Source organism: Methylobacterium sp. J-118, assembly GCF_057836565.1.
This window is the reverse complement of sequence record NZ_JBYQFA010000001.1, coordinates 4,719,776-4,832,168: the sequence shown is the minus strand read 5'-3', so window position 1 is coordinate 4,832,168 and position 112,393 is coordinate 4,719,776. Positions and strand designations below refer to the sequence as shown.

Here is a 112,393-nt window from a genome sequence, read left to right as displayed (position 1 = left end):
TTGGGCTGCGACTCGCTGGAGCGATTGTGGCTGGCCTCTGCAGTCAACGAGATGTTCCACCTCCACGAGGCGGGCGGTGAGGATGAGCTGCTTGCGGATACCACGTTCGGGGCCTGGATCGAGCGGATCGAGGCCGCGTGGCGCTCCGGTGTCGCTTCGATCACTTTCACGAGCTCGGGGACGAGTGGGCGACCGAAGCGCTGGACGCACACGGCCGATGCTCTACGCACGGAGATCGCGTTCCTAAGTGAGCTGTTCCGGGACAGGCGGCGCATCGTCTCCCTCGTGCCAACCCACCACGCGTACGGCTTTCTGTTCGCCGCGCTCCTGCCCGATGCGCTCAGCGTCGACCATATCGATGCGACGAAGCTCGGCCCTGCTGAGATGGCTCGCAGCCTCGCGCCGGGGGATCTCGTCGTCACGTTTCCCGATCGCTGGCGCGGGCTGGAGCGCTCGCTGCCCAACTGGCCGAAGGACGTCGCTGGCGTGGTCTCGACCGCCCCGTGTCCGCGAGACTTGATCGCGGCGCTCCGCGAACGCGGCCTGGCAGCGATGACAGAGGTGTACGGCTCGTCGGAGACGGCCGGCGTGGCTGTACGCCGCTGGCCGGAGATCTCGTATAGCCTCATGCCGCACTGGCAATTCGTCGAGCCAGTTAACGAGGATGCACCGGAGATCGTCCATCGATTCGGGCGGCGTCTCTCGTTACCGGACCGCATCCGTCCGCGGGGTGGGGGTCGGTTCGAGCTAGCTGGCCGATTGGATGGTGCTGTACAGGTGGGCGGCATCAACGTGTACCCTGACCGGGTTGCAGCGCGCCTCCGTGATCGGCCCTGGGTCGGTGATGCAGCGGTGCGTCTGATGCGGCCGGAAGAGGGGGCTCGTTTGAAAGCCTTTATCGTACCCGGGGTGGGAGCTGATCTGACCGCGTTGCAGGCGGACCTCTATGCATGGATTGACAGCGCTTTGTCGGCAGCAGAGCGACCGACGGCACTCACGTTTGGATCCAGGTTGCCGACGGGCCTGATGGGCAAACGCGTCGACTGGTAAGGAGCGCGGAGCGGTCATAACGGCAGGTTGACGCGGAATTCCGACGTCGGCCACCAATGGGAACACGCTCGCAAACACTGAAGTCTGCAGGGTGCAGCTATATCTGCCTAAAGCGGTATGCCCAGCTGCTCCCATGACTACCACAGGTGCAATCCGGCCGACCGAACCTGGCCGTAAGCGGAACGGCTGCTTCGGGGTAGACTCGCCGCATAAGCGGACGGTCCTCTACCGACCCAAGTCGGCCACTTGGATCGCCCTGGGCGCTTCCCATAAGCGGTCATTCGTCGGCCATGTGGCAATTTCGGGTTGGGGTAGCAAATGAACGCTGAGCGAACAGTCATCTTATCGAAGATAGTAATATGAAGTAGCGATATTCGTGATTGTTGATTGAATGAAAGATGACCCGCCATCGCCACTTGAGCCGCTGGCTAAATCAGACTTCGAGACGAAGATGAGGTCGCGGTTCCGCATACGGAAGGCCTGAGTTAGAAACAGACTGTCGGGGTCGCGCATGTCCGCTTGGTAGACGACCGGCACAAGGGCGGTGCCTAGCAGGCGACTGCCGGGTTTCAGGCGTCGCACCACTGCCGCCGGCTCGAAACGGAAGATGAACGTACCGCCTGGGTCCGCCTGAAGGTCGGACAAGCCACGCGCCTTCGCCAGAGCTTGGGCCAGAGTGATGCCTTCCGCATCAAACGGGATCTCGGTGGCGTTGCCGAGCGCACCCATCGCCAGAAAGGTCTGAGGATCGCGCACCAGCGTCAGGGTATCTGCCGGGCGCAGGGAGATGTTCTCGGCGGGATTTGAAACTACGGTCGTCAACGGCACCTTAGCGATCCGGGCCCCACGCGAGAGCTGCACAACGATCTCGCTGACCGGCGCTCTATCCGAGAGCGCCCGCGGTGGGATCGCGTTGGTGCTTGTTGTCGTCATCGTCGTCACGCTGGTGATCGGCTGGATGTCCGTCTTCACGATCTCGGGCCCTGTCCGCCGCATGGCGAGCGTCATGAAGCGGGTGGCCGATGGCGACACTGACCTCGCAGTACCGAATGCCGGCGAGCGGAGCGAGATCGGCGAGATGGCCGCCGCAGTGCAGGTGTTCAAGGACAACCTCGTCCGCACCCGCAAGCTCGAAGAGGAGACCGCCCTGGCCCGGGCCTCCGCCGAGGAGCAGCGCAAGCGCGCGATGCGGGACATGGCCGATGGGTTCGAGGCCCCAGTCGGTGGTGTCATTGGCCTGGTATCGTCTTCGGCCACTGAACTGCAGGCCACCGCTGGAGCCATGAGCGGCACGGCGGCCGAGACCGCCGCCCAATCCTCCGCGGTGGCGGCCGCGGCCGAAGAGGCGGCCGTCAACGTCAACACTGTCGCCGCAGCGGCCGAGGAACTCGGCTCTTCGGTCCAGGAGATCGGCCGGCAGGTCGATGGCTCCGCAGACCTCGCCCGGCAGGCCGTGGCCGAGGCCGACCAGGCCGGCACGCTGGTGCAGGCGCTCAGCGCCGCCGTCTCCCGGATCGGTGACGTCGTGGGCCTGATCTCGACCATCGCCGGTCAGACGAACCTGCTGGCGCTGAACGCAATGATCGAGGCTGCCCGGGCCGGCGCGGCCGGCAAGGGCTTTGCCGTCGTCGCCTCAGAAGTGAAGGCGCTGGCCGAGCAGACCGCCGAGGCGACGAGCGAGATCTCCGGACAGATCCTGCAGATCCAGGCGTCGACCGGGCAGGCCGTCGCCTCGATCGGTGGGATTACGGGACGCATCCGCGAGATCAGCGCGGTCGCCACCTCTATCGCCGCAGCAGTAGAGGAGCAGGGGGCGGCGACCCAGGAAATCGTTCGCAATGTCGCCCAGGCGGCGGTCGGCACGGGCGAGGTGACGGGGAACATCACCGGCGTGGCGGGTGCCGCCGAGGAGACCGGGGCTGCGGCGAGCCAAGTGCTCGGGGCGGCGTCCGAACTGTCGCGCCAATCCGAGCATCTCGGAGCGAAAGTCGCACGCTTCCTGGCCACGGTTCGAGCCGCCTGACTGAATTCGCGGGCCTGCAGTGCGCACGCGATAGAGTTCGGTCACGACTTGACCGTCCGCTTTCCTGCTGACTGATCTTGGAAGCGGACGGGCCGATTCCCCCCCTTCTCAGACGTTCAGAGACGCAGGGCTGCGGGGTTGGGCGCGCTGCTCGCGGGCGTAGTGGATTGGCGGTCTGCCGACATGACGGGCGAAGGCGGTGCTAAAGGTGCTGGCGGACCCGTAGCCCACGCGCTCGGCCACCTCCGCCACGCCGGCTCCCTCGCGACCAAGCAGATCCTTCGCCAGCGCGATGCGCCACGCCAGTAGATACGCCATCGGCGCGACGCCGACCTCGCGCCGGAACCGTTCGAAGAATGTCGAGCGCGACAGTCCCGCCTCTCGGGCCAGGGCGGCGACCGTCCAGGGAACGGTCGGTCGCTCGTGCATGCGGCGCAACGCGGCGGCCACGCGCTCGTCGGTAAGCCCGCGTAGGAGGCCCGAGGGCGCCGTCGGACCCGTGGTGGACCGGAGCGCCTCGATCAGCAGCACCTCTAGAAGCCGCGCCAGGACCACATCGCGGCCGGGCCTGTCCGCCCGAGTCTCCTCGTTCACGAGGCCGAGCAGCATCGCCAGTCGCCCGACGCCGCGCACATGGACGAACCTGGGCAGGAGCGACAGAAGTAGGTCCACATCGTCGGAGGCGAAGGTGCAGTGCCCCACCAGCATGCGCAGGTCGGGCGGCACCTCAAGAGGGCCGAGTCGGAACACGCCGGGGCCGACCTCGAGGGGCGGCGGCGCCCGCCCCGCCGACGGCGCGACGAGGCTGGAGGCGGCGAAGGCGCTGGCGGCGGGGATCAGCACGAAGTCGCCGGCTGCGAGGATGATCTCCACCTCGTCGTCGATCGCGAGGCGGCAGGCCCCCTCCAGCACCGCGGCGTAGAACGGCTGGCCGTGGTCGTTGCGGCGCACTGTCCAGGCTCCGCCAGCCAGGACCAACTTAGAGAACGAGGCACCGGGCCGTAGCAACCCGACGACCTGGGTGAGCGGATCGACCATTTCGGACGCTCGCCAATGAAAAATGGACTTGCGCCCGTATCACGTCCGGCAGAGCGCTCCTATCACCCCGTGGTGCGTCACACGGGAGGTCCCCATGAACACGACCCTCATCACCGGCTGCTCATCCGGCTTCGGTCTGAAAACCGCGCGCCTTTTCCTCGACCGCGGCTGGCGAGTCGTCGCCACGATGCGCACGCCTCAGATGGCCCTGCTCCCGGAGTCCGACCGCCTCACCGTGCTGCCGCTCGACGTGACGGACGCCAGCAGCATCGCCCGGGCGGTCGCGAAGGCCGGGCCGCTCGATGTCCTGATGAACAACGCGGGCGTCGGGCTACTGAACGCCCTGGAAGGCCTGTCGATGGAGTCCGCCCGGGAGGTGTTCGAGACGAACACCCTCGGCACCATCGCCATGACCCAGGCTGTGCTGCCGCAGTTCCGGGAACGGGGCGCGGGGGTGATCGTCAACGTGACGTCGAGCGTGACTCTGCGGCCGCTGCCGCTGCTGGCGGTCTATACCGCGAGCAAGGCGGCGGTGAATGCCTTCACCGAGTCCCTCGCCCACGAGCTCGTGCCATTCGGCGTGCGCGCCCATCTCGTCATTCCCGGCCGATCGCCGGAGACGGCGTTCGGGACCAACGCCCGCACCCGGATGGGGATGGATGTACCCAAGGCCTACGGCGATCTGGCGGGGAGGGTCTTCGCGAACTTCCAGCAGGCGACGGAAGAGCTGACCCGGGCCTCGGACGTGGCTGAGGCGGTCTGGCGCGCGGCAATCGACCCGGCTTGCCCGATGCGCCTGCCGGCCGGCGCTGATGCAGTCGCCTGGGCGGCGGCCTGACACGAACCCTCGAACGTCCGCTTCCGCTACATGTTTAAGCAGAAGCGGACTGGTAAATATCCACCCATAGCAAACCTCGGCCTCAGGCACGCTCCAGCAAGTCGAGGAGCACCACGCCGGCAGCGGCGATGACGTTCCCCCGCCCGCGCCAGGGCAGGACGACAGCCTCGGACAACGGCTCGGCCGCCACCCCCCGCAGAACGGTCTCAGGTGCCTCGGCCTCGCGGTCTTGATTATTCCCACGCATGTAGACCACCTGACTGCCGGTGTGGTTCTCGGGCGCGGCTAGGGACGGCTCATCGTCCGCGCCGTCCTCGGTGTCTGGATCCCCGTCCATGTGGTCGAGCACGGCGATAATCCGATCCGCCGCGTCGAGGGCGATCTGTGCCGCTTCCTCCAGGCTGGCGCGGAGCGCGGGCCCGGTCAGCGGCTCCAAATCTGGATCGGCCGGTTTCGGACGCGGGGTGAAGGTCAGGACATCGCCCATGGTGATGGTCTCGGGTCGCGATGAAGGGGAGGCCCGGCGGGATCCGGCCGGGGCGGGACGCACGGCTACGGAGGGGTAGGGAGCCGCCGTCAGCGGACTTCGGGCCCGGCCTGGGTGCGGGCTCTGAGGGCCTCGGCGAGGCATAGTTCCCTCATGCGATCAGCCTCGGCGACCGCCAGCAGCTCGCGGGCAAAGGCCGCGGTCTCAGCAGAGTCGCCGTTCTCGATCGTCTGAACGGCCAGCATCGCCAGTCGCGTTTCCTTCTCCAAGGCGGTGCTCGGCGCCCGACGAGAAACCTCCTTGCGGATCGCGGTCTGGACGTCGGCCAAGGCGTCTCCGATCCACCGCATCAGCTTGCCGGCTTCGTTGAAAACCGGGTCGGCGCTGCGAGCGGAGTCCAGACAGCAGCGAGGTCCCCAGGTGTAAGCGTCGGCCAGAGCTTCGACGTTCTCGGCCATGTCTTGTATCGCCCGCAGATCGCTAAGCGAGGCAGACGCGAGGTCGAGCATGGCGACGAGGCTGTGAGCATGCGCCGGCTCCTCGACGACTTCCGGCTCCGGCTCGGCGGTCTCGGTCGCGCCCCCCTCCTGGCCCAGCACCGCAGACGATGCCGCCATCATGTACCGGGCGCAGGCCAGGCTCAGCAGCTTGCCCCAGCCTTCGAACGTCCCCTGTGCAGCGTCGAGCGCCTTGAACGACCGGCCCGCTCGGGGTGCGAGTCGGGTCAGAGCAGGGAGACGAGGCCGGTCAGGACCATGCCGCCGCCCACGATGGCGAAAGCGGCCAGCAGCTCGGCACCGACATCGAGGAAGAGCAGGGACCGACTGTGCGACGTGTCGAGGCGAACCGGGGCGACGGCCTCCCACGGCTCGATCGTGCCGGGCTGCTGCTCGTCCGGCAGGTTGCGATAGCGGAAATCCACCGGGGGCCGGCGACGCTCGGCGGTGGCGACGGCCGTGCGGTGACGGTCTGCCGCTGTTCGGCAGAGCGGATGAATGCCAAGGGTCATTCCTCGCGCTGGCCTACGCCTCTGCGTTAGGGCGGCGGATCAGATGGTTCTGACATCTGTAGATAGGGGGAGACGTCGCGTTCTTCCGGATCGCGTGATTCGGCCCGAATTAGACTTCAAAACTATCAGATGATAGAATTCAGAGGGAGCTTTCGACCTTAATGGCCCCTATTGAATGCGCTATTAGAAGTTGTATTTTTGATCTGAACGTGGATAATCCGTCATTTGACGTGATTTGAGGATCGTTTGGAGTTACATGCTTATACAAAAGTACGGTTTATGACGGAATAAACTATTAATTAACAGAATCTATCAGAAATAATTGCTGGTTCCGCCACATGTTTATCAGGCGAGGACTGATTATAGTCCTGATGAGAAGCCAGCAATGCGCGTACACCTCCCTGTCAAGGCTGCCCTGGCGGCTGCCTTCGGCCTGCTCGCCCTCATCGCGGGTGGACAGGGCGCACCCTCGATCATTAAGCTAGGGGGCATCCGACATTCCGTCACCGTGATCGCCACGAACTGGCTGCCGTCTGTCGTTGCCGTCGGCCAAATGCGCGAGGCCGCGTCCGAGGTTCGGATCAAGCAGCTAAGCCTTCTCACTCTGGCGGATCCGAATGTCGGCCCATTGCCCGACACGGAAGGCGACCTCATCCGCTGACTCAGCCGCGCTCACCCGTTCGATCCGGAGCCCTCTCGTGCCATCTTCATATGCGCAGACTGACGAGGAAGCTCGGCTGCAGGCGCTGGCCGAGCACGAAATCCTCGATGCCGAGTCAGATCCGTCGCTCGCCCACATCGTCGAACTCGCCGCCCGCCTGCTCGGCGCACCGGCTGCCTTCGTTTCCTTCGTTGATCGCGATCGGCAAGTCTTCCACGCCAAGGTCGGCCTAAGCCTGTGTGACACCGACCGCGACGTCGCCTTCTGCGCCCGGACCATCGCGCAAGCCGACATCCTCGTCGTACTCGACGCATCCCGGGATTCACGGTTCTGCGACAATCCCCTGGTCACCGACGCCCCGTTCATCCGCTTCTACGCAGGCGTGCCGCTACGTACCGGGGACGGCCATGCCATCGGTACACTCTGCCTCGCCAGCCCCAAGCCGCGACGCGCTTTCACGGGCCGAGACAGGCGTATCCTCACCGACCTAGCCCGACTCGTGCTCGACCGGCTGGAGCTGCGCCGCGTCCAGGCGGCCCGGCGTGCGACTCAATCGCGCTTCGAGCACATCGCCGACACCTCGTCGGACGCCATCATCTGCGCGGACGCCCACGGGCGGGTGAGCTTCTGGAGCACGGCCGCCGAGCACCTGTTCGGGCATACGGTCGCCGAGGCTCTTGGTCAGCCCCTCGCCATACTGGTGCCCGAGCGGATGCACGGCGGCCACGAGGGTGACCTCCGCCGGATCGCGCCCGGGGCGGAGACGCGGCTGCTCGGCCGCACTGTCGAACTCACCTGCCGGCACAAGGACGGCCGCGAGTTCCCCGTCGAGCTGTCCTTGTGCACCTGGACCGAGAACGGCCACGCAGCTTTCGGGGCGATCGCGCGCGACGTCAGCCAGCGCCACATGGTAGAGGAACGCCTGTTCCGTCTCGCGCATCTCGATGCCCTGACCGAGCTGCCTAACCGGGCTGTACTGTGCGGCCGGATCGAGGCGGCGATTATGGAGGATCGCCCAGCGGCGGTGCTGATGCTCGACCTCGACGGCTTCAAAGAGGTCAACGACGCGCACGGTCATGCCGTGGGCGATGCCGTACTCCGGCTGGCGGCGAGTCGACTGCGCAACTGCGTCGACACCATGGGCGTTGCGGCTCGATTTGGCGGCGATGAGTTCGCGGTCGTGCTCCCCGGCGTCGGGGATCCGTTGATGGCAATCTCCAAGGGGCGGGCGATAATCGACGCCCTCTCCGAGCCGTACCGCGTCGAGGAATCCATCTTGCGACTCGGCGCCAGCGTCGGCGTGGCCCTAAGCCCCGCCCATGGGGTGCGAGAAGACGAACTGCTGGCTTGCGCCGATGCCGCCCTTTACCGCGCGAAGATGGATGGGCGCGGGCGCGCCTGCCTGTTCACGCCGGACCTGCGCGAGGTCGCACAGCGCGAGCGGGCCTGCCGCGACGGGCTGCGCCGCGCTATCGAGCAGGGTGAGTTCGTACTGCATTATCAGCCGCAGGTAAGCCTGTCCGACGGGGCACTCATGGGGGCCGAGGCCCTGATCCGGTGGCAACATCCCGAACTCGGCCTGCTCATGCCGGCCGCGTTCCTGGAGGTGCTAGACAACGGTCCGGACGCAGCGCGTGTTGGCGACTGGGTGCTGCGCACTGCCTGCGCCCAAGCACAGGCTTGGCGGCAAGGTGGTGTGCATCCGTTCCGGATCGGGGTGAACCTCTGCGCTGCCCAATTCCGAAGTGGCGGTTTGGTCGAGCGAGTCGCAGCCGCGCTCGCAGAGACTGAGCTGCCGGCGCACGCCCTGGAGTTGGAGATTACCGAGACGATCATCTTGCATCACGACCCAGAGGTGGTCGCCGCCCTGCGGGCCCTGCGCGCCATGGACGTGGGAATCGCGTTCGACGACTACGGCACCGGCTACGCCTCGCTCAGCCTGCTCAAGCGCTTCCCGTTGACACGATTGAAGATTGACCGCGGCTTCGTGAACGGCCTGTGTGAGGACCGGCACGACGCGGCCATCGTGCGGGCGGTGATCGACCTCAGCCGCAGCTTCGGGCTGGAGGTGATCGCCGAGGGCGTCGAGACCGAGGAGCAACGCCGGCGTCTGCTCGCGAAGGGCTGCCAAGAGGCGCAGGGTTATCTGTTTGGCCGCCCAATGCCACCGGCGGAATTCGCCGCGCGTTTCAATTTGCGCCAAGATCATATACGTCGCTCGTCGACTTTTACGTAGCCGCGCGCAATGACGATAGCCGATAAAACACGTTTAGACCGTTCAATGCTAGCATGTTGACTGAGAATTTGTTGCTTTATCTGCTCCATTTACCAATCATGTTTTATTTAATCGACCAGCCTCGGATCTTGACCATGAGCGCGCTGTACCGCTTCGTCTACGCCAGCAAGAACCTTCTGACTGGGACTGAGGCCGAGGCTGCAGTTGAACAAATCCTGGCGGCATCGCGGCGGAACACCAAATGGCGCGCAGCGGGCGAGCATGCAACGACAGGTGGGCCCGAGCTGGTTCCTCGGGGCTCGCCCGTGAAGCCTTGGCCGGGCAGTCGCATGAGGGTCGGTGCGGCGGCGGGACTGGAGACCGCGAGCGCCGGCCCACGGCCCTGGAACCCAGCGTGTTCGAGATCCTGCTGCGGACGAAGCCCGCCCCGGCAACCTCGGGCCCAGCATCTTTGTCGACGGGGCAACCCTCTCGGGCCTACCCGCCGCGAACCTGAAGAGGCGGTACGAGGATCGGCATGGGTGACGATGTGGCGGCGCTTCTGCTGACCCTGGCGGCGGAAAACGGCGAGCTGCGCGAGCAACTGGCTATGGCGCAAGATATGCTCGTTTAGACTGCAATCGACACCGGCCATCTGAACGCCTGCATCAAGGCGGTGCAGGTGGAGCGAGATGCATGGCGGGCCGAGCCTGAAAGGCTGCACACCGATTATATGCATCTAGGAGCGTCAATATCGCCGACCGGGAATGCATCGTGCGACGCTATTAGATCGTCGTCGCGTGTATAGTGACTCTCTGAGATGACGGCATTCGAAATCATTTGCGTGTTGGCTTATGTCGCAACGGTCGGCGTGATCATGACGGACACGACGATCCTCTCGCCTAGCCCAGTTGTTTTGTATGCCAACGAAGCCTTTGGGCGGCTGATTGGGCGAGACCTGAAGGATGTCATAGGTCGTAATCCATGGATCATGCAGGGCAAGGAGACGCGCCGCTCGGCGCTCGACACTTTCCATCGTGCCCTCATGGCCGGTGAGCGTTTCCATGGCTACCGCACCAACTACCGTGAGGACGGGTCCAAATATCGTGTCGAGATCGACTGCCGGCCCCTGCGCGCTGCCGATGGGCGGATCGAGAACTTCGTGGCGTTCGAGCGCGAAGTGAGCTGACGGATCGGGCGTCCCACCGTCAGCGCGGCCGGTCGCTACGAGCCCGGCTTGGTAGGTAATGATCCATTAACCACCTTCTTGCGCGAACTCGCCATCTTTAAGCACGGATAAGTTGTATTGTTTCTAATCACGGCGGTATGAAAACTGCTACCGGGGATTAATATAAGTTGTGTTCGGTGCGAATACTGGTCGTGATCGGACACATTAGGCGTAAATTAACGCTCGTTGCCCAGTATTGCCGAAAGCGATGATGCGAAGGGTGACGTGTCGGCGGGATACTCCGCTGGCCGACTGCCTCCCGGTCCGTCGTCGAACACCACAACAATCCTGGGGGATCGGCCATGTTTGGTGGAACGCGCACACATGCGGATCAGGCGGCCAAGCTCGATGCGCTCGACCGCTCGCAAGCCGTCATCGAATTCCAGCCCGACGGCACCATCCTCACCGCCAACGCCAACTTCCTGACCGCCATGGGCTACACGCTGGCCGAGGTGCAGGGACAGCACCACGGCATGTTCGTTGAGGCAGCCACCCGCGACAGCGCCGAGTACCGCGCATTCTGGGAAGCCCTGCGGCGGGGCACGTTCCAGGCCGCCGAGTTCAAGCGGATCGCCAAGGACGGTCGAGCCGTCTGGCTTCAGGCGAGCTACAACCCCTTGCTCGACCGCGCCGGGCGCGTGGTAAAGGTCGTAAAATTCGCCGCCGACATTACGGCGCAGAAGCTGCGCTCGTTGGATAGCGATGGCCAGATCGCCGCCCTGCACCGCTCGCAAGCGGTGATCGCGTTCGATCCGACCGGCACGATCCTAGACGCCAACCAGAATTTCCTCGACGCGGTCGGCTATCGTCTTGATGAGATCCGCGGCCGGCATCACAGCCTATTCGTAGATGCGGCTGAGCAGGCGGGGACAGCCTACCGGGGGTTCTGGGACCGGCTGGGCCGCGGCGAGTTCGCGGCGGGCGAGTTCCGGCGCATCGCCCGCGGCGGTCACGAGGTCTGGATCCAGGCGAGCTACAACCCGATCACCGACGCGGATGGCACCGTGCTCAAGGTGGTGAAGTTCGCCGCCGACATCACCGCGCAAGTGCATGAGCGGCAGCGCCGGGCCGCGGCGCAGCGGGCGATCGGCACGGATCTCGACGCGATCGGCGCCGCAGTCGAGGACGTCACCCGACAGACGGCAGAGGCGGCTGGCATCGTGGGACAGGTCTCCAACGACATCCAGTGTGTCGCCTCGGGCGCAGAGGAGTTGTCGGCCTCAGTCGGGGAGATCAGCCAGCAGGTCAGCCACGCCGCGCGCATGGCCGGCGAGGCGGTCGAACAGGCGCGTCATACCAGCGGCATCGTCGAGGGCCTGAGCGGGCAGGCGGCACAGATCGGCGACGTCGTGACGATGATTCAGGGAATTGCCTCGCAGACCAACCTGTTGGCGCTCAACGCCACAATCGAGGCGGCGCGAGCCGGCGCCTCGGGTAAAGGTTTCGCTGTTGTGGCTTCCGAGGTGAAGGCCTTGGCCGAGCAGACCGCCAAGGCCACCGACCAGATCCGCGGGCAGATCACCGCGACTCAGGCAGCCACACGCGAGGCGGTGAACGCGATCGGCGCGATCCAGGGCACGATCCGATCCCTCGACGAGGTCTCAGCGGCGATCGCGGCGGCGGTGGAGGAGCAGTCGGCCGTGACCCGGGAGATGTCGGGCAGCATGCACACGGCCGCCCATGGGGTGACGACGATCGCCGGCGGCATGGAGGCGATCGCGCGAGCGAGCGAGCAGGTCGATACCGCCACTCAGCAGGTGCGTGAAGCAGCGCGGGCAGTGGGCTGAGGGCATGAACAATACGGGCGAGCAAGCCGCCGTGCGGGCCAGCCTAGAAAATGGGCTCGGGGACCTACTTCGTGCAGCCGTCGAGACTCCGGCAGAGCCCTATGCGGCGAGCTGCAACCGGATCGACGCCGTGTTCGATCATCGGATGGCGCCGCATCGGCATCTGGCCTGGGCGCTAGCGGAAGCCGAGGCGTTGAAACATCGGCTCAAGGACGGCCTGTACGGGTACGCCCCCGATGCTATCGGCGAGGTGTGCAGCGCAAGGGACCCCGACCTGGGGGAGCAGAGCCGATGATTGGCACGCTCGTACCGCTGCGATCCGGTCGCTGCGCCACACCCGCGCTCGCCGCCGTCGACGTGACAGCTATAGAGCTGCTGCAGGAAGGACATGCACTGACGTTGTCGGGTGCGCGGCTCGACGTGATCCAGACGGATCTGTTGGCTCAGCGCGTGCAACTCGCCGCGGTGCGTGCTGATTTGCAGGCGCGGCGGCGGAGCGGTGACGTCGGGATCAACGCTTTCAACGCGACTCTGTGCGCCGAGACCGACATGGGGCTCGCCTACATTGATCGGTTCCTTGATCTGGTAAAAAGCTGCGCCGCGCGCGTCGATGAGAACGGCACGCTGAGCCGTCAGGCACAGCCTGCGTAAGCGAAGCCGCCGACAAGGATCAAATTTCTTTTAGGTTTAGACGAACTATAAACCAGGTTGGTGCCACACTCCGCTATATACGATGACGGAGACAGCTTCCGTGTTGGATCAGTGCTCGATTTCAACCCAGGGTAGATATTGCCTGCTCGGTGGCGAGGACGTTTCATGTCTCGCCGATGTTTCAGCCCCCGACGTCATCGAGCTGCGTCGCGTCGTGCAGGGAGCGCTCCCCGGCAGCGGAGTTCGCGTCGCATGCTACCTCGATAACATTGGGCTGATCGACGGCGTTGTGCTGCACGGCTCCCGCGCAAGCTTCGTCCTGCAGGTGGTGGCCAACCTCGAACGACGCTCCAGGATCGTAGCGCGGCTGGCTTGGCTGCGCAGCGCCGAGACGCGAAACGACCAACGCAAGGCAGCCCGCATCGTCCCGGCCCACCGCGAGGTGCAGATCAGGCTGCCGGGTGAGCAGGCGGTCGGAGCGATTGTCGCCGACCTGTCCATGACTGGCGCAGCCCTGCTCTTGGACGAGCGGCCGGATGTCGGCGAGACCGTGACGGTGGGCAAGCGCTTCGCGACGGTAGTGCGCCATACACCCGAAGGCATCGGTGTGGCGTTCCGGATGCCGTTCGGCTCGCTGACCTTCAACGAGCACGTGATCCTCTGAGGCGCAGCGATGAGTGAGCTTCTGCTGATCACCGACGACGTCCAGCGTGGTGAGCGCTTGGCACGTGATCTCGGTTCGCGCGGTTCTTGCAACGTCCACGATCTGTACGAGGACAAGTTGCCGACCCGGCAGTTCGATCTGATCGTCAGCGACATCGAAGCGCTCACCTCCGACGCGATCATCCGCCTTCGCCGCGCCTTGGCGAAGGTCCGAACCGAAAGTCTGCCGTATCTGTTTCTCGTGCACGGCAACGTCGCTCGGGCCGAAGCGCAGGCACAGATCCTGGGCGCGAGCGCCACGGCCAACCTGCAGCAGATGTCCACTGCGCTGGATCGATTGCGGGGCTCGCCGATCCCCCGTTCTGCACGAGCGACGGCTGCCGAGGCTCGGCAGTTCTTCCAGGGCGCTCTGTTTTCTGGCGGCACAATCACGCCGGATGTGGCCGATGCCGGAACCGACTTGGTCGTGCGCGCCGTCAGCGAGAGCGGGGTCTACGACTGGGTGCGGGCGGTCCGGCAGTTCGACGACGCCACCCATCAGCACTGCCTGATCGTCGCCGCCCTCGCCGCGGCCTTCTCGGGTGCACTCGGCCTGCGAATGGCGGACCGCCATCGCCTGACGAGAGCCACCCTGCTGCACGATGTCGGCAAAATCCATGTGCCGATCGAGATCCTGAACAAGCCGGGTCGACTGACCCATGCGGAGATGGCGGTGATGCGCACGCACGCCGCGTGCGGCCACGCAATGCTCGTCAACGGTGCCTTCGACGGTGAACTGCTGGCGGCGGTTCGCTCGCATCACGAGATGCTCGACGGGACCGGTTACCCGGACGGTCTCAAGGGGTGGGAGATCCCGGACTTCGTGCGGCTGGTGACCGTCTGCGACGTCTACGGCGCGCTGATCGAACGACGCAGCTATCGCGCGCCGATGCCGGGCGGCCAGGCCTACGGCATCCTGCAGGGCATGGTCGGGCGGTTGGACAGCGATCTCACACGCGCATTCCGACCGATAGCAGCGGCGTTCGACCTATCCGTGTAAGCCAAGGAGCGCCGGTAGCATCGGCGCTGCTGGCGGCGCAGCTACCGCACGTGGACGGCGAGCTTCATCTTCGGGTGAACGCCGCACAGGACGGTGAAATCACCCTCCGTCGGGAAGGTGATGACGGCTTTGGCGCCGGGCTCGATATCACCGCTGTCGAAGGCGAACGTCTCGGCTTCGACGTAGGCCTGGTGGACAAAGTTGTCGTCGTCGTTGACCACCGTGATGTGCTCACCGACGTGGAGTGCGACGTCCCCCGGCCCAAAACGTTTGCCCTTCTGCGATACGATGTGATCCGCATCCGGGAGGCTCGCGATGGCGCCGCTGGCCACAGCTAGTGAGATCGCGGTCCCGCGCATGATCGCCGGAAGCAACTTCCGGTTGTTATTCAGCATCTCGGCCATCGAAGATAGATTACAATCTCAGCTGAGATTGAATTCACTCCGTTAATCACCTTAAGGATGCCTGAAGTTTTCAGATCATGACGAGGTTGTGATCACGTGCCGTTCAAGCGGAAGCAATGGCAGAACAAGGGAGGGGATCTTCAGGCAGATTGAGCGCCGCTCAACGCTAGGCCACTGTTCGCCATCCTAGCGGCATGCCCATGCAGCGGTCACCGCAAGTCCGCCTGTAACGACGATACCGATGGGCGAATCTTCGGCTAGAGCCCGGGCCAAGTCGAGAACCAACATGGATAAAGAACGCAGAGGATGCACGATCTATTCGGCAATGTTACCTGGCACGTGCCGGCACACCAATAGACTGAAAACAGGACGCAATGATCAGACACACTGTACATTCCGCTAATGCAGGTGCGATACCTGTTCTTCATTTATTTCACGCGACAGTTCCTGACCGACGGCGAGGAGCAGCTCATCCGCCTTTTGTAGCAAATGCAGTGAGCCATACTGTTCGAGCGCTGCCTGCGCTTCCAGGCAGCGGTCAGCTGCCTGCACGATTAGGCTTTCCTCATGCGGCAACGGCTGGGCAACATAGCCCTCGCCTGTTTCACAAGTCTCACGACTTTCGGTGATGTCGATCATGATGCCGCGGCAGCGCACCGCCTGGCCGTCCTCGGCCCGGTAAATCCGCCCGCGGCACAGGATCCAGCGTATGCTTTGGTCGGGGTTTACGATCCGGTACTCGACTAGGAACAAGCTCCCGCTCTGCACTGCTTTGGCCATGTCGCGCGCCATCCACTCGCAGTCTTCAGGATGGACATTGGCGATCGATACCGGGGCCTTGACCGGCTGGCCGGCGAGGCCGGGATCGCCAGTATGCAAAGCCGCAGCTTGCTCGTCATAGTACACGCAGCGGTTCAGCAGGTCCCATTCCCAGGTGCCGACAACGCCTGAGGCCGCCAAGCTAGTACGCAGCTCGTTCGGCCGGGTCAGGTTCCGCACAACGCCACGCTTCGGCATCTACTCTCGTCTCCCCTGGGCGGCGATCTCGGTCGAGGACAGCCATTCCGTAGCGGATTTCACATGCTAGTGTCGATTGTGCTCCGGCTCGGACTTGCAACTTCAGGGGTGACGGACGCATGCTTGAGCTATCAGCATGCGTGGGAACTGACATGGGCCAGAGGGACAAGGATCCTCCCGGGCTCGGCTTTGAGGGAGACCGACAAGGCCGTAGGCCGATCACCAGTGAGGCTACGATGCGGTTGAAGACGATCGCCGCGTCGCTAAACATGCCCGTCGAAGCGTTCAATCTATTGCATTCGCGCGCGGCGCTACCTCGGGTTTTCTCGTCGCAGGAGGAGGCAGCCGAGGTGTTGCGACTGTACTTTGCCATTGATGACTTAGCCCTGCGGCTGCGCTTCCTCGAATTTTTGCGCGACTTGTCTACTAACCGTGTCGGGGCAGAAAACGACAAGGTTTGAGCTTTAAGGCGAACTCTAATGAGCGGCAGCAGGAACGCCATCTTCCCCTAAACCCGCTGAGCGACCCGTCAGGCGTAGGGGCCACCGAACAGGTCGCCGAGCACTTTCCGCCGGAACAGTGTGCGCCAGCGCCTTCGCTGATGCTCCGGCCAGTCGTGGATCATGTGGCAGCGCTGGCAAAAGGCCGCGAGGTTGGCGTCCGCATTGTTCGAGGTATCGTGATCCCTATGCGCGGCAGCTAGAACGACCCAAGTCCGGCGAGCGCGGCCGAGGATGTCGGCACCCAGCCCGAGACGGATCCGCCTGCCACATCCATCGCGCCACCGGCTGGCCTCGGCGTCCCACCAGCGCCCGTCGCCGAGGTGGTAGACCATCCGCCCATGCGGCCGTCCGCAGCCCTCACAGCAGCCCTTTGCCCGACCAAAGCGGATCGCCAGCGACAGCTCGCGCCAGTCGATCGGATAGAAAAAGCGGTGCTCGGGCCGGATCGGCATGAGGGGGCTGAATACCCGATGGCGGGCCAATTCTGTGGCAGGGCGGCGGATCGCTTCTGTAGCATCTCGGCAACAGCCCCGGGCCAAAGTCACGGGGTGCTGCAACCAAACCACCGCCGAGATGTTACGACGACCGGTCGTGTACATCGCACTGTATTTCGACCGTGCAACGCATGTTCATGGATGGTTTACTATACAGCCCCACGTCATCAGCCGGCAGTGTGTCCGTAAAACTACAGCCATTTCATCGACGGACCGGTAGCCTTCTCGTCAGATCGAAATTTGGACCTTACGTTATGACCAAGCTCCTGACCTCGCTGGCCGCGTTCACCGCCCTGACGGCCGCCGCCTCGGCCGCCGACCTTCCGCGCCGCGCCGCCCCGCCGCCGGTGTTCACCCCCGTGCCGGTGTTCACCTGGACGGGCGCCTACTTCGGTATCAACGCCGGCTACGCGTTCGACGCCTCCAGCCGCAGCAACAACAACTCCACCTTCGGCGTCCCGGCCCCCTACGCCGCCGCCGGCACCACCGCCACCTTCGGCAACCGCAGCCAGGACGGCTTCTCCGGCGGCGCCCAGATCGGCTACAACTACCAGTTCACCCCGGGCTCGGGCGTGGTCGTCGGCATCGAGGCCGACGCCCAGTACCTCGACTTCGGCCGCAGCCGGAACAACGCCTTCATCAACGGCGCCCTCGCCCCCGGCTACTACGTCACCGACCCGCGCGGCCTGTCGAGCCTCGACTACTTCGGCACCGTGCGCGGCCGCCTCGGCTACGCCTTCGACCGCACCCTCGTGTACGGCACCGGCGGCTTCGCCTACGGCTCGGGCAGCGCTGACCGCTCCTTCGGCGGCTACGCCGGCAACGACAGCTTCCGCACCGGCTACGCGGTCGGCGGCGGCGTCGAGTACGCGCTCCCCACCGACTCGTTCCTGAACTTCTTCCGCTCCTCGGCCGTGACGCTCAAGGTCGAAGGCCTGTACGTCAACCTCGACCGCAACACCCGCAACCAGGGCGCGTTCGTCATCAACGCCGCCAGCAACTTCCCCGCCGTCTACAGCAGCGGCATCGGCCGCCGCTCCGACGAGTTCGCCGTCGTCCGCGCCGGCCTGAACTACAAGTTCGGCTCGTACTGAGATCCGGTCGCGCTGCTCCCGGCATCCGTGCCGGGCGATGCGATGGCGGGCGAGGGGTAGTTGGTCCTCCTCACCGCCCCTCATCGCCGAAGAGCAGCCGTCCGGCTGACCTCCGCACCCCCAGCTCGATCACCCTGGCCGCGAGGTCGGCGACACCCCGGGAGCACCCGCTCCCGGGGTGTTTCTTCGTTCCGCCCCCAGCCCGGTGTGCAGACCTTGGCGCTGCGGCTCATACAGTGCCGGGATCTGTAACTGCAAATCTGATGGAAGACTGAACAATATCGATCGTGGCGTTGTTCAGACTCGGACCGATCAACGCGATCTGTCTGGAGGAAAATATCATGTCGATAAAGACGCTTGCCCTCGCCGCTGCGCTGACCTTCGCAGTCACAGGAGCGGCTCTCGCTCAGATGCCCTCCGGCGGTAGCGCGCAGAGCAACATGAACAATCCGGGAAGCGTGAAGAGCCCGTCAGAGAAGCGCACAGCCGGCCAGCAGGGCATGATGGGTATGAGGCACATGAAGCGTCATCGGCGCCATCATATGCGTCGTTCGCGCATGTAGTTATAGTTACCAGGGTTCCGCAGACATCGATCTGCGGAGCTATTCCGCTAGCGTTGGTCCCAGGTTACGCCGGGGTGATCTGTCCCTCCGTGGAGAGCAGGTCGCCCTGCGTGTCATTGATGGCGTCGAGCACAGCCTGGGGGTTCGTTGGCCGCGCCATCGCCTCCGCTTCATCGTCGACCCGATCGGTGAGGTGGGGATGGTCACGCCTCATCTCCTCCATCAGGGCGATGATCTTGGCACTCTTCTGTTCGGAAACGATCGCGAGTTCCAGGGTTAAGCTGAGCGAGGTGCTCGGCCAGCTGCTCATCGTGCCGCTGCGTGATCAGGATCAGACTGGTGACGTATGGCTTAGGACGCCGCCAACGTCCTGCATGTACGCGAAACGTCGCGGATCGAAACTGCGTGACCGAGTGCCGGGAGAACGAGGTTCAAACCGACCCAGGCGAGGATCGCGCGAGAGAGTACGCCGAAAAGCGTGGGCGCCCAACGGCGCTGGTCATGCGATCGACAGTGCGTTGGACCGGTGTGGCCTTACGATGATGCTCCCAGTGGAGACCAGCGATGGCCCGGACAGTGTGCTCGATGTGGGCGGGCAGGATTGGCGCAGCCGCTTCCTCCTGGCGGTCCGGGCTTGGATTGACCATCAGTGGCGCAGTCCGGTTATCGGAGAGGTCTATAAAGCTGGAACAGGTATATGGCTCGACCGGTTGCCCGTGAACGTTTTCACGACAGCCGAGACAACCCGATGGCCCGCTCTCCCCTTCCACTGAGCGTCGCTTTTGCCGCGTTCGCAACCCTGGCGCTCACCGCATCCGCGCAGGCCTAGACCAAGCCCGGCGAGATCAAGTGCTTCGACGCAAGGGGCGACAAGGGCCGAAGCGCTCAGGACGGCTGGAGCCAAGCGCCGGTGCCGCGGGAGGAGTCGGCCGCGAAGGATGCGCCGAACCCCAGTGGCCACTCGATAGCGGAGAACAAGGATCGACCGGTCCCGGCTGCGAACCCGACCGGCGACTCCGCGCACGATCCTCAGGCGCCGCTGCCAACCCGCACGGCATCACCATCTGGTACCAACCCGGCGGAACCTTCGAAGTAGCAAACTTGCTTCAACACCGCTCCTGACGCTCGCCATCTTGAGACCATGCCCGCGCAGCACGGCCAGACCTACGATCCGCAGAAGCCTTTCGCACCTCAGTGCGTGTGGTCTGATACACCTGCTCCTACCGTAATGCAGGACCCCCTCGCCCGTTCAACTACTTTGACTGCAGCCGATGTTCTCGGCCGGCGCAGCGACGCACACGGTGGGGTCATCGTCTCTGATGAGGCGATCGGCGTGCATCTGTGGTTCGAGCGCGGGTTTCGGGACCACGACGAATTAATCTCACTCATCAATTCCACGCGGCGGGCGCTGGGCGAGTGTGTCCCGTCTCGACCCGTCCGTTAGCCGTACCGGAAACCGGTTCAGCTCAGCTTCGAGCTGGGGGCTGCCTAATGGCTCGCCGGAATCCCGAACCGCCTCGGATGTTCGATGTCTGGGACCGCATCGCCGCTGAGGCCGTGGAGCACGCGAAGGCACAGAGCCAAGCCGTCGCCCTCGAACGGAATATTAGGGCCCCGCGCAACAGGCGCTCGAACTGGACAGGCGATCGGCAGACGCTCCACGAAATCGGGAGCCTGATCCACACCCGCCATCTCGGCCCCTGCGATACGGACGACGGCGAAGTCTACCTGAGAGCCGCCCTGCCCTGGCTCGTTGCGAAGGCCGGTGGCTTTCTCGCCGAGGATCTTGAGCAGCACGTCACCGGCTGGTGCCGAGTTGGCGTTCCCGTATTAGCCTAAGCGCCAACCGCGGATGCATCGCCGAGGCTGAGGAGCGCGACGGCCGGAAACGGTTGTGGTGGTCCGCGCAGGAGTTGGGCGACCTGCTGCGCCTCACGACGGATGAGCGGGAGCGGCTGCGGATCGCGCGCATCCGCCCGGCCGGCATGACGGCCCGAGAGTTCGCCAGCGATCAGCGAGCCCGGGAAGCCGAACTGGCGAAGGCCTACCGCATCGCCAAAGGGGTCCGGCCGCGGGAGCAATCGAAGGCCCGGCTTGAGCCGTGGGCCACTCTCGATATGAGTCGGGCGACCTACTTCCTGCACCAGAAAGCCGGCACCCTCCCCGCTCAGATCCGAGACCGTGAGACTGTTTCGTCGGCACCAGGTACGAAGTACCTAAAGCTCACGACGGATCGGTCTCACGTCGCAGAACGAGCCATTCCGAGTCCAGCGAGGAAGCCCCGCCTGAGCCCGAGCGTCGGCGCTGTCGGGCATGCGCCCGGAGCCAAGGTAAGGGCGATCCCGTCAGGTCGTGCTGTCGCGCAGCCGCTTCCGGAGGAAGGAGTTTTTGAGCACCCCGACATGCTCGGTGGTGGGGAGTGGAGACACATTGGCGCTCCCCTCAGCGACTATGCCGGCGGTGTCCTACCCGACAACCTCGTGCGGGCCGTGCGTGATGCGCAGCGGGTGCGCCAGATGACGCAAGGGGCAGTCGCACGTCAGATCGGGATCAGCCGTCCGCAGCTCGCCAACGCGCTACAGGACCGGTTCGGCTTGAGCCGGAGTGCTGCTGCCAACCTGCTGATGTGGCTTGCTGCCTGAATTCCTTTGTTATCGCGCAGACGGCGCAGCCGTCCGCCGTCAGGCGGGATCGAGGGTGCCGGCTCGGGCCGCAGCTCGTCGCCCGCAGGGCCCCCCCCTCCCCCTCCCCCCCCCCGCTTTCCGTCGCATAGCGTTCCTGGTCTCGCTCCCGTAGCTCGGCCGTATGGCTTCCGATTTCGCACCCACCATGCTCCCGAACGCCGCTGCCGTGTGGCGCAGCGCCCTTGAGGATCTATCCCCGCACGCCTCGCCCTGCCGGTATCTGACGCCGACCCGCTGGGTGCCGATCCGCGAGGCTGCCATCGATTTCTGCGACCGGCTCGGGGCTGAGGCCCATGCGCTCGGTTGGACGGCGGCCGAGCTGTTCGCGCTTCATCCAGAGCATGGAAGGCTGCGGATCGACTACTGCGGGGTGATGATGGTCTCCGGGAGCAAGGCTTTGGAGGTGGAACCCACCAGGATCGTGTTCGCAGACGGCTCAGGCTACCGGACCAAGCAAGGTCAGGTCTGCGGCATTCCGGTCTGGGAGTATGTGAAGAAGGCCGCAGGCCGATGACGGGGGGGCTCATGGCGGGATCGGCGGCACCGTCTCGCTCGTCGGTTTCACAGTCCTGATTACTGCGCTGGCAGCCTACGGGCTCGCCGGGCTGGTGTGATAACCCCCGGCCTGAAGTTCATCCGGAGGACGGCGGCGGGGCCGGGATCCGGTTCCGGGAGCGGAAGGGGTAGGCGTTGGGGTGGTCAGGTCGTACCACCTAGCATCTGAAGGCGAAGGGCTATCTGAGATGAGTGACACGCCTGAACCCGACCGCGCCGCCCGCGTGATCGCCGAGAACGTCTACGTGGCGTTCTGCCAGCAAGCCACGATGCCTGCGCACCGGCTTGAGGAGCAGACGATCCTGACGCGCCTTGTTGAGGCGATCCGTCCACGGATCGGCAGCTCTCCGGGGGCGATCGTCGAGGCCGCCAACGCCGCCTTGTCGGCCTGGGAGCAGCGGGATCCCGATGTTCGCGGACCGCGTGTCGTGTCGGTCAATCAAATCGACGGTTCGGTGATCGTGGTTTAATAGTCAGTGAGCCAGTCTTTCACGCCTGTCCGTAGTTCACCGCCATCGCGTAGGCCAGGTGCACCAGAACGGATCGGCGCCTCGTTGGCTTACTCCCTCGCTCAAGGGAGGATGACATGCTGACAGGTAGCCTGCTTTGGCTCTTGGGGGTGCCGATCCCCGTGCTGATCCTGATCTGGTTCTTTTTCCTGCGGAGACGGTAGCGCCGAAGCTGACTCTGCCAAGACCGAGAGGCGGCTCAATTACGAAATGAACACGTTGCTGACTGTGTGTCAGCAGTTATGGGGCCTAGGTCGCCTGAAAAAGAGTAGCCTTTCCCACTTCGGGCCCTTGCTAGGAAATGTCGTTGAGGCTCGGCTAACCGCCCTCCCCCATCCTGCATTTCGGGCCGCGTCGCGTATTCGGCTCCTCGCCGTGAGAAAAGGCACAAGCCCCGCCAACCCGTGAGCAGATCGGGCGGCGGGGTCGAGCCGGGGATAAAACTGTCTAGGCACTACAGACGCGGTTTCAGTGCTCGGTCCCCGGCATGTTCTGGCGTGGTGTGCCGCCATGATCCTTGATGAGGTTGGAGCGTTCCGGGTCACCCTTCAGGTTTGCCACCTGCTTTCGAGCCGCAATGGCTAAGAGCCGACGCCGCCAATCGTGCCAAGTGCAAGTACTAAAAGAGAAATGCCGCTGCCCATGAGCTGTACTTTTCGTCGGGAGAACCGCCGAAGCATAAGCGACGGGGAGCATGATGCTTTAAAGTAAACCAGGATCTCGATGATAGGTTGCTAATTTATATATGGGCAGGGGTGCGGCGTCTTCCCTCAATATTATTCTTCTGGATCTCTGAGGCGTCGAACGGCGTTTATCCCGTGCCCGCATCTGCCGCGGTGCGGAGTGTGCCGTGTACAATACCTTCCTGTCGTCGATAATGCTGGCGATCGAGTCGCGACGCGTGATCGAGCTGCGCATGGTTCGGCTTGCCTGGGGCGGCCGGGAGGGCCGCGCCGAGATGCAGTCGATGGTCGTCGAGAAGGTGCATGCGGCCGGCGAGGCAATGACCACGCTAATGTTGGGAGGCTCGCCCGAGACGGTCATCGCCCGCTACCGCGAGCACGTCGCCTTCAACACCAAGCGGCTGTCGGCAGCCTAGCGCGCTGCGCTAATCTCGCTTGCGCGTTTGACGACAGCCCGCAAGGCGGCGCTACCTTCCATCACGAACCAGGCATGTAACGTGTTGGTGATTTCAGTTGTATCGTCCGGCAGCTCTCGGAATAGATCGGCGTAGCGGGCTGGCTCACGCTGCACGAGCATGTCGAGATAGCTCGCACCCTTCGTCCGCGCGAGGTTGACGAGGGCATCGTTGAGAACGCGCCGCATCATCTCGCCGACCATGGCCGAGACGTACACCGCCTCGGCACTGCCTTGTTCGGGTTCACTCACGGTTTGCCCCGTGGCCCCTGCCGCAGCGTCCCTGTTGAAGTTTGCGTGCAGGATTTCCCATCCGATCACCGGCGAGATAGCTCAAACTGGCTTGAGATGTCGTCGCAGCCAGCGCGTTGCGTCTTCCAGAGTCGGAAAGGCAGGGACCCTCAGCCCTTGCAGCCGGCCGAACCCCGCCTCCATGAACCAACTTCCGACATTGGCATGCTCGGGTTCGGCGAGGCGAACCAGCACTGCCACGAGTAGGCCGTTGGCGATCACCAGCATGCCGTCGTGGTCAAGGCTGCCCGTGTCGATCGCGATCGGCTGCAGCACAATCAGCGTCTCGACATTGCCCCGCTCGGACATCGGCTAGCCCTCCTGGGCGCGGCCAAGCCAACTCAGGTCGCGGCGCTCTCCCCAACGGGTGTTGCGCAGGTGCAGGTAGTTCGGTGCGAAGCTACAGAAGGCCTTCATTCGCTCGACGTCGAGAATGGTCAGCACGCGTCGCTTGAGGTGGATCAGGCCGAGGGCGCGAAGCTCGCGCAGCGTCCGGTTCACGTGCTCGTCGGACAGGCCCATCGTGTCGGCGATCTCAGACTGCGTGAGCGGAAACGCATAGCTGTTGTCGGTAACACGGCCGACCGCTTCCAAGCGCATGAGAAGTTCGCACAGAAAATGCGCGATGCGCTGGTCCGGAGCGCGCGCGCCCATATTGACCAGCCACTCGCGCAGGACGGCTCCATCGACCAGAGAGCACCACCAGAAGGCGCGCGCGATGCTCGGGTGCTGTGCTGTGATCTTATCGATAGCTCCGCGCGGGATATCCACGACTTGGCACGTCGAGATGGTGCCGATGGTGTGATCCATCTCGTCGAGGATGAACACGTTCAGGTCGCAGAAATCGCCCGGTACGAGGAGTGCCATGATCTGGCGCTGGCCGTCCGGAAGGACCTTGTACCGGCAGGCAAAGCCGTCGAGGATCAGCAGGACGTTGTCGGGCTTGTCGCCTTCCTGGATTAGATCCTGGCGCGCTCCGACCTGCCGGACCTTGAGTATCAGGTTGTTCAAGGCCGAGCGGGCTTGGTCGGACAGCGGTTCAAAGCTCTCAAGCTTCCGCGTCAGCGCCTGCTGCATGGGGCTCACATCGCTGCACCTCGGTATCTGCCACTATGTCAGATATCCGACCAAATCTCCATCATTTGATTGATATCTTGCTCTCTTAGAAGATTAGGCTCAAAGACAAGCAGGCGTAGGACGCAGGCACGTTCAAGTGCTCCCGACCGAGAGCTCTTGGGCCTCCCGCTCCAAGTGAACGGGACCATGTCGCAACCGACGCAGGATAGCTGCCTCAATCGCTTGCTTAGATCCCTGAATCCGGACGATTTCTGTCTCCTGCAGCCGCACCTCGAACTCGTGGTCCTGTCGTTGAGCGATGTGCTGATCAAAGCCGACACCCCCATCACCCGGGTTGCCTTCGTCGAACGAGGCATCGTCTCGCTCGTCAGCGTCGCGGCAGATGGCCAGCAGGTCGAGGTCGGGCTCGTCGGATGCGAGGGCATGGTTGGCGTGCCGATCCTGCTCGACGCCGAGCGGACGCCAGACGAGGCCCGGGTTCAGGCTATCGGGCTGGCGCAGATCATACCCGTGAGCGCCTTCTCGGAGGCGCTCCGGAGCAGTCCGCGCCTGCACAATCACCTGTTGCGGTATGCGCACGTCCTCGGCGTGCTTGCCACGTCCACGGCCCTAGCCAACGGCCGCTACACCCTGGAGCCGCGTCTCGCCCGCTGGCTGCTCATGGTCCACGATCGGACTGAGCGCGACGAGTTGCCGACGACGCATCGGTTTCTCTCGCTGATGCTCGGGGTCAATCGTCCGGGCCTGACGGGCGCGATCTCGGTCTTGGAGCGTTCCGGCGTGATCGGTCGACAGCGCGGTACCCTGATCGTCCGCGATCGCGCGGCGCTGCTCGCTCTAGCCGGCCCCTCCTACGGCGCTCCGGAAGCCGAATACGAACGGCTGTTTACGGGTCCGGCACCGAGTGTTTCCTGAGAAACTTTCCAGTCGCATCCTAAGCTACGCCCCCCCCCCCCCCCCCCCCCCCCCCCGCTTGCTGCTGAGATGCCGCTCGATCCAGGCCTGAGCCGCGTCCAGGTCTAAGAACAGGGGAGCACCGATCACTGCGGTCGGGCCGAAGCCAGCTTCCAAGAACCGCAGGCCCACATCGGCACCGTGCTAGTCGAAGAGCCGAACCAGGACTGCCACGAGGAAGCCGTCCGCGAACACGAGTTGTCCGTTGCTATCTTGACTGCTGGTGCGGACCCGCACCGGCTGAAGATGCAGGGTCATCCCGCCGCTCGCTTCCGCAAATGCAGGTAGGTCGCGTCGAACTCGGAGGCGCGGATCAGCTCATCCCAGCGGTCCGGGGCGGCCCATGGGCGGCTGCTCAAATCCAAAGGGTGTTGGCTAAGGTATGAGATTGCCCACGGGTCGAGACAGTCGACCCTGACGATGCGTCCGTGACGATACGGGCGGGATAGGGAAGCGGGCCGGATCCCGTAACGACGTGGTTCGGCCCTGTGCCGTTCGGCATCCGAGCCGGAGCGACTGATGCAAAGTAGCACGTGAGCAAGTCGACGTGGAATCTATAATTGCTGAGGGGGGCGCTCTATAGAAGGCGCCCACGGTAGCGCTCCTTGAACCGTTGGTCCAATTTTAATTGCTTAAAGCTGTGATGATTCGTCTGATATATAAAGTTTTAAAAATTATATGCCATCGTGAGATCTCATTTCAGTAGTGCATTGCGATGTTAGAGCGCCGCGCCAAGCTTCGTGTAACGTCAACGTTAGAGCCCGTCCGATAAGGGCCTGAGGCGGGGTTGAGTGGCCGGGATGGCGATGATTCCAGGAGGGTGCTGAAGCCTAACCTGGAAGCGCCATGTGGACCCCGACCACCCGGCGGCAGCATAGCCGCGCGGGCCTTCGCTATGAAACTGACCTCACCGATGCCGAGTGGGCTGTGATCGCGCCGCTGATGCCGAGGCCAGCGTCCTGTGGCCGGCCTCCGCTCTGGACGACACGGGAAGTCCTGAACGCCATCTTCTACGTTCTGAGAGGTGGGATCTCCTGGCGGATGATCCCCAAGGATCTGCCGCCGCGTTCGACGACGTTCGGCTACTTCAGCCGCTGGCGCGACACAGGGCTGTTCGGCCGGATCAACCATCACCTCGTCATGGCCGATCGCGAGCGTGTCGGGCGGGAAGCCTCGCCGTCTGCAGCCGTGCTCGACAGCCAGACCGTCAAAACGATGGAGAGCGGCGGGCCGCGCGGCTACGACGCTGGCAAGAAGGTCAAAGGCCGCAAGCGCCAAGCTCTGGTCGACACGGAAGGGCGTGCGCTCGTCCTCGATCCGCAACCTGCCGACGTGCAGGACCGGGACGGAGCCGGTCCGGTCCTGCGCCTGTCGCGCCGGACCTTCCCGTTCATCACCAAGGCCTTCGCCGACGCCGGCTATGCCGGCGACAAGCCAGCGAGCGCGACGATCATCGCCGTGGAGATCGTGCGCAAGCCGCCGGATCAGGTTGGCTTCGCTGTTCATCCACGTCGGTGGGTCGTTGAGAGGTTCTTCGCCTGGATCAGCCGCAACCGACGCCTCTGGAAGGATCCGGAAGCGACACTCGCCTCCGCACGAGCCTTCCTCTACGCCGCAGCCGTCATGATCCTCGTCAGACGCCTCGCCCGATCAGCCTGACTTCTCGGACGGACTCTTAGAGGGACGCGCGTCGTTCGCGGGCACACCCGTTCATTCCCCCTGCCTGGTGCTCAACCACAGCTCTAACGGCGCGTGCATCCTGTTTGCCTCGGGCAGGAAGGTGCCGAACACGTTCGATCTCTCGATCGGCAGGGCGAGCACCTCGCTGCCAGTCAGGGTCGTGTGGCGTCGCAATACGACGATGGGCGTTACCTTCCTGATCCCGCGGATCGTGCCGGACGTGATCCCGGGCTGAACTGAAAGTTCGTTGCCCCAAGCGCATTTCCCCAAGCGTGTGCGATCTGAGGCAATGGCGCGCTGCTAACCATCGATAATGACCGTTATCGGTGACGAGGCTTGTAGCCTGACGCTGCAGAGCCTTCACTGCGCCCAAGTTGGCCCGCCTGGCATCTGCATGGTGTGAGGACGTCCTTACCGCCGCTGTCAGCAAGGAAGAGGACGCACCGGCCACGCGTGACCGGGGAGGGCACGGCGACCGGTGCGCTCGCGAGCAGGAGCGTGAGGGCGCTCAACCGCCGCGATAGAGGGAAGAGAAGGATCGGTAGCGGAAAGATCCGTAGCCTCGCCTTCTGCTATGCCTCTGCGGCCTTCCGCGGCCGACCAGCATGCTTCGGCTTGTCGGAGACGGTCGCCGCGGGCTTAGCAGCCTCCGCGACCACCTTCTCGCGTCGTTGGCCCAGCCCGAAACTCTGGGCAAGCGCCGAGCGCTGTGCCGAGTAGCTGGCCGCCGTCGAGGGGTAATCCCGCGGCAGGCCGAAGTGCTCCCGGTACTGCTCGATCGTCATGCCACTCTTGCTGAGATGCCGCTTCAGGGTCTTGTACGGCTTGCCGTCGAGGAAGCTGATCAGCGCGTCTGGCGTGATCGACTTCCGGATCTGCGCGGGTGTGAGCTTCTCGACTGCCGGAGCCGCCGCAGCGGCGCTTTTGCTGAGACCGGCCAGGGCAGTGTGAACGCCGGTGAGCAGTTCCGGCAGATCACCGGGCCGGACGGAATTGTTAGACACGTAGGCTGAGACGATCTCGCTCGTCAGTCCGATGAAATCGATGGTCTGAGCCTCGATGGTCCCTGTATTCTCGTTCACGGCGCACCTGCTTGAGTAAAGCAAGCCATCTGCGCCAGCGAACACAACAAATCAATGCACGTTTAGAACTTTTCGCTTCTACCTGCTGATTTTTGGCTTGCCATCGCTCGCATCTCGGGACGCGGATGCGCGCGCCCATCTCACCACCCTCGCTGAGGAAGTCGAGGCTACCCGACATCGGATCAGGCGCGGTCATGAGGGGGAGGAGTCCGCTGCGCTATCGCTTGCCGTGAGATCGGAGTGTTACCCATCTCGGCTCGCTCAAACTCGCGTAGAGCGGCCCGCACGACCTCGCTGACGCTGCTGTAGCGGCCAGTGGCTACACACCCTTGCAGGAACGCCCGGAGTTCCGGGGGCACGGAGATGGTGATGGTTTCGCGCAGAGCCATGCTTAGCCCTAGCATCGCCTTACAGTGTCTTACAGTTACATATGTTTGATCTGGTTGCGGTCATTATGCCGTCCGCTTCATCGCAGGAGCAGACATTAGACGATGCCTAAGCCATGTCCGAGTGGGGTCGTGAACGGGCGCGGCGGCACGTCCGCTTCATCGCTACGCCGACTAGAAGCGGACCGGCAGGAAACCACCCAACCCAGCCATTCGGAAGCGCCTACTCACGCGACTGAACCTGGCCGATAGCCTCCGGTCCGCTTCGGAGCAGATCCGCCGAAAAAGCGGACGGCCTCCTACCGACCCACCTCTGCCGTACAGGCCCCGGATGGTGCTCCCCGAAAGCGGTCATCCGTTGGCCGTCCGACAACTTCGGCTCGGGGTGGCAATCGGACCTTGACCTTTCGTCACAAAGCGGACGTTCCACCTTTGACCGACGCTGAGCGAACGTTAGATCACGAGCGCCGCGTGGCGCTCTCGTTCGGCGCCGGTCAGCTGCGATTTGAGCGTGTACGACTTCGCCGCGCAACCGCCCCACATGCCGCCCGTTATCGGACACATTCTGAAACGAAGACGGCTAATGAAATCGATGGCTCTCTCTACTCTCATCCTCGCGACGGCATTCGGCTTTGCCAGCCCGGCGCTGGCGAAGACGGATAAGCCAGGACCGGACTGGATCCCAGCCGATCAAGTCAAGCAGAAGCTCATGGACGCGGGCTACACCAGCATCACCGAGTTCGAGGCTGACGACGGGCACTGGGAAGGCGAGGGCGTGAAGAACGGCGTGAAGATGGAGTTCCACGTCGATCCCAAGACGGGCGCCCTGACCAAGGAAAAGCCCGACAAGGATTGACGCGGCGGCTGACGCCGACCGGCTTGGGATCGAGGTAGCTCGGTGACGAAGCGGGCTAAGCATACGGCCTATCTGATCGCCGTGCATCAGAGGCGTGAAGGCGTCCGCGTCTACGTCATCCTGGCCCCTTCGGCTGCGGTGGCGATGGCGCAGGTGGACGCATTGGCGGCGGATGACGTGCACGTGGAGGTGGTGGGCTCGCTAGGGCGTGACCTCGCACGACGCCTCGATCTAAAAGTCGGTGAGATATGCCTGATCTAAAGCGCCCCGCGCCTGCTCTCGACTGACGTGCTCGTTCCAGACGGCGAGACGTATTGCTTCACGGCAGAACGAAGCCCGAGATGCTGTAGATCAGTGCCGCCACTAGCGCCGCGGCCGGCATGGTGATCACCCAGGCGACCACGATGCCCTGGGCGATGTTCCAGCGCACTGCCGAGACCCGCCGAGCCGCGCCGACACCGATGATCGCCCCAGTGATCGTATGGGTGGTCGAGACCGGGATCCCGAATGCGGTGGCGGCGAACAGGGTCACGGCCCCGCCAGTCTCGGCGCAGAAGCCCTGCATGGGCGATAGCCGGGTGATCTTCGAGCCCATCGTGTGGACGATGCGCCAGCCCCCGAGCAGCGTGCCGAGCGCCATGGCAGTCTGGCAGGACAAGACCACCCAGAGCGGGACGTGGAACGCGCCGTCGCCCTCCCCGTGGGCGTAGAGCAGCACCGCGATGATGCCCATGGTCTTCTGCGCGTCGTTGCCGCCGTGGCCGAGCGAGTAGAGCGAGGCCGAGACGAACTGCATCCGGCGGAACAACCGGTCCACGGCGTGGGGTGTCGAGCGCACGAAGATCCACGACACGGCCAGCATCAGCAGCAACCCGAGACCGAAGCCCAGGGCGGGCGAGAGCACGATGGCGGCGCTTGTAGCGATCACGCCCGGCCAGACGATCGCGCCCAATCCGGCCTTAGCGATGCCGGCCCCGAGCAGGCCGCCGATCAGCGCGTGCGAACTCGACGACGGAATGCCGGCGTACCAGGTGATCAGGTTCCAGCTGATTGCGCCGCCGAGCGCACCCAGGATCACCCGGTCGGTCACCGTGGTGACGTCGATGATGCCGGACCCGACCGTGCCGGCGACGTGCAGGCCGAAGATCAGGAACGCCACGAAGTTGAAGAATGCCGCCCAGATGACGGCGTAGCGGGGTGCGAGCACCCGGGTCGACACGATGGTGGCGATCGAATTGGCCGCGTCATGCAGGCCGTTCAGGAAGTCGAAGACCAGGGCGACGCCGATGAGGACGATCAGGAGGGTCACGCGATCGGCTCAGACATGCTCGACAACGATGCTGCTGATCTGGTTCGCGACATCCTCGAACCGGTCCATGACCTTCTCCAGGTGATCGTAAAGCTCGGACCCAACTACGAAGGCCATGGGGTCCTGCCGGGACGCCTTGAACAGCGCCTTCAACCCGGCATTGTGCAGATCGTCCGCTCGGCCTTCGAGCTGGATGACCCGCTCGGTCAGGGTGTTGAGGATAGTGGCGTTCTCGCCCAGGGCCCGTAGCTTCGGCAGCGCCTCGGCGGTGGCGGCCGCCGCCTCTTGGATCACCGCGCCCATCTCGCGCATCGACGGCTCGAAGGCGGTGACCTCGAACAGTTGTACGGCCTTGGCGGTCTTGAGCATCTGGTCGATGGCGTCGTCCAACGACCCGACCAGGGCTTGGATGTCGCCCCGGTCGAACGGGGTTATGAAGGTTCGGCGCACGGCGAGCAGCGCCTCGCGGGTGATCGTGTCGGCCTCGTCCTCGTGGTCGGCGATCGCCTGGCAGGCCATTGGCACCTCCTGAGTGCCGTCGAGCAGCGCCCGGAGCGCAGCCGCGCCGTCCACGAGCGTAGCAGCATGGCGCTCGAACAGGTCGAAGAACCGGTCCTCCTTCGGCATGAGCGCGCGAAACCAAGCCAGCATGTGAGGTCCCGATATTGGGGGATGACGGTCCTACGATCGCGATCGTTCCCGACTGCATATCACAACGGTTTAAGGCGCTCGTTCGTCGCTAAGCCGCAACTGATGTGAACCTAGGGCCAGCTAACCCATCAGGTCACATTTCCTCACGCGAGCGTCAGCATTAGTCGTTTGCCGGCTTCGGCAAAGGGCGGCATCGTACGACGAGGGCGGCGTAGGAAGCGGGATGACGATTGCACCACAGCTTACCTCGTCTCAGGCTGTTGCCCCGTCGCAGGACGCGTCACGGACCCTGGTAGCGACCGGCATCAACCACGCCCTGCACGACGGTTATACGGACCTGATCTACGTGCTTCTACCGGTCCTGCAGGAGGAGTTCGGGCTTGGCTATGTCGCCCTCGGACTGCTGCGCACCCTCTACAGCGGGACGATGGCCGCGCTGCAGATCCCGGCGAGCCATCTCAGGCAGATCCTCGGTGCTCGCCTCGTGCTGGTGCTCGGCACCTTGCTCAGCGCGGTCGGCTACACAGTTGCGGGGGCGTCGGGCGGCTTGCTCGGCTTGTGTATCGGTCTAGCGCTGGGCGGAGCGGGCAGCAGCACACAGCATCCACTAGCATCAGCGGTGATCTCCCGGGCCTACGGACGGAGCGCACGGGGGCCACTCGGCACCTATAACTTCACAGGCGATCTGGGGAAGGCGTCGCTGCCGCCCCTCGTCGGCCTGCTGCTGACGCTTTTGAGCTGGCGCATGGCTTTGTGGGTCGTCGCCGGAATGGGCGTCGTGGTCGCTCTTGGTGTGAGCCTACTGCTTCCGCGAGATCCCGCCTCACAAGGAGAGCCGCAGGGCAAAGCCACGTCGACAGCCCAGCCACATCACGCGGGGGGCGGTCGGGCCGGCTTCTGGTTGCTCGTCGCCATCGGTACCCTCGACAACGCCGCCCGCCCGGCCTTCCTGCTCTACCTGCCGTTCCTGCTGCAGGAGAAGGGCGCGGCGCTGACCACCGTGGGGCTGGCGCTCTCTCTGGTGTTCATCGGCGGCGCGCTCGGCAAGGCCGTGTGCGGCCGGCTCGGGGAGCGCCTCGGCGTGACCCGGACCGTGCTGCTGACCGAGGTCGGGACCGCGGCGGCGATCCTGGCCGTGATCGCGCTTCCGCTCGCTCCCGCGCTGATCCTGCTGCCACTGCTCGGCGTGATGCTGAACGGCACCTCGTCAGTCCTGTACGGCACGGTGCCGGAACTGGCCCCGGGTGGACGGGTCGAGCGGGCCTTTGCCGTGTTCTACACCTGCACCCTGGGCGGCAGCGCGCTCTCGATCCCTCTGCTCTACGGCCGACTCGGGGACGCCGTCGGGCCGAGCTGGGCGGCAGTCGCTGGGGCCGTGACCGCACTGACCGTCGTCCCAATCATGCTCGCCCTATCACCGCACCTCGCTATGAGAGCGGCCGCTCAGCAACCTCTGCCTCGCTGATCGAAGCTCTCCAGCGCCGCGCCACCAATCCCGAGCCAGTTCCATGAGCCCGTTCGTCCTAGCCTGCGTGATGTGCGCCGCGATCCTGCATGCCGGATGGAACGCTGTGCTGCGCGGCGGTGGCGACCGGCTGTGGTCGATGACGCTGATGATGATCGCAGTCGCCTGCGTGACCGCAGTCGCGGCGGTGTTCGTGCCATGGCCCAACGCAGCGAGTTGGCCCTACGTGATCACCTCGGCCATCATCCACACCGGCTACAACCTGTCCCTCGTCCGAACCTACCGCGTCGGTGACCTCGGGCAGACGTACCCGATCTCACGCGGATCCTCACCCATGCTGGTCGCTCTCGGCGCGCTGATCTTCGCGCACGAGGCCATCGACATCGTCTCCGCCATCGGCATCGCTCTGGTGTCCGCGGGGATCGTCTCGCTCGCCTTCCAGGGCAAGGGGCTCCGAGCCGACTTCCTTCCCGCTGCCCTGACCACGGGGGTTCTGATCGGGGCGTACACCGTCGTGGATGGGATCGGCGTCCGGCTGGCCGGAAGCAGCGTGGCCTATACGAACAGCATGTTCCTGCTGTGGAGCATAACGATGCCGCCGATCTACTTCCTGATGCGGGGGAGACCACCGGCCTACACCAGGGCGCAGACCGGGATGGCGCTGACGGGCGGTCTCGTCTCGCTCCTCGCCTACGGCATCGTCATCTGGGCCATGCAGTACGACGCGATGGGCGTGGTGTCCGCGCTGCGTGAGACCAGCGTGGTCTACGCAGCCATCATCGGGCGCGTGTTCCTCAAGGAGACGCTGACCGCGCGACGGTTCGCATCCTGCGCCGCAATCGCCGCAGGGGCAGCGTGCCTGGCTGCCTAGTCGATTTGCTCACGGCAACTGCACGGTTTTGAGGGAGCGGCAGGGGGCCAACTAGAATAGGAGGCGCGGGCGACATGGTGGATGAGGCGAATGTTCGGACTGGCCGGTGCCATTGCGGAGCAGTGCATTTCGAGGTGACGCTCAGCGACGGCTTCAAGTCGATCCGTCGGTGCAACTGCTCGTACTGCCGGATGCGCGGCGCCGTGGTCGCCATGGCGGAGGCAGGTGGGATCGAGATCCTGCAGGGTGCAAAGGCTCTCACGAGCTACCGGTTTCATACCGGGGCGGCCCAGCACTTCTTCTGCTCCCGCTGCGGGATCTACACGCATCACCAACGACGATCCAACACCGATCTATATGCCGTGAACGTGGCTTGCCTGGACGGGGTGAGCCCGTTCGACTTCTCGGAAGTGACTATCACGGATGGCGTCAATCACCCGAACGATACCGGGACCTCAGCGCGTCAGGCCGGCACGCTGCGCTTCATCCCGACGGACTGATGATTTCGGACGGCGGCTCAGTCCTGCTATCACGTTCAAGCTGACCTGAAACCGCTGATCATCGGCCGGAAGGCCATATCATCACGGCTCGCCAGACCTTGTGCACAATCTGACCTCGGCTCATTCCAATCTTACGCCTATGAGCAGATGGCCAGATATTCCCACGATTCAATCGTAAGTTATTGTCCACGAAGTTGCCGCGAAGCGGACCTTCCGAGGGTCTGTAAAGAGTCGAAAGCGGACGGGGACGGTGTTCTGGAAAAGGTACGCCTTTCTCAGACTGGCGCTTGCGACCGCTCTCAACCCAAATAAATCACCACCGCTGAATTCCCGCCCCCTGGGCCGATGTCCCCTGCCGCGCCACATCAACGGCTGAGATCGAGAGAGAAGTATCATCGTGGCAATTCAAGCACGAACGGGAGGCCTGTCCCCGACCCAGGCCGCGGTACTTGCGATCGGCGCCGTCACGGCGGCGCTTTTGATCGGACGGCGCGCGAGCCCGACGCCTGAACACCCTCGAACGCAGCGTTGGTATCGGCGTCTCGACAAGCCGGACTACACGCCGCCGTCCCTTGTCTATCCTATCGCTTGGACCGGCATCCAGGCGTCGCTCGCCTATGGCGGCTACCGGCTGCTGCGTGCCGAGGGGTCGTCCGAGCGAACGACAGCCTTGGCGTTTTGGGCTGCGAACCAAGTCGGCATCGCGGGCTGGAGTGAAGTGTTCTTCGGTCATCGCTCGACGGGATGGGGCGCCGTCGCCTCGGCCGCGCTTGGCGCAAGTGCGGTGGGCTACGTGGCTGCGGCCAGTCAGGCCGATAAGACCGCCGGTCAGCTCGGCATCCCGCTGGTCGCGTGGGTGTCATTCGCGACGCTGCTCGCCGAGGAGATCTGGCGGAAAAACGATTAAGCCGTATTCCGTATGTGCGTGTTACGCGAATGACCGGTCGCGGATAGCGTCGGACCTCGACCATGCGTCCGGAAGCAGATGGGGTGGATGGCTCCCGCTCCAACTGACGGCATCTCGGTGCCAAGATGTGGTTGCTGTCGACGCAGCAGCCACGCAGATGCAGGAGCCATCCCCATGGAGATCACCACTGTCGGCATCGATCTGGCCAAGAGCATCTTTCAGGTCCACGCCGTCAATGCAGCCGGGCAAGTCGTCGTTCGCAAGTCGCTGAGGCGGGCGCAGGTCGTGCCGTTCTTCGCCAAGCTGTCGCGATGCCTGGTCGGCATGGAGGCGTGCGGCACGTCCCACCACTGGGCCCGGGAACTGATGAAGCTCGGCCATGACGTGCGGCTGATGCCGCCCGCTTACGTGAAGCCGTATGTGAAGCGCGGTAAAACCGATGCGAACGACGCCGCTGCCATCTGCGAGGCGGTGACGCGTCCGAGCATGCGGTTCGTGCCGGTGAAGTCGACCGAGCAGCAGGCGGCGCTGGCGCTGCACCGGACGCGCGACCTGCTGGTCAAGCAACGCACGCAGTTGGTGAACATGATCCGCGGCCTGCTCGCCGAGTTCGGGATCGAGATGGCGCGGGGCCTGCGGCACGCGCTCGAACTAGCGGCCCGGCTCTCGGCCGGAGACGCGGCCGAGGTGCCACCACTGGCGCAACGCGTGGTGACCGGGCTGGCCGATCAGATCGGCGCCGTGCAGATCCAGCTCACCCGCCTGGAAAAGGAGTTGCTCGCCTGGCATCGGGACAGCGACCTGTCGCAGCGCCTGGCGACGATCCCCGGTGTCGGTATCGTCTCGGCGACGGCGCTGGCCGCCTCAGTGAGCGAGCCCGAGCGCTTCCGCTCCGGTCGGCAGTTCGCCGCCTCGTTGGGACTAACCCCGCTGCAGAACTGCAGCGGCGGCAAGGAGCGCCTGGGTCGGATCTCGCGCATGGGCGACCGCTACCTGCGCCGCCTGCTCGTCGTCGGCATGACCTCCCTGATCCGGCGTGCGAAGGCGACACCGACCTCGGTCGACCCGCGGCTGCCGGCCCTTCTCCAGCGTAAGCCGGTGCGCGTCGTGACCGTTGCGGCCGCCAATCGCACCGCGCGGGTCGCCTGGGCGATCATGACCCGCGGCGGCACCTACCGCGCACCAGCGGCCACGGCCGCCTGACAAGCACGGCAAAGAGACTTTTTATAGGTTGCGAGGACGATGAGAGTTGATGGCGAACCGGTCAGACCGGGAGCCGGGACACCCCGCCGAATGTCCAGGGCGTCATAGCCCGCGAAGCAGAGTGGGACCCAGCTCGCGGATACCATCAGGGCCAGCAGTCAACATGAACGACTGCACCGACAGGCCGGACACAAGACTGCATCCGACCAACGCGCCAGAAGCTCAATTCGCCACTTGCAATGCGGGAGTCATCCACACAGGACGTTCTGCAAGCGACCCGACCCGGCCGTACAGGCCACGCGTCGGCGCTACCCGTAAGCGGTCATTCCTCAGACACCCGGCAGCTTCGGCTCTGAGTGGAAAGCGAGAGTTGACGTAACGTTTGGAAGCCGACCTTCGACTCCGCCCTGGGCTCAGTCGTTCGGGGTGATGCAGTTGGCATTTTTAGGATCACCCACGGTCGAACACTATTTGGGGCAACTCGCTCTCACGCAGGACCAGATGGTGCTCGATAAGCTTCAGCTTAGAATTTCTTCAGATTTGAACCGTTGTAAGTGTGTGAAATACAACACGTTTTCGGCTTGATCAACGATCCGTGAACAGTGTTTACACGGGCATTGTGCCGCTCCGGTGCGCGTCAGCGTGATCCATGTCCTACCGCTCTCTACTCCTCGCCGTTCTTCTGGCCACCACCACCCTTTCCGGGGCTGCGACGGCGCAGGACGGAACCGTCCAGCTCAACGAACTCTCGGTTGAAGCAGCAGGACCCGGCAGCTCAGCTCCCGGACCGGTGGGCTCCGGTGGGGTCAACCTCAGCGGCGGCGACGGCGGCACGGCCGCCACTAGTGGCGGCGGCGGCGGCCCATCCGGCATAGCCGGCTACACAGCCCGCGTGACGACTGCGGGAACGAAGACCAACACGCCCATCATCGAGACACCACAAGCGATCTCCGTCGTCACCCGCGAGCAGCTCAACGACCGCAACGTCCAGACCCTGAGCGATGCGATCAACTACGTCCCCGGCGCCATCTCGGCCCGGTCGGGCTTCGACCCGCGGTTCGATCAGATCTTCATCCGCGGCTTCGACGTGCTGACCAATCAGGGCACCTATCGCGACGGCCTGCGCGTGATCGGCAGCGGGTTTATCTTCCCGCGCATCGAGCCCTATGGCGCGGAGGCCGTGACCATCCTGCGCGGGCCGTCCGCCGGCCTCTACGGCCTCGGCTCGCCCGGCGGCATCCTCGACATCACCAGCAAGCGCCCCGTCTTTGTGTCGTTCGGCGAGATCCAGTTCCAGGCCGGCAGCTTTGACCGCTTCCAGGGCAACTTCGACGTCGGCGGCCCGATCGAGGGGTCGGGTGGAACCATGGCCTACCGGCTGACTGGCCTACGCCGCGAGGCGGGCACCTTCATCGGTCTCGGCACCAACGACGACCGGTTCAACATCGCGCCCGCCTTCACCTGGAAACCCGACGCGGCTACGACGTTCACGTTCCTAAGCGAGTTCCAGACGACCAACACTCCGGCCACGACGTTCTACTACAACTACCCGGGTTTCCGGGCGAGCCCGTACTACATGGGCGATCCGGCCTTCGCCGGTCTCAACCAGACGCAGTATCGTGTCGGCTACGCCTTCGAGCATTTCATCACACCCGATTTGGTCTTCCGCCAGAACTTCCGGCACTATGGCGTCTTTCTCAGTGGAAAGTACGTCGACATCAACGGCATTAACGACGCAAACACGATCGGCACGCGCGACACCGGCTACATCCGCGAGGGCTTGGTGCAGCAGACGCTGGACAACCAATTGGAGGCGCGCTTCGCCACAGGCCCGGTCGCCCACACCATGGTCGGGGGCGTCGACTACGCTCGGTACAGCCTGAGCCAACGCCTCGGCTTTGGCCTAGCCCCAGACCTGAACCTCATCACGCGGAACTACGGCCAGCAGTTTATCGCGACCCCGACCCTCGGGTCTGCCGCGCGCCAGACCCAGGAGCAGATCGGCGTCTATTTGCAGGATCAGGCCAAGTTCGGCGACTTCATCCTGACCTTGAACGGCCGCCACGATTGGGTCTTCCAGAACAATTTCGCCACCCCCGACAGCGCGGTCTCAAGTCAGAACAACAGCGCGTTCACGGGCCGGGTCGGACTGGGTTACGTCCTGGCGCCAGGCCTCGTTCCCTACGCCAGCTACGCCACGACCTTCACCCCGCAGGTGGGCCTCGACCGGAACGGACAAGCGTTTAAGCCGGCTACCGGTGATCAGATCGAGGCCGGCGTGAAGTACCTGATCCCCGGCACCAACATCCAAACCGCGTTTGCCGGCTTCGACATCACCCAGTCGAACATCCTGATCCCCGACGCGTCCTCCCTCGCGTTCCAGACTGCCGGCGGGGCCGTGCGCTCGAAGGGCTTCGAGGCCGAGGCGACCGCCAACCTCGCCCCGGGCACGAACTTGACCATCGCCTACACGCACGTCGATATCCGGTTCGTAAACTCGGTCTCGTTCACTGGCCAGTCGCTCACCGGGAATCTCGTATCGGGCATCCCCCAGGATACCTACGCGTCGTTCCTGACCTATGCGTTCCCGCCGTCCTCAGCCCTGCGCGGTCTTCAGATCGGTGGCGGCATCCGCTACATCGGTTCAAGCTACGCAGATGACCAGAACACGGTGCGCAATACCGCTGTCACGCTGTACGACGCTTTGGTGGCCTACGATTTCGCGGCGCTCGACCCGAAGTACAAGGGCTTCCGCGCGCAGCTTAATGGCTACAACATCTTCGACCGGAACTACCAGACTTGCTCGTTCGGGTTCTGCAATCGTAATCAGCCGGCGACGGTCATTGGCAGCCTGATCTACCGGTGGTGAGAGGCCTCGCCTCCAGCGGCTGAGTATGCGAGCACTGAGCCGTTACACCAGCACGACGACCGTGGCGCGCTGCATGGCAGGCTGCGGCTGAGACGACACGGGCGTGAGAGGATGCCGTGCACGAGATCGATCTGACACCGACTTACCAGGACACCCTTCGTCTTGCGCAGCTCCGGAAGCAGGCGAAGGGCCTCGGGCTAAAGTTGTCGAAGTCGCGCTGGCATCAGCCTTATGTTCCGAACCGCGGCGGCCTGATTCTCCTCGATAGCCGGGACGATGTCGTCGCAGGGGACGGCTACAGCCTCAATCTGGCGGCGGCCGAGAGGATCTTGTCCATTATGGCCAATCAAATGCCATCTTCGATGCCGCGATCAATGGAACGTATGGGGTCGGCATAGAAGGCTTTGCTCAATAGGCATCCCACTGCCGGTAAGCAGACCTCTCCGAGGTCCTAGAAGGGTCAGAAGCGGGCCCAGCGGCTATATCCGCTTCGATGCATCCGCCGCCCTGAAGCAGACTGGCTGAAAACCACCCTGAGCAGCCATCCCGCTTCCGACCCATGGCAGCCGTCCCGACGGCCCTCGCCGCTACCTGAAAGCGGCCATTCGTCGGCAGTCTGGCAACTTCGGCTCGGGGTGGGGAGCGAACTTTAGAGCCCTTTGCCCTAAAGCGGACGCTGCGCGCGCCGCAGTTCACCGCCTACCGGCGGTAGCCAAGCTCGCCCGTTCTACAATCTCGACTGCGCCGCGACGCAGCTCGATCAAGCCTGCCTCGGCCCATTGCGCCAGGATGCGGCTCACCACCTCGCGCACGCTGCCAATGTCGTCGGCGAGCTTCTGATGGGTCACGGCAACGACACCGCGCGGATCGGCTTCAGCCAGGAGCCGTTGGGCGAGGCGCTGCTTCAGCGGGGCGAACGCCACCTCGTCGATGAGCGTGAACAGGCCAGACATCAGCCGCGTGTAATCGTCCATGACGAAGCTGCGAAACGTGGCGCTATCCCCCATCAGGTGCTGGAACGTGCTCACTGGCAGAGCTGCAAGCTCAGTCCGCTCCTCGGCCACGCTCTGGGCCGGGAAGGTGCCGCCGGACAGGAGGCATTGCGTGGTCAGGGCGCAGGTACCGCCAGGGCCGACCTTGTAGATCAGCACCTCACGCCCGCCTTCGGACATGCGGAAGATGCGCGTGCGCCCCTCCAGGCACATCAGGTAGTTGGCGCATTCACCATCCAGCTCGTAGGCCGTGGCGCCGGCCTCCAGCACCGGGAACTGCACGGTGCCCCGGGCGAGCTGCAGGTGCGCCGGGCTGAGCGCCTGGAGAAGTGGAAATCGGTCGACCCAATGCTCGACCTTATGCGCGTCCATCATGACCGGCGTCGCCCTCTCAGCCGTGACGACAGGCTGATCATCCGGCTCGCGTTGCGTTTTTCTCCCGCCGCGCCGGACTTGTGTGACCTGGGTCACCGACCGGGTGCAGCAGCTCAGCATAGCATCGCGGCACAATGAAAACGATACGGGCGCCGGCCCTGCACGGCACCCGATGGGAGTGACCCGATGCGCCGCCTCGCCCTGAGCTTCATGCTGGCTACACTCGCTGCCGGCCCGGCCGCCGCCGAACAGGATCTGCTCCTCGGCGCCAACATGTCCTCGCCTGCGATGACCCAGGCCGAGATGAGCCGCGCCGACGTCGAGGCGATGATCAAGGCCGCGGACGGCAGGCCGATCGACCTGCACGACAAGGCCCTGTCCGGCCTCGACCTGTCCGGGTTGAACCTCCGGGGCGCCAACCTGCGGACCGCGCGCCTGAACAAGACTAACCTGCGCGGCGCCGACCTCAGCGGTGCCAACCTCGAACAGGCGTGGTTCCTGAAGGCCGACCTGTCCGGCGCCAAGCTCGCGGAAACGAAGATGTTCGGCATCACCGCCCGGGACGCCAACCTCAGCGGTGCCGACCTCAGCCGGTCGATGCCGATCGGCGACTTCAAGGGCGCCAACATGAGCGGCGCGACGCTCGTAGACTTGAAAGGCGGCGCCGACATCAAGAACCAGTCCATGGGCCTGATGCGGGCGGTGTTCACCTCGGTGAACCTTGCGGGCGCGAACCTGAAGGGGGCCAACCTCGGGCGGTCGCGCCTGGAATACGCCAACCTCAAGGATGCCGACCTCACCGACGTGGTGCTGATGGGCTCGGATTTGTCCGGGGCGAACCTGACTGGGGCCACGGTAGCGGGCGCGGACTTCAAGAACGTCGACGTCAGCGGCGCCCGGCTGATCGACCTCAAAGGCCAGGACAGCGCCAAGGACTGGTCAGCCCGCGTGAACGTCGACCGCGCCATCACCCAGGCGTCGAACTAACCCTCGTTCCCCCGCCTCGCATCCGCTCACGGAGATCCGCGCTCATGACCACCCGCCGCATCCTGCTCGCCGCCTTCGCCGTCGCCCCCATGCTGTTCGGCACCGCCGCCATCGCCGCCGAGATGACCTACACGCCCGCCGCGTTCGAGGCCGCCCAGAAGGCGGGCAAGCCGATCCTGGTGCACATCACCGCCCCGTGGTGCACCACCTGCGCGGCGCAGAAGCCGATCCTCGCCGAGCTGGAGGCCGATCCGAAGTTCAAGGACCTGCAGGTGTTCGACGTCGACTTCGATAGCCGCAAGGACGTCGTGAAACAGTTCGGCGCGACGATGCAGAGCACCCTCATCACCTACAAGGGCGACAAGGAGACCGGGCGCTCGGCCGGCGAGACCAAGCCCGAGGCGATCTCGTTGCTCCTCGATAAGGCGATCTGAGCCGTCATGGTCACGAGCCTGAGCCTCGCCTTCCTTGCCGGCATCCTCTCAGTGCTGTCCCCCTGCGTGCTGCCATTGCTGCCGCTGGTGCTGGGCGCGGCGGCCTCGGAGCATAGGTTCGGTCCGGCGGTGCTCGCTGCCGGGCTCGCTCTTTCCTTCGTGGTCATCGGGCTGTTCGTGGCGGCCGTGGGGTTCGCCATCGGTCTCGACGCCGGCATCTTCCGAACCGGCGCGGCCATCATGCTCATCCTGATCGGGCTGGTCCTGATGGTCCCGGCGGCGCAGACGCGGCTGGCCGTGGCCGCGGGTCCGATGAGCAACTGGACGGAGAACAGGTTCGGCGGCTTCTCCACCGCCGGCCTGCTCGGCCAGTTCGGCGTTGGGGTGCTGCTCGGGGCGGTGTGGAGCCCTTGCGTCGGACCAACCCTCGGGGCGGCTTCACTGCTCGCCTCCCAGGGACGCGACCTCGGCACCGTCGCGTTGACCATGCTGCTGTTCGGCCTCGGCGCGGCACTGCCACTGCTCCTGCTCGGCACGCTCTCACGCGAGGTGCTGATGCGTTGGCGCAATCGGATGATGGGCCTGGGCAAGGGGCTGAAGGCCGCCCTCGGCTTGGTTCTGGTAGCCACGGGTCTGATGATCGCCACGGGCTACGACAAGGCCGCGGAGACCGCGCTGGTCAACGTCTCTCCGGATTGGCTCACCGGCCTGACCACTCGCCTGTGAAGCGGCTCTTCCCAGGGCCTGCTATCGGTGGTCAGCGGAAGTTCGACAATCGTTCAACAAATGTCCGGAACACGGACACAGCAGACAATTACGGTACTCTACACGCCCATGATGCGCTTGCGGCGTTGCCACGCCGCGACCTTGCTCAGAAGACGCGACAGGTTCTCGATCGAGTAGGGTTTGGGCAGTAGCTCGAACCCGTAGGTGCCGTTCTGCGCGAGCACGTGGCTGTAGCCCGAGGCCAGCAGGACCGGCAGATCAGGGTGCTGACGGCGGATCTCGTGGGCGAGGTCGATCCCGGTCATGCCTGGCATCACCACGTCCGTGAACACCACGTCGAACCGGTCGGCACCCTGTCGTAACTCGGCCAGCGCCTCCTCGGCGATCGTTGCCAGCACGGTCACGTAACCAAGTTCCCGCAGGCTCTGAACCGCGAAGGTGCCCACCTCCGCGTTGTCCTCCACCACGAGCACGCAGGTGCCGTGACCGTCCATCGGGACCTCGGGTTCGAAGGCGACCGTTACCTGTCCCATCGTCTCGACGCTCGGCAAATACAGGGTGAACGTAGTGCCCTTGCCCACCACACTCGTGACCGCGACCTCGCCACCGGATTGCTTGGCGAAGCCGAACACCTGCGACAGGCCAAGCCCTGTGCCCTGTCCCACGCCCTTGGTCGTGAAGAACGGCTCGAAGATGTGGTCCAAGCGTTCCTCAGGGATGCCGGAGCCGGTGTCGATGATGGACACGGCGATGAATGCCCCAACCACCGCCGCGTGCGCTCGGACGGCTGGCATCTGATCGACGGCCTCGATCCGGATCGTCAGTTGCCCTGCGCCGTTCATCGAGTCGCGTGCATTCACGACCATGTTCACCAGCGCGGTGTCGAACTGGCTGTGGTCGGCATTTATGAAGCGGGGATCGGCCGGAAGCTGCGTAATGATGCGGATACGTGAGCCGGTGAGCGTGCCCATCATGTCGCTGATCGCCCGGACGCTCTCGGCAGCGTCGAACACCTCGGGCTTGAGGGCCTGCCGCCGGGCAAAGGCGAGAAGCTGACCTGTGAGCTTGGCAGCGCGGTCAACCGTATCGGAAATTGCCGCGACGTAACGAAGACGGCGCTCCTCGGCGAGATCGGGGCGCTTGAGCAGGTCGGTAGACGACTTGATGACGGTGAGCAAATTGTTGAAGTCGTGCGCAACGCCGCCGGTCAGTTGGCCGATCGCTTCAAGTTTCTGTGACTGACGTAGGGCTTCCTCCGCCAGCATGAGTTCCTTGGTGCGCTCGGCCACCCGTTGTTCGAGGGTCTCGTTGAGTTCGCGCAACGCAACCGTCGCGCGGTTCTGTACGGTGACATCGTAACCGCCAGCGAAGATGCCGGTGACCACGCCGTCATCGTTGCGGATCGGCTGGTACAGAAGATCGATGAAGCGGTCTTCGTCCTCGCCGCCGAGGCGGATCGGGATACCACTGGCTAAGAACGGCTCGCCCGTCGAGTAGACTCCATCAAGCAACTCGAAGAAGCCCTGTCCCACGAGGTCTGGGAACACGTCTCGCACCTCGCGACCGAGGAAGCTGCGCGGACCCGCTATCGTCACGTAGGCTTCGTTGACGTAGTCGTAGACGTGGGTGGGACCGTTCAGGATCGCGATGAAGCCGGGCATCTGCCTGAAGACTTGCCGCTGCCGCTCGTCCCGCTCGCGCAGCCTTCGCTCGGCGTTAACTTGCGACGTAACATCCATGGCGTTGACGAACACGCCTGCGACCGCGCCGCCCTCGCCGCGCACGGGCGCAAAGCTGTAGAACCAGTAGGTCTCCTCCATGCGCCCATGGCGCCTCATCAGCAGCCGTTGCCGGTCTGTTGCGAACCCTTGCCCTGTCTCGATGACACGTTCGAGTTGGGGTTCGAGCACGGGCCAGATCTCGGACCAGACCTCGCGAAGCGGTTGGCCTAGCGCCTGCGGATGGCGCTCGGCGAGAGCGGGAGCGTAGGCGTCGTTGTAGATTAAGACGAACTCAGAGCCCCAGTAGAGGGCACTGACGATCGACGAGTTTAGGCAGACTGACAGGGTGGAGCGCAGGGACTGCGGCCACGATGACGGTTCGCCAAGTGGTGTAGCCGCCCAGTCGTGGACGCGGATGCGCGCACCCATCTCACCACCCTCGCTGAGGAAGTCGAGGCTACCCGACATCGGATCAGGCACGGTCATGAGGAGGAGGAGTCTGCTGCGCCATCGCTTGCCGGGAGGTCGGAGTGTTACCCATCTCGGCTCGCTCAAACTCGCGTAGAGCGGCCCGCACGACCTCGCTGACGCTGCTGTAGCGGCCAGTGGCTACACACCCTTGCAGGAACGCCCGGAGTTCCGGGGGCACGGAGATGGTGATGGTTTCGCGCAGAGCCATGCTTAGCCCTAGCATCGCCTTACAGTGTCTTACAGTTACATATGTTTGATCTGGTTGCGGTCATTATGCCGTCCGCTTCATCGCAGGAGCAGACATTAGACGATGCCTAAGCCATGTCCGAGTGGGGTCGTGAACGGGCGCGGCGGCACGTCCGCTTCATCGCTACGCCGACTAGAAGCGGACCGGCAGGAAACCACCCAACCCAGCCATTCGGAAGCGCCTACTCACGCGACTGAACCTGGCCGATAGCCGCCGGTCCGCTTCGGAGCAGATCCGCCGAAAAAGCGGACGGCCTCCTACCGACCCAACCCAGCCGCTAGGACCGGCGCCGGCGCGTCCCTAAAGCAGCCGTTCTTCAGCCCTCCGGCAACTTCAGCTCGGGGTGGGAGGCAATAATTGGCGCGGCGCTCAAAAGCATACGGTCGACGCCGAGCGCAGTCGCGCCGCCGTTCCCGGCTGCTGGGGTGAAGGCGGTCGCTACGGGCCAGAACGCGCGACCGATCCGCTGATCTGTTCTTCTACGGGCTGGCGGTGATCGCGGCAGACAAGATGCACGGGGTAATTGCCATCACGCTGTGGGCTCTTGGAAGTTCATTGCTTCCACTGCCCGCATGAAACGTTCGCGAGCACCCAGATCGACCCGGACAAGGTAGTCCTGAACAAGCGTGAGCAACATCAGGGCCTCGCGATCCAATATCAATGGACCGTAGAAATCAGATACTGGCCTGCCGAGGGCGTCGGCTATCCGGCGTAGGTTCCGTGTTGGCGTCTCGTCGCCGTCCATGGCGACTTGGGCTCTGACATCGTCGCCCATGCTCGCTTCCTCTGGCTTCTCCAGCCCCTCCGCGCTCCCCGGATGAGCTGCCTGGGCTACTACTATCGCAATGCCCATCGTCAGAATACAACCATAAAATGAAAGCTTTGTCATTTCGGTGACCCCAGAGTACGGTTTAATCTGGTCTGGCTGCCTGGATACGAGACAACACGATGAATCGGCGGTTTGATCGTTCAGTAGCCACGTCCGGGGGGGTTAGTGGGTCGCACGAGCGCCTATATGATGCCCTCGAAGCCTCATGCGTGGTCGGAACATGGGACTTGGATCATGTCCGTCAGGTCATCGTCTACGACGCCGGTGCGGCACAGCTGCTGACCGGCGACCCGGATCTCGCCGAGAAAGAGCTCACTGGGTTGATCTCCCTGGCGGCCGTGCATCCTGCCGATCATGCTTGGCTGATCGAGCATGTTGGAGAGGTGACCCGGGCGGGTGGCCTGTTCCTGGTCGAGTACCGTGTCATAGCCGAGGACGGAACCGTGCGCTGGCTCCTCAGCCGCGGGCGCACCTATTTGTCCGGAACTGGGCACCCCTTGCGCACGTGCGGGATCCTGATCGACATCACCGAGATGCACGATGGGGACGAGCGCTACGTCGTTAGCAATTTGGGTCCAAGCGATAACCCGCTGGAGCAAGCGACCGATCTGGCCCTGGCTCTTAAAAAGACGCTCGGCCCCGACGCGCCCGCTGGGGTCCGGGCGGCGACGGACCTGCTGTTGATCAACCTGGGGCAGGCGCTCGCCCGGGTCGGACGTCACTGAGCGACTGCCAACAGCTGACCCAACTCGGTCGTCCTGCATCTGCCCGTACGTTCCCATAAGCGGACACCTTTAGCGGGCCGGCGTGTCATGACGTTTCGCGAACCACCGGTCCCGATACTCCCGGACCCGCCCAGCCGCGCCGTCCAGCGGGCCAATCCACCCGGCATAGCCATCCGGCCGCGCCAATACGGCGCTGCCCTTACCCCCGAACACCACCTCGAACCGCCCCGCATCGTCAGCGGCCGGGACAAGCTGGACGACGGGGCCGTCGGTCCCCGCCAGATCAACAGGGCATTGTCCCGCGTTTGGCAGAGCGAGTACGAAGGTGGGATGTGACGGGTCGAGAGCCCGGTGCAGATGCGTCTGCACCCACGCCCCATCCTTCCGCTGCTGGACGGGTAGGTCCGGCATCCGGTCACCGGCACGTAGGGCGCCGGGGTGCCCGTCATTCTCTGAGAGGGGGCTATCGCGGTAGCCGACGGTGAGCTGCGCCAGCGTGGCGGTGGCGCTCGCTTGGACCAAGTCCACGCTTACGATCCAGGACCCGAGATGGTTGAACAGGGTGCGCACGAGTGGGTTCTCGGTGCCGATCGTCGTGGTCAGGCTGTCGGTGCGCGATAGGACGCTGCGCATCACCGGCAGCCGGTCGGCCTCGTAGGTATCGAGCAGGTCGGCAGGCGCCTCTTTTCGCATGACCAGGGCGAGCTTCCAGCACAGGTTGATCATGTCCTGGATGCCGGTGTTCATCCCCTGCGCGCCGGCCGGAGAGTGGATGTGTGCGGCGTCCCCTCCGAGGAACAGACGCCCGATCCTGAGGCGGGGCACCATCCGGCTGTTGATGCGGAACCATGAGCTCCAGGTGAGGTCGTGGAACCGGGCCGGAATGGGGGAGCGCTGGTCGTAGATCGCCTGCAACTCGTCGCGTGAGGGCGCAGTGTCCTTCGAGGGCGCGCTCAGGGGATTCGAGGCGATCAGCCGGAAGTGATCGCCGCCCATCGGGAACAGGCCCATGAAGCCGTGCTCGGACGAGAAGATGTGGAAGTCCGTGTCAGCTAGCGCGCCGTCGATCTTGAGGTCGCCGAGCGCGTAGTCCTCCGTGCGGGTATGCCCCTCGAAGGGCAGGTCGAGGGTGGTGCGCACGAGGCTGTGCGCCCCTTCCGCCGCGATGATCCAGGGCGCGGCGACCCGCTCAAGGCCGCGGCCGGGGCGTTCGAGGACGGCGTGGACGGGGGCGATATCGTGCGCGTGCACGTCCTGCTGAATGCCGACGATTTCCGTCCTCCATTCCGGCGCAACGCCGTGGCGGGCGCAAGCCTCGCGCAAAACCCGCTCGGTCTCTGCCTGGGACACGAACAGGATGTACGGATAGCGGCTCTCGACATGCGCGAAGTCGAGGTGGAAGACCCTCTTGCCGCCGCCGTAGACACTGCCGTAGCGGCCCGGATTGCCGAGGTGGACCAGCTCGTCGGCGAGCCCGCGTTGATCCAGGAGTTCGAGAGTCCGCGCCTGGACGCCGATCGCGCGGGAAGTGGTAGCTGGCGCCTCCCGCTTGTCGATGAGGCGCACCGGGACGCCAAGGCGTGCGAGTTCGAGGGCGGCGGTCAGGCCGGTCGGGCCAGCGCCGACGATCAGGACGGGGTTGGACATGGCACCTCCTTCTGCCTCAGTCTCCGGTCAGCCACGGCGAGCCATCGTCGGGCGGGAGTTCGAGTCCGTGGGTCTCCTGCGTGTAGAAGCGAAGGCGCCGGCCGTCGGGGTCGGCGAACACGATGAGCCACGCCTGGATCGCGATGAGGACGGGCGAGTGGGCGATGCCCGCCGTGTCGAGGTGCGCGATCCAGCCGTCGAGGGCGGCCCGGTCCCGCACGGCAAGGGTAACTGGATCGAAGCCGGCCTGACGCGCGGCCTGGATCGGATCGAGACGCAGTTCGAGGTGCGTGCCGAGCCCCGGGACCTCAAGGATCAGGGCGTATAGTGTGCCGTCGGCGTGTCGATGGTCCCAAGCTTCGATGCGCTGGGCCCTGAGAGCGCACGCGTAGAAGGCGAGGCTGCGGTCGAGGTCGGCGACCGGGAACTTGAGGTGATGTATGCCGAGCAGGATCGGCGTCCCCATGCCGCACTCCGTCCGGGGAAGGTGCGGCTCAGGACTGAGCCAACGCCCTGCAACCCATTTCTGTTAAGCGCTTAACAATGTCAAGGATGCCGAGGAAGACGTCAGCCCCGCCGCTCGTCCCGCCCGACTTCGTGCGCCGCCGCTACCACGCCGTCCTTCCGCCCGGCGATGCGCTCGCCCTGGAGGCGTTGTTTGCTCTGCGCTCAGGCGTCCAGGCACTCGACAATGTCGTCGCGCGCTGGCTTGGCGATGACGCGCTGACACCCGGCCGCTGGCAGGTGCTTGCTGTGCTGTGGTCGCGCGACGAACCCGTGCCCCAGCGCGAGATCGTCGGGGCGCTGAAGGTCTCACGTGCCAACGTGTCGATGCTGGTCGATACCCTGCAGAAGGAAGGGCATATCGAAGCAGCGCCAGACCCGGCGGACGGGCGTCAGGTGTTGGTCTCGCTGACGCCTGGAGGTCGTGCGGTGACGGATCGGCTCATGCGGGAGACGGCGAGCAAGCTCCGGTGCAGTCTAGCCCTCGACGACGATGCATTGCGCACCCTGACCGATCTGATGATGCGACTTTTTCGATAATCTTCGGCGCCTTTACAACCTATGGATCGATCGGATGAGCAGAGTTAGGGCCTGTGGAGGGAGGTTATGCGTGTCCGCTTTGAACCTCATGCCCTCGGAAGCAGACCGGCGGAAATCCACCCTGAGCGGCATTCCCGCTTCCGACCCAACCCAGCCGCTCACCACTTCGGCTTTGATGCAGGAGGGCGGACAAACGTTCGATCGCCCGCCATTCAGAATGCCTGGTCAGGCCACCATCACGTCCATGACCCATGTCACACCGAACCGATCCGTCAGCATCCCGTAGAGCGGCGACCAAGCCGAAGCACCGAGCGGCTGCAAGACCGACGCGCCCACGCGAAGCTTCTCCCAGTACGCGGTGATCTCCTCAGACGAGGTGCCACGGACCGAGACGTAGAACGCGTTCTCCCCCGGGTTCCACGGCTTTTCCGGCTGTACGTCATAGGCCATGATCCGGAAGCCCTGATCGGAAGCCACTTGGCCCCAGATCATATGCTCAGCCTGCACAGCATCCTGCGTCGCCCCGAGGTCCCCGTAAGTGACGATCGTCCGCTGGCCGCCGAAGACGGAGCGGTAGAAATCGAGCGCCTCGCGAGCCTGCCCGCGGAAGTTGAGATGAGTGGTCGTCTGGACGGTCATGGCAGTCTCAAATGTGCAGGGCGTGTTGCCGAGCCCTGCGACTGGGATGTACCAACCCCTACCTGACAAAAACCGGCAGTAGGCTGATGGCACGGAGCGACCGCCTCTTCCGTCTCCTCCAGGCGATGCGCAGCCTGCCCAAACCGGTGACGGCCGCGCGTCTGGCAGAGGAGACCGGCGTCTCGGTGCGCTCGCTGTACCGGGACATCGACAGCCTGCGGGCCGCCGGAGCCCGGATCGACGGCGAGCGGGGTTACGGCTACCGGCTGACCGAGGATTACGCGCTTCCACCGCAGACGTTGGATCGCCTGGAGATCGAGGCGTTGGCGCTCGGCATGGCGGAGGTGCGCGCCATGGGCGATCCCGACTTGGCGGCGGCAGCGGCTTCGGTCGTGGCCAAGGTCGCAGCGATACTGCCGGACGATCGCGAGCAGCACCTGTTCCACTGCGTATCGAAGGTCTATCGCCCCGAGGCACGCTACGCGTCCGCTCAGAACCTAGGTCTGATCCGGCAGGCATGCTGGCGGGAAGAGGCGCTCACCATCCACTACACGGATGAGCGCGGTTCGGGCACGTTGCGGACGATCCTGCCGCTGGCGATCGTTCATACGGAGCGGCGACTGGTCGTTTTATCATGGTGCCGTCTGCGCGAAGCGTTCCGCATGTTCCGGATCGACCGCATCGTCGAAGCCAAGGTCGAGGGGGGCAGCTTTCGGCCGGACCGGGCATCCTTACTGCGCACCTACCTGGAAGCGCTGGAGAGCGGGGATGCGGCCCCGGCAGCACGATCTGGTGCTGACCGCAGGGCAGAATGGATCGACTTTTCAAGTCTGCTTCAACGCCTACGCCACTTGGAAGCGGACCAGCCGCAATCCACCCTGAGCAGCCATCCCGCTTCCGACCCAACACGGTCGTTCACGCGCGGTTATGTGCCTCCCGGAAGCGGACATGGCCGCAGACGTGAAAAAGATCGATGTGGGGGTCGCTGTAATCGCTTCATCGAGCCGAGCATTCAAGGCGGGCACGCCTGCGAGGTCAGCTGATGACAGTCTCCTGCTTGTCGTCTCCGAAGCCGGCTCAGGCCATCAGGCAATGAGTGTTGTCCGCAACGTGCTCCCGGTAGCGCGCGATGACATCACCGTGGCCGCCGCCCGCTATCAGGGTGTTGGCTGCCTCCACCGCGGCCACGACCTTCTCCCATCTCGGCTTGGCCCTCCGCGCCGCGCCATGCGATCCGCACCAGTCGCAACTCGATGACCTTCTGAGCCTCCACGGCGAGCGGAAAGTCGGCACAGAACGGGTTCAGCATGACGGCTCCGGTCGGTGGTTCGCGCCTGATAACGCCGTAGCGGAACCCCAGTCGCTACGGACGATGACGCAGGTCAACCTCTGCCGGCGGGTTCAAGCCTCGGCGATGAGATCCTTGATGCGGGTGGCGAGGGTTTCCAGCACGAACGGCTTGGTCAGGACCTGCATGCCGGGGCGCAGGTAGCCATTCCCGAGCACAGCGTTCTCGGCGTAGCCGGTAATAAAAAGCACCTTCAGGTCCGGCCGCCGCTCGCGGCCGGCATCGGCCATCTGCCGCCCGTTCATGCCCCCCGGCAGCCCGACGTCGGTCACCAGCAGGTCGATGCGCACGTCCGACTGAAGTGCCTTCAGGCCTCCCACGCTGTCGGCGGCCTCGATGGCGGTGTAGCCAAGGTCTTCCAGTACCTCGGTGACGAGCATGCGCACGGAGGGCTCGTCGTCCACGATCAACACTGTCTCGCCCTGGCCGGCCTGCTCCACCTCGGCAAGCCTGCGGGCCACGTCATCCTCGTCGGCCTCGCCGTAGTGGCGCGGCAGGTACAGGCAGACCGTCGTCCCGACGCCGACCTCGGAATAGATCCGCACCTGTCCGCCGGACTGTCGGGCGAAACCGTAGACCATGGACAGTCCGAGGCCCGTGCCCTCGCCGGTAGGCTTGGTGGTGAAGAACGGCTCGAACACCTTTCCAATCAGATCCGGGGCCATGCCGGTGCCGGTGTCGGTCACGCAGACGCCCAGGTACTGGCCGGCAGCGAGATCGTGCTGGCGGCCACCGGCCTCGTCAATCCACCTGTTGGCGGTCTCGATAGTGATGCGGCCGCCGTCCGGCATCGCGTCCCGAGCGTTGATGCACAGGTTGAGCAGCGCGTTCTCCAATTGTCCTGGGTCGATCAGCGCCGGCCACAGCCCCGCGAGGCCGACGACCTCCAAGTGGACGGCAGGACCGACAGTACGCCGGATCAACTCCTCCATGTCCCGGACCAGGCGGTTCACGTTGGTGGGCTTGGGGTCGAGGGTCTGGCGCCGGGAAAAGGCGAGCAGGCGATGCGTCAGGGCGGCGGCGCGCTTGGCCGCCCCTTGCGCGACGCTCATGTAGCGGTCGAGGTCGCCCATGCGACCCTGCAACATGCGGGTCTGCATCAGTTCCAGCGAGCCTGAGATGCCGGCAAGCAGGTTGTTGAAATCATGCGCGAGGCCGCCGGTCAGTTGGCCGACCGCCTCCATCTTCTGCGACTGCCGCAGGGCCTCCTCCGTCTTCGCGAGCGCTTCGCCCTGCAGCTTGATCTCGGTGACGTCGCGTACGGACGAGTAGATGAGCCCGTCGCGCGGGACAGCGTTCCAGGACAGCCAGACGTAACCGCCATCCTTGCGGCGGTAGCGGTTCTCGAACGTGAGTTGGGCCTCCCCGCGCGACAGCCCCCCCGCCGCCGCCAAGGTCGCGGCGATGTCGTCGGGGTGGACGAAATCGAGGAACGGTCGCGCCTTCATCTCGGCCTCGGTCCACCCGAGGGTCCGCGGCCAAGCCGGGTTGAGACCGACGAAGTAACCGTCGAGGTTGGCTACGCATAAGAGGTCGGACGAAGCTTGCCAGATCTGGTCGCGCTCGGCGGTCCGGGCGGCGACTTGGCGGGCTAGGTCGGCCTCCGTCTGCGCCCGGACGGTCACGTCCTGCACGAAGACGTGGAAGCCGTCGACCGCGCCGCCGTCATCCTGGCGGGGCAGGTAGCGAATCTCGGCAACGCGGTGCCGCCCGTCGCGGTGCGGCCAGTCCGTCTCGAAGGTGACGGGCTCGCCCCCGAGTGCCCGGTCGATGAAGGGCCGCCGAACGGCGTAGGCGGCCGGGCCCAGGAGTTCGCGGACATCGCGCCCGACGACCTCGCCGGGCGGGACGAAGAACCAGTCCCGGTAGGCATCGTTGGCGAAGCGGTAGACATGGCCCGCGTCGATGAACGCGATCAGCACCGGCAGCGCGTCGGTGATGAGTCGGAGTTCGCGGGCGTTGGCCTCCGCCCGCAACTCGGCGTTCCTTCGTGCGGTAATGTCGCCGAAGAAGACCGCGACGCGGCGGTCGCGCGGGTCCCCGACCCGGTGCGCACGCACGTCAAACCAGCGCCCGAACACGGCGGCGTAGTTCTCGAAGTGGGCGGATTCCCCAGTCAATGCGACGCGGCCGTAGCGGTCGAACCAGTGCCGTTCGAGGTTGGGCGCGAACGAGCTGACCCACCGACCGGCGACGTCCGCGCCGGTCTGCCGGGCGAAGGCCGGGTTGGCTTCCTCGATCAGGTAGTCGACCGCCCGTCCGTCCGCGTCGAAGCGCATCCTGATGATGCAGAACCCGACCTCGATCGTCTCGAACAGCGTCCGGTAGCGGGCCTCGCTAGCCTGCAGCGCCTCCTCGGCAAGGCGGCGGTCATGGATGTCCTCGACGACGCCGTACCAAGCCACGATGGCGCCGGCTTCGTCCCGGCGGGGACGCGCCCTGGCTCGCATCCAGCGGTATTCGCCTGCAGCCGCGATGTTGATGCGGTAGTCCACGTCGACCGGATCGCCCGAGGCGAGGCAAGCCGAGAACACCGCGACCGTGTGCGGAATGTCGTCCGGATGCAGGGCCTTCATCCAGCCCGCGCCGTCCGGTTCGCCCGGGGCCTGGCCCGTCAGGTCGAGCCAGCGATTCGAGTACGAGGTGATGTTGCCAACTGGGTCGCAGGTCCACGGGACCTGAGGGTTGAGTTCGACCGTGTGCCGGAAATGGTCTTCGCTCTCGCGGAGCTTCGCCTCGTTCTCCCTCAGCGCCATCCAGTGGAACGCCTCGCCTTCCGCCTCCGGCAGCCGCGACCGCAGGCGTATGACCTCCGCCTCAAGCTCGTTCCGCGACAACGCCGTGACGTCGAACCCAACCAAAACTCACTTCTCGCGATTGGCCGAGGTCTCGCCTCGAATTCGTGTATCCCGGGGGGCAAGCCATCCGGGCTCGACCGGTTCCGTTGACCGCGTCCCCCCGGCCGGGGCCGTGAGGCCCCGCCTGATCGGGCTACGCGGTCCGCTCCCGTCGAATCGCCCTGCGGAAGCGGGCTGCCTCAAGTCCACCGGTGCTGCCGTTCCAATAGCGGCCCTAGCCGTCGATCCGTCCCTGTCGAGCATCCCGGAGCGGGGCGTGTTCCACGACAAGCCGTTCCAGCAGCGCAAGCTCGTTCAAGGCATCCTCGAATTTGCGTCGGCCAGCCGATAGCTCGATCTATCGACCGGCTAAAAGGCACACCCGGTTCGGTGTTCAACGTCAGGTTCCCAGCATTTCTGACCGAGACCGGACGTTCCGGGCTCCACCCAACCCAGCCGTTCAGAGGCACTGGCCAACGCGACCGAAGCTGGCCGAAAGCTGCCGGTCCGCTTCGGAGGCGGGCGACCACGAAAGCGGACGCTCTCCAACCAACCCAATTCTGTCGTCAGGTTGATCTTCCCCGGTCACCAGAAGCGGACGCATGAAAGTCCGATCTTACCGGATGTCAGGCAGATCGACCCGAGGGACTGGGCTGCAACCCGCGAGCGACTAGCCTGACCAGACTCGCTCGGCAACCTTTGCGCAGGTGCGAAAAGTTCCATGCGACGCTCGCTCGGCTCAAGGCCGAGCTTCGTTGAAGCCCCACTGAGCAAGCGTATCCCGAACACTGATATTGCCGTCGCCCGTCATGGGCATTGAACGATCGAGACTTCCCATGTCCACCCTCATCCGCGCCGGCCTCTCGCTCGGCGCCCTGGCCATTTTCGCCGGCCTGCCTCGGCTCGCCTCGACCGAGGCCGCCATGACTGCGGGTCGCATCGCCGTCGATCAGCTGTCCGACAGCGACATCGCTCCGTTGAAGACGCAGATCGCGGCCGACCTCGCCGGCGGCTCCACGCTGCCGTTCCTGGCACTCCTCGCCGTTCTAGCAGTGATCTGGCTGGCTCCCGCCCGCCGGGTGCCACTCGCCGTCTTGGTCCTGGGCCTTGCCTCTGCCGCAGCGCCCGAGCCCGCGCGCGCCTACTTCAGCAAGTACGACTACGGCGAGTACATCGAGATCCTACCGAACCAATCAGCCTTTGTGATCCCAGAGAGCGGGGACACGAAGACAACGCAGGCGCAGTTTGGCTCGGAGCGCTTCCTCTCCGAGAGCAAGGTCGCGGCCAAGCGTGTCCAGATCCCGCACACCAAGCTGCCCAACACCGGCACGCTGTCAGACTATTATGTGCCAGCCGCGCGTTTGATCATCGTCGACCGAACGCCCGTCTCGCGCGAGTGGACGACCTCGTCCAACCGGGGCACTTCGGCCGCCGATCAGGGCTTCCGCTTCGAGACCGCCGACTCGATCGGGCTCTCGACCTCGGTGGTGATCTCCGCCTTCGTAAAGGAAGAGGACGCAGCCAAGTTCCTTTACTGGTTCGGTACCAAGCCCTCGGCCCAGGACACGGACGAGGCGCGCTTCGCCTCGGTCCTCTACGGCCGATCGCTAGCCGAGGTGGTCGACGGCAACGTCCATCGCACTGTGCAGGCAGCGCTCGCGCGGGAGTTTGGCCGTCGCTCGACCGATGACGCGATCCGTCAGAAGGCCGAGATCATGGCCGCCGTCGAGAAGGCTGTAATCGACCAGTTCGCGCCGATGGGCATCACCGTGACAACGCTGGGCTTTGCCGACGAGCTGAACTTCGAGAATACCGCGATCCAGGCGGCGATCGACGATACGTTTATGGCCAACAAGCGGGCGCAGTCGGCCCAGGCGCAGCTTGCCACGCTGCCGATCCAGGAGCGGATCCTCGACATGGAGATCCGCCGGTCGGACGCGCAGGCAAGGCAGACGCTCGCTGGCCGCTGGAACGGCAGCGCATCGGGCTTCCTGCCGTCGTGGGTGGTAATTCCAAGCGATATCCTCGGCACCGTCCGCGGTTGGTTAGGCGGTGGTGAGCAGAAGCCGGCGACGACTTCTACAACGAAGGGCTGATAGCCAAGCTATGATTACAAGCCGAGCGCTTGATATCCGTAAGGGGGGAGCTGCTTTCGACCCAACGTAGGCCTACAGATTGCTGCCAGCGCTGCGCGAAAGCGGTCATAGGTCCGGGTACCCGTGCAGGTCACGTGCGCTGCCAAGGCGCATAGTCAATGCGGTTCGGCTTCACAGATAGTGCAGGCACGACCTGGAATATGGCTCACTGTCCAGGGAGGACCAGGGCGAGTCACTCTTCGCCACCGGTGATGCTAGCGAAGAAATTGTTTCTCGTTCTAACCCGCCTCAGCAACGCTTAGTCACTACGTCCTGTGACACAAACAAATGTTGGGGACTTTGATTGTTCTTGGACCACCCTAACCGAGGGGCCTCGAAGATGCCGGTTCGCTCTTTAGTGATTTTGATACTGACGTCGGTTGCAACGCCAGCCCTGGCCTTGCAACCGCAGGACACTTTGCGTGATTGGAGCGCCGCACCGGGCGTCGACCGGGACCGCCTTATGCAGCAGTTGGAGAAATCCGGCGGAGGAGGTGCTCCGCGCAAGGATGTGTTGTCCTGCCTAAATGCCGCTTCGGGCATGGACGCGCATGCCAACTTGGCGATCAGCGACGTGTTCACTGCCTGCACTAAACAGACACTGAAAGACTCGATCTGAGCGTCGCCCCCCACCTCGCTCGTGAAGCAAGGGAGTATTCTCCCGAGGAAGGAGCACGGCATCGATGGGGCCGAGGGAACCGAACGCCACCCGCAAGGGCGATCAGAAAATCATAAGGCTTGAAACCGATGCTCTCGCAAACAGCTATCCTCCTGACCGCCCTCCTGTTCGGCGGGATGATCCTGTACTCATTCGGCTTCGCCGCGTTCTTGTTTAGCGCCCTGCCCGCCGACGCGGCAGGCCCGCTCCTGCGCCGCGCCTTCCCGCACTTCTACGTTTTCGTCATAGGGTGCGCCCTCTTCGGCGCAGCGCTGACAGCCAGCATCGATAGGACCTCCGCTCTTATTTTGGGGCTCATCGCCGTCACGGCACTCCTCGCGCGCCAAATCCTCATGCCGGCCATCAACGGGGCGACCGACATGGGCAATCGTAGACGTTTCGGCGTGCTTCATACCGGGTCGGTGCTGGTCACCTTGGCTCACATCGTCGGATCGTCCGCGGTGATCCTGAGGCTATCCGCCTAGGTTTTTGATCCCTCGGTGTGGTGGTACGGTCGGCCACCAAGCCGTTCGGGACGCCGAACCGGCCATGTCATCCCCGGCAGCACCTGCATCGCCGCGTGGGCCGGAGCTCCGATCGGCGGCGCCGCGCCCTGGCTCCCTTCATCCCCGGCGTCTGGCGCTAGCGGTCCGGGCGAACGGCCGGCATCCTAAGCGTCGTGCCGAGGACAGCCATGCCGAGTGAGATCACCCTCTTTGAGGCCCGGCGGGTCATCACGATGAACCCATCGCGTTCGGATGCGACCCATATCGCCGTGCGGGACGGGCGCGTGCTGATGGTCGGGACGCCGGCCGAGTTCGACGGGCTCGACGCGGTGCCGGATCGCCGCTTCGCCGACAAGGTCATCCTCCCCGGCTTCGTCGAGGGGCACGCCCACGTGATGGAGGGCACCCTCTGGCGCCAGACCTATGTCGGCGCTGGCGACCGCCGCAGCCCGGACGGACGTCGCGTGCCGGGTCTGCGCGACATCGGCGCCGTCGTGGACCGGCTCTCGGAGGCGGACCGGGCCATCGCCGACCCGGACCAGCTGCTCTACGGTTGGGGCTTCGATCCGCTGCATCTCGGCGGCGCGCGCCTGACCCGCCACGACCTCGACCGGGTCTCGACCACCCGGCCGGTGATGGTCCACCATGCCAGCCTGCACATCACCAACGTCAACAGCCTGCTCCTGGAGATGGCCGGCTTCGATGAGCACACGGCCATCGACGGCGTGCCGAAGCTGCCGGACGGCACGCCGTCCGGCGAGCTGCAGGGGATCGCCGCGCGGCTGCGCCTGTTCCGGGGGCTCGGCTACAACCCGATGAGCGGGACCCTCGACGCCGCCGATGTGGGCCGGTTCGGCGCGGCTGCGCAACTCCAGGGCATCACCACCATCGCCGACCTGCACAACGACCTCACGGACGCGACCGTGGCGGTTTACGGCGCTGCCTGCGTCGAGGGACTGCCGGTGCGGATCGTGCCGGCTCTGGCCTCGGTCTCGTGCCCCCCGGAAGACGGGGTCGCCAGGATCGGCCGCCTCGCCGCCGCTAGCACCGAGCGCCTCCGCTTCGGCATCGTGAAGATCGTCGTCGACGGGTCGATCCAGGGCTTCACCGCCCGGCTCCTGCCGCCGGGCTATCACAACGGCGCGCCGAACGGCCTCTGGTACGTCGCCCCCGAGGATCTCGACCGGATCGTCGGCGTCTACCACGCCGCCGGCATCCAGCTTCACATCCACACCAACGGCAACGAGGCCACCGAGGCGGCGCTCGACGCGGTCGAGAAGGCGCAGATCGCCCATCCCCGTCCCGACCACCGGCACACCCTCCAGCATTGCCAGATGGCAACTGAGGCGCAGCTGCGGCGGGTCAAGGCCCTGGGCCTGTGCCTCAACCTGTTCTCGAACCACCTCTACTACTGGGGTGACGCCCATCACGACCTGACGATGGGGCCAGAGCGGGCAGCCCGGATCGACGCCGCCAGGAGCGCGGCGCGGCTCGGTATCCCGCTCGCGATCCACTCGGACGCGCCGGTGACGCCGCTCGGGCCGCTGTTCACCGCTTGGTGCGCCGTCAACCGGACCACATCGTCGGGGCGCGTGCTCGGCCCCGAGGAGCGGCTGAGCGTCGCCCAAGCCCTGCACGCCGTGACGCTGGGGGCCGCCTACACCCTGCGGATGGACCATTGCGTCGGCTCCATCGAGGCCGGGAAGTTCGCCGATTTCGCCGTCCTCGACGCGGATCCCTACGCGGTACCCCAGGAGGCGCTCAAAGACATTCCGGTCCACGCCACGGTGTTGGGCGGCCGCGTCTTCGCGGTGCCGCCGGCATGAGGCGCGGGCTTCCCCCGCCCGCGACGCGCTGCCCGCTCACGGTCGTCGGCGGCTTCCTCGGAGCCGGCAAGACGACGCTGCTGAACCGGCTGCTCGCCGGGTCGCAGGGCCGCTACGCGGTGCTGGTCAACGATTTCGGCGCGATCAACGTCGATGCGGGCCTGATCCAGAACCATGATGGGCAGACCCTGCGGCTGACCAACGGCTGCGTCTGCTGCAGCCTCGCCGACGGCTTCCTCGACACGCTGATGCGCGTCCTCGCGGAGCCCGAACCCTTCGACCACATCGTCATCGAGGCGAGCGGCGTCGGCGATCCGGGCGCCATCGCGGAGATCGCCCTGGTGGAGCCCGGCCTCGTCCTGCGCGGCGTCGTCGTGCTGGCGGATGCCGAGCGCCTGCCGGGCCTCGCCGCCGACCCGCGCCTGGGCGATACCCTCGCCCGCCAGATCCGCGCGGCCGACCTCCTCGTTCTCAACAAGCGCGACCTCGTGGACGAAGCGGGTCGCGCGGTAGCCCGGGATACGCTCGCCGCCCTCGCGCCCGGCGTCCCGGTCATCGAGACCGTGGCGGCCGCGCTGCCCGCTTCTGTCTTCGATCTCGGCGGCGCAGGTCCGGACCGGGCCCGGCGGGGATCGACCCGGCTGCGGGCCGAGGCGGTGCCGCACGAGGAGGCCTTCCAGCGCCTGCTCTACCGGCGCGCGGGCGCGTTCGACCGCGCCGCGCTCGAACGCGCGCTCGCCGGCATGCCGGCCGCACTCCTGCGGCTGAAGGGTCGCCTCGGTCTGGCCGACAGGCCCGGGATGCACCTGCTGCAGATGGTCGGGCGCCGCTGGAGCCTGTCGCCGCTGCCCGAGCCTGCGCCGGACGAAGCCGAACTCGTCGGCATCGCGGCGACCGATCCCGAAGCCGGCCCGACGCTCGCCGGCCTCCTCGACGCCGCGATGCGACACCCGCACACCCCACACGGAGACCGAACCCGATGCGCCTGACCAAACGCACGCTCCTCGGCGCCGGCCTCTCGGTCCTCGCCGCACCCCTGACGACCCCGATCCTCGACCTGCCGAAGGCGCTGGCCGACGACGCGGCCGCGCCGCTGGTGATCGGCACCAGCCAAGTGCCGCGCCACTTCAACGGCGCCGTGCAGTCCGGCATCGCCACCGGGATGGTGTCGACGCAGATCTTCGCGAGCCCGCTGCGCTACGACGACCAGTGGAACCCGCAACCCTACCTGGCGAAATCCTGGGTCGTCGCCCCCGACAACCTCAGCGTGACGCTCCACCTCGTGGAGGACGCCGTCTTCCACGACGGCCACCCGCTGACCGCCGAGGATGTCGCCTTCTCGATCGGGGTGATCAAGGCCAACCATCCGTTCCAGACCATGCTGGAGCCGGTCTCGACGGTCGAGACCCCCGATGCCCACACGGTCATCATCCGGCTCGCGCGCCCGCACCCGGCGCTGCTGCTGGCCATGTCGCCCGGCCTGATGCCGATCCTGCCCAAGCACGTCTACGGCGACGGCCAGGACATCAAGACCCATCCGGCCAACCTGAAGCCCGTCGGCTCCGGCCCGTTCAAGTTCGTGGAGTACAAGCAGGGCGAGTCGATCCAGCTCGAGCGATTCGACCGGTTCTTCATCCCCGGGCGGCCCAGGTTGGCGCGGCTCGTCTACCGGATCCTGCCGGACCAGAACAGCCTCGTCATCGCCACCGAGCGGCGCGAGATCGGCATGCTGCCGTTCCTCTCCTCGGTGCGCGATATCGAGCGCCTCGTCAAGGCGCCGACCCTGACCGTGACGGATCGCGGCTTCGAGGGGATCGGCCCGATCAACTGGCTGGCCTTCAACTGCGGGAAGAAGCCCCTCGACGACGTGCGCGTCCGTCGGGCCATCGCGCTGGCGGCCAACCGCGACTTCATCACCGGCAAGCTGCTCGGCGGCGTCGCGAAGGCGGCCACCGGCCCGATCGTGCCGGGCTCGCCGTTCTACGAGCCGGCCGTCGACCTCTACAAGCTCGACATCGCCGAGGCGGACGCCCTGCTCGACGAGGCCGGCCTGAAGAAGGGGCCGGATGGCACGCGGTTCCAGCTCACCATCGACTACATCCCCAACGACAACGATCAGCAGCGCAACGTCGCCGAGTACCTGCGGGCCGGCCTCAAGCGGATCGGCATCGCCCTCCAGGTCCGCGCTGCGCCGGACTTCCCGACCTGGGCGCAGCGCGTCTCCAACTTCGATTTCGACCTGACCATGGACAACGTCTTCAACTGGGGCGACCCGGTGATCGGCGTGGCGCGGACCTACCTGTCGACCAATATCCGCAAGGGTGTGATCTGGTCGAATACCCAGCAGTACAAGAACCCGAAGGTCGAACTGCTGAACGCCGCCGCGGTCGAGACAGACCCGCAGAAGCGCAAGGCGCTCTACGACGAGTTCCAAAAGATCGTCGTGTCCGAGGCGCCGATCGCCTATCTCAACCTCACCCCCTACAAGGCGGTCTAGGACAAGCGCCTGACGAACCTGCCCCTGTCGATCTGGGGGCCGCTCTCGCCCCTCGACGAGGTCGCCTGGGCGCAGGGCGCCGCCGGAGCCGAGCGATGACGGGCCTGCGCAGGCTCGGCGCGACGGCAGCGAACGCCGTCGGCCTGCTGCTCGCCGTGGTGGTACTGAACTTCCTGCTGATCCAGGCGGCGCCAGGTGATCCGGCGCAGGTCATCGCCGGGGAGATGGGCGGTGCCTCGCCGGAGATCATGGCCGAGATCCGCACGCGCTACGGCCTCGACCGCAGCCTGCCCGAGCAGCTCGCGACCTATGTCGGCAAGGTCGCGCGGGGCGATCTCGGCTACTCGTTCTTCTTCAACGAGCCGGTCTCGCGCCTCATCCTCGGGCGGCTGCCGGCCACCGCCGTGCTGGTCCTGTCGTCCCTCGGCTTCGCGGTGCTCGCCGGCGCCGGCCTCGGGATCCTGGGCGCCCGCAAACCGAACGGCCTCCTCAGTCACGCGGTCTCCCTGGTGGCGATCGCCGGCAACGCCGCGCCGGTGTTCTGGACCGGCCTGATGCTGCTGGTCGTGTTCGCCTCCCTGTGGCCGGTGCTCCCGGTCGCCGGGATGGAGGACGTGGCCACCCCGCGCCACGGCCTCGCCTACGGTCTCGACGTCGCCCAGCACCTGGTCCTGCCGGCGCTGATCCTCGGCATCGTCTACGTCGCGCAGTACAGCCGCCTGATGCGCGCCAGCATGATCGACGCGCTCAACGCCGACTACGTCCGGACCGCCCGGGCCAAGGGCCTGCCGGAGCGGATCGTGATCGGCAAGCACGCGCTGCGCAACGCGCTGATCCCCCTCGTCACCATGGTCGGGCTCCAGTTCGGTCAGCTCTTCGCCGGGGCGATCCTGGTGGAGACCGTGTTCGCGTGGCCGGGGCTCGGCCGGCTGACCTTCGACTCGATCCTGCGGCGCGACTACCCGACGCTGCTCGGGATCCTGTTCTGCTCGGCGCTGCTGGTCATCGCGGCGAACCTCGTCACCGACCTCCTCTATCGCCTGATCGACCCGCGGATCCGCGCCGGGAGGCCGTTATGAGCGCCCTCATCGCGGCCGAGCCGGCGGTGCGGCCCGAGCCGATGCGTTCCGAGGCGGCGGCCCCGATGCCGCGTCCCGCGGCGAATCCCGGCCTTGCCGCCCTGCGCCTGTTCCTGCGCAACCCGAGCGGGCTCCTGGGCTCCGTCATCCTGATCGGCCTCCTGTTCGCCGCGCTGGCGGGCCCGCACCTCTACGGGGTCGACCCGTTCGAGATCGTCGGCGCCCCGTTCCAGCCCCCCGGGGGCGACCCGGTGCTGGGTACCGATTACCTCGGCCAGGATATCCTCGCAGCTCTGCTCCAGGGCGGCCGCGCGACCCTGCTGGTCGGGTTCTCGGCGGCCCTCATCACCGTGGTGATCGGCGTGACCTTCGGGGCGCTCGCAGGCTTCTTCGGCGGCCGGGTCGACGCGGCGCTGATGAAGGTCACCGAGTTCTTCCAGGTGCTGCCGACCCTGCTGTTCGCGATGGTTCTGGTCACCCTGTTCGGCCAAAGGATCGCCATCACCACGATCGCGATCGGCATCGTGTCCTGGCCGCCCACGGCCCGTTTGACCCGGGCCGAGTTCCTGCGCCTGCGCGGTCTCGACTTCGTCAAAGCGGCCCGGGCGGCCGGCGCCGGACCGCTCTACCTGATCGGCCGGGTGATCCTGCCGAACGCCGCGCCGCCGATCGTGGTCTCCGCGACGCTGGCGATCGGCACCGCCGTGCTGTTCGAGGGCGCCCTGAGCTTCCTCGGGCTGGGCGACCCCAACGTGATGAGCTGGGGGCTGATGATCGGCCAGAACCGCGCCTACGCCCTGGAGGCGTGGTGGACCGTGCTGCTGCCCGGGGCGGCGATCTTCCTCGCGGTCCTCGGGGTCAGCCTCGTGGGCGACGCGGTCAACGACGCGGTCAATCCGCGCCTGCGCAAGCGGAGCTGAGCGATGGCCCCCGTTCTCGCCGTCGAGGATCTGACCGTCACCCTGACGCAGACGGACGGCCCCGTGCCGGTCCTGGAGCGGCTGAGCTTTTCCGTCGAGGCCGGCCGCACCGTCGCGCTTGTCGGCGAATCCGGTTGCGGCAAGAGCATGACGGCGCTGGCCATCATGGGTCTGCTGCCGGAGGGCTTCGCCCGCGCCGGCGGCCGGATCCGGCTCGCCGGGGAGGATATCGCAACCGCCAAGCCGGCCCGGCTGCGGGCCCTGCGCGGCAGCGCCCTGTCGATGATCTTCCAGGAACCGATGACGGCCCTGAATCCAGTCTACACGGTGGGCGACCAGATCGCCGAGGCGCTGCGGCTCCACCAGCGGCTCGGGCGCCGCGCCGCGCTGGAGCGGGCGCTGGCGATGCTCAGGGCCGTGCAGATCCCCGCGGCCGAACGGCGCCTGCATGCCTACCCGCACGAACTCTCCGGCGGCATGCGCCAGCGGGTGATGATCGCCATGGCGCTGGCCTGTCGGCCCAAGCTCCTGATCGCCGACGAGCCCACAACGGCGCTCGACGTGACCGTCCAGGCGCAGGTCTTCGACCTGCTGAAGGCCCTGCAGGACGAGATGGGCACCGCCATCGTGCTGATCACCCACGACCTCGGCGCGGTGGCCGACATCGCCGACACCGTGGCGGTGCTCTACGCCGGGCGCTGTATCGAGCAGGGCGACACCCGGTCGGTGATGCGCGCGCCGCAGCATCCCTACACGCGGGGGCTAATGGGCTGCACGCCGCATCTGCGCCTCGGCGCGGCGGCCGATGCGCGGACGGGGCCGCTGCGTGAGATCCCGGGCCTCGTTCCGCCGCTCGGCCGGCGACCGGCGATCTGCGCCTTCGCGGACCGCTGCGGCCGGGCCGATGCCACCTGCCTGGACAATCTCCAGCCGCCCCTGGCCGAGGCTGGCCCGTCCCGGGCGGTGGCCTGCTGGCATCCGGAGACCCGCGCCGCATGACGACGAACGCCGCATCATTCCCGACCGGGGCGGACCTGCTGCAGGTCAACGATCTGAAGGTCCACTTCCCGGTCCCGGGGGGCGGGCGCGTCCACGCGGTCGATGGCGTGAGCTTCGTCGTGCGCCGGGGCGCCAGCTTCGGCATCGTCGGGGAATCCGGCTCCGGCAAGTCGACCACGGCGCAGGGGATCATGCGCCTCGTCCCGGCGACCGCGGGTCAGGTGGTCCTGCGCGGCGACGACATCCTCGGCCTCCGGGGCGCCCGGCTCCGGCAGGCGCGGCGCCACATCCAGATGGTGTTTCAGGACCCGTTCGCCTCCCTCGATCCCCGGCGCTGCGCCGGGGATCTCGTGGCCGAGCCGCTGCGGCTGCTGGAGGGGCTCTCGCGCAGGCGGGCGGCGGCGCGGCTCGACGGGCTGTTCGCCGCGGTGGGCCTGCCCTCCGAGGCCCGGAGCCTGTTCCCGCACCAGTTCTCGGGCGGGCAGCGCCAGCGCCTGTGCATCGCCCGGGCGCTGGCGACCGAGCCCGACATCATTGTCTGCGACGAGGCGGTGTCGGCCCTCGACGTCGCGATCCAAGCGCAGATCCTCAACCTCCTGGCCAAGCTCCAGGCCGAGCGCGGCCTCGCCTACATCTTCATCTCGCACGACCTCGGCGTCGTGCAGCACCTCTGCCACGAGGTCGCGGTGATGTATCTCGGCCGCATCGTCGAGCAGGCGCCGACGCGGACATTCTTCTCCGCCCCGCGCCATCCCTACAGCTGGTCGCTGATCTCGGCGGCGGTGCCGGCCGGTCCCGCGCGGGACGCCCTGAAGGCGCGCTACCTCGTGCGCGGCGAGCCGCCGAGCCCGATCGATCCGCCCGCCGGCTGCCGCTTCGCCGGGCGGTGCCCGCTCGCGGTCGAGCGCTGCCGTGCCGAGGATCCTACCCTGCTGGCGACCGGCCCGGGCCACTACGTCGCCTGTCACCGGGTCGGCGAGATCGAGGCACCGAATTTCGACCGGGCCCAGGCCGCCTGACGCCACGCGGTCCTCCACCTCCATACGAAGAGGCCGCCCCGAACGCACGGGACGGCCTCTTCGTGTCCGCCGGCGGCGGCCGGTTCAGGCCGCCTCGTCGCGGTGATGGTACCAGCGATACAGCATCCGCTGCCCGATGCGCCGGAACGGGGCGAAGGGGTGGCCCGGGAGCGCTCCCTCGAAGATCGGCAGGCCCGCGGGCCTGCGCCCAGCGACCAGCCCAGCGAGCCGGCGGCCGGCCTGGGCCGAGAACGCGACGCCGTTGCCGCCGTAGCCCATGGCATAGAACAGGGGCTCGCCCGGTTCGGGCTGGACGATGCGGGGCATCATGTCGTGGCTGACATCGACCCAGCCCCACCACGAATAGTCGATCCCGATGCCTTCGAGGACCGGGAATTTCTGGTGCAGGCCGTCCACCAGCAGGCGCAGGTGGCGTGGATGGGTCGCGTCCGCGCCGGTGATCGCGCTGCGGCTGCCGATCTGCACCCGGCCGTCCGGCAGCCGGCGGTAATAGAACCGCAGGGTGCGCGTGTCGGTGACGAAGGTCGTCGTGCGCAGCGTCGCGGCGATCTCGTCGGCGGTGAGCGGCCGCGTGACCAGAGAATTCGACAGGATCGGCATGATCCGGCTGCGCAGGCGCGGGTGCAGCCCCTGGCTGGTATAGCCGCCCGTGGCGATCGCGACCGCGCGGGCCCGCACGGTCCCGTGGGGTGTCCGCACCCGGAAGCCGCCGCCGTCGCGATCGATCCCGAGCACCGGACTGGAAGGGTGGACCTTGGCCCCGGCCGCCCGTGCGGCCCGGAGGTAACCGAAGGCGAACTTGCCCGGATGGATGCCGATCCCAAGCGGTTCGTGGAGCGCGCCGACCGCCCCGGCCTCGTCCATCCAGTCGCGCCGCAGCTCGTCCGCGCCCAGCATCCGGGTGCGGTAGCCGAAGACCGAGTTGGCGACCTCGGACTCGGCCGAAAGCTTGGCCAAGGTTCGGGACCGATGGGCGACGTAGATGTGGCCGCCGGGCTGCGGATCGGGATCGAACTCGCGCACGAGGCCGGTGAAATACTTGAAGCCCTCCAGGATCTCGGCGTGGAGGCGGAGCGCGGTCTCGCGGCCGTAGCGGGCGATCCATTGCGAGCGGCTGAGCCGGCCCGAAGCGTTCTGACCCTGGCCGCCGTTGCGGGTACTGCAGCCCCAGGCGACCCGGTTGGCCTCCAAGACGGTAGCCTTGATGCCGTGATCGCGGGCGAGGCTGAGGGCGCAGGACAGGCCGGTGAAGCCCGAGCCGACGATCACCACGTCCGCATCGACGTCCCCCGTGATCGGGCCGTCATCGGCCGGCGGCGGGCCTGCGGTGGCCACCCAGTAGGTCGGCGCGTAGGCGCGGTCCGTCCCCGGGGTGGCGTCGGTCAGCGGGTCGTAGGTCGGATCGTAGGGCGCGCCGGTCGGGCGCGGGACGGGATCGGGGGTCAGACTCACGCTCCGCCTCCCTCAGGCCGCCTGGACCGGGCGATCCTTGCGGAAGGCGCTCTTGCGGGCGATCAGCCGGCCCTCGAACACGAAAAGGTCGACCCCCTCCACGGCGACCCGGCCACCATCGGCCCGGGTGCCGGTGAACAGCCATTCCGATGTCGCTCGCTCCCCCGCCAGCGTGTGGCGCGACACCGTCCAGGCCACATCCGGCATGTCGGTCCAGACCGCCACGAAGGCCGCCCGCACCGCGTACTGGCCGGACAGCCGGCGGCCGTGCGCCTCCGGACCGGCGGCGGTGTCGAACACGACACCCGGCGTGAAGCAGGCCATGACACCCTCGGCGTCGTGGCGGTTGAAGGCGGCGAACAGGCGTTCCAGCAGGGCGTGGCGCTCGGCTTCAATCGTCGCTTCACTCATAGCATTGCGCTCCCCTTGCGCGCCCACAGGCGGCCGTCGTTCGCGCTGACCTAACGCCGCGGCAGGCCGGCAGACGAGATCCAGAGCGAGGCCAAAGACGCATCCAGTTGGGGGGCGCACCAAGGGGCGGAGGAGCCAGTCGGAGACGATTTGGGCAGAGTCTGGCCCCTTGTGCACGGGGCTTGCCTTGTCGGACCCTGTCGCAAGCCGAGCCGCTTCGATCCGGTTTGCTCAAGGGGGAGTGTGGACATGGACAGCGTAAGGCCGCGATCGAACCCGCGCCGCTCCGTGGTGCGCACGCTCCTGACCGCCCTGACGCCCCTGGTTCTGGGCCTCCTCGCGCCCGGCCCCGCCTGGGCCGCCGAGAAGTCGGTCACCTTCGCCCACCAGGACATGGTGGTGCCGTTCCGGGCCCTGATGGCCTCGGGGGCGATCGAGAAGGCTACCGGCTACACGGTGACCTGGCGCAAGTTTGGCGGCGGCGGCGACGTGATCCGCGCCATGGCGTCGGGCAACGTTCAGATCGGCGAGGCGGGCTCGAGCCCGATCGCCGCGGCGGCCTCGCAGGGGCTCGACATCCAGCTCTTCTGGATCCTCGACGAGATTGCCGACGCCGAGCAACTCGTGGCGCGCAACGGCACCGGCATCCAGAGCGTGTCCGACCTGCGCGGCAAGACCGTCGCGGTGCCATTCGTCTCGACCTCCCACTACCAGCTGATCGCCGCCCTGGCCGATGCCGGGCTGAGCCAGAAGGACGTGACGATCCTCAACATGCGTCCGCCCGAGATTGCCGCCGCCTGGGAGCGCGGCGACATCGACGCGACCTTCATCTGGGATCCGGTCCTCGCCCGGGTGAAGAAGTCCGGCACGGTGGTGATGTCGGCCGGCGACATCGCCCGCAAGGGCAAGGCGACCTTCGACGGCCTCGTGGTCGACCGGGCCTGGGCTGCGCAGAACCGGGACTTCCTGGTCACCCTGGTGAAGCTGATCGCCGCCGAGGACACCGCCTACGGGGCCAAGCCCTGGGCCGCCGGTTCGCCCAAGGTGAAGGCGGTGGCCAAGATCACCGGCGCCGATCCCGCGGAGGTGCCGGCGAGCCTCGCGAGCTACCGCTTCCCGGCCCTCGACGCGCAGGCCTCCCCGGCCTGGCTCGGCGGTGGGGCCGCCAAGGCCCTGACCGAGACCGCCGAATTCCTGAAGGCGCAGGGCCGCGTCCAGGCCCTGGCGCCGGATTACGGCCGGTTCGTCACCGGGGATTACGTCGCGGCGGCCCGGAAGTAAGCGGCGGCTTCAGAGGGCGGCATGATCGAGATCCGCAACGTCAGCGTCCATTACGGGGAGGGCGAGGCCGGCATCGTCGCCCTCTCGCAGGTGAACCTGACGATCCGGCCCGGGGAGTTCGTGGTCGCGCTCGGCGCCTCCGGCTGTGGCAAGACCACCCTGCTCTCGGCGATCGCGGGCTTCCTCGAACCGACCGAGGGCAGCATCCTCCTCGACGGCGTGCCGATCCGGGGGCCGGGGGCCGACCGGGGGGTGGTGTTCCAGCGCCACGCCCTGATGCCCTGGCTGAGCGTGGCCGAGAACGTGGCGTTCGGCCCCAAGCTGCGCGGCGTCGCGCGCCCGGAGCGGCGCCGGATCGCCCAGGCGATGCTCGACCTCGTCGGACTGGCCGAATTCGCCGACCGGAAGGTCTACGAACTCTCCGGGGGCATGCAGCAGCGGGTCGGCATCGCCCGGGCGCTCGCCGCCGACCCGCGCGCCCTGCTGATGGACGAGCCCCTGGGCGCCCTCGACGCGTTCACGCGCGAGCAGGTCCAAGAGCTGATCCTTCGAATCTGGCACCGGACCGGCAAGATGGCCTTCTTCATCACCCACGACGTCGAGGAGGCGGTGTTCCTGGCCACGAAACTCCTGATCATGAGCCCGCGGCCTGGCCGCATCGTCGAGACGATCGACCTGCCGTTCTCGCGCGCGGTCGTGGCCGGGCGGGAGGCCCGGGCGGTCAAGTCGGATCCCGACTTCATCGCCGTGCGGGAGCGCGTGCTCGCGCGCATCCATCACCGGACCGATCCGGCACTCGGGGGCTCCCGATGAGCGGACTGCCCCTCGACGCGACGGCCGTGCCCGAACCGCAGCGGGCCCGTCCCAAGCGCCCGGCCCGCCGCAGCGGCGCGCTGGTGCCGATCGTCAGCACCGCTACCGTACTGGCCTGCCTCGGCCTCTGGGCGGTCGCGACCCATATCGGCTGGATCAAGCCGCTGTTCCTGCCGCCGCCGGAGGCGGTCTTGTCGGCCCTCGGCCAGGCCTGGAACGGCGATCTGGATGGTGCCCCCCTCGGCATCCATGTCCGCGACAGCCTGCTGCGCGTCCTCGGGGCCTTCGGGCTCGCCACTTTGCTCGGCATCCCCGCCGGGCTGGCCATGGGGACGAGCCGGATCGCCCGCGGCATCCTCGACCCGCTGATCGAGTTCTACCGGCCCCTGCCGCCGCTCGCCTACCTGCCGCTGATGATCATCTGGTTCGGGATCGGCGAATTGTCGAAAGTCCTGCTGATCGTCCTCGCCTGCTTCGCCCCGGTGGCGCTGGCGACCCGCTCCGGCGTGCTCTCGGCCTCCGCCGACCAGATCAACGCGGCGCGCGCCCTCGGGGCGAGCCGTGCGCAGGTCCTGCGCTACGTGGTGCTCCCGGCGGCGCTGCCGGAGATCCTGATCGGTCTGCGGATCGGCATGGGCGTGGGCTGGACCACCCTGGTCGCCGCCGAGATGGTGGCGGCCCAGGCCGGGCTCGGCCAGCTCGTCCTCAACGCCTCCAACTTCCTGCGCACCGACGTCGTGGTGATGGGGATCCTGCTGATCGGCCTTTTCGCCACCCTGTTCGAGGTCGGCCTGCGCCAGCTCGAGCGCGTGCTGGTCCCCTGGAAGGGAAAGGCCTGAGGGCAGCCGGGTCCCGCCCTGGCCCCCTCACGCGCCGCCGGCTGGACCTGTCGCGACGCACGGGGCGCCCCTATCGACGGCGGGACGCCCAAAGCTGAGCCACGAGTGAGTCGCCCATGTCGAACGCCCCCGAGAGCCAAACGTGCGGGCAGGCGCGCCTTCCCCGGGGTGTGCGCGATCTCCTCGCCGCCCTCGCCGGCCGCCACCTGATCGGCAATGCGCTGGTCGGCCCGGTGGACGGCGACGGCCTGACCGTCCTCGATCCCGCCACCGGGCACGCCCTGGCCCCGGCGCCGGCGGCCGGCCCGGCGGATGTCGAGGCCGCGGTCGCGGCCGCCCGCGCCGCCGGTCGGGCCTGGGCGCGGGTGCCGGCCCGCGAGCGCGGGCGGCTGGTGGCCGAGGGCGGGCGCCGGATCGCGGCGGCGTCCCCGGATCTCGCCCCGCTGCTGGCCGCCGAGACCGGCAAGGCGATCCGCACCGAGTGCCGCCCCGAGATCGCCACCGCGGCCGACATCCTCGCGATGTTCGGCGGTCTTGCCACCGAATTGAAGGGCGAGACGCTGCCGTTCAGCCCGGACATGCTCGCGCTGACCACCCGCGAGCCCCTGGGCGTGGTGGCGGCGGTCCTGCCCTGGAACGTGCCCCTCGTGCTGATGGCGCTCAAGATCGGACCGGCCCTGGTCGCCGGGAATACCGTGGTGGTGAAGGCGTCCGAGGAGGCCCCCTTCGCGACGATCGAGGCGGCGCGCCTCCTGGCCGATCTCCTGCCGCCCGGCGTCCTCAACGTGATCTGCGGCACCGGTCCCGCCTGCGGAGCGCCGCTGGTCCGGCACCCGGACGTCGCCAAGGTCACCTTCACGGGCTCGCAGGCGGTGGGCGAGGCGATCTACCGCGAGGCCGCCGACAAGCTGATCCCAGTGAGCCTGGAACTCGGCGGCAAGAGTCCGATGCTGGTGTTCGCGGATGCGGACCTCGACCGGGCCGTCGCGGGCGCGGTGGCTGGCATGCGCTTCACCCGACAGGGCCAGAGCTGCACCGCCTCGAGCCGGATCTACGTCGACGCTGAGCTGCACGACCGGTTCGTGGAGCGTCTGGCCGCCGCCGTCTCGAACCTCCGGATGGGCGATCCCCTGGACGAGGCCACCGATATCGGCACTGTGATCAATGCCCGGCAGCGTGCCAAGATCATGGATTACATCGCCCAGGGCGAGGCCACGCCGGGCGCGCGGGCCGTGCGGTGCGGGCGCCTGCCGGCCGCGCCGAATCTCGCCGAGGGCCTGTTCGTGGAGCCAGTCCTGTTCACCGGTCTGACCGAGGACAGCCCGCTCATGCGCGACGAGATCTTCGGTCCGGTCGCCTGCATCGTGCCGTTCTCCGACGAGGAGGCGGTCCTGGAGTCGGCGAATGCGGGCGCGTTCGGCCTCGCCGCAACGGTCTGGACCCGGGACCTGCGCCGGGCGCTGCGGGTGTCGCACGCGCTGGATGCGGGCTATGTGCAGGTCAATCAGAACCTGACGATCCAGCCGAATCTCAGCTACGGCGGCTTCAAGAAGTCGGGCCTCGGCAAGGAGGCCTCCCTGGAGTCGATGCTGGAGCATTTCACCCGCAAGAAGACCATCGTGGTCGACATGCGTTAGGGCGGTGCCTCCCACTCTTCCGATGCCCGAGCCGGCATCCCTGATCGCGATCGCGGCCGCGATCTTCGCCGCGGCGCTGATCCGCGGCTTTACGGGCTTCGGCTTCGCCCTGGCGGCCGTGCCGCTGCTCGGCTTCTCGCTCCCACCGAGCCAGTGCGTCCCGCTCGCGGTCGCCCTCCAGTTCTGCGCGAGCCTGTCCGACCTGCCGCGGGCGCGCCGAACCTGCCATTGGCCCTCGCTCCGCTGGCTCGTCGCCGGCACGGCGATCGGATCACCGCTCGGAGTCGCCGCGCTGGCTGCGGCCAGCCCGGACGTCGCCCGGCTCGGCATCGCGCTGGTCTGCGGTTGCGGGACCGTCGCGCTCCTGCGCGGCTTTCGCTTCGCCGGGCTTCCGCGCGGCAGCGCGACCCTGGCGGTCGGGGTCACCGCCGGCCTGTGTAATGGGCTCGCGGCGATGCCGGGTCCGCCCGTGGTCGCCTATTACCTCGCAACGCCGCTTTCGCCGCAACAGGGGCGCGCCTCGCTGCTGGTGTTCTTCCTGGCGACGTCGATCGCCAGCGCCGTCAGCCTCGCGACCGCCGGGCTCTTCGGGGTCTTTCTGGCGATCCCGGTTATCGTCGGCATTCCGCTCATCGTCGCCGGCAGCCGGCTCGGCGAGGCGCTTCTCAGGCTCGGTGCCGGACGGGGGCATCGCGCCCTGTCGATCCTGCTGCTCTGCACCGTCGCCGTCACGAGCGTGGTACAGGCGGTCTCAGACTTGCTCGGGCATACCCTGTGACATGGGGATTCCAGCCGGCGTGACCAGTTCCGCGAGGCGGGTGAGGCCCGCCTCGATCCGGTCGGTGCGGATCGAGGCGAAGCCCAGGCGGAAGCAGGCACGGCCGGCCTCCGGATCGGCGTAGAAGATGTCGCCCGGCTCGATCAGGACGCCGCGGGCGCGGGCGCGCACGCTGAGATCCCGGGCATCGAGGCCGACAGGCCCCTCCACCCAGAAGCTCGTGGCCCCCGGGTCGCGCCGCCAGCGGAACGCGGGCAGGAGGCGGGGCAGCAGGCCGGCGATCCGGACGGCGCGCTCCTCCAGGACGGTGGCGGTCCGGCGCAGATGCGTGCGGTAATGCCCGAGCGCCACGAACATCGCGGTGGCGCGCTGATTGTTCGAGGGCGGATGGCGCAGCATCAGCCGCCGCAGCACGCGCAGCTCCGCGATCACGGCCCGGGGCGCCACCACGTAACCGACCCGCAGGCCCGGCGCGAGCACCTTCGAGAAGCTGCCGACATAGATCACGCGGCCGTCCGTATCGAGGCTCTTGAGGGACGGGATCTCGTCCGCCAGCGCGAGGTCGGCCTCGTAATCGTCCTCGACCAGGACGACGTCGTGCCGCCGCGCGGCTTCGAGGAGGGCGCGGCGCCGCTCCAGCGGCATCACCGCGGTGGTCGGGCACTGATGCCCCACAGTGACGAACGCCACGTCCCGGCTGGCGAAGGCGGCATCGGGCACGACCCCGTGCCGGTCGATGGCGAGCGTCGCGAGGTCGTCGGTGGCGAGGGTCAGCATGTTGCGGGTATCGGGATAGCTGGGGTCCTCGACGCCCGCCGCTGTGTCGCGGCCGACCAGCAGCTGGATCAGCAGCGAGAGGGCCTGCTGCGAGCCGATGGTGACCATCACCTCGTCGGCGCTCGCGAAGATGCCCCGCCGCGGCAGCACCTGCAGGCGGAGCTGCTCCACGAGATCGGCGTCGTCCTCGTCGATCAGATCGCCCGCCCAGGCGTTGATCTCGGATACCCCGGAGGCGGCCCGCACGCTCTCGCGCCAGTCGTTGGCCGGGAACAGGGACGGATCGAACTGTCCGAATAGGAAGGGATAGGGATAGTCGAGCCAGTCCCGGGGCTTGGTGATCTGCCGCAGCTGCGCCGGCCGGACCGCGAAGCGCCGAGACCACGCGATGGTTCGTCCGTGGGTCGGTCCGCGTGTCTCAGAGACGGTCAGATCCGGCGCCAGGAAAATCCCGCTGCGCTCGTGAGCGACCAGGAAACCCTCGTCGATGAGCTGCTGGTACGCGTTCACCACGGTGTTGCGAGCGACCCCGAGCAGAGCCGCCAACTGGCGCGTCGAAGGCAGCCGAGCCTCTGCGGTGAACAGCCCCCGTTCGATGGCGGTCACAACTGCCCGACGGATCTGCAGGTGTAGCGCCAAGCCACTCCGGTCGAGTTCCCCGAATAGCTGTGTCCAGGCGAGGGCATGATCGGTGACAGTCATGGCATGCGACTCCGGCTTCGGACACATCACCCGAGGCAAGGATGGCGCCAGCGATCCAGGATCGGCGCATCCCCTTGGGAAGTCCGTTCTGGAGACGGCGTTACGGCTCTCTCAGCGACCGATATGGGTGCGAAGCCGAACGGCTGCTTGTCGGTTGAGGCGTCGGTCGTAGCTCGGATAAGTCGAGGCGCGTGGTCCCAGGATGATCGATCCTTCCGCCGGCCGATCTGAAGCGGCGTCGGCGGCATTAGGTCTGGTCCCGGAGCCGCGAACAGCTTACGCAACGCCCCGTTGAGCGCACCGTGTACGAGTGATGCGCATCTCCTGCTGCCGCCTGACTGAAATTTCGGGCAACTAATTGCTGTCGGACCAACCGCTCCTGGGCTTCTGTGACGAAGGCATCAGAGGAGGAGCGTATGGCAAACCGCGCGATCGAGCTTCCGAGCCCGCCTCCGTTCGATCCCGAGGCGATCCCCAACGCCGCGACCCTCTCACGCGGCGGGACCGCGCTCAGACTGATTTGGCATGACGGACTGACCGCGACGCTGCCCGCTGAGCATCTGCGTCTTCGTTGCCGGTGCGCGTGGTGCACCCGCGATCGGGCCGCGGACCGCTTCCCCGACGCCTTCCCCGACATCGCGGTCACCCGCGTCGAACCCATCGGCGGCTATGCCGTCCATATCGCGTTCACCGACGGTCACGCCCGCGGGATCTTCCCCTGGGCTTACCTGCGTGCCCTCGCGGCCGAGGCCGACGACAGCCCGCGAGCCGCGGCGCAGGCCGCCTGAACCCCCGATCCGATTCCTCGGCGATCGCACGAGCGCCGCCACTCCGCTGACGCGAGACCTTACCATGAGCGCCTTCGAATCCTCGACGAAGACCGAGATCCTCGAGACCGACATCCTGGTAATCGGCGGCGGCACCGGCGGCCCGATGGCCGCCATCAAGGCCAAGGAGGCCGACCCAAAGCTCCGCGTCGTCCTGATGGAGAAGGCGAACGTCAAGCGCTCGGGCGCGATCAGCATGGGCATGGACGGACTCAACAACGCCGTCGTGCCGGGCTACGCCACGCCCGAGCAGTACGTGAAGGAGATCACCGTCGCCAACGACGGCATCGTCAACCAGAAGGCGGTGATGGCCTACGCGCAGGGCTCCTTCCCGATGATCCAATACCTCGACAAGCTCGGAGTCAAGTTCGAGAAGGACGGGTCGGGCGAGTACAACATGCGCAAGGTCCACCACATGGGGACCTACGTGCTGCCGATGCCCGAGGGGCACAACGTCAAGAAGGTCCTCTACCGGCAGCTCCGCCGCCTTCAGGTCGGCGTCACCAACCGCTACATGGCGACCCGGCTGCTCAAGGGTCCGGACGGTCGGATCGCCGGCGCCATCGGCGTCAACACGCGCACCTCCGAGTTCCTCGTGGTGAAGGCCAAGGCGGTGATCCTCGCCTGCGGAGCGGCCGGGCGACTCGGCCTGCCTGCCTCGGGCTACCTGTTCGGCACCTACGAGAACGCGGCCAATTGCGGCGACGGCTACGCGATGGCCTACCATGCGGGCGCGCAGCTCGCGAACCTCGAATGCTACCAGATCAACCCGCTGATCAAGGACTATAACGGGCCGTCCTGCGCCTACGTCACCGGCCCGTTCGGCGGATACACGGCGAACAATCGCGGTGAGCGCTTCATCGAGTGCGATTACTGGTCGGGCCAGATGATGCTGGAGTTCTGGCGTGAGCTGCAGGGGGGCAATGGCCCGGTCTTCCTCAAGATGGACCATCTGCGCGAGGAGACGATCTCGGAGATCGAAACCATCCTGCACTCGAACGAGCGGCCCTCACGCGGGCGCTTCCACGAGCGGCGCGGCACCAATTACCGGAGGCGCCCCGTGGAAATGCACATCTCCGAGATCGGCTTCTGCTCCGGCCACTCGGCCTCTGGCGTCTTCGTCGACGAATTTGCCCGCACCACGGTCCCGGGCCTCTACGCCGTCGGCGACATGGCGAGCGTGCCGCACAACTACATGCTTGGTGCCTTCGTGAACGGCGGCATCGCCGGCGCCGATGCTGCCGCGTACTGCTCGGCGAACGCGCTGGCGGACCACGACGAGGCCGATATCGCTGCCGAGCGCGAACGGGTCCTGGCGCCGACCCGGCGCGACGATGGCCTCACCCCGCATGAGATGGAGTTCAAGACGCGCCGCCTGGTCAACGACTACCTCGAGCCGCCGAAGGTGACGGCCAAGATGGAACTCGGACAGCGCCGCTTCGCCGAGATCCGCGAGGACCTCGACCTGCTTTGCGCCCGCGACCCGCACGAGCTGCACCGGGCGCTGGAGATGCAGACGATCCTCGACTGCGCCGACATGGCGGCCGCGGCCTCGCTCTACCGCACCGAGAGCCGGTGGGGCTTCTATCACCTGCGCGTCGATCACCCCGAGACCGACGACGCGAACTGGAATTGCCACACCGTGCTGTTCAAGGATGGTCAGGGCCAGATGGCCCACGCCAAGCGCGCGGTCGACCCGTTCATCGTGCCGGTCGCCGCCGAGGAGATGAGCGCCTACCACCAGCTCCGTATCAAGACGCCAGCCGCTGCCGAATAGCCCCCCACGAACCGGAGATCGATCCATGCCGATCATTAATCAGGCCAGCAGCGCCGCGGTCGTCATCGACGACGAGAAGTGCATCGCCGAGAAGGGCTGCCGCGTCTGCGTCGACGTCTGCCCGCTCGACATCCTCGCGATCGATGAGACGCGGCAGAAGGCCTACATGAAGTACGACGAGTGCTGGTACTGCATGCCGTGCGAGGTCGACTGCCCGACGAACGCAGTCAAGGTCAACATCCCGTACCTGCTGCGCTGAGGCCGACCATGAGCCCCGTATTCGATTCCTTCGACGACGACCTGGATGACGTGGCCGAGCGCTGCGCCAGCGCCGATGCGGTCGTCCGGCGCGTCGCGATGATGGAGCTCGCCGAGGCTGTCGGCCCCGAGGCGAAAATCCTGCTCCTGAAGGGTCTCGGCGACCCGGACGCCACCGTTCGTGCGGCCGCCGCCAGGGCCCTGGACGAGCACGACGGCGCGGACGTCGTCGAGGGCCTGGTGCGCTCCCTGGAAGACGCCGACGAGGCCGTGCGGCGCACCGCCGCCGACACCCTCGCCGAGAAGAAGGAGCCGACCTGCGGCCCACTGCTGATCGAGCGCGCCGAACACGCCGACCCCTTCGTGCAGGCGTCCGCCCTGCGGGCGCTGCGCGAGCTCGTCCTGCCGGACGCCCTGTCGGCCGCATTGAAGGCGCTCCAGAGTTCGGCGCCCGAGGTTCGCCGCGAGGGCCTCGGCGTCATCGGCTACCTCAAGGCCGAGGAGGCGCTGCCCGCGCTGATCGCCACCGCCGGCGATCCCGACCCGACCGTCCGGCGCGCGACGATGGCGGCGCTGGTCTTCCTGCGCCCCGGCGGCCCGGGCGTCTCCACGTTGATCGCCGGCCTGTCTGACGACAACTGGCAGGTGCGCGAGGAGGCAGCGGTCTCGTGCGCCAAAATCCGGCTGCCCGAGGCGACGCCCCCCCTGATCACGGCGATGGATGATCCCGTCTGGCAGGTCCGTATCAAAGCCGCCAACGCTCTGGGCCGGATCAAAGCCTCGGCCGCCGTCGACGTTCTGGGGGGCGCATTGGCTTCGGAGGTGAGTAACCTGCGCAAGGAATCCGCCGCGGCCCTCGGCGAGATCGCCGACCCACGCGGTCTCGCTGCCCTTGAGGCGTCCTCCAACGATCCCGATCCCGACGTCCGCAAGCTCATCCAATGGGCCATCGGGCGCTGCCAGGGACGCCCCTGACTGATCCAACTGACGTCGGTTCGATGCGGCACCTCTCCCATCCGGGGGGGCGCCGTATCGCGTCCACAGACGGCTCGCCGGCAGCCGGATGCCACATGCGAGCTGGGACAGTTTAGAGCTGGTACAGGGTTTGCGGCGACATCCCTGCAAGACGCAGGAGATGGCAATGCAGACCACGGCGCCGATACGCCCGTCTCAGGCCCCGGCGGGGCTGCACACCCAAGCGAACGCCCTTCTGCTGTCCGATGCGGCACCCAGGACTGGCGCCGGCCAGCGCTCGCTGCTCGACGGATTGACCGAACGCGAGCTTGCCCTCGTCGTGGAGAAGGGGCGACGCCGTGTGCTCTACCGCGGCGCGACCCTGTTCACGCAGGAGACGCCGAACGACGGGATCTGGATCGTCGAGAGCGGCCGCATCCGGGTCTTCTACGCGGCGCCTTCCGGTCGCGAGATCACGCTGGCTTACTGGTACCCCGGCAACTTCGTCGGCGGGCCCGACGTGTTTGGCACCGGCCTTCACAAGTGGTCGGGCATGGCGGCGAGCAATTCCAGTGTGCTGCACCTGCCGGGCAAGGCGCTCAAGCAGCTCGTGACGCAGATCCCGACGCTGGCGATCGGGGTCATCGACGGCCTGACCTTCAAGGGCCGCTGCTACTCGACCCTAGCCCAGATGCTCGGGACTCGCTCGATCACGGAGCGTCTCGCCCATCTCATCCTGCACCTGTGCGATCTCTACGGCGTGCCGGAGGAGGACGGGACCGTAATCGCGGCGACCTTTACCCACGCCGACCTCGCCCATATGGTCGGCGCCACCCGGCAATGGGTAACGATCAGCCTGAAGCGCCTTTCGGAGCAAGGGGTCGTCGCGACACGGCGCATGCAGATCGTCGTGCTGCGCCCTGAGATCCTAGCGCAGCTGCGTGGCGGCGAGGAATGCGCTTAAATCTGAAGCTTCCCGCTCAAATCGACAGCACATCCGGGCCGACACAACCTTTTTGCGCAACTAATCGACCTGCGCGCGCTCTCAGTGTTTGATCGAACTCGTCGCCGGGTCCGATCATGCCCGCGATGTCCTTGCGGCATCGGACCGACATGACGGAGCGGGCGATGGCAAGACGGTTCCCCGGGCTCGGATCGGTATCCGCTCTCGCACTTCTCGCAATCACCGGCACCGGGATCGGTACGCCGGCCCGCGCAGAGACCCTGACTGTCGGCATTGGCACGCAGGACACGACGACCAACACCGCGACCGTGGGGGTGGTTATCCGACAGCTCAAGCTGCTCGAGAAGTACCTGCCCAGGACCGGGAAGTACGCCGACAAGACCATCCAGCTCGACTGGCAGAACTTCACCTCTGGGCCGCCGGTCACAAACGGCATGATGGCCGGCAAGCTTCAGTTCGGCGCCATGGGCGATTACCCGTTGGTCGTCAACGGCGCCACCTTCCAAGACAATCCCGAGAGCAAGTCGCAGCTGATCGCGGTCGCGGCGTACAACCTCTACGGTTCCGGCAATGGCATCGTCGTCAACAAGGACTCCGAATACTTCTCCTTCGAGGACCTGAAGGGAAAGGTTGTCAGCGTGCCCTTCGGCTCAGCTGCCCACGGAATGGTTCTGAAGGCGCTGCAGGACAAGGGCTACCCGGCCACCTACTTCCGCCTGGTGAGCCAGAGCCCGGAGGTCGGTTCGACCAACCTTCAGGAGAAGAAGATCGACGCGCACGCCGATTTCGTCCCCTTCGCCGAGCTGCTGCCGTTCCGCGGCTTCGCCCGTAAGGTGTTCGACGGTGTCGAGACCAAGCTGCCGACCTGGCACGGTGTCGTCGTGCGCACCGATTTCGCCAAGCAATACCCCGAAATCGTCGAGGCCTACGTCAAGGCGGTGCTCGACGCCGACGCCTGGGTCAAGGCAGACCCGAAGCGCGCCGCCGAGCAGATCGCGACGTGGACCGGCACCGACAAGGAGGTGGTCTACATCTTCCTCGGGCCCGGTGGCATCATGACCATCGATCCCACGATCAAGCCGCAGCTGATCGACGCCGCACGCGAGGACGTGAAGGTTCTGCAGAAGCTCGACCGGATCAAGGCGTTCGACGTCGGTCCGTGGGTCGACGACGCGTATCTGCGCCAGGTCTTCGCCGAGCGCGGTCTCGACTACGAGCAGCAGCGCGCGAGCACCACCAACTACGAGGTGAGCGGCGAGGACACGTTTTGCAAGAAGACGATCACCGAGCCGCGTAAGGCCGGCGAGATCTGGGTGAAAGGCGGCGCGATACAGCCCTATTCCACCACCGCCTGCACGCTCGGCGCGCTGAACGAGATGAAGACCAAGGGGCAGCCGGTCGACGTCGCCTACGTCTTCGACACCGCCCGCGGCATCAAGCTGTTCGCCCGCGAGGCCTTCTACGTGGTCGACAGCAAGGGCGGCATCGCGCCCTTCCTGCTGAAGCAGGATGCCGAAACCGCGGCTCAGGGCGGCGGCAAGGTGATGCCCTACGACGAGGCCCTCAAGGCCGCTGTGACGGGAGGCTAAACCCTCATGGAAGCTGTCGCCCTCCGGTCCACCGCCGAGCCCGAGCCGCCGCGAACGGCGACCCTCGCGCCGCCGTCCGCGTCTGCCCAACCCACAACCGGCCGCACCCGCCGCTGGCTTCGCCTGCACCATGGTGAGTTCCGCGCCGCGCTGATCGGGCTCGCGTCGCTCATCCTGTTCGTCGCCCTCTGGCAGTATCTGACTGCCAACCGCGTCACCCTCTACGTGCGGTTCCTGAACATACCCACGCCGATGGACGTCGTGGGCCGGGCGGTGATCGCTCTGCACAACCCGGTCTTCGGCGACCACGTGCTCATCTCCTGCCGCCGGATCCTGTTTGGCTTTCTCCTGGCCGGCGGTGTCGCAGTCCCGCTCGGTCTCCTCATGGGCCGCTATCACCTCCTGCGCGAGATTGCCTTCCCGATCTGCGAGGTGCTGCGGCCGATCCCGGCCATCGCCTGGGTTCCGATGGCGATCATGCTCTGGCCGACGAACGAGGGATCAATCATCTTCATCACCTTCCTCGGCTCGTTCTTCCCGATCCTGATCAACACCCTCCAGGGCATGGTGCAGGTCGACCCGGTGCTGGTGCGTGCCGCCCGGTGTCTCGGAGCCAGGGAAGTAGCGGTGTTCCGCGAGGTCTACCTGCCAGCCTCGTTGCCGCAGATCTTCACCGGGCTGACGGTCGGCATGGGCGTGGCCTGGGTCTCGCTGATCGCCGCCGAGATGATCTCCGGCCAGTTCGGCATCGGCTACTTCACCTGGGAGGCCTACTCCCTGGTCCAGTACCCGGACATCGCGCTCGGCATGATCACGATCGGGCTGCTCGGGCTCGGCTCGAGCTTCGCGATCCGGCTCATCGGCCGCCTCGTCATGCCCTGGGCCGCCTCCCGGTAGGACACCCGACGGTCCCGCCGCCTTCCGCGGGGCGGTGCCCCACGAGGCGGATGCCCGTCCCCATCAATCGAGGAGCCTGCCATGCCCGAGCCGAGCCGAGGCCTGATCGAGGTCCGCGACTTCTGCCTGCGGTACGAGTCGATGGAAGGCGCCGTCGAGGCCGTCTCGAATACGTCACTCACGGTGCAGCCCGGCGAGTTCATATCGATCATTGGCCCATCCGGTTGCGGAAAGTCGACGCTGCTCAACGCCCTGGCCGGTTTTCTCACGCCATCGTCGGGACAGGTGACCGTCGACGGCGAGGCGATCTCGGGGCCGAGCGCGGACCGGGGCATGATCTTCCAGCAGTACTCACTCTTCCCGTGGAAGACGGTGCGCGAAAACGTCGAGTTTGGCCTGAAGATGAAAGGGCTTCGGCGGGGCGAGCGCGAGCGTCAGGCCCGCACGCTCCTCGGCCTCGCCGGTCTCACGCCGTTCGAGAACCACTACCCCGACCGACTGTCCGGCGGGATGAAGCAGCGGGTCGGCATCGTGCGCGCACTGGCCACCGGTCCGCGCATCCTCCTGCTCGACGAGCCGTTCGGCGCCCTCGACGCGCAGACCCGGCTGATCATGCAGCAGATCCTCACCAACATGTGGCAGCGCCTGAAGATCTCGGTGCTGTTTGTGACCCACGACATCGACGAGGCAATCTTCCTCTCCGACCGCGTCTACGTAATGACCGCCCGTCCCGGGAGCATCAAGGCCGAGATCGTCGTGCCGCTGCCCCGCCCGCGACAGCCGGCCCTGACCCTGTCCTCCGAGTTCCTTGGCCTGCGCCGGGGGCTGATGTCGCTGATCCGCGAGGAGAGCATCCGCGCGATGGGCGGGGAGGTCAGCGCCGATGCGATGAAGGGCCTGGCCATCGATGTCGAGGGCCAGGATCTCGCCGCGCTGCTCTAAGCTCCGCGCTAACGGGTGAAGCCATGACCTACGTCGTCACCGAGAACTGCATTCGCTGCAAGTACACCGACTGCGTCGAGGTCTGTCCGGTCGACTGCTTCTACGTCGGTGACACCATGCTGGTGATCAATCCGGACGAGTGCATCGACTGTGGCGTGTGCGAGCCGGAGTGCCCGGCCGATGCCATTAAGGCCGATAAGGAGCCGGGAACGGCAGGCTGGAAGGCTTTCAACGCCAAGTACGCCGACCTCTGGCCCAACATCACTGAGAAGACCGAGCCGGCCGGCGACGCGGCGGCGTGGGACGGCCGCGACGGCAAGCTGCTCGAAGCGTTCGGGAATGCGGATCCGGCGGTCGCCTGAGTCAGGAAGAAAAAGCCATGAGCAAGTTTCATGAGGAGCGCGTCCTCTCGGTCCATCACTGGACCGACAACCTGTTCTCGTTCCGCACGACCCGCGATCCGGCGTTCCGCTTCCGCAACGGCGAGTTCACCATGATCGGCCTGGAGGTCGAGGGGCGGCCGCTCCTGCGCGCCTATTCGGTCGTCTCGGCCAATTATGAGGAGGAGCTGGAGTTCTTCTCGATCAAGGTCCAGAACGGGCCGCTGACCTCAAAACTCCAGCATCTCAAGGTCGGCGACCCGATCATCGTCGGCAAGAAGCCCACCGGCACGCTGGTGCTCGATAACCTGCTGCCGGGCCGGCACCTCTACCTGCTAGGCACCGGCACGGGGCTGGCGCCGTTCCTGTCGATCATCAAGGACCCGGAGACCTACGACCGGTTCGAGAAGGTCGTGCTGGTCCATGGCTGCCGGCAGGTGCAGGAACTCGCCTACGGCGAGACCATCACGGAGACGCTGCCGAAGCACGAATTCCTGGGCGAGATGATCTCGAACCAGCTGGTCTACTACCCGACCGTGACCCGGGAGCCGTTCCGCAACCACGGCCGGATCACAGACCTGATGGTCTCGGGCAAGCTGTTCGAGGATACCGGCCTGCCGGAGATGTCGATCGAGAACGACCGCTTCATGCTGTGCGGCAGCCCCGACATGATCCGCGACACCCGGGAGCTCCTGACCTCCCGCGGCTACGAGGAGGGCAACCACGGCGAGGCGGCCCACTACGTGATCGAGAAGGCCTTCGTGGGGAAGTAGGGAGCCCGGATCTCGTGCGACTCCCTCGCGTGACACGCACGCAGGCCGGACGGCTCTTCCTCCTCGCCACCGCGACGGGCTGGGGCCTCAACTGGCCGGTGCTCAAGCTGGTCTCTCAAGACTGGCCGCCGCTGTTCGCGCGGGGCGTCGCCGGTCTCATCGCGGCCTCCGGACTGGGCCTTCTCGCCTACGGGCGCGGTGAGCGCCTGACGGTGCCGCGCGCACTTTTCGGACGGCTCGGTCTCGCCGCCGCGATCAACGTCTTCGCCTGGATGGGTTTCACCGGTCTGTCCCTGAGATGGCTCACCGTGCCGGAGGGGGCGCTCCTGGCGTACTCGATGCCGGTCTGGGCCGTGCTTCTCGCCTGGGTTCTGCGCGGCGAGCGTCCGGACCAGCGCGGGTTCGCGGCCCTCGCACTCGGCATCCTCGGTATCTGCGTCCTCGTCGACGGCACCGGAACCGGTCTGATCCTTCGGAAGGCGCCCGGCATCGCCCTCGCCCTGGCCGCGGCCATCCTGTTTGCGTTGGGAACGATCCTTGAGCGAAGGCCGATCGGCTTACCGCCGATCGCCCTCACCGCGTGGCAGGTCGGGCTCGGCTGCCTTACGATGACGCTGATCAGCCTGTTCACCGAGGCGTCCGACATCAAGGGCCTGAGCCTGCCGAGCCTAGCCGGCATCAGCTACATGGCGATCGGCCCGCTCGCACTCTGCTACCTCAGCTGGCAGGCCGCCCTACGCCGGCTGCCGACAGGCATGGCGACCACGGGCATGCTGTTGGTGCCGATTATCGGCACGGCCGCGGCTGCGCTGGTGCTCCATGAGACGATCGGATCGCGACAGATGCTCGCCTTTGTCCTGACGCTGAGCGGTGTCGGCCTGGCTCTGCAGAGGAAGGTGGTGCCGACGTCCCCGACGGCCTGCGCGTCGTCGAGCGCGGGCCTGGTACGCTGACGCGCAGGTGCACGCGGACGAGCGAGACGTCCGCTTCTGGGAAGCACTTCATTGCGGCAGGATGTCCGGGTTGGGCGCATCGCAGAATGTCTGCTTGCAAGCAGCCCCTCGACTTCCATAGTCCACCCTAAGCCAACGTTGTCGGTGCCCGGCACACAACCGCTTCGGGGAAGCTATGGCAACCGTCCGCATGCCCGACGCGGGTGCCTTCTGAGCGTAGAAACCCCCGCTTCGTCGACGCTCGTCGGCCGGCAAAGCTTGAGTGCCTTGCCAGCCAGTTTGCACATTCGCGTCGAGTTCAAGCTTCGGCTGCCGCGGCCGCGTTCGGATGCAGCAAGGCCATCTCATCGCGCTGGCGCATCAGCAGCGGCAGATCCGGCCAGTCGCGCCATTGTAGGGTGAACTCGCCGCCCGGCTTCGAGGCGACCACCACCGCCTCATACCAGCCGTCCTCCTCGCCCTCGGTGATTAGGACCAAGCTGCCGATCGCGATGCCGGCCCAACTGCGCGGATATCGAGGATCCACGGGGCCCGACCCGCCAGGGCAGCCCTCGTCGCCGTTAGCGGGCTTCTCAAAGCTGTGAGCAATCAGTTTGATGCCGTTGGTAGTCGAACCCCTCGACCCGTCGGCGAGTGTCTGCAGGCGCTCATAGACCTCCTTGGCGACGAACGGCACGAAGGCACGGCCCGAACTGAAGACCCGGCCTCGAGGCAGTTCAGCGGCGGCCGAGCGCTGAGCGTCGTCGCACAACACGAGTGCGCGGAACCCTATCGTCTCAGCAGCCTTCGTAGCGAGGCTCACATCCGGGGTGGGAAACCATGCCGCGTGAGGTTTGCCGCCCTTGTCGAGTCCGAAAACGATGAGGGCCGGTACCGGCTTGGCGAGCGGGCTCTCTGCTGGGGGGAGTGCGCCTTTCGGCTTCGTAGCGGTGGCTGCGGTCATAGAATGCTCCAGAAATGCGAAGGGGGCCTCTGATGAGACCCCCTCGGGATGGTTGCGAATGGCTGAGGCCGATGCAGAAGGCCCGGCGGTGGCGCTAGGCAGCTCGGCTTCAGGGTTAGTGGTGGGTGCCTCATGGCGGCCCTCAACGAAGGCCACGAAGCGGCGGCCCAAGCTCAGCTATCAGATTATATTCCTATTTGTCAAGGTGAGCCCACCCGGGCGTACTACGCCAATGGGGCGAAGCTAATGGTTGCTATTCGCTGCGATGCCGGCCTCCGATCTTTTTTGGTCGTCAGGAACGGCCGCTTGTCGGCTCTCTGAGCGGTCTTGATTGCGGCGTGATCGTCAATGGGAGCCAATCGGCATCAGCGTCACTTCTATCGATCGAGCCGGGCGCACCTTGAGATCCGCCAGGCGAGGCAGATGAGCCGATGGACCGTGAGCGCGACCGCGACGTGGCTGAAGACCTGATCGAGGACGCCCGCAAGCAGACGGGCCATACGAGAAGACTGAACGGCCGGGTCAGGGCACTGACCAGCCGGGCGGTGATGATCCCGCCAAAACACCGAAGGACTGACGGCGCTCAGGCATCGACCTTCCGCCGGTCCCCTCAGGCTGGACGTCGAGTGGCTGCCTGTCTCGGCGCCGGTGCCGCCCTGCCTTGCCGCTTGCTGCGCCCGGCAGGCTCCCTGGCTTTGACTGCGCCGGAACTCGGCGTCTCCGCTTCACGCTGCGGCCGCACGGCGTGCGCGTCGAGGAAGCGCCGGCACGCGTCAAAGCCGGTCTCAGCCTCCCGCGGGCAGATGATGCCACACTGCTCGGCCAGGCTATGTGCGTACTTGAGCATCGCCGCGCTCGGAGTCCGGTGGTCGCCCGATCGGTCGGCGTCGCCATCCTGAGGTACGCGTGGCCCGGCGTGGGTGTCGAGAAAAGACCGGCACATGCTGATGTTGCTCTTGCAGCCGCGCGGCAGCTTCACACCCCTTCTCTCCGCCAAGCTAACCGCAAACGACACCATGGCCGGCGTCGGCGGCCGGTTGTCGGCCTGACTGAGCGGGATCAGGCTCGGATCGAGGCTGACGACGGGCGAGTTCGCGATCGCGGCGATCAGCTCATCGAGGCGCGCGCGCGTGCGCTGTCGGAAGGCGTTCGCGCGCTCGACGGCCACGGCACGCGTGGCCGCACGACCGATCTCGGCCAGTTCCGCCTCGAACAGGGCGCGTCCGACCGGGTCACCGTAGGTCGGAAATACACGCCGCACCGCAATCATGAAGGCCAGCCCGACCTCGGTCACCTCGATGGCCGGGTCTTTGCCGTTGGCCAGGGTGATGTAGCGGCTCTTCAGGAGCTTGGGCAGGATCGTGTCGCGGGTGGCGGCCGTGCCGAGGCCCTTAGGCTCGTTCGGGTTGACCGGGTTCTCCAGGGCGCGCTTGACCGCCGGATCATCGACCTGGTCGATCAGCCGACCCATCACCACCGGCAGCTCGCCTCGAGTGATGCGTCGCGGCGGCTCGGTCATCGCGGTGGCGACATCCGCGCCCGTGGCCGATGCGCCCTCCCCGTCGTTCACAAGTGGCAGACGCGCGGACGTGGCCTCGGCCTCTCGCTTGGCCTTGCCGGGTACGACGTCCGCTTCGAGTTCGGCTTCGCTGCCGTAGATCGCACGCCAGCCCGGGGCGCGGATGACGCTGCCCGACACGGCAAACCGCTTCGCGCCCAGCGGCGTTCCGACCTCGGCGGTAACGCTCGTGCGGGCGTCGATGCCGTCGGGCAAGTGGGCGGCGAGAAAGGCTTTCGCGACGAGCTCCCACAACCGGAACTGCTCGGCGGTGAGACGGCCGCGTTCCGGCACCTTGCGTAGGGGCACGATGGCGTGATGCTCGCCCGGGTCCTTGACGTAGTGGCCCTTCGCCCCGCGTCGGATCAGGGGCGCCTCGCCTCCCGGGATGACGTCACGCACATCGGTCAGCTCGGTCGCGATGGCGGTGACGATCGCAGCGGCATCACCCGCCTGCCCCTCCGGCAGGTACTCGGACTCGGTGCGCGGGTAGCTGAAGTAGCCCTGATCGTACAGCTCCTGGGCGAGCCCGGCCGTGTGCTGCGGATCCCAGCCGAACCGCTTGGCGCAGCGCCGCGCCAAGGTGTCCTTCGAGAACAGACGGGGCGGTGTGCGGCGCACGTCCTTGTGCTCGACCGCCAGAGGGCCCGACCACGCTGCGGCGGCAGTTCGGATCGTCTCTGCGACGGCCGGGTCGAAGATCCGATCCTTCGGGGCGTGCCACAGGGTCAGTTCGGCACCGGACTGGGTGGTCAGGTGCAGCGCGACCTTGAAGAAGTCCTGCGGCACGAAGGAGCGGATCCGCTCCTCCAGGTCGGCCAGGATGGCGAGGGTCGGCGTTTGCACGCCGCCAAAGCGCCAGGGCTCCCGGAAGGCGGGCGGGCGCAGGCGCAGCGAGATGGCCCGCGTGCCGTTCAGGCCAAGGTGGTAATCCTCGTACTGCCTACAGAGTGCCTCAAGGTAGGCGGCGTAGTCGCGCTCGCCTGAGCCCGGCTCCTTGGCCAGGGCTGCGAAGGCGCGCCGGATCGAGACGTCGTCGAGCGCGCCGAGCTTGAGCCGGTCGACGCGGCCGCGCCAGCCCAGATGCTCCAGCACCTCCCAGGCGATCATGGAGCCCTCTCGCCCGGGATCGGTCGCGATGATCACGCGCTCGACGCCGCTCAGCGCCTGTCGGATTGCGGCGATCTTCGGCTCGTGCGACTGGCCGGACCGATTGGTGCCGCAGCTGACCGGGATCGTGGCGAGCTTGATGGGCAGCGCCTCGAAGCGCCATAGCTTCCACTCGGGCCGGATGCTACCCGGCTCCTCGGCCGATAGCAGGTGCCCCTCGGCGGCCACGCAAACGGTGTTCGGCGAGCGGAAAAAGCGCTGCAGCTGCCGCATGGCCGAGGGCTTCTCGAAGAAGAACAGCGTGCGGCTGGAACTCGGAGGTGACATCTCGCTATCCGCGGAGGCGCCCGCTGCACATGGCAGCCTGTTCGTATTTTGTTCTAAAAAGGGTTCGCGCGCAATCGCGCTGAGTGAGAAGCCGCAACGCCCTCGCGCCCAACACTCTAAAGCGAAGAAGCTTCTTCTAGTTACGATTGGGCACTCGAATGGATCTGTATCAAACGCACGGATGGGGCAAAGCCAAGGGCAAAATTTCCTAAATCGGACTTTTGCGTCAAGCACTTGGCGGGGCTGAGTCCCACCAAGTGCAGGCACGTTCCGGTTAGATGAGCCGGCGCAACGTAGGCCGATGAGGATCCTTGCCCGAGCTCACATTGTGAAGGAGTAACCGGTTCCACAAGGGCCATCGTTCTTGGAATAGATCCGCCTCGTCGGCGAAAGACGGATGTAAGGTATTGAATTTCGGCCGTCTCTCGGCTGACATATGTTGGTCGTAAGTTCGAGCGAAGATGCGGTGCTTGAAGACGTAAGAAAGCATATGAGGTTGATTTAGCACCGGTTCAATACTGAACGAATGACAGGAGGTGCTACCGGGTCGGAACGTATGGGTGAGCCGGTCGAACGCCTCTTGACTGATTGAACCAGAAACGAGCACACAACTAGAAACCCGCCATATTGCAGCGATGCTACCTCTAGTTCCTAAGGAAATATCGATGCCACCGATTGCGATTGCATTGGGCATCGATTCGAGCAAAGCTTGCTTTTGCTGATCGAGTAGTCTTCCAAGATCAAAATCGACGAGCAAGCCTTTTGCCACTAATGCACTGGGCGGAGTCCACCACAATTGGACCCACGGATCATTCTCCCCAAGGACATGCTCTGCTTGCGCGAGGAGCCGCAGCCGATACCGCCTTGCGCACACCGGGCAAACCCCAGAGAAGCATCGGTTGTCCTTTCGGCAGAGTTTCAAACGCTCGAGGATCCCTTGAGCGGCTCGGCCCCTGTTTTTCTCTAAACGCTCCATAGTGCGGCTGGCTGCTCGGCGACAAATTTCGAATGATTCGTAGCGAGATATGTATGATTTTAAGTCAGTCATAGTTCGTCTCCAGTTGATGGAGGCCACTACAAGCAACCAAAATTCTGCCGCGTCAAATTTACAAACAAGATTTAGGTTGTTTAAACTCGTCCATGATTGACCGATAAGGTCCAAGAAGAGCTAGATCACATTTACGTGATGGGTTCGATCGAAATTACGACTCTGGAAAATTTAACTTCTAACTCATGATCATCTAACGAACCCCCGCGTTGCTCGTCGTCGCAGCGAGCGGGGGTTCGTTTTTTAACGGCTGAGCTTTGCCGAATAGAGCTATTCCTGCTGTAGCGAGGGAGAAGCAAAGGGCTGAGGTAAAACCCCTGGCCGTGCCTCTCATCCATCGAACACGTATCTCGGACCGCTCGATGGCGAGCACATCGTGATAAGGACGGCGCTATCAACCTCACGCCACCCTTCATCGCCGCGACCAGGGCTGCCGCTGTTTCCAGGCTCGAAACTGCTTCAGCGCCTCATCCCGGATTGCATTAGCGAGCGCGGTCCCCTCGCGGTTGCCGAAGAGGAGTCCGTCGAGGGTGCGGCCGGCCATGACGTCGAGCAGGCGAACCCGCTGACCGGTACGTAGCCAATCCTTCTTGATCCGCCACGCCCGGGTGTCGAAGCCGGTCAGCGGCTGATCGCGTGAAACGGTCCGCAAAAAGACGGTGCGGTAGACCTTCTGTGGGGCCTTCAGCGCGTAAACGAACTGGCGCACGATGTCGTCGTCAGGCACCGCCTGAACGTGCACCGAGGTCACGCCTTCCTTGATGCTGGCATGCCGGGCACGGAGCGGCTGGAGGATACCATCGAGCTCCTGACGCGTGGCCCCCCAGGCGAGCAGGTGGCAGTGCCAAGACACCGAGTCGAACACGGCCCAGCCCGATGAGGACCAACGGGGAAAAAGCGCGACCTCGACCATGCCGATGAAGGGCAGGTCGCCTAAAGCCTGCCGGGCCACTTGCTGCAGGTGATAGATCTTGAAGTGGGCGGCCTCGCTCATGCACCGTCGATCCGACCGCAGTGCACGGCTAGGCGCGAACCGATCCTCGAGGGAAAAAGCGTAACGCGCGGGAGTGACCGTCACGAAGCAGCGCGGGCCATATGCGATGCCGGGCTCAGCAGCGACGTGCTTCAGGGCGATTTCGGCAAAGGCGATCCGCGAATAGGCGTTGTTGGCGTAAAGTGCGTGCGCGTTGGACCGCTGAAGCTCGTCGAGCGCATCGCGACAGGCGACCTGCTTGTAGTTCTTGCGCGGGTATTCGAGGTAGTCCTTTATCCGATCGTCAGCCCGCAGGTGAACCTCGGCGAAGGTGGCCATATCGACGATGGTGGGTAGAGGTGATCGCGGGTCGTAAGGTCTGGGGGGTCGAATTTCAAAAACCTGCTTCGGCGGCCTGTAGGAGCGCGAAGGTGATAGAAAATGGGCATATTCTAGCATAGGTTGCCTGCATTGATGAGGTGATAGGTGCTATAAGGTTGTTTGAATAGATGTGTTTCTTGAGCAGTTGGAACTATTCGACGAACCATCTTGGGACCGAAGGGCTCGAGCTTTGTTAGGCCCGAGCCCTTCGTTGTTGAATTACTCGCTATCTAAGCCAATGCAGTCAAATTTTTTGCAGGCAAATTCTTTGTAGTCCGAGGTACCCTCAACGCGTTGGATCTTGAGTTTTGCTTGCTGCCCTTTTTCGATCTTCATCGCTCTATCAAGGTGCTTCTCACTCACCCAAATTTTTAATGCCACAAGGTCGCCCCAAGTCTCATCTTCAAAGATCGCTGCTTTCAGGGCCTCGACTTTGTAGCGAGCTTCGCAACCGCTTTGACGCCTCCGTCCTCGTCGATTTGCTTAGCTATCTCATCAGGTGAGATGCTATTGTCGCAATAATATCGAGCAACATTTGCATACACGTTGACAGTCTGTTCTTTCTCCCGGGTGTCTGCGTTAAGAATATATCGCGCTAGAGTGTTGAACTTGTTCAACGTATCGCGCTTGCGGCCGGTTTTTTTCTCCGTCTCTAAGAAAAATTTCTCTTTCAGAAGTGCCTGGTACCCGAGTACATCGCCGTCAAACAACTTAGCACTGCGAGCGATGTCGGCGATGGCGAGGTGTAATTGATCGCGATAGGATCCTTCTACCGATTCATGTTTCTTTCGAGCTTCTCGAGCGACATCGAGGGCAGATTTCGGCTTCTCTTTCTGTTCCATTCTTCCGACCTTTCGGCCGAGCTTGTTGGCGCCCATTTGTCGGCATTGACGACGAACAAGCTCGACGCTTAATGATGAATGAGGTTGGTTTCTATCGCCCGGAGGAAGTTCGGAGAGCGCGACTTTGCGCCACCGAAGACCCCCCCCGGGCGATTTTGGCGGGTTGCTGATGCCTGTGCGTCTCAGCTAACCGCCCTTGGTAAGGCTCCTGACTATTCCAACCACTTCTGCCCGATGCCAAAAACTCAATCTCCCAAACTTGCAAGGAGCGGGAAAGCGTTTTGCTTTTATGTCGGCGTAAAGCTTGGAACGAGACATCGGGATGATCTGAAGCACTTGCTTCAACCGGAGCAATTGATCGTTCGTTTCGTTGCTCGCATGCTTCATTAAAACCTCTCGTCCAGTTGCAGACGAGAAATGTCTTGCGCCAATAAAATCGGAAAAAACTCGGGTTGATGGGAAAATTCCTGTTTCATTCTCGAGATCGAAAAGCGGGTTTTGGGCAAAAGGCTCTCTGATCCGCACCCCAAGCCTTAAGCGAGCGCGCACCAAGATTGGGCTGCTCCGCCTTGTTTAGGATATTCGCTTGCTGACGATTCTAGAGTTGCGCCCGATCATGTAGCGACGGCCAAGTCGTCTTCGTAACCGGCTGCGGTGAGACAGTTGCGGCACTCGTTTGCGGTGAAGTGGGTGAAGGCATCATGTCGGTGGCAGCTGCGATCTCGTCGATGAACACCAGCGTGTTGGGGTCGAGATCGGGCATGGCGCCGAACCAAGCTTGGCGCTCGCCTCTCACATCCGCGCACTCCTGCTCAGCCGCGTACAGAGCCCCTTTTTACGGGTGATGCCGTGGCGGGCGAGGAACCGTGACAGTCCGCTCGTGCTGGTCTGCAAACCGTGCGCGGCCAAGGCCTCGCGCAACTCGTGCAGGAACAGCTGCTGTTGCCGCTCATGCGTGGCCAGGATCAGCCCAGCCTGCGCCTCGATGGCCCGCGAGCGCTGGTCGCCACCTCCTTGCGCACGGGGCGACATGCCCCTCCTGTCGGACCCGCGCCGCCCAACGGCTCACGCTCGACACGCTCACCCCAAAGCGGGCCGCCGCTGCGTGGGGAGGCGCCCTCCGCCACCGCGGCAGCAACGCGCTCACGCAGGTCAACCGACAAGGATGACGGCATTGGCAGGCTCCTCTACCCACCAACCCATCAGATCAGAGCACCTGGCGAACCGAACGGGCGCAGCTCTAACGATAAAGACGTCCTGCCCCTCAGCCTGAACCAACCGGCATGACTGCCCAGGCAACGCTCTAAGTCCCCAAATTCGACCACCTAAACCTTCACGAACCCTGGTTAAAACAGCTAGATCTAAATAATTGACTGGAAAAACAACATTATGGCGCCTTGCGACTTGCTATTAACTTGAGCCTGTCTGCGTAGTCTTCTTGCGCCCAATCTAATGCTAAATCTAAGTGTTTTTGGATAGTCTTTGCACTAACGGGAAAGCCGCAAATCTCACAATCCCTCGCGATCCCCAGAACGTCACCACGCATTCTGTGTTTTTTATCATAAACAGGATAAAGTTTGTACCGCTCAAATGCCATACTCAAGAGAATGCTGTATAATTTGTGCCTGGTGTTCGTATGAATTGCATCCATGCTCGCTTCTTTTGTCGGCTCATTGAAGTCCCAGCCTTTGCTTTTTGACCAGATTACAAAGCTTTTCGGCATTATAGCGTCGTTTAGGAATGTGCCGGCGGATACAGCTCGATTAATTACCTTGATACGTGATTCGAGAACTTTGGAAAAATCAGCTTCTATCTCGTCGTCGAAATTTGATGGAAGATCTAACGCAAATTCCGGTTCAATTTGCATCGAAAGGGCTGCGGCCTCGGCGACAGTCCACGAGTCCATGGACATCCACCTTTGTAAATCATATATCGCATAAGTTTTTCGAATTTCAGCTATGGTGTTGGCTTCACGCGCTTGTTCGTTCTTGATTCTTGCTTCCATCCAAATCTGCTGGACTTCTCCTGATTTCATCCTCGCGTATTGCCCCATAAGACCCCAGGCATTTTCCACAAAATCCTTAATTCTATTTTGGCTTTCTTCAGAAATATTCTGAATAATTGTGAGGCGCTCGATCCCGAGGATTTCGTGGACCAAATCGCAATAGATTTCACTTGCTTTCGGATCTGATTGGATGCCGATAAAATATAATATGCCGTCTTCAATGCAACGATCTAGGTTCGTTTCTTCTCCTGAACTATAGCCTCCACCTTTCGAGGCAAATATAATCTGCCGGGTTTGATTGTTGAATAGCGGATTAGTCGCATTAATTATGTAATCGATTTTCTCATATCGATAAAATGCCTTTGCCATGAGGACCCCTGTTTGGCTCGTACATCTTCCACTGACAGGTAGCACGTATTAAATTCAAATGCGGTTCGGCTTCGATAATGATGCTGCAGAATTCAAGCTATCGCTGAATTTGGCACACGCTTGTAACCCAAATTGTTGAGCCGATCTATAATTCGACACGTAATTGTCGAATAATGAATAGTGCCATCGCGAAATTTTAGCGGTATATAGGGTGTGGTAAATCGAGTCGGATAACAATATTAAAACTTAAGTTGAAAACAGTCTTGGTGCGCCATTCGCAATGAATTCTCGCCGTTTAGCGGCGAGCACCTTTGCGTAAGTCGTCTCGATCATCCGAACACTCGTTCCGCAGTTCTCCGCCACCACGTTCAGCGGTACCCCTGCCTCAACGGCACGCGAGATGTAGGAGTGTCGCAGCGCGTAGAATGTGCCCGATGGATCGAGCTTCGCGGCTAGCAACGCCCTCTTCATTGGCCGTATCTGATGGCTCGCACCCCAAGCGTCTCCGTCGGCGCGAGGCAACAACGGAGCATCCTTCTCGCGGCCAACCATCAGCCGTGAGAAGAACACTACAGCTTCAGGCTGCAAGATGACGATCCTTGCTCCGGTCTTGCCCCTTGGTACGTACAGCGTTTCGCCCGCGGCGTCGAAGTGGCGGACCTGACACGCGGCAAGTTCGCCATAGCGCGCGCCCGTCAGAAATCCTGCCGTCAGCAGGTCACTGAAGCTCGTATCGTTGCAGCTCTCAAGGAGACGCAGCACCTCCGCGGACGTGAAGTGGACCTCGCGTGCCCGGCCGACCCGCTGGAACGGGCGGACAAGCCGCCAAGCGCTGTCGTTCGATAGACCATTTGTTGGGTCACCCACTGCGTGATTCAGCATCGCTTTGACGATGCTAAGCACTCTATTGGCAGTGTCCTGGCTCCGGCGACGCTGCTCGGCATCGGCGCCGGCCCGCACCAAGCTATCGCGCCAAGCTTCGAGTTGGCGACGCGTTAGATCCTCGATGCGGCTCGAACCGAAGCGCGGCAGGAAGAGGCGTTCCAAGCGGCGGCGGGCGTCGTAAGCTGTACGTTCGTTTCGGGCCTCAAGCCCAGTGAGATAGGCCCGAGCGGCGACCTCCACGGTGAGTGGCGCCTTCAGAGCCCCCTCCCCTTTCTTGCCGCCTGCTGTCGCCTTCGCCTGCTGCTGCGCCTCCCAGAAGTCGAGCACGCTCCGGCCGTTACTATCCTCGAAGTCGTCGGCCTGCCCGATCCGCTTGGTCCAGGAACCGCCCTTCCCGTCGGCGACCCGCAGCACCCAGGTCCCGGCAGTCTCGTTACGACGGTAGCCGAGCGAGACACCGGGTGCGACGCGGGCGAAAACGGGCTTTTTGGCCACTGGCAGACGCAAACGGCTGGTGCGTGTTTCGAGCTTTGATGAACGTGCATTGCGAGCCATGGTGTCCCGCGAGTGTCCCGTGGACGTGCTCGGATGATGCCACACAAAGTTGGACAGGCCAAACGCTAGTTCGAACTGAAAGCGAGATCTATCAGCAGGTTAGCTGGATATCGTTGGACGTTCCTGGAGGAATGGCTACGCCCTTTCACGGCGAAAACACGGGTTCGATTCCCGTAGGGCGCGCCAAAAAAACTTGAGTCCCTGGCGGCGACACCTGCGATCCGGCTCAGTCGGCTCCATATCCGCTCGGCTCTTCTCTCGGTCGCCGCTATCGGTCCCATGACGGGTGCCTGCCACTGTCGCACGGCGCGACGGGATTGGGCGGGCACACCTGCGGGAAGCGGCCGGCGTCGGCGCGGTCTTCAGGGGGGCGCAGATTCCGCGCTGGCACGTGCCGCGGATCGAGGCGAGCGAAGCGTACGCGTCGAGAGAGCCAGGACAATCCCGACGAGCGCGGTCGCGCTGAACACCGCAAACATCGCCGCGCCGACGTTCTCCGGTCCGACGACCCGGTCGTTGATCACCCCGACAAGCGCGGGTCCGACCCCGAAGGCGACGAGCGTCACGCTCGCCACGAAGACGGCGCTCATCCGGCCGCGCAGCGCCCGGGGCGTCAGGATCTGAAGTCCCGCCAGGGCGGGCGGGCTCGTGACGCCGAGTGCCGCCACGAGGACGGCGAACCCGGTCAGCGACGTTGTCAGATCGGACGCGAGGGCCATCACCCCGGCGCTCGGGCAGGCCAGCGCCAGCCCGAGGGCGAGGGCGCGCGAGGCCGCGCCCCGAAGCCCGCGCGCCCGCGCCCGGTCGAGCCAGCGCCCCCCGGCGATGTGCCCGAGCGGCGCCGCCACCAGGATCACCATCCCGAGGTAGAGGCCGCCCGTCGCGGGGGTGAGCCCGTGCGCGCGCACGTAGAAGGTCGGTGCCCACGCCGTCAGGGTCTGGCTGATCAGTACGGCCGCCGCTGCGGCGCCGAAATGCGGCAGGTAGGCGGAGCGATGGCGCAGCACCCAGGCGAGCGCGGGCCGCCCTGTCCGGGCCGGTGCCGTCGGCGGCTCGACGACGCGCAGCAACCCGACCAGCAGCGCGAGGTTCGGCAGGCAGGCCAGTGCGAACAGCGCCTGCCACGGCCGGACCGGGCCGTAGCCGGGCACGGTCAGGCCGCCCGCCGCGGTGAGCCAGGCGAGGGCGGCCCCACCCCCCAGGAGCGCGAGGCTGCGCCCCAGCGTCGCCCCGGCGGTGAAGAGCGAGATCGCCCGGCCGATCCCGGCCGGCGGCAGGCGATAGGCCATCAGCGACAGCGCGGCGGGCGCGATCGCGGCCTGCCCGAGGCCGAGCAATGCCCGGGCGACGGCCAGGGCGGCGAACGAGCCGGCCAGCCCGCAGGCCAGGGTCGCCAAACCCCACACGAGGACGCTGGCCAGCAGCAGGCTGCGGCGGTGCCCGCGGTCGGCGCAGATCCCCGCCCAGGGCATCGCCGCGGCGTTGAGCACGGCGAATGCCGAGCCTTGCAGCACGCCCAGCTGCGTGTCCGACAGGGCGAGATCGAGCTTCAGCGGCTGTGCCACCAGGGTGATCAGGAAGCGGTCGCTGAACGCCAGGAACTGTGTCGCCGCGAGCAGCAGAACGAGTGACCGGCCCGACAGGCCCGGAGCGGCGGCGCCGCCATCCGCGCCCATCAGTACAGCTCGCTGATCCAGCGCTCGAACACGGACTCGATCGGGCCGTGGTCGGACCGGTCGAGCCGCGCCCTGTGGACGATCGATCGGTAGCGGCCCGGCGGGACGCCGAAGGCGGCGCGGAAGGCGCGGTTGCTGTGGCTCTCGTCGATGAAGCCGCAGGCGAACGCGAGGGTGGATGCGGACCGGGTTTCGCCGGGCCGGCGCAGGGCGTCGCGGAGGCGCTCCAGGCGCCGGCGCTGCACGTAGCGGGCGACGCCGCCCTCGTCGGCGAAATCCTCGTACAGCCGGCTGCGGGACGTGCCGATGCCGGCGGCGACCGTCGCCGCGTCCAGGCGGGGATCGAGCAGATGGGTGTCGACATACGCCTCGGCACGGGTGCGGCGCAGCGGCCGCGCCGCCGCTGCCGACACCCGTCGTGCCACCGGCGCGGCCGTGGCCGCTTTCAACCCGAGGCCGAGCAGTTCGGTCGCGGTGTCGGCCGCCCCCTCGACCGCGACATCCGGCAGATTGTCCGCACGGCGCACGAGCGACAGGAGAAAATCCCTGAGCAGCCCGGCCGCGGCCCCGGGCAGCACCGCACCGTGAAGGGCGTCGAGCGCGCCGACAGCCGGCTCCACGATCTCGCGCGCGAGTGCCACGGAGAGGAGGCGAGCGCGGCCGACACGGGTCCAGTGCGGTTGGGCGGTATTGACGAGCATGATCTCACCGGGCCGCAACCGGTGCTCCGCCCCCGGGGGGCCAGCGGCGAGATCACCGTCCAGCAGGAGATGCAGCACGAGGTGGTCGAAGCCGTCCCGCCCCACCCGGCGGGGATCGCGGCGGTGCAGGAGGCCGCCGAGGTCGCGCTCGTACAGCACCATCCGCGGAAAGCGGCGGATGTGGACGCGGGCATGGAAAGGCCCGCCGGTGCGCTCGACATCGGCCCCGACGCTGTACAGGCGATGGTACGCGTCGAAGCCGTCACCGCCCTCGCGCGGGGCGGTGAACGCGAGCATGCGCGCGGCCATTGCTACGAGGGCCTGACGCCGACGCGAGCGGCACGGACGTAGCCCGGGTCGGGTGACGCCGCATCCCTGACATGGACGCAGCAGGGTCGTCGGGATGCCATATGCCGAGTGAGCTCTCTATTGTTACCCCGAATGTAGTCCCGTTCGTGGAACGTCTAGAGCCAGGTCTGAACATATTTTCTGGGGCGCCTACACAGGGCGTCCATTGAACCCGCCTGATCGGGCCCGGCGGCTCGACGGCTTTAGCCATCCCCAAGTGCCTGCCGGGCCGCCGACCTTCTCCCGGACATGGCATCCCGCCCGAACGGGATCGGGCTGCCCGGTCGCGACGGACGAGGCCGGCCTCGGCGCAGACGCCGCCGTGCTGCGGCCGTTCGACATTGATCGATTGCACGCGCCGCGTCTCGTGATGGCATCCGGGCGGACCGGCCTGGGTGCCCTGTCACGCGAAAATCACACCCGCATTCTGGGGCCGTATGAGCCGCCAGTTTGGGACGCTCAGCCAATCCATGTCGGGCCTGCCGCGTCCACTATCGGAGGCGCTCGGTATCGTGCCGACGGTGAACGCCCCCGCCTTCGTGGCCGGCGGGGCAGGACGGGGGAATCGGGGACACGGTGATGGCGGGCGTTCGCGGCGGTACCGGAATCCGAGGAAGCGACGCGTTCAGCGACGCGTTCGGCGTTGACGTGGGCGGCCTCGGCGACCCGGGCAATGCTCAGGGTATGCGCGACTCGGCCTCTGCTGGCTGCCGCGCCCGACCGACAATGCGGGACGGGTCAGCGCCCCCGCGGCCCCGCAGGCCGGTCCGGGCGTGCCCCCCGCCAAGCGCAACCCGAAGGCCGGTGAGCCGAGCAGCATCGAGATCCTGCAGGTCAATCCGACAGGGAGATGAGGATGAAATCGCGATGTCATCTCTGGGCCGTCCTGTGCTTGGCGTGCACGCCGGCATCGGCTCAAGGCCCCGTCAACGTGAACGATTGCACGCTATTGCCTGATCCGATCGCGCTCCGCCGGTGCGTCGATGGCTTCGGATCGCAGAGCGTGAGGCCGCCAGCGCCCCCGGCGCTTCCCGCGACCGCATCGGATACGGCCCGATCCGAGCCTGCCCCGAGAGCCGCCAAGGCCCCGTCGGCCGGCAAGCAAGCGGAAGACTGGTTGCACGAGAGCGCTTCGGGGGTCGAGCCGGGGCGATCAAGCCCGAATGCAATACGTCTCAATGATTGATTTTTTTGTAATAATATCTCGGACGACACTGACTGTATCCGATCGCGCATCGCAAACACAGAGCACGAACCGGCGCCCGGAGTTTCATGTCATTGCTGGTTCCATTCGCCATGCGGCCGCGGGCACATCCGACCGCTGACGACCTGTCGGGATCGCGAGCCCCTGCCGCTCTGCGCGCAGACGACGTTCCGGTTCGGCGCATGACCTGACCATGCCGTCCGGGATCGGATCTCGTCTAAGGCTTGGACGTCGGATCCGGCTGGCAGGCTGCGGCCACGCAAAAAGTTAGCACTTCTCCCAGACGAGTGCTAATGATGCGCCGATCGGGCCGCGATTCCCGTCTTCGCCGCCACGCTTCCCGCGATCGCGCCAACCATGCCGGTTGGATCATGCTTGGGAACGATCAGGATCTCGCAATGAAATTCCGTCCGCTACACGACCGCGTGGTGCTCCGCCGCATCGAGGGCGAGGAGAAGACCAAGGGCGGCATCATCATCCCCGACACGGTCAAGGAGAAGCCGCAGGAGGGGGAGGTCGTCGCCGTCGGGCCGGGTGCCCGCGACGAGGCCGGCAAGATCAATGCCCTCGACGTCAAGGCCGGCGACCGCGTCCTGTTCGGCAAGTGGTCCGGCACCGAGGTGAAGATCGACGGTCAGGACCTCCTGATCATGAAGGAATCCGACATCCTGGGCGTCGTCGCCTAGGGCGCGCGCCGCCGAAATGGACACCGGTTCGGCGTCAGCGCGCGCGACGCATCTGAGGACTCAGAGCCTTCAGAGTCGCCGCACGCGGCCCCGAACCCCGACCTGCCCTTCGAGGTGCCCGCTGTGGCGTGCCTCGGGGCCAAACGACAGATGATGAGCCACCACCATGTCCGCCAAAGACGTTCGCTTTTCGGTCGATGCCCGTGAGAAGATGCTGCGCGGTGTCGAGCTGCTCGCCAGCGCGGTGAAGGTGACGCTGGGCCCCAAGGGCCGCAACGTCGTGATCGAGAAGAGTTTCGGCGCTCCGCGCATCACCAAGGACGGCGTCACCGTCGCCAAGGAGATCGAGCTCGTCGACAAGTTCGAGAATATGGGCGCCCAGATGGTCCGCGAGGTCGCCTCGAAGTCGAGCGACACCGCCGGTGACGGCACCACCACCGCGACCGTTCTCGCGGCCTCCATCGTGCGCGAGGGCGTGAAGTACGTCGCCGCCGGCATGAACCCGATGGACCTGAAGCGCGGCATCGATCTGGCTGTGGCCGCGGTCGTGAAGGATATCGCGGGCCGCTCCCGCAAGGTCGCCTCGTCCGAGGAGATCGCCCAGGTCGGCACGATCTCGGCCAACGGCGATACGGAGATCGGCGGGATGATCGCCCACGCCATGCAGAAGGTCGGCAACGAGGGCGTGATCACGGTCGAGGAGGCCAAGACCGCCGAGACCGAGCTCGACGTCGTCGAGGGCATGCAGTTCGACCGCGGCTATCTCTCCCCGTACTTCATCACGAACGCGGAGAAGATGGTCGCCGACCTCGAGGACCCGTACATCCTCATCCACGAGAAGAAGCTCTCGTCGCTCCAGGCGATGCTGCCGGTGCTCGAGGCTGTGGTCCAGACCGGCAAGCCGCTGCTGATCATCGCCGAGGACATCGAGGGCGAGGCGCTCGCCACCCTCGTGGTCAACAAGCTGCGCGGCGGCCTCAAGGTCGCGGCCGTGAAGGCGCCGGGCTTCGGCGACCGCCGCAAGGCGATGCTCGAGGACATCGCGATCCTGACCAAGGGCCAGATGATCGCCGAGGATCTCGGGATCAAGCTCGAGAACGTGACCCTGCCGATGCTCGGCCGCGCCAAGCGGGTCCGCATCGAGAAGGAGAACACCACGATCATCGACGGCGTCGGCGAGAAGTCCGACATCGAGGGCCGCATCTCGCAGATCAAGGCGCAGATTGAGGATACCACTTCGGACTACGACCGGGAGAAGCTGCAGGAGCGTCTGGCCAAGCTCGCGGGCGGCGTCGCGGTGATCCGCGTCGGCGGTTCGACCGAGATCGAGGTTAAGGAGAAGAAGGACCGCGTCGACGACGCGCTGCATGCCACCCGCGCGGCGGTCGAGGAGGGCATCGTCCCCGGCGGCGGCACGGCGCTGCTGCGCGCCAAGGCGGCCATTCAGGGGCTCTCGAACGAAAACCCCGACGTCCAGGCCGGCATCAAGATCGTGCTGAAGGCCCTGGAGGCCCCGATCCGTCAGATCGCCCAGAATTCGGGCGTCGAGGGCTCGATCGTGGTCGGCCGGATCCTGGCCAATGCCTCGGAGACCTACGGCTTCAACGCCCAGACCGAGGAGTATGTCGACATGCTCCAGGCCGGCATCGTCGACCCGGCCAAGGTCGTGCGGGCGGCCCTTCAGGGTGCGGCCTCCGTGGCCGGCCTGCTGGTGACCACCGAGGCGATGATCGCCGAAGCGCCGCGCAAGGAGGCGCCCGCCATGCCCGCCGGCGGCGGCATGGGGGGAATGGGCGGCATGGATTTCTGACCTGCCGAAAACCGACCGGCGCTCTCCGGCCGCCCGCCCTGCGGGCGTGTCGGGGGGCGCCTCGAAGTGGATCGGGCCGGAGACGCCCATGCGCCGTGCTGCGGGGTCGTGACCGCGCGCGGTTGTCCAACTGCCGGCGGTTTGCCCCGGATTTGCATGGGTCATCGCCGTGATGCGCGCCCAAGCTCGCCGTGCCGGCGGGACCGGTGCCGATCTCACGGTCGCCCGGGAGGACAGAGCTCATGCGCATAAAAGTCGGCTGCGAGATGGCGTATGCGTTTTCGCAGCCCACCCCCGTCATCGCGACGCTCAACGTTCACGCCTCGCGCTTCTCCGATCTCGAACAGCCCGATCACCTGATCACCAGCCCGGCGGTTCCCCTGGAGGGCTATCGCGACAGCTTCGGGAATTGGTGCAACCGGATGGTCGCCCCGGCGGGGCGCTTCACGCTCAAGACCGACACGATCGTGCGGGACCACGGCAGCGGCGATCAGCTGGAGCCCGACGCGCCGGAGATCGCGATCGAGAAATTGCCCTCCGACAGCATCCTGTTCCTCCTCGGCAGCCGCTACTGCGAGACCGATCGCCTCTCGTCCATCGCCTGGGACCTGTTCGGGCATCTCCCGCCCGGCTGGAGCCGCGTGCAGGCGATCTGCGACTATGTCCACGATCGGATCACCTTCGGGTACGCGCATGCGCGGGCGACCCGGACGGCCTTCGAGGTCTTCGAGGAGCAGCGGGGCGTCTGTCGCGATTACGCCCATCTGGCGATCGCCTTCTGCCGCTGCCTCAACATCCCGACCCGCTACTGCAACGGCTATGTCAGCGATATCGGCCTGCCGCTGCCGCACGCGCCCGGCGATTTCGCGGCCTGGATGGAGGTCTATCTCGGGGGCCGTTGGCACACCTTCGATCCGCGGAACAACAGCTCGCGGATCGGCCGGATCCTCATCGCCTATGGGCGCGACGCCGCCGATGTCCCGCTCACGCTGACCTTCGGGCCCAACGAACTCGTCGGGTTTCACGTGACGACGGAGGAGGCCCCGATCCCGGCCTGACCGGGCGTCGGGTCGAAGCCGGTCGCGCCGGGCCCCGCCCGCGGGACCACGCCGTGCCGTCGCCGGGGTGCGCACCGGGCGTTTCGTGAGGCACTCCGAACGGGGCCGCCGGCCCGCTTCCACGGGGGGCGGTCCGGGATCCCGTGCGTCATCGCGCGGGACTCGGACTCGACACGGATAGGGTACCCCCCTATATCATGGTTCGAAGGACGGCCGATGGGACACACGCTCAAGGACAAGACGAAGCTGCTCGCCCGCGTGCGCCGGATCAAAGGCCAAGCGGAGGCGGTCGAGCGCGCCCTGGAGGCCGAACTCGGCTGCACGGACGTGCTGATGCTCGTCGCCTCGATGCGTGGGGCCATCAACGGCCTGACCGCCGAGCTGATGGAGGACCATATCCGCCATCACGTCGTGAACCCCGCCACCGAGACCGATGCGGAGCGCGCCCGCGGTGCGGCCGAGTTGATCGAGGTGGTCCGCACCTACCTCAAATAACGGGGGCCTGCCCCATGACGCCGTTGACCGACCTGCTCCGGCAGGGGACCGCGCACGCCTGGCTGTTCGTGCCGACCGCGATCCTGCTGGGCGCCCTGCACGGGCTCGAACCCGGCCACGCCAAGACGATGATGGCGGCGTTCATCATCGCGGTGCGGGGCACGGTCCTGCAGGCGGTGCTGCTGGGGCTGGCCGCGACCCTCTCGCACACGGCGGTGGTGTGGGTGATCGCGCTGGGCGGCCAATATCTCGGCCAGGAATGGGGCGGCGAGACCGGCGAGCCGTACTTCCAGCTCGCCTCGGCCGTCCTGATCATCGGCATCGCGCTCTGGATGCTCTGGCGGACGTGGCGGGCGCAGTCCGACGCGCATCACCACCCCCACGCCGACGACGCGACGCGCGTCACCGCCCGTGACGGCGTGTTCAGGCTGGAGGTGTTCGAGGACGGCGTGCCGCCCCGGTGGCGCCTGAGCCGGATCAAGGGCGTGCTGCCCCCGCCGCAGCACGTCACCCTCGAGACCGTCCGACCGGACGGCGACCGCACGGCCTTCGCCTTCGCGCGTGCAGGCGCGTTTCTGGAGAGCACGGAGGCGATCCCGGAGCCGCATGCCTTCACGGCGCGGCTGAAGCTGGTCGGATCGGCCGGCCCGGAGATCCACGCGGTCGCGTTCGCGGAGCACGACCATGATCATGACCACGACCCTGATCCGATGGACCTGGGCGCGGCGGACGATGCCCATGCCCGCGCCCATGCCGAGGATATCCGGCGGCGGTTCTCCGGACGCCCGGTGACGACGGGTCAGATCGTGCTGTTCGGCCTGACCGGCGGCCTGATCCCGTGCCCGGCCGCGATCACGGTCCTCCTGCTCTGCATCCAGCTGAAGCAGCTCAGCCTGGGCTTCGCGCTGGTCGTGTGCTTCAGCATCGGGCTGGCGATCACCATGGTGTCGGCCGGCGTGATCGCGGCGCTGAGCGTCCGGCACATCGGCGGCCGCTGGCCCGGGCTCGGCCGCTTCGCCCGGCAGGCCCCCTACGCCTCGGCGGTGCTGATCGTCCTGGTCGGGCTCTATACCGGCTGGCTCGGCTGGCGGGGTCTCCAGCACGGCCCGGTCGACCATGCCGGCACGGTCGGTCGGCTGCAGGGGTGATCCCGTCGGCCCCGCTCGGATTTGACCGCCGGTGAATCCCGAGGGCGCCGCCGGGCCGTTTTATTGCGATGCAACATAATGTGTCCCGGACCGTTGGATGGCTGCTACCCTCGCATCGCTGCGTGAGGGAGGGCATCGGGTCATCCCCTCGTCGAGGGACGCCGCGATGCGGCCGCTCTCCGAGAGTACCCCGATGCGCCTCGTGCTCAGCCTCACCGCCCTGACCCTCGCGACCCTGCCGCTTCCGGCCGTGGCGTCCTCCTGCGCCGAGCAGATCGGGACCATCGCGCGCCGCCTCGACAGCGCCGGCGCCGTCCAGGTCGCCGGCTTGCAGGCGGGGCACACCCTGCGGACGGGCTCGCTGCGCGGGGTGACCGCGGCGCGTCTCGACGCGCCCAGCGACCCCGACACCGTCTCGACGGCCGACCACGTCGTCATCGCGCGGACCCTGATCCTGCGGGCGGGCGAGGAGGACCGGCGGGGCGACAAGCGCGCCTGCGAGAACACGATGACCGAGGCCAAGGGCATGATCGGCGCCCTGCCGTAGGCGCGCGTTCAGAGGCATCGACCCGCCGCCACCAGCAGAGGGAAGCCTGGAGATGATCGGACCCGCCGAGATCGAGGACATGCGCCTGGATCTCCTCGCCATGGACGCCCGGGCGCGGCTCTACGACGCCGCCCTGATCCCCCTGAACCGGCACTGGGCCGAGCGCGGCGCCGCCTCGGTCGGCAGCGTCGGCCGGATCTGCGAGCGCGTCTTCGCCCGGGCGGAGGACCGTCCGCTCACGGACTGGAAGGCGGTCGTCACGGAGGCCGTGGCGGAGGCCGGGTTCGGCATCGTCTGGAACGGCGATTCGGTAGCCTCGCTCGAAGCCCGCTCGTAGCCCCAGGTCCCGCGCGGACACCCGCCCCGTCGACGGTATCGGACGCCGCTTTTGTCGCGGGCGCGCCGTTCCGGGAAACCGTGCGCGCCCGGAGGTCTTTGCCCCTTCATGGAACCCTACGTCCTCGTCGTCGCCGGGTTCGGTGTGCTGGTGCTGCTGACCGCGTGGCTGCCGATGGTGCTCCGGGCGCTGCCCCTGTCGCTGCCGATCTGCTGCGTCGGCCTCGGCGCGGCCCTGTCCACCGTCCCGACGGTATACGACCTCACGCCCCATCCCGGCCTGCACCTGGCGCTCATCGAGCACGCCACCGAGGCGGTCGTCGTCATCTCGCTGATGGGGGCGGGCCTGAAGATCGACCGCATGATCGGCTGGCGGCGCTGGGCGGTCACGTGGCGCATGCTCGGCATCGGCATGCCGCTGACCATCCTGGCCCTAACGGCCCTGGGGACGGCGCTGCTGGGGCTGGGCACCGCCGCCGCGCTGCTGCTGGCCGCCTCGCTCGCCCCCACCGACCCGGTGCTCGCCTCGGACGTCCAGGTCGGCCATCCCGACGAGGATCACGAGGACGAGCCGCGCTTCGCCCTGACCTCCGAGGCCGGCCTCAACGACGGGCTCGCCTTCCCGTTCGTGAACCTCGCCCTCGCGCTGGCCGGGGGCGGCGGCCTCGCCGGCCTGTCCTGGTCGCACTGGTTGGCCGTCGACGTCCTCTGGAAGATCGCCGTCGGCGCGATGCTCGGGGCGGTGATCGGCCGGGCGCTGGGCTGGCTGACCTTCCATCTGCCGAACCTGTCGAAGCTGTCCCGGACCGGGGACGGGTTCGTCGCCCTGGGCGTGACCTGCATCGCCTATGGCTGCGTCCAGGCCGTCGACGGCTACGGCTTCGTGGGCGTGTTCGCGGCCGCACTCGCCCTGCGCGCCTCGAGCCGGGGTCACGACTACCATCGCAAGATGCACGACTATGCCGAGGAGCTCGAACGCCTGCTGATGATGGTGCTGCTCGTCGGGTTCGGTGCGGTGCTCGTCGGCGGCGGGTTGCTGCACGCCCTGACCTGGCCGGCAGCCGCGTTCGCCCTGGCGGCGCTCCTGCTGGTCCGGCCCCTGAGCGGCTGGATCGGCCTCCTCGGCAGCGGACGCTCCCTCGGGGACCGCGCGGTCGTGAGCTTCTTCGGCATCCGGGGGCTCGGGACGGTCTATTACCTGTCCTACGCGTTCGGGCATGCCGCGTTCGAGCAGATGGATCTGCTCTGGGCCACGGCCGGCCTCACGGTGCTGATCTCCATCCTGATGCACGGCGTCACCGTCACACCGGTGCTGCGCGCCCTCGACCGGAGGATGGGACGCGACACCGCGAGCGCCCAGCTCGACCTGACCCTCGCGCCGCCGCCGGCGTGAACGCCGGCCGAACCGCGGGGCGTCCCGCGGGTCGACACGGTCCGGGACTGCGACGCCCTCAGCGCCCGGCGCCGGGCTCGTGGATCGGGCAGCCGTTGAAGCGCTGGCGGAACGCGGCCGAGTGCCGGTAGGGGGCGTTGCGGGCGCGGTTGATGTTGCCGAGCGGCCGGTGCGCGGCGAGCCCGGTCCAGACGCTAAAGCGCATCTCCTCGTCGACCGCCTGGACGCGGCTGGGGTCCCAGCTGTCCTGCGGCTCGACCCGGATGAGCCCGACCCGCTGGAACGGCGCCTCGTCCTGCTTCCATTCGACGGTCGGATCCTCCACCGGCTGGCGTTCGAGGTCGCGGCAGAGCTGGACGCGGAACTCCCAGGTGCCCGCGATGCCGGCCATCTCGGACCGCACCGTCTCGCGGATCGCATTCGGGCGGCCGGAGGCGTCGATCTCGGTGCCGGTCAGCGCGGTCAGGGCCGGCGCGACGGGGGCGACCGAGAACTTGGCGATGTGGTCGCCGTACCGGAACGGCGTGACGCTGTAATAGGTCTCGCCCAGCGGGTCGACGTTCGGGGCCCCGCCGAGCGCGCCGACGGTCGGGCTGTCGATGCCGACGGCATGGAGCGCCTTGTTCACCCCGCGCAGCACCGTGGAGGCGGCGACCTTCAGGCCCTCGACCCGGTCGGTGGTGCCGGCGAGCAGCTTCAGGCTGCCGAGGAACTTCGCGGCGTTCGGCGCCTGGAACACCGTCCCGTTGACCATGATGAAGTTCTGGGTCGTGCCCTCGGCGCCCGGCAGGCGCTCGCCCGCCACGTCGAGCACCTTCAGGGCGAGGCCGCGGGGAAGCGAGACGGCGTCGGGCAGGATATCCCCGGCATTGGTCGACATCCGCAGGTAGACCTTGTGGGCGCCGGGCGTGGCGAACAGCCCCTGGGCAAGTTCGGGGGGCAGGTCCGCGTCGATCGTCAGCACGCCTTCGAGGATGCCGTGCGCCTTGGCATGCACGGATCTGACGGCATGGCCGGAATGATCGGCGACGGTCTGCAGGATCCCGTCGAACGTCGCGTTCAACGCGTCGATCGTCGCGTCCTCGTCGGGGCCGACCTGTTCGACCTGGGGGGTGTAGCGGACGGGCGCTTGCAAGATCGGGGGCTCCGGATCGGTGTGGTTCCGGGATGAACGACGCGCGCCGCGCTCCGTTCCCGGCCATCGGTCAGCAACAGGCAAGATGTCCGATGCCGGCGATCTTCAAAACAGCAGTCGATGCGCCGTGTATTTTTTATTTGGACCTGATGAACATGCATCGCGCCGCCGTGATTGCGGAGATTCGACGGGCCCCGGCGGCCCCATGCGGGTGGCCTGCCTCCGGGACGCCCGGCCGGATCTCGCAAGCGTTGGCGGTTGCGACATTGCGACCAGCCTGGAACCGGAGGGTGTTGGCCAGGCTTCTCCCGCCGAAATCGCAGTGGAAGCCCCGCGTGCACAAGCACAGGGTGGCTAGACATCCGAGGGCAAGCCCAAAATGGTCTATCGGTTCGCTTCAGCGTTGCCGCTCGCCTTCGTCCTTGCAGGGCCGGCCGGCGCACAGACCGCGGGGGAGCACCCGCGGGCGGCCCTGATACACGGCAACTATTGCGGCCCGGGCAACAACGCGCCCGCCGCCCCGGTGGATGCCCTCGACGCGGCCTGCGCCCGCCACGACGCGTGCACCCCCGATGGCGGCCTCGCATCGAAAGGCTGCAACCTTCGCCTCCAGCGCGAGGCCGCGGCGCTCGCGCGCGACCCGCGGCAGCCGGAGGATCTCCGGGCCATGGCCGGCCTGGTATCCACCGCCGCCGCGATGATGCCGTCGGCGCGGGAGCCGGCGGCCGCGTCTCTGGCCGGACGGAGCTGGGGCGGGAAAACCTGGGCCGCCTTCACCCGCTAGAGCATCACCCCGACAGGCGAGTTCCGGCTTTCGGAAAAAAGATGACGCGAAACCAGGGGCCTCGCCGCTTCGGCGGAGCGAGCGCCCTCCCGACCAGTCCGAATCGACCGATCAACACGGGACATACGCCATGACATTGCAGGGCCGGAAGATCGCCATCCTGATCGCGCCGCGCGGGACCGAGGAGCCTGAATTCACGAAGCCGCGCGACGCGCTGGTGCAGGCCGGGGCGACCGTGACGGTCGTTGGCCTGGAGGCCGGCGAGGCGGAGACGGTCAACAACGACCTCGACCCCGCCGGGCGCTACCCGGTCGACCGGACGGTCGAGGCCGTCGCGGCGTCGGATTTCCAGGGGCTCGTCATCCCCGGCGGCAGCGTCGGCGCCGACAAGCTCCGGGGCAGCGCGGCCGCCATCGCCTTCATCCGGGACTTCTTCGCCCAGGGCAAACCGGTGGGCGTCATCTGCCACGGGCCCTGGACGCTGATCGAGGCCGAGGTGGTGAAGGGGCGCACGCTGACCTCCTTCCCGACCGTGAAGACCGACATCCGCAACGCGGGCGGCACCTGGGTCGATGCGGAGGTCGTCGTCGACCAGGGCCTCGTCACGAGCCGCAACCCGAAGGATCTGCCGGCCTTCTGCGCGAAGATCGTCGAGGAATTCGCCGAGGGCCGCCATCCCGCCCAGGCCCGCAGCGCCTGACGCGGCCCGGAACGGCCTCCGGGTGAACCGGCCATCGATCCAAGGGGGCGGGACACGTCCCCGCCCTCTCACCCAGCGAGGCTGAGAATGACCTACCTGCGATACACCCCTGGCATCGAGACGCCCGCCCCGGACGAGCAGGCGACCATCGACGGCATCATCCAGGGCATGACGCGGCAATCCGAGACGGTCGAGGCCCGGGAGCACCATGCGGTGCGCGCCAGCCACGCCAAGAGTTCGGCCTGCGTCACGGGCGAGCTCACGATCGCCCCCGGCCTGCCGCCCGAACTGGCTCAGGGCCTGTTCGCCAGGCCGGGCGTGCACCCGGTCGCGGTCCGCTTCGCGCAGGGTCCGGGCGAGACGCTCGGCGACCGCGTCTCGACCCACCGCGGTATGGCGATCAAGGTGTTCGACGTGCCCGGCGAGAAGCTGCCCGGCCACGCCGCCGACACCCAGGACTTCGTCCTCGCCACCGGCACCACCTTTCCCTCGGGCACGGCCGCCGGCTTCCTGCGCGACGGCACCGTGATCGGCAAGGCGACCGGTCTGCCGGAGGGGGTCAAGAGCGCGGTGGCCTCGACCCTGCGCACCCTCAACCGGACGCTGCACGCGTTCGGGACGGACAGCGCCTTCGCCGACTTCTTCGGCCACCCCTACAGCCACCCCCTGGCGGACAGCTACTTCAGCCAGGCGCCGATCCGCTACGGCGACTACGTGGCCAAGCTCGGAGCCCTGCCGGCGACGGACAGCCAGCGCGCCCTGTCCGAATGGCGGCTCGATCCCGATCAGGACGCGGACGGCTTCCGTCACGCCACGGTGGCGTTCTTCCGGGAGCAGGCGGTGGTGTTCGAGCTGAAGGCCCAGCTCTGGGCCGATGCCGAGCGCCAACCCATCGAGGACGCCTCGGTCGACTGGCCCGTCGCGGTCAGCCCGTATCGCACGGTCGCGACCCTGCGCCTGCCCCGGCAGGATGCCTACGCGCCGGACCGGGTGCGCTACTTCGACGAGGTCATGACCTTCCGCCCGGCCCATAGCCTCGCGGCGCACCGGCCCCTCGGGTCCGTGATGCGCGCGCGGCTTCAGGTCTACCAGGCCCTCAGCGCGTTCCGTCACCGCGAGAACGGTGTCGCGGAGGAGGATACGGCCAGCATCGACCGCATCCCCGCCTAGAGCCGTCCCCGATCGCGTTGCGACGGGGAACAGATCTCAGGGCCTGTTCGACATGGATCGTCCGATCCTCGCCCGCATCCTGAGGTGACCGCGGAGCGGGCGGCGAGGGAGGGCTCCTTCGCGGCCTCCCCTGCGCTCCGACCCCTCAGGATGAGGGCGAAGATGGGGAATCCCATCCGTCGAAACCGTGACGCGACTGCACCCGCGCGGGCAAACGGGTTCTGAGACGCGGTAGGACCCTCACCCGAGAGGACGCCCGCGGACGAGAACGAGACCGCCATGGCCTGACCGAGGCCCTGCTCTCCGTTCAGGTCAAGAGCCGCGCCGTTCCGGGCCGTGCCGTCCATGCCCCCGTCGGCTTCGACCGGAGGGGGCACACCGCTATCGGGTCGGGACGACCATCTCGAAGTGCAGGCCATCCGCGTCGATGGTCCGGCGGAAGCGGCCTCCGAGGCTGCGCTCGATGGTCTGCTTGAGCAGGCGCGAGCCGAATCCGGTGCCTTCGGCCTCGACATCCGGGGGGGCGGCCGCGCCCTCGTCCCAGGTGAAGGTCAACGTCCGATCCGCGACGCGTCCCGCCACCGTGAGCAGGCCGCCCCCGGACAGCGCCCCGTACTTGGCCGAGTTGGTGGCGAGTTCGTGGAGGATCATGGCGTAGTCGTTGACCTGGTCGGGGCCGACAGCGGCGGCCTCCTCGATGTCGATGGTGACGTTGGCACCCTGGCGGTAGGGCGACAGGATGCGCTGCGCGAGCTGCTGCAATTTGACGT

Annotated in this window: 109 protein-coding genes and 5 pseudogenes (1 of these 114 only partly in view); 74 read left to right on the top strand and 40 right to left on the bottom strand. The window is 66.1% G+C overall.

Going from position 1 to position 112,393, the window contains the following annotated elements; all coding sequences use genetic code 11:
• Positions 1-51: 51 nt before the first annotated feature.
• Complete coding sequence (locus tag AC3IF3_RS23700) at positions 52-1,050, top strand: AMP-binding protein (protein ID WP_489218506.1); 999 nt, start codon at positions 52-54, stop codon at positions 1,048-1,050.
• 435 nt (positions 1,051-1,485) lie between these two features.
• Here AC3IF3_RS23700 and AC3IF3_RS23695 read toward each other — a convergent pair.
• A pseudogene (locus AC3IF3_RS23695) lies at positions 1,486-1,932 on the bottom strand (polysaccharide biosynthesis/export family protein); the annotation flags it as partial.
• Positions 1,933-2,065: 133 nt separating this feature from the next.
• Here AC3IF3_RS23695 and AC3IF3_RS23690 point away from each other — a divergent pair.
• Positions 2,066-3,073 (top strand): annotated as a pseudogene (locus AC3IF3_RS23690) (methyl-accepting chemotaxis protein); the annotation flags it as partial.
• Positions 3,074-3,181: 108 nt separating this feature from the next.
• Here the strand turns inward: AC3IF3_RS23690 and AC3IF3_RS23685 are convergent.
• Positions 3,182-4,111 carry an AraC family transcriptional regulator gene (locus AC3IF3_RS23685; RefSeq protein ID WP_489230523.1) on the bottom strand — a complete coding sequence of 310 codons (930 nt, stop codon included), beginning with the start codon at positions 4,109-4,111 and terminating at the stop codon, positions 3,182-3,184.
• 94 nt (positions 4,112-4,205) lie between these two features.
• On the opposite strand from AC3IF3_RS23685, the gene AC3IF3_RS23680 reads away from it, so the two are divergent.
• Positions 4,206-4,949 (top strand): SDR family oxidoreductase, encoded by a 744-nt coding sequence (locus tag AC3IF3_RS23680; RefSeq protein ID WP_489230522.1) that lies wholly within the window; start codon positions 4,206-4,208, stop codon positions 4,947-4,949.
• Between the two features lie 82 nt (positions 4,950-5,031).
• On the opposite strand, the gene AC3IF3_RS23675 is transcribed toward AC3IF3_RS23680, so the two are convergent.
• The 3 genes from AC3IF3_RS23675 to AC3IF3_RS23665 form a co-directional block, all read right to left on the bottom strand.
• On the bottom strand, positions 5,032-5,436 hold the full coding sequence (locus tag AC3IF3_RS23675; protein ID WP_489218503.1) for a hypothetical protein: 405 nt from the start codon (positions 5,434-5,436) through the stop codon (positions 5,032-5,034).
• A gap of 89 nt (positions 5,437-5,525) precedes the next feature.
• Complete coding sequence (locus AC3IF3_RS23670; protein WP_489218501.1) at positions 5,526-6,056, bottom strand: hypothetical protein; 531 nt, start codon at positions 6,054-6,056, stop codon at positions 5,526-5,528.
• Between the two features lie 104 nt (positions 6,057-6,160).
• Positions 6,161-6,358, bottom strand: a complete 198-nt coding sequence (locus AC3IF3_RS23665) for a hypothetical protein (RefSeq protein WP_489218499.1) — start codon at positions 6,356-6,358, stop codon at positions 6,161-6,163.
• Between the two features lie 472 nt (positions 6,359-6,830).
• Here AC3IF3_RS23665 and AC3IF3_RS23660 point away from each other — a divergent pair, with 472 nt between their 5' ends.
• The 8 genes from AC3IF3_RS23660 to AC3IF3_RS23625 all read left to right on the top strand — a co-directional run bounded on the left by AC3IF3_RS23660 (position 6,831) and on the right by AC3IF3_RS23625 (position 14,689).
• A complete protein-coding gene (locus AC3IF3_RS23660) occupies positions 6,831-7,106 on the top strand; it encodes a hypothetical protein (RefSeq protein WP_489218498.1) in 276 nt (91 codons plus the stop codon).
• Positions 7,107-7,143: 37 nt separating this feature from the next.
• Positions 7,144-9,342: a putative bifunctional diguanylate cyclase/phosphodiesterase gene (locus tag AC3IF3_RS23655; protein ID WP_489218497.1), complete on the top strand. Its 2,199-nt coding sequence runs from the start codon at positions 7,144-7,146 to the stop codon at positions 9,340-9,342.
• A gap of 799 nt (positions 9,343-10,141) precedes the next feature.
• The gene (locus AC3IF3_RS23650) at positions 10,142-10,510 is read left to right on the top strand and encodes a PAS domain-containing protein (protein WP_489218496.1); all 369 of its coding nucleotides are present in this window, start codon (positions 10,142-10,144) and stop codon (positions 10,508-10,510) included.
• Between the two features lie 341 nt (positions 10,511-10,851).
• Complete coding sequence (locus AC3IF3_RS23645; protein WP_489218494.1) at positions 10,852-12,336, top strand: methyl-accepting chemotaxis protein; 1,485 nt, start codon at positions 10,852-10,854, stop codon at positions 12,334-12,336.
• A 4-nt stretch (positions 12,337-12,340) separates the two neighbouring features.
• Positions 12,341-12,631, top strand: a complete 291-nt coding sequence (locus AC3IF3_RS23640; protein ID WP_489218492.1) for a hypothetical protein — start codon at positions 12,341-12,343, stop codon at positions 12,629-12,631.
• Complete coding sequence (locus tag AC3IF3_RS23635) at positions 12,628-12,987, top strand: hypothetical protein (RefSeq protein ID WP_489218491.1); 360 nt, start codon at positions 12,628-12,630, stop codon at positions 12,985-12,987. Before AC3IF3_RS23640 ends, AC3IF3_RS23635 begins: the two co-directional genes overlap by 4 nt.
• Before the next feature lie 100 nt (positions 12,988-13,087).
• A complete protein-coding gene (locus AC3IF3_RS23630; RefSeq protein ID WP_489230521.1) occupies positions 13,088-13,651 on the top strand; it encodes a PilZ domain-containing protein in 564 nt (187 codons plus the stop codon).
• A gap of 9 nt (positions 13,652-13,660) precedes the next feature.
• Positions 13,661-14,689: an HD-GYP domain-containing protein gene (locus AC3IF3_RS23625; protein WP_489218489.1), complete on the top strand. Its 1,029-nt coding sequence runs from the start codon at positions 13,661-13,663 to the stop codon at positions 14,687-14,689.
• Between the two features lie 41 nt (positions 14,690-14,730).
• Here the strand turns inward: AC3IF3_RS23625 and AC3IF3_RS23620 are convergent, their stop codons facing one another.
• Complete coding sequence (locus AC3IF3_RS23620) at positions 14,731-15,093, bottom strand: cupredoxin domain-containing protein (protein WP_489218487.1); 363 nt, start codon at positions 15,091-15,093, stop codon at positions 14,731-14,733.
• Positions 15,094-15,492: 399 nt separating this feature from the next.
• Entirely contained in the window at positions 15,493-16,110 is a 618-nt protein-coding gene (locus AC3IF3_RS23615; protein ID WP_489230520.1) for a PAS domain-containing protein, read from the bottom strand.
• A gap of 236 nt (positions 16,111-16,346) precedes the next feature.
• Here AC3IF3_RS23615 and AC3IF3_RS23610 point away from each other — a divergent pair, with 236 nt between their 5' ends.
• On the top strand, positions 16,347-16,571 hold the full coding sequence (locus tag AC3IF3_RS23610) for a hypothetical protein (RefSeq protein WP_489218485.1): 225 nt from the start codon (positions 16,347-16,349) through the stop codon (positions 16,569-16,571).
• A gap of 68 nt (positions 16,572-16,639) precedes the next feature.
• On the opposite strand, the gene AC3IF3_RS23605 is transcribed toward AC3IF3_RS23610, so the two are convergent.
• Positions 16,640-17,065: a hypothetical protein gene (locus tag AC3IF3_RS23605; RefSeq protein ID WP_489231358.1), complete on the bottom strand. Its 426-nt coding sequence runs from the start codon at positions 17,063-17,065 to the stop codon at positions 16,640-16,642.
• A gap of 296 nt (positions 17,066-17,361) precedes the next feature.
• On the opposite strand from AC3IF3_RS23605, the gene AC3IF3_RS23600 reads away from it, so the two are divergent.
• Both AC3IF3_RS23600 and AC3IF3_RS23595 read left to right on the top strand, forming a co-directional pair.
• Positions 17,362-18,201 carry an outer membrane protein gene (locus AC3IF3_RS23600; protein ID WP_489216192.1) on the top strand — a complete coding sequence of 280 codons (840 nt, stop codon included), beginning with the start codon at positions 17,362-17,364 and terminating at the stop codon, positions 18,199-18,201.
• Between the two features lie 287 nt (positions 18,202-18,488).
• On the top strand, positions 18,489-18,764 hold the full coding sequence (locus AC3IF3_RS23595; protein WP_489218481.1) for a hypothetical protein: 276 nt from the start codon (positions 18,489-18,491) through the stop codon (positions 18,762-18,764).
• Positions 18,765-18,828: 64 nt separating this feature from the next.
• Here AC3IF3_RS23595 and AC3IF3_RS23590 read toward each other — a convergent pair whose 3' ends face one another.
• Positions 18,829-19,074, bottom strand: coding sequence for a hypothetical protein (locus AC3IF3_RS23590; RefSeq protein ID WP_489218480.1), 246 nt, complete (start codon positions 19,072-19,074; stop codon positions 18,829-18,831).
• A gap of 1,211 nt (positions 19,075-20,285) precedes the next feature.
• On the opposite strand from AC3IF3_RS23590, the gene AC3IF3_RS23585 reads away from it, so the two are divergent.
• From AC3IF3_RS23585 to AC3IF3_RS23565, 5 genes are all read left to right on the top strand, one after another.
• The gene (locus AC3IF3_RS23585) at positions 20,286-20,603 is read left to right on the top strand and encodes a hypothetical protein (RefSeq protein WP_489218479.1); all 318 of its coding nucleotides are present in this window, start codon (positions 20,286-20,288) and stop codon (positions 20,601-20,603) included.
• Between the two features lie 74 nt (positions 20,604-20,677).
• Positions 20,678-21,406: a hypothetical protein gene (locus tag AC3IF3_RS23580; RefSeq protein ID WP_489218478.1), complete on the top strand. Its 729-nt coding sequence runs from the start codon at positions 20,678-20,680 to the stop codon at positions 21,404-21,406.
• Between the two features lie 280 nt (positions 21,407-21,686).
• The gene (locus AC3IF3_RS23575) at positions 21,687-21,962 is read left to right on the top strand and encodes a hypothetical protein (RefSeq protein ID WP_489230519.1); all 276 of its coding nucleotides are present in this window, start codon (positions 21,687-21,689) and stop codon (positions 21,960-21,962) included.
• Positions 21,963-22,227: 265 nt separating this feature from the next.
• Positions 22,228-22,473 (top strand): hypothetical protein, encoded by a 246-nt coding sequence (locus AC3IF3_RS23570; protein ID WP_243966394.1) that lies wholly within the window; start codon positions 22,228-22,230, stop codon positions 22,471-22,473.
• Positions 22,474-23,389: 916 nt separating this feature from the next.
• On the top strand, positions 23,390-23,611 hold the full coding sequence (locus AC3IF3_RS23565) for a hypothetical protein (RefSeq protein ID WP_279598191.1): 222 nt from the start codon (positions 23,390-23,392) through the stop codon (positions 23,609-23,611).
• Here the strand turns inward: AC3IF3_RS23565 and AC3IF3_RS23560 are convergent.
• The 3 genes from AC3IF3_RS23560 to AC3IF3_RS23550 all read right to left on the bottom strand — a co-directional run bounded on the left by AC3IF3_RS23560 (position 23,608) and on the right by AC3IF3_RS23550 (position 25,017).
• Positions 23,608-23,901, bottom strand: coding sequence for a hypothetical protein (locus AC3IF3_RS23560; protein WP_243966400.1), 294 nt, complete (start codon positions 23,899-23,901; stop codon positions 23,608-23,610). The genes AC3IF3_RS23565 and AC3IF3_RS23560 overlap by 4 nt on opposite strands.
• Positions 23,902-23,982: 81 nt before the next feature.
• Entirely contained in the window at positions 23,983-24,249 is a 267-nt protein-coding gene (locus AC3IF3_RS23555) for a hypothetical protein (protein ID WP_489218475.1), read from the bottom strand.
• 3 nt (positions 24,250-24,252) lie between these two features.
• Positions 24,253-25,017, bottom strand: a complete 765-nt coding sequence (locus AC3IF3_RS23550) for a Crp/Fnr family transcriptional regulator (protein WP_489230518.1) — start codon at positions 25,015-25,017, stop codon at positions 24,253-24,255.
• Positions 25,018-25,203: 186 nt separating this feature from the next.
• Between AC3IF3_RS23550 and AC3IF3_RS23545 the strand changes: the two genes are divergently transcribed.
• The 3 genes from AC3IF3_RS23545 to AC3IF3_RS23535 all read left to right on the top strand — a co-directional run bounded on the left by AC3IF3_RS23545 (position 25,204) and on the right by AC3IF3_RS23535 (position 27,886).
• Positions 25,204-25,932, top strand: coding sequence for a Crp/Fnr family transcriptional regulator (locus AC3IF3_RS23545; RefSeq protein ID WP_489230517.1), 729 nt, complete (start codon positions 25,204-25,206; stop codon positions 25,930-25,932).
• A gap of 885 nt (positions 25,933-26,817) precedes the next feature.
• A complete protein-coding gene (locus AC3IF3_RS23540) occupies positions 26,818-27,630 on the top strand; it encodes an IS5 family transposase (RefSeq protein ID WP_489229115.1) in 813 nt (270 codons plus the stop codon).
• Positions 27,631-27,697: 67 nt separating this feature from the next.
• Positions 27,698-27,886, top strand: coding sequence for a hypothetical protein (locus AC3IF3_RS23535; protein WP_489230516.1), 189 nt, complete (start codon positions 27,698-27,700; stop codon positions 27,884-27,886).
• A gap of 337 nt (positions 27,887-28,223) precedes the next feature.
• Here the strand turns inward: AC3IF3_RS23535 and AC3IF3_RS23530 are convergent, their stop codons facing one another.
• Both AC3IF3_RS23530 and AC3IF3_RS23525 read right to left on the bottom strand, forming a co-directional pair.
• Complete coding sequence (locus AC3IF3_RS23530) at positions 28,224-28,733, bottom strand: Ros/MucR family transcriptional regulator (RefSeq protein ID WP_489218469.1); 510 nt, start codon at positions 28,731-28,733, stop codon at positions 28,224-28,226.
• Between the two features lie 182 nt (positions 28,734-28,915).
• Entirely contained in the window at positions 28,916-29,122 is a 207-nt protein-coding gene (locus AC3IF3_RS23525; protein ID WP_489218468.1) for a type II toxin-antitoxin system ParD family antitoxin, read from the bottom strand.
• A 508-nt stretch (positions 29,123-29,630) separates the two neighbouring features.
• Between AC3IF3_RS23525 and AC3IF3_RS23520 the strand changes: the two genes are divergently transcribed.
• Positions 29,631-29,975 carry a PepSY domain-containing protein gene (locus AC3IF3_RS23520; RefSeq protein ID WP_489230515.1) on the top strand — a complete coding sequence of 115 codons (345 nt, stop codon included), beginning with the start codon at positions 29,631-29,633 and terminating at the stop codon, positions 29,973-29,975.
• A gap of 42 nt (positions 29,976-30,017) precedes the next feature.
• Positions 30,018-30,236 carry a hypothetical protein gene (locus tag AC3IF3_RS23515; RefSeq protein WP_489218466.1) on the top strand — a complete coding sequence of 73 codons (219 nt, stop codon included), beginning with the start codon at positions 30,018-30,020 and terminating at the stop codon, positions 30,234-30,236.
• Between the two features lie 58 nt (positions 30,237-30,294).
• Here AC3IF3_RS23515 and AC3IF3_RS23510 read toward each other — a convergent pair whose 3' ends face one another.
• The gene (locus tag AC3IF3_RS23510; protein ID WP_489218465.1) at positions 30,295-31,284 is read right to left on the bottom strand and encodes an inorganic phosphate transporter; all 990 of its coding nucleotides are present in this window, start codon (positions 31,282-31,284) and stop codon (positions 30,295-30,297) included.
• 9 nt (positions 31,285-31,293) lie between these two features.
• On the bottom strand, positions 31,294-31,935 hold the full coding sequence (locus AC3IF3_RS23505; RefSeq protein ID WP_489218464.1) for a DUF47 domain-containing protein: 642 nt from the start codon (positions 31,933-31,935) through the stop codon (positions 31,294-31,296).
• A 223-nt stretch (positions 31,936-32,158) separates the two neighbouring features.
• Between AC3IF3_RS23505 and AC3IF3_RS23500 the strand changes: the two genes are divergently transcribed.
• The 7 genes from AC3IF3_RS23500 to AC3IF3_RS23470 all read left to right on the top strand — a co-directional run bounded on the left by AC3IF3_RS23500 (position 32,159) and on the right by AC3IF3_RS23470 (position 40,148).
• Positions 32,159-33,400, top strand: coding sequence for an MFS transporter (locus AC3IF3_RS23500; RefSeq protein WP_489218463.1), 1,242 nt, complete (start codon positions 32,159-32,161; stop codon positions 33,398-33,400).
• A gap of 43 nt (positions 33,401-33,443) precedes the next feature.
• Positions 33,444-34,271, top strand: coding sequence for an EamA family transporter (locus AC3IF3_RS23495; RefSeq protein WP_489218462.1), 828 nt, complete (start codon positions 33,444-33,446; stop codon positions 34,269-34,271).
• A 74-nt stretch (positions 34,272-34,345) separates the two neighbouring features.
• On the top strand, positions 34,346-34,771 hold the full coding sequence (locus AC3IF3_RS23490) for a GFA family protein (protein ID WP_489230514.1): 426 nt from the start codon (positions 34,346-34,348) through the stop codon (positions 34,769-34,771).
• Positions 34,772-35,168: 397 nt separating this feature from the next.
• The gene (locus AC3IF3_RS23485; RefSeq protein ID WP_489230513.1) at positions 35,169-35,678 is read left to right on the top strand and encodes a TspO/MBR family protein; all 510 of its coding nucleotides are present in this window, start codon (positions 35,169-35,171) and stop codon (positions 35,676-35,678) included.
• Between the two features lie 174 nt (positions 35,679-35,852).
• On the top strand, positions 35,853-36,881 hold the full coding sequence (locus tag AC3IF3_RS23480) for an IS110 family RNA-guided transposase (protein WP_489220400.1): 1,029 nt from the start codon (positions 35,853-35,855) through the stop codon (positions 36,879-36,881).
• 649 nt (positions 36,882-37,530) lie between these two features.
• Positions 37,531-39,750, top strand: coding sequence for a TonB-dependent siderophore receptor (locus AC3IF3_RS23475; RefSeq protein ID WP_489230512.1), 2,220 nt, complete (start codon positions 37,531-37,533; stop codon positions 39,748-39,750).
• 116 nt (positions 39,751-39,866) lie between these two features.
• A complete protein-coding gene (locus tag AC3IF3_RS23470) occupies positions 39,867-40,148 on the top strand; it encodes a hypothetical protein (protein WP_489218458.1) in 282 nt (93 codons plus the stop codon).
• A 294-nt stretch (positions 40,149-40,442) separates the two neighbouring features.
• On the opposite strand, the gene AC3IF3_RS23465 is transcribed toward AC3IF3_RS23470, so the two are convergent.
• Complete coding sequence (locus AC3IF3_RS23465) at positions 40,443-41,117, bottom strand: Crp/Fnr family transcriptional regulator (RefSeq protein ID WP_489218457.1); 675 nt, start codon at positions 41,115-41,117, stop codon at positions 40,443-40,445.
• Between the two features lie 186 nt (positions 41,118-41,303).
• On the opposite strand from AC3IF3_RS23465, the gene AC3IF3_RS23460 reads away from it, so the two are divergent.
• The 3 genes from AC3IF3_RS23460 to AC3IF3_RS23450 are packed head-to-tail and all read left to right on the top strand — an operon-like array spanning position 41,304 to position 43,264.
• Positions 41,304-42,104, top strand: coding sequence for a pentapeptide repeat-containing protein (locus AC3IF3_RS23460; RefSeq protein ID WP_489218455.1), 801 nt, complete (start codon positions 41,304-41,306; stop codon positions 42,102-42,104).
• A 44-nt stretch (positions 42,105-42,148) separates the two neighbouring features.
• Entirely contained in the window at positions 42,149-42,538 is a 390-nt protein-coding gene (locus AC3IF3_RS23455) for a thioredoxin family protein (protein WP_489218454.1), read from the top strand.
• Between the two features lie 6 nt (positions 42,539-42,544).
• Complete coding sequence (locus AC3IF3_RS23450; RefSeq protein WP_489230511.1) at positions 42,545-43,264, top strand: cytochrome c biogenesis CcdA family protein; 720 nt, start codon at positions 42,545-42,547, stop codon at positions 43,262-43,264.
• 98 nt (positions 43,265-43,362) lie between these two features.
• Here the strand turns inward: AC3IF3_RS23450 and AC3IF3_RS23445 are convergent, their stop codons facing one another.
• The 3 genes from AC3IF3_RS23445 to AC3IF3_RS23435 form a co-directional block, all read right to left on the bottom strand.
• Positions 43,363-45,471, bottom strand: coding sequence for an ATP-binding protein (locus tag AC3IF3_RS23445; protein ID WP_489230510.1), 2,109 nt, complete (start codon positions 45,469-45,471; stop codon positions 43,363-43,365).
• Complete coding sequence (locus AC3IF3_RS23440) at positions 45,458-45,664, bottom strand: type II toxin-antitoxin system ParD family antitoxin (RefSeq protein WP_489230509.1); 207 nt, start codon at positions 45,662-45,664, stop codon at positions 45,458-45,460. Before AC3IF3_RS23440 ends, AC3IF3_RS23445 begins: the two co-directional genes overlap by 14 nt.
• A gap of 568 nt (positions 45,665-46,232) precedes the next feature.
• Entirely contained in the window at positions 46,233-46,478 is a 246-nt protein-coding gene (locus tag AC3IF3_RS23435) for a hypothetical protein (RefSeq protein WP_489230508.1), read from the bottom strand.
• Positions 46,479-46,759: 281 nt separating this feature from the next.
• Between AC3IF3_RS23435 and AC3IF3_RS23430 the strand changes: the two genes are divergently transcribed.
• Positions 46,760-47,257: a PAS domain-containing protein gene (locus tag AC3IF3_RS23430; RefSeq protein WP_243969422.1), complete on the top strand. Its 498-nt coding sequence runs from the start codon at positions 46,760-46,762 to the stop codon at positions 47,255-47,257.
• 69 nt (positions 47,258-47,326) lie between these two features.
• Here the strand turns inward: AC3IF3_RS23430 and AC3IF3_RS23425 are convergent, their stop codons facing one another.
• Positions 47,327-48,904 carry an FAD-dependent oxidoreductase gene (locus AC3IF3_RS23425; protein ID WP_489230507.1) on the bottom strand — a complete coding sequence of 526 codons (1,578 nt, stop codon included), beginning with the start codon at positions 48,902-48,904 and terminating at the stop codon, positions 47,327-47,329.
• Between the two features lie 16 nt (positions 48,905-48,920).
• Entirely contained in the window at positions 48,921-49,370 is a 450-nt protein-coding gene (locus AC3IF3_RS23420; protein WP_243969417.1) for a VOC family protein, read from the bottom strand.
• Positions 49,371-49,456: 86 nt separating this feature from the next.
• Between AC3IF3_RS23420 and AC3IF3_RS23415 the strand changes: the two genes are divergently transcribed.
• On the top strand, positions 49,457-49,948 hold the full coding sequence (locus AC3IF3_RS23415) for a MarR family winged helix-turn-helix transcriptional regulator (RefSeq protein WP_489230506.1): 492 nt from the start codon (positions 49,457-49,459) through the stop codon (positions 49,946-49,948).
• 225 nt (positions 49,949-50,173) lie between these two features.
• On the opposite strand, the gene AC3IF3_RS23410 is transcribed toward AC3IF3_RS23415, so the two are convergent.
• Positions 50,174-50,587 carry a VOC family protein gene (locus AC3IF3_RS23410; protein ID WP_243969414.1) on the bottom strand — a complete coding sequence of 138 codons (414 nt, stop codon included), beginning with the start codon at positions 50,585-50,587 and terminating at the stop codon, positions 50,174-50,176.
• A gap of 86 nt (positions 50,588-50,673) precedes the next feature.
• On the opposite strand from AC3IF3_RS23410, the pseudogene AC3IF3_RS23405 reads away from it, so the two are divergent.
• Positions 50,674-51,366: pseudogene (locus tag AC3IF3_RS23405) on the top strand (helix-turn-helix transcriptional regulator); the annotation flags it as partial.
• 298 nt (positions 51,367-51,664) lie between these two features.
• Here AC3IF3_RS23405 and AC3IF3_RS23400 read toward each other — a convergent pair.
• Both AC3IF3_RS23400 and AC3IF3_RS23395 read right to left on the bottom strand, forming a co-directional pair.
• A pseudogene (locus AC3IF3_RS23400) lies at positions 51,665-51,896 on the bottom strand (hypothetical protein).
• Between the two features lie 92 nt (positions 51,897-51,988).
• On the bottom strand, positions 51,989-54,796 hold the full coding sequence (locus AC3IF3_RS23395) for a hybrid sensor histidine kinase/response regulator (protein WP_489230505.1): 2,808 nt from the start codon (positions 54,794-54,796) through the stop codon (positions 51,989-51,991).
• An 812-nt stretch (positions 54,797-55,608) separates the two neighbouring features.
• On the opposite strand from AC3IF3_RS23395, the gene AC3IF3_RS23390 reads away from it, so the two are divergent.
• From AC3IF3_RS23390 to AC3IF3_RS23345, 10 genes are all read left to right on the top strand, one after another.
• Positions 55,609-56,868, top strand: coding sequence for an SPFH domain-containing protein (locus tag AC3IF3_RS23390; RefSeq protein ID WP_489218451.1), 1,260 nt, complete (start codon positions 55,609-55,611; stop codon positions 56,866-56,868).
• A 379-nt stretch (positions 56,869-57,247) separates the two neighbouring features.
• Positions 57,248-57,526: a hypothetical protein gene (locus AC3IF3_RS23385; protein WP_267359698.1), complete on the top strand. Its 279-nt coding sequence runs from the start codon at positions 57,248-57,250 to the stop codon at positions 57,524-57,526.
• 128 nt (positions 57,527-57,654) lie between these two features.
• On the top strand, positions 57,655-58,050 hold the full coding sequence (locus AC3IF3_RS23380) for a DUF4149 domain-containing protein (RefSeq protein WP_489220399.1): 396 nt from the start codon (positions 57,655-57,657) through the stop codon (positions 58,048-58,050).
• A gap of 209 nt (positions 58,051-58,259) precedes the next feature.
• Complete coding sequence (locus AC3IF3_RS23375; RefSeq protein ID WP_489218450.1) at positions 58,260-59,897, top strand: amidohydrolase; 1,638 nt, start codon at positions 58,260-58,262, stop codon at positions 59,895-59,897.
• Positions 59,894-60,886, top strand: a complete 993-nt coding sequence (locus tag AC3IF3_RS23370) for a CobW family GTP-binding protein (protein ID WP_489218449.1) — start codon at positions 59,894-59,896, stop codon at positions 60,884-60,886. Before AC3IF3_RS23375 ends, AC3IF3_RS23370 begins: the two co-directional genes overlap by 4 nt.
• Positions 60,877-62,394 carry an ABC transporter substrate-binding protein gene (locus tag AC3IF3_RS23365; RefSeq protein WP_489230503.1) on the top strand — a complete coding sequence of 506 codons (1,518 nt, stop codon included), beginning with the start codon at positions 60,877-60,879 and terminating at the stop codon, positions 62,392-62,394. Before AC3IF3_RS23370 ends, AC3IF3_RS23365 begins: the two co-directional genes overlap by 10 nt.
• Positions 62,395-62,489: 95 nt before the next feature.
• Positions 62,490-63,473, top strand: coding sequence for an ABC transporter permease (locus AC3IF3_RS23360; RefSeq protein WP_489218446.1), 984 nt, complete (start codon positions 62,490-62,492; stop codon positions 63,471-63,473).
• A 41-nt stretch (positions 63,474-63,514) separates the two neighbouring features.
• On the top strand, positions 63,515-64,393 hold the full coding sequence (locus AC3IF3_RS23355; RefSeq protein WP_489220398.1) for an ABC transporter permease: 879 nt from the start codon (positions 63,515-63,517) through the stop codon (positions 64,391-64,393).
• Between the two features lie 3 nt (positions 64,394-64,396).
• A complete protein-coding gene (locus tag AC3IF3_RS23350; protein ID WP_489218445.1) occupies positions 64,397-65,392 on the top strand; it encodes an ABC transporter ATP-binding protein in 996 nt (331 codons plus the stop codon).
• A complete protein-coding gene (locus tag AC3IF3_RS23345; protein WP_489218444.1) occupies positions 65,389-66,411 on the top strand; it encodes an ABC transporter ATP-binding protein in 1,023 nt (340 codons plus the stop codon). Before AC3IF3_RS23350 ends, AC3IF3_RS23345 begins: the two co-directional genes overlap by 4 nt.
• An 84-nt stretch (positions 66,412-66,495) precedes the next feature.
• On the opposite strand, the gene AC3IF3_RS23340 is transcribed toward AC3IF3_RS23345, so the two are convergent.
• Both AC3IF3_RS23340 and AC3IF3_RS23335 read right to left on the bottom strand, forming a co-directional pair.
• Entirely contained in the window at positions 66,496-67,884 is a 1,389-nt protein-coding gene (locus AC3IF3_RS23340) for an NAD(P)/FAD-dependent oxidoreductase (RefSeq protein WP_243999571.1), read from the bottom strand.
• Positions 67,885-67,896: 12 nt separating this feature from the next.
• On the bottom strand, positions 67,897-68,295 hold the full coding sequence (locus AC3IF3_RS23335) for a nuclear transport factor 2 family protein (protein ID WP_489218443.1): 399 nt from the start codon (positions 68,293-68,295) through the stop codon (positions 67,897-67,899).
• A gap of 249 nt (positions 68,296-68,544) precedes the next feature.
• Between AC3IF3_RS23335 and tauA the strand changes: the two genes are divergently transcribed.
• The 5 genes from tauA to AC3IF3_RS23310 all read left to right on the top strand — a co-directional run bounded on the left by tauA (position 68,545) and on the right by AC3IF3_RS23310 (position 73,643).
• Positions 68,545-69,576 (top strand): taurine ABC transporter substrate-binding protein, encoded by a 1,032-nt coding sequence (gene tauA, locus AC3IF3_RS23330; RefSeq protein WP_489218442.1) that lies wholly within the window; start codon positions 68,545-68,547, stop codon positions 69,574-69,576.
• Between the two features lie 21 nt (positions 69,577-69,597).
• On the top strand, positions 69,598-70,389 hold the full coding sequence (locus tag AC3IF3_RS23325) for a taurine ABC transporter ATP-binding protein (protein WP_243999564.1): 792 nt from the start codon (positions 69,598-69,600) through the stop codon (positions 70,387-70,389).
• On the top strand, positions 70,386-71,228 hold the full coding sequence (locus AC3IF3_RS23320; protein WP_243999563.1) for an ABC transporter permease subunit: 843 nt from the start codon (positions 70,386-70,388) through the stop codon (positions 71,226-71,228). Before AC3IF3_RS23325 ends, AC3IF3_RS23320 begins: the two co-directional genes overlap by 4 nt.
• Positions 71,229-71,344: 116 nt before the next feature.
• Positions 71,345-72,865 (top strand): aldehyde dehydrogenase family protein, encoded by a 1,521-nt coding sequence (locus AC3IF3_RS23315; protein ID WP_489218441.1) that lies wholly within the window; start codon positions 71,345-71,347, stop codon positions 72,863-72,865.
• Positions 72,866-72,887: 22 nt separating this feature from the next.
• Positions 72,888-73,643 carry a sulfite exporter TauE/SafE family protein gene (locus AC3IF3_RS23310; RefSeq protein WP_279574530.1) on the top strand — a complete coding sequence of 252 codons (756 nt, stop codon included), beginning with the start codon at positions 72,888-72,890 and terminating at the stop codon, positions 73,641-73,643.
• Here AC3IF3_RS23310 and AC3IF3_RS23305 read toward each other — a convergent pair.
• A complete protein-coding gene (locus tag AC3IF3_RS23305) occupies positions 73,617-75,122 on the bottom strand; it encodes an aminotransferase-like domain-containing protein (protein ID WP_489218440.1) in 1,506 nt (501 codons plus the stop codon). The genes AC3IF3_RS23310 and AC3IF3_RS23305 overlap by 27 nt on opposite strands.
• A 416-nt stretch (positions 75,123-75,538) precedes the next feature.
• Between AC3IF3_RS23305 and AC3IF3_RS23300 the strand changes: the two genes are divergently transcribed.
• The 11 genes from AC3IF3_RS23300 to AC3IF3_RS23250 all read left to right on the top strand — a co-directional run bounded on the left by AC3IF3_RS23300 (position 75,539) and on the right by AC3IF3_RS23250 (position 85,436).
• Positions 75,539-75,910 (top strand): DUF971 domain-containing protein, encoded by a 372-nt coding sequence (locus AC3IF3_RS23300; RefSeq protein ID WP_243999556.1) that lies wholly within the window; start codon positions 75,539-75,541, stop codon positions 75,908-75,910.
• A 64-nt stretch (positions 75,911-75,974) separates the two neighbouring features.
• A complete protein-coding gene (locus tag AC3IF3_RS23295; protein WP_243999554.1) occupies positions 75,975-77,726 on the top strand; it encodes a fumarate reductase/succinate dehydrogenase flavoprotein subunit in 1,752 nt (583 codons plus the stop codon).
• Positions 77,727-77,751: 25 nt separating this feature from the next.
• Complete coding sequence (locus AC3IF3_RS23290) at positions 77,752-77,985, top strand: 4Fe-4S dicluster domain-containing protein (protein ID WP_149312599.1); 234 nt, start codon at positions 77,752-77,754, stop codon at positions 77,983-77,985.
• Positions 77,986-77,993: 8 nt separating this feature from the next.
• The gene (locus tag AC3IF3_RS23285) at positions 77,994-78,959 is read left to right on the top strand and encodes a HEAT repeat domain-containing protein (RefSeq protein ID WP_489218438.1); all 966 of its coding nucleotides are present in this window, start codon (positions 77,994-77,996) and stop codon (positions 78,957-78,959) included.
• Positions 78,960-79,125: 166 nt separating this feature from the next.
• Positions 79,126-79,902, top strand: coding sequence for a Crp/Fnr family transcriptional regulator (locus AC3IF3_RS23280; protein ID WP_489230502.1), 777 nt, complete (start codon positions 79,126-79,128; stop codon positions 79,900-79,902).
• A 164-nt stretch (positions 79,903-80,066) separates the two neighbouring features.
• Positions 80,067-81,491: an ABC transporter substrate-binding protein gene (locus AC3IF3_RS23275; RefSeq protein WP_489231357.1), complete on the top strand. Its 1,425-nt coding sequence runs from the start codon at positions 80,067-80,069 to the stop codon at positions 81,489-81,491.
• Positions 81,492-81,497: 6 nt separating this feature from the next.
• Positions 81,498-82,388 (top strand): ABC transporter permease, encoded by an 891-nt coding sequence (locus AC3IF3_RS23270; RefSeq protein ID WP_489218436.1) that lies wholly within the window; start codon positions 81,498-81,500, stop codon positions 82,386-82,388.
• A gap of 81 nt (positions 82,389-82,469) precedes the next feature.
• A complete protein-coding gene (locus tag AC3IF3_RS23265) occupies positions 82,470-83,330 on the top strand; it encodes an ABC transporter ATP-binding protein (RefSeq protein ID WP_489218435.1) in 861 nt (286 codons plus the stop codon).
• Positions 83,331-83,353: 23 nt separating this feature from the next.
• Complete coding sequence (gene fdxA / locus AC3IF3_RS23260; protein WP_489218434.1) at positions 83,354-83,692, top strand: ferredoxin FdxA; 339 nt, start codon at positions 83,354-83,356, stop codon at positions 83,690-83,692.
• 17 nt (positions 83,693-83,709) lie between these two features.
• Positions 83,710-84,483: a ferredoxin--NADP reductase gene (locus AC3IF3_RS23255; RefSeq protein ID WP_489218433.1), complete on the top strand. Its 774-nt coding sequence runs from the start codon at positions 83,710-83,712 to the stop codon at positions 84,481-84,483.
• Positions 84,484-84,512: 29 nt separating this feature from the next.
• Positions 84,513-85,436 (top strand): DMT family transporter, encoded by a 924-nt coding sequence (locus AC3IF3_RS23250; RefSeq protein ID WP_489218432.1) that lies wholly within the window; start codon positions 84,513-84,515, stop codon positions 85,434-85,436.
• A gap of 298 nt (positions 85,437-85,734) precedes the next feature.
• On the opposite strand, the gene AC3IF3_RS23245 is transcribed toward AC3IF3_RS23250, so the two are convergent.
• The 10 genes and pseudogenes from AC3IF3_RS23245 to AC3IF3_RS23200 form a co-directional block, all read right to left on the bottom strand.
• A complete protein-coding gene (locus tag AC3IF3_RS23245) occupies positions 85,735-86,379 on the bottom strand; it encodes a hypothetical protein (RefSeq protein WP_489230501.1) in 645 nt (214 codons plus the stop codon).
• Positions 86,380-86,989: 610 nt separating this feature from the next.
• Positions 86,990-89,374: a type IA DNA topoisomerase gene (locus tag AC3IF3_RS23240; RefSeq protein WP_489218430.1), complete on the bottom strand. Its 2,385-nt coding sequence runs from the start codon at positions 89,372-89,374 to the stop codon at positions 86,990-86,992.
• Between the two features lie 1,460 nt (positions 89,375-90,834).
• A complete protein-coding gene (locus AC3IF3_RS23235) occupies positions 90,835-91,734 on the bottom strand; it encodes a hypothetical protein (protein WP_489218429.1) in 900 nt (299 codons plus the stop codon).
• A 461-nt stretch (positions 91,735-92,195) separates the two neighbouring features.
• The gene (locus AC3IF3_RS23230) at positions 92,196-92,618 is read right to left on the bottom strand and encodes a hypothetical protein (protein WP_489230500.1); all 423 of its coding nucleotides are present in this window, start codon (positions 92,616-92,618) and stop codon (positions 92,196-92,198) included.
• 186 nt (positions 92,619-92,804) lie between these two features.
• Positions 92,805-93,167 (bottom strand): helix-turn-helix transcriptional regulator, encoded by a 363-nt coding sequence (locus AC3IF3_RS23225; protein ID WP_489220397.1) that lies wholly within the window; start codon positions 93,165-93,167, stop codon positions 92,805-92,807.
• 151 nt (positions 93,168-93,318) lie between these two features.
• Positions 93,319-93,793: pseudogene (locus tag AC3IF3_RS23220) on the bottom strand (helix-turn-helix domain-containing protein); the annotation flags it as partial.
• Between the two features lie 212 nt (positions 93,794-94,005).
• Positions 94,006-94,992 (bottom strand): hypothetical protein, encoded by a 987-nt coding sequence (locus tag AC3IF3_RS23215; protein ID WP_489230498.1) that lies wholly within the window; start codon positions 94,990-94,992, stop codon positions 94,006-94,008.
• A 246-nt stretch (positions 94,993-95,238) separates the two neighbouring features.
• Positions 95,239-96,432, bottom strand: a complete 1,194-nt coding sequence (locus AC3IF3_RS23210; protein ID WP_489218425.1) for a tyrosine-type recombinase/integrase — start codon at positions 96,430-96,432, stop codon at positions 95,239-95,241.
• A gap of 362 nt (positions 96,433-96,794) precedes the next feature.
• Positions 96,795-98,108, bottom strand: a complete 1,314-nt coding sequence (locus AC3IF3_RS23205) for an MFS transporter (RefSeq protein ID WP_489230497.1) — start codon at positions 98,106-98,108, stop codon at positions 96,795-96,797.
• A complete protein-coding gene (locus AC3IF3_RS23200; protein ID WP_489230496.1) occupies positions 98,108-99,106 on the bottom strand; it encodes a helix-turn-helix domain-containing protein in 999 nt (332 codons plus the stop codon). The genes AC3IF3_RS23205 and AC3IF3_RS23200 overlap by 1 nt, the downstream gene beginning before the upstream one ends.
• 1,653 nt (positions 99,107-100,759) lie before the next feature.
• Between AC3IF3_RS23200 and groES the strand changes: the two genes are divergently transcribed.
• From groES to AC3IF3_RS23160, 8 genes are all read left to right on the top strand, one after another.
• Entirely contained in the window at positions 100,760-101,047 is a 288-nt protein-coding gene (gene groES, locus AC3IF3_RS23195) for a co-chaperone GroES (RefSeq protein ID WP_243920647.1), read from the top strand.
• A gap of 166 nt (positions 101,048-101,213) precedes the next feature.
• Positions 101,214-102,857: a chaperonin GroEL gene (gene groL, locus AC3IF3_RS23190; RefSeq protein WP_489230495.1), complete on the top strand. Its 1,644-nt coding sequence runs from the start codon at positions 101,214-101,216 to the stop codon at positions 102,855-102,857.
• Between the two features lie 242 nt (positions 102,858-103,099).
• Positions 103,100-103,915, top strand: a complete 816-nt coding sequence (locus AC3IF3_RS23185; RefSeq protein WP_243970160.1) for a transglutaminase-like domain-containing protein — start codon at positions 103,100-103,102, stop codon at positions 103,913-103,915.
• 216 nt (positions 103,916-104,131) lie between these two features.
• A complete protein-coding gene (locus AC3IF3_RS23180) occupies positions 104,132-104,410 on the top strand; it encodes a metal/formaldehyde-sensitive transcriptional repressor (protein ID WP_243970162.1) in 279 nt (92 codons plus the stop codon).
• 14 nt (positions 104,411-104,424) lie between these two features.
• Complete coding sequence (locus AC3IF3_RS23175; RefSeq protein WP_489230494.1) at positions 104,425-105,558, top strand: nickel/cobalt efflux transporter; 1,134 nt, start codon at positions 104,425-104,427, stop codon at positions 105,556-105,558.
• A gap of 166 nt (positions 105,559-105,724) precedes the next feature.
• Positions 105,725-106,105, top strand: a complete 381-nt coding sequence (locus AC3IF3_RS23170) for a hypothetical protein (RefSeq protein WP_489230493.1) — start codon at positions 105,725-105,727, stop codon at positions 106,103-106,105.
• Between the two features lie 52 nt (positions 106,106-106,157).
• Positions 106,158-106,442: a hypothetical protein gene (locus tag AC3IF3_RS23165; protein WP_243970168.1), complete on the top strand. Its 285-nt coding sequence runs from the start codon at positions 106,158-106,160 to the stop codon at positions 106,440-106,442.
• A 108-nt stretch (positions 106,443-106,550) separates the two neighbouring features.
• Positions 106,551-107,834 (top strand): cation:proton antiporter, encoded by a 1,284-nt coding sequence (locus tag AC3IF3_RS23160; protein WP_489230492.1) that lies wholly within the window; start codon positions 106,551-106,553, stop codon positions 107,832-107,834.
• Between the two features lie 58 nt (positions 107,835-107,892).
• Here AC3IF3_RS23160 and AC3IF3_RS23155 read toward each other — a convergent pair whose 3' ends face one another.
• Positions 107,893-108,969, bottom strand: a complete 1,077-nt coding sequence (locus tag AC3IF3_RS23155) for a catalase family protein (RefSeq protein ID WP_489230491.1) — start codon at positions 108,967-108,969, stop codon at positions 107,893-107,895.
• Positions 108,970-109,348: 379 nt separating this feature from the next.
• Here AC3IF3_RS23155 and AC3IF3_RS23150 point away from each other — a divergent pair, with 379 nt between their 5' ends.
• The 3 genes from AC3IF3_RS23150 to AC3IF3_RS23140 all read left to right on the top strand — a co-directional run bounded on the left by AC3IF3_RS23150 (position 109,349) and on the right by AC3IF3_RS23140 (position 111,623).
• On the top strand, positions 109,349-109,753 hold the full coding sequence (locus tag AC3IF3_RS23150; protein ID WP_489230490.1) for a phospholipase A2 family protein: 405 nt from the start codon (positions 109,349-109,351) through the stop codon (positions 109,751-109,753).
• A 130-nt stretch (positions 109,754-109,883) separates the two neighbouring features.
• Complete coding sequence (locus AC3IF3_RS23145; RefSeq protein ID WP_489230489.1) at positions 109,884-110,453, top strand: type 1 glutamine amidotransferase domain-containing protein; 570 nt, start codon at positions 109,884-109,886, stop codon at positions 110,451-110,453.
• Positions 110,454-110,540: 87 nt separating this feature from the next.
• Positions 110,541-111,623 carry a catalase family protein gene (locus AC3IF3_RS23140; RefSeq protein WP_489230488.1) on the top strand — a complete coding sequence of 361 codons (1,083 nt, stop codon included), beginning with the start codon at positions 110,541-110,543 and terminating at the stop codon, positions 111,621-111,623.
• 381 nt (positions 111,624-112,004) lie between these two features.
• On the opposite strand, the gene AC3IF3_RS23135 is transcribed toward AC3IF3_RS23140, so the two are convergent.
• Positions 112,005-112,393: the 3' portion of a sensor histidine kinase gene (locus AC3IF3_RS23135; RefSeq protein ID WP_489230487.1), read on the bottom strand. Its footprint extends 589 nt past the window's final position; the window shows 389 of its 978 coding nt (coding positions 590-978); the start codon falls outside the window, past its right edge; its stop codon occupies positions 112,005-112,007.

Excerpts from the sequence above, each read along its gene's own strand:
- AC3IF3_RS23610 (WP_489218485.1), top strand. The coding sequence starts at position 16,347 with ATGCGGTTGAAGACGATCGCCGCGTCGCTAAACATGCCCGTCGAAGCG.
- AC3IF3_RS23465 (WP_489218457.1), bottom strand. The coding sequence starts at position 41,117 with ATGATGGACGCGCATAAGGTCGAGCATTGGGTCGACCGATTTCCACTT.
- AC3IF3_RS23525 (WP_489218468.1), bottom strand. The coding sequence starts at position 29,122 with ATGGCTCTGCGCGAAACCATCACCATCTCCGTGCCCCCGGAACTCCGG.
- AC3IF3_RS23320 (WP_243999563.1), top strand. The coding sequence starts at position 70,386 with ATGAGCGGACTGCCCCTCGACGCGACGGCCGTGCCCGAACCGCAGCGG.
- AC3IF3_RS23200 (WP_489230496.1), bottom strand. The coding sequence starts at position 99,106 with ATGCTCGCGTTCACCGCCCCGCGCGAGGGCGGTGACGGCTTCGACGCG.
- AC3IF3_RS23365 (WP_489230503.1), top strand. The coding sequence starts at position 60,877 with ATGCGCCTGACCAAACGCACGCTCCTCGGCGCCGGCCTCTCGGTCCTC.
- AC3IF3_RS23355 (WP_489220398.1), top strand. The coding sequence starts at position 63,515 with ATGCGTTCCGAGGCGGCGGCCCCGATGCCGCGTCCCGCGGCGAATCCC.
- groES (WP_243920647.1), top strand. The coding sequence starts at position 100,760 with ATGAAATTCCGTCCGCTACACGACCGCGTGGTGCTCCGCCGCATCGAG.
- AC3IF3_RS23625 (WP_489218489.1), top strand. The coding sequence starts at position 13,661 with ATGAGTGAGCTTCTGCTGATCACCGACGACGTCCAGCGTGGTGAGCGC.
- AC3IF3_RS23435 (WP_489230508.1), bottom strand. The coding sequence starts at position 46,478 with ATGGGCGACGATGTCAGAGCCCAAGTCGCCATGGACGGCGACGAGACG.
- AC3IF3_RS23600 (WP_489216192.1), top strand. The coding sequence starts at position 17,362 with ATGACCAAGCTCCTGACCTCGCTGGCCGCGTTCACCGCCCTGACGGCC.
- AC3IF3_RS23175 (WP_489230494.1), top strand. The coding sequence starts at position 104,425 with ATGACGCCGTTGACCGACCTGCTCCGGCAGGGGACCGCGCACGCCTGG.
- AC3IF3_RS23670 (WP_489218501.1), bottom strand. The coding sequence starts at position 6,056 with ATGATGGCGGCATCGTCTGCGGTGCTGGGCCAGGAGGGGGGCGCGACC.
- AC3IF3_RS23275 (WP_489231357.1), top strand. The coding sequence starts at position 80,067 with ATGGCAAGACGGTTCCCCGGGCTCGGATCGGTATCCGCTCTCGCACTT.
- AC3IF3_RS23350 (WP_489218445.1), top strand. The coding sequence starts at position 64,397 with ATGGCCCCCGTTCTCGCCGTCGAGGATCTGACCGTCACCCTGACGCAG.
- AC3IF3_RS23290 (WP_149312599.1), top strand. The coding sequence starts at position 77,752 with ATGCCGATCATTAATCAGGCCAGCAGCGCCGCGGTCGTCATCGACGAC.
- AC3IF3_RS23185 (WP_243970160.1), top strand. The coding sequence starts at position 103,100 with ATGCGCATAAAAGTCGGCTGCGAGATGGCGTATGCGTTTTCGCAGCCC.
- AC3IF3_RS23640 (WP_489218492.1), top strand. The coding sequence starts at position 12,341 with ATGAACAATACGGGCGAGCAAGCCGCCGTGCGGGCCAGCCTAGAAAAT.
- AC3IF3_RS23415 (WP_489230506.1), top strand. The coding sequence starts at position 49,457 with ATGCCGAGGAAGACGTCAGCCCCGCCGCTCGTCCCGCCCGACTTCGTG.
- AC3IF3_RS23385 (WP_267359698.1), top strand. The coding sequence starts at position 57,248 with ATGCCGGTTCGCTCTTTAGTGATTTTGATACTGACGTCGGTTGCAACG.
- AC3IF3_RS23455 (WP_489218454.1), top strand. The coding sequence starts at position 42,149 with ATGACCACCCGCCGCATCCTGCTCGCCGCCTTCGCCGTCGCCCCCATG.
- AC3IF3_RS23370 (WP_489218449.1), top strand. The coding sequence starts at position 59,894 with ATGAGGCGCGGGCTTCCCCCGCCCGCGACGCGCTGCCCGCTCACGGTC.
- AC3IF3_RS23440 (WP_489230509.1), bottom strand. The coding sequence starts at position 45,664 with ATGGCTCTGCGCGAAACCATCACCATCTCCGTGCCCCCGGAACTCCGG.
- AC3IF3_RS23265 (WP_489218435.1), top strand. The coding sequence starts at position 82,470 with ATGCCCGAGCCGAGCCGAGGCCTGATCGAGGTCCGCGACTTCTGCCTG.
- AC3IF3_RS23310 (WP_279574530.1), top strand. The coding sequence starts at position 72,888 with ATGCCCGAGCCGGCATCCCTGATCGCGATCGCGGCCGCGATCTTCGCC.
- AC3IF3_RS23390 (WP_489218451.1), top strand. The coding sequence starts at position 55,609 with ATGTCCACCCTCATCCGCGCCGGCCTCTCGCTCGGCGCCCTGGCCATT.
- AC3IF3_RS23160 (WP_489230492.1), top strand. The coding sequence starts at position 106,551 with ATGGAACCCTACGTCCTCGTCGTCGCCGGGTTCGGTGTGCTGGTGCTG.
- AC3IF3_RS23240 (WP_489218430.1), bottom strand. The coding sequence starts at position 89,374 with ATGTCACCTCCGAGTTCCAGCCGCACGCTGTTCTTCTTCGAGAAGCCC.
- AC3IF3_RS23425 (WP_489230507.1), bottom strand. The coding sequence starts at position 48,904 with ATGTCCAACCCCGTCCTGATCGTCGGCGCTGGCCCGACCGGCCTGACC.
- AC3IF3_RS23165 (WP_243970168.1), top strand. The coding sequence starts at position 106,158 with ATGATCGGACCCGCCGAGATCGAGGACATGCGCCTGGATCTCCTCGCC.
- AC3IF3_RS23375 (WP_489218450.1), top strand. The coding sequence starts at position 58,260 with ATGCCGAGTGAGATCACCCTCTTTGAGGCCCGGCGGGTCATCACGATG.
- AC3IF3_RS23700 (WP_489218506.1), top strand. The coding sequence starts at position 52 with ATGTTCCACCTCCACGAGGCGGGCGGTGAGGATGAGCTGCTTGCGGAT.
- AC3IF3_RS23660 (WP_489218498.1), top strand. The coding sequence starts at position 6,831 with ATGCGCGTACACCTCCCTGTCAAGGCTGCCCTGGCGGCTGCCTTCGGC.
- groL (WP_489230495.1), top strand. The coding sequence starts at position 101,214 with ATGTCCGCCAAAGACGTTCGCTTTTCGGTCGATGCCCGTGAGAAGATG.
- AC3IF3_RS23615 (WP_489230520.1), bottom strand. The coding sequence starts at position 16,110 with ATGCCGAAGCGTGGCGTTGTGCGGAACCTGACCCGGCCGAACGAGCTG.
- AC3IF3_RS23210 (WP_489218425.1), bottom strand. The coding sequence starts at position 96,432 with ATGGCTCGCAATGCACGTTCATCAAAGCTCGAAACACGCACCAGCCGT.
- AC3IF3_RS23315 (WP_489218441.1), top strand. The coding sequence starts at position 71,345 with ATGTCGAACGCCCCCGAGAGCCAAACGTGCGGGCAGGCGCGCCTTCCC.
- tauA (WP_489218442.1), top strand. The coding sequence starts at position 68,545 with ATGGACAGCGTAAGGCCGCGATCGAACCCGCGCCGCTCCGTGGTGCGC.
- AC3IF3_RS23145 (WP_489230489.1), top strand. The coding sequence starts at position 109,884 with ATGACATTGCAGGGCCGGAAGATCGCCATCCTGATCGCGCCGCGCGGG.
- AC3IF3_RS23685 (WP_489230523.1), bottom strand. The coding sequence starts at position 4,111 with ATGGTCGATCCGCTCACCCAGGTCGTCGGGTTGCTACGGCCCGGTGCC.
- AC3IF3_RS23420 (WP_243969417.1), bottom strand. The coding sequence starts at position 49,370 with ATGGGGACGCCGATCCTGCTCGGCATACATCACCTCAAGTTCCCGGTC.
- AC3IF3_RS23150 (WP_489230490.1), top strand. The coding sequence starts at position 109,349 with ATGGTCTATCGGTTCGCTTCAGCGTTGCCGCTCGCCTTCGTCCTTGCA.
- AC3IF3_RS23650 (WP_489218496.1), top strand. The coding sequence starts at position 10,142 with ATGACGGCATTCGAAATCATTTGCGTGTTGGCTTATGTCGCAACGGTC.
- AC3IF3_RS23635 (WP_489218491.1), top strand. The coding sequence starts at position 12,628 with ATGATTGGCACGCTCGTACCGCTGCGATCCGGTCGCTGCGCCACACCC.
- AC3IF3_RS23445 (WP_489230510.1), bottom strand. The coding sequence starts at position 45,471 with ATGACCGTGCCTGATCCGATGTCGGGTAGCCTCGACTTCCTCAGCGAG.
- AC3IF3_RS23325 (WP_243999564.1), top strand. The coding sequence starts at position 69,598 with ATGATCGAGATCCGCAACGTCAGCGTCCATTACGGGGAGGGCGAGGCC.
- AC3IF3_RS23605 (WP_489231358.1), bottom strand. The coding sequence starts at position 17,065 with ATGCCGATCCGGCCCGAGCACCGCTTTTTCTATCCGATCGACTGGCGC.
- AC3IF3_RS23215 (WP_489230498.1), bottom strand. The coding sequence starts at position 94,992 with ATGGCAAAGGCATTTTATCGATATGAGAAAATCGATTACATAATTAAT.
- AC3IF3_RS23590 (WP_489218480.1), bottom strand. The coding sequence starts at position 19,074 with ATGAGCAGCTGGCCGAGCACCTCGCTCAGCTTAACCCTGGAACTCGCG.
- AC3IF3_RS23180 (WP_243970162.1), top strand. The coding sequence starts at position 104,132 with ATGGGACACACGCTCAAGGACAAGACGAAGCTGCTCGCCCGCGTGCGC.
- AC3IF3_RS23380 (WP_489220399.1), top strand. The coding sequence starts at position 57,655 with ATGCTCTCGCAAACAGCTATCCTCCTGACCGCCCTCCTGTTCGGCGGG.
- AC3IF3_RS23620 (WP_489218487.1), bottom strand. The coding sequence starts at position 15,093 with ATGGCCGAGATGCTGAATAACAACCGGAAGTTGCTTCCGGCGATCATG.
- AC3IF3_RS23540 (WP_489229115.1), top strand. The coding sequence starts at position 26,818 with ATGTGGACCCCGACCACCCGGCGGCAGCATAGCCGCGCGGGCCTTCGC.
- AC3IF3_RS23450 (WP_489230511.1), top strand. The coding sequence starts at position 42,545 with ATGGTCACGAGCCTGAGCCTCGCCTTCCTTGCCGGCATCCTCTCAGTG.
- AC3IF3_RS23230 (WP_489230500.1), bottom strand. The coding sequence starts at position 92,618 with ATGGAACAGAAAGAGAAGCCGAAATCTGCCCTCGATGTCGCTCGAGAA.
- AC3IF3_RS23555 (WP_489218475.1), bottom strand. The coding sequence starts at position 24,249 with ATGTCCGAGCGGGGCAATGTCGAGACGCTGATTGTGCTGCAGCCGATC.
- AC3IF3_RS23585 (WP_489218479.1), top strand. The coding sequence starts at position 20,286 with ATGTTCGATGTCTGGGACCGCATCGCCGCTGAGGCCGTGGAGCACGCG.
- AC3IF3_RS23490 (WP_489230514.1), top strand. The coding sequence starts at position 34,346 with ATGGTGGATGAGGCGAATGTTCGGACTGGCCGGTGCCATTGCGGAGCA.
- AC3IF3_RS23475 (WP_489230512.1), top strand. The coding sequence starts at position 37,531 with ATGTCCTACCGCTCTCTACTCCTCGCCGTTCTTCTGGCCACCACCACC.
- AC3IF3_RS23280 (WP_489230502.1), top strand. The coding sequence starts at position 79,126 with ATGCAGACCACGGCGCCGATACGCCCGTCTCAGGCCCCGGCGGGGCTG.
- AC3IF3_RS23480 (WP_489220400.1), top strand. The coding sequence starts at position 35,853 with ATGGAGATCACCACTGTCGGCATCGATCTGGCCAAGAGCATCTTTCAG.
- AC3IF3_RS23680 (WP_489230522.1), top strand. The coding sequence starts at position 4,206 with ATGAACACGACCCTCATCACCGGCTGCTCATCCGGCTTCGGTCTGAAA.
- AC3IF3_RS23550 (WP_489230518.1), bottom strand. The coding sequence starts at position 25,017 with ATGCAGCAGGCGCTGACGCGGAAGCTTGAGAGCTTTGAACCGCTGTCC.
- AC3IF3_RS23565 (WP_279598191.1), top strand. The coding sequence starts at position 23,390 with ATGCTGGCGATCGAGTCGCGACGCGTGATCGAGCTGCGCATGGTTCGG.
- AC3IF3_RS23460 (WP_489218455.1), top strand. The coding sequence starts at position 41,304 with ATGCGCCGCCTCGCCCTGAGCTTCATGCTGGCTACACTCGCTGCCGGC.
- AC3IF3_RS23345 (WP_489218444.1), top strand. The coding sequence starts at position 65,389 with ATGACGACGAACGCCGCATCATTCCCGACCGGGGCGGACCTGCTGCAG.
- AC3IF3_RS23255 (WP_489218433.1), top strand. The coding sequence starts at position 83,710 with ATGAGCAAGTTTCATGAGGAGCGCGTCCTCTCGGTCCATCACTGGACC.
- AC3IF3_RS23205 (WP_489230497.1), bottom strand. The coding sequence starts at position 98,108 with ATGGGCGCGGATGGCGGCGCCGCCGCTCCGGGCCTGTCGGGCCGGTCA.
- AC3IF3_RS23335 (WP_489218443.1), bottom strand. The coding sequence starts at position 68,295 with ATGAGTGAAGCGACGATTGAAGCCGAGCGCCACGCCCTGCTGGAACGC.
- AC3IF3_RS23270 (WP_489218436.1), top strand. The coding sequence starts at position 81,498 with ATGGAAGCTGTCGCCCTCCGGTCCACCGCCGAGCCCGAGCCGCCGCGA.
- AC3IF3_RS23675 (WP_489218503.1), bottom strand. The coding sequence starts at position 5,436 with ATGGGCGATGTCCTGACCTTCACCCCGCGTCCGAAACCGGCCGATCCA.
- AC3IF3_RS23545 (WP_489230517.1), top strand. The coding sequence starts at position 25,204 with ATGTCGCAACCGACGCAGGATAGCTGCCTCAATCGCTTGCTTAGATCC.
- AC3IF3_RS23500 (WP_489218463.1), top strand. The coding sequence starts at position 32,159 with ATGACGATTGCACCACAGCTTACCTCGTCTCAGGCTGTTGCCCCGTCG.
- AC3IF3_RS23495 (WP_489218462.1), top strand. The coding sequence starts at position 33,444 with ATGAGCCCGTTCGTCCTAGCCTGCGTGATGTGCGCCGCGATCCTGCAT.
- AC3IF3_RS23140 (WP_489230488.1), top strand. The coding sequence starts at position 110,541 with ATGACCTACCTGCGATACACCCCTGGCATCGAGACGCCCGCCCCGGAC.
- AC3IF3_RS23285 (WP_489218438.1), top strand. The coding sequence starts at position 77,994 with ATGAGCCCCGTATTCGATTCCTTCGACGACGACCTGGATGACGTGGCC.
- AC3IF3_RS23295 (WP_243999554.1), top strand. The coding sequence starts at position 75,975 with ATGAGCGCCTTCGAATCCTCGACGAAGACCGAGATCCTCGAGACCGAC.
- AC3IF3_RS23645 (WP_489218494.1), top strand. The coding sequence starts at position 10,852 with ATGTTTGGTGGAACGCGCACACATGCGGATCAGGCGGCCAAGCTCGAT.
- AC3IF3_RS23305 (WP_489218440.1), bottom strand. The coding sequence starts at position 75,122 with ATGACTGTCACCGATCATGCCCTCGCCTGGACACAGCTATTCGGGGAA.
- AC3IF3_RS23360 (WP_489218446.1), top strand. The coding sequence starts at position 62,490 with ATGACGGGCCTGCGCAGGCTCGGCGCGACGGCAGCGAACGCCGTCGGC.
- AC3IF3_RS23505 (WP_489218464.1), bottom strand. The coding sequence starts at position 31,935 with ATGCTGGCTTGGTTTCGCGCGCTCATGCCGAAGGAGGACCGGTTCTTC.
- fdxA (WP_489218434.1), top strand. The coding sequence starts at position 83,354 with ATGACCTACGTCGTCACCGAGAACTGCATTCGCTGCAAGTACACCGAC.
- AC3IF3_RS23235 (WP_489218429.1), bottom strand. The coding sequence starts at position 91,734 with ATGGCCACCTTCGCCGAGGTTCACCTGCGGGCTGACGATCGGATAAAG.
- AC3IF3_RS23245 (WP_489230501.1), bottom strand. The coding sequence starts at position 86,379 with ATGACCGCAGCCACCGCTACGAAGCCGAAAGGCGCACTCCCCCCAGCA.
- AC3IF3_RS23300 (WP_243999556.1), top strand. The coding sequence starts at position 75,539 with ATGGCAAACCGCGCGATCGAGCTTCCGAGCCCGCCTCCGTTCGATCCC.
- AC3IF3_RS23170 (WP_489230493.1), top strand. The coding sequence starts at position 105,725 with ATGCGGCCGCTCTCCGAGAGTACCCCGATGCGCCTCGTGCTCAGCCTC.
- AC3IF3_RS23410 (WP_243969414.1), bottom strand. The coding sequence starts at position 50,587 with ATGACCGTCCAGACGACCACTCATCTCAACTTCCGCGGGCAGGCTCGC.